The 115,343-nt window shown below is 60.2% G+C and carries 102 protein-coding genes (1 of these 102 running past the window's edge); 51 read left to right on the forward strand and 51 right to left on the reverse strand.

Features of this window, described 5'->3' with window-relative positions:
- Positions 1–241: 241 nt before the first annotated feature.
- Positions 242–1,636 carry an FAD-containing oxidoreductase gene (locus WG78_RS00005; protein ID WP_053935738.1) on the reverse strand — a complete coding sequence of 465 codons (1,395 nt, stop codon included), beginning with the start codon at positions 1,634–1,636 and terminating at the stop codon, positions 242–244.
- A 182-nt stretch (positions 1,637–1,818) separates the two neighbouring features.
- Between WG78_RS00005 and WG78_RS23225 the strand changes: the two genes are divergently transcribed.
- Positions 1,819–1,947 carry a hypothetical protein gene (locus WG78_RS23225; protein ID WP_269082641.1) on the forward strand — a complete coding sequence of 43 codons (129 nt, stop codon included), beginning with the start codon at positions 1,819–1,821 and terminating at the stop codon, positions 1,945–1,947.
- On the opposite strand, the gene WG78_RS00010 is transcribed toward WG78_RS23225, so the two are convergent.
- Positions 1,944–2,924 (reverse strand): GlxA family transcriptional regulator, encoded by a 981-nt coding sequence (locus tag WG78_RS00010; RefSeq protein ID WP_053935739.1) that lies wholly within the window; start codon positions 2,922–2,924, stop codon positions 1,944–1,946. The two genes, WG78_RS23225 and WG78_RS00010, sit on opposite strands and share 4 nt — an antisense overlap.
- A 141-nt stretch (positions 2,925–3,065) precedes the next feature.
- Here WG78_RS00010 and WG78_RS00015 point away from each other — a divergent pair, with 141 nt between their 5' ends.
- Entirely contained in the window at positions 3,066–3,737 is a 672-nt protein-coding gene (locus WG78_RS00015) for an HD domain-containing protein (protein ID WP_053936157.1), read from the forward strand.
- Positions 3,738–3,865: 128 nt separating this feature from the next.
- On the forward strand, positions 3,866–5,629 hold the full coding sequence (locus WG78_RS00020) for a DUF885 domain-containing protein (protein WP_053935740.1): 1,764 nt from the start codon (positions 3,866–3,868) through the stop codon (positions 5,627–5,629).
- A gap of 75 nt (positions 5,630–5,704) precedes the next feature.
- On the opposite strand, the gene WG78_RS00025 is transcribed toward WG78_RS00020, so the two are convergent.
- From WG78_RS00025 to WG78_RS00035, 3 genes are all read right to left on the reverse strand, one after another.
- On the reverse strand, positions 5,705–6,412 hold the full coding sequence (locus WG78_RS00025; protein WP_053935741.1) for a glutathione binding-like protein: 708 nt from the start codon (positions 6,410–6,412) through the stop codon (positions 5,705–5,707).
- A gap of 138 nt (positions 6,413–6,550) precedes the next feature.
- The gene (locus WG78_RS00030) at positions 6,551–7,060 is read right to left on the reverse strand and encodes a hypothetical protein (protein ID WP_053935742.1); all 510 of its coding nucleotides are present in this window, start codon (positions 7,058–7,060) and stop codon (positions 6,551–6,553) included.
- Positions 7,060–8,229, reverse strand: coding sequence for an AAA family ATPase (locus tag WG78_RS00035; RefSeq protein WP_053935743.1), 1,170 nt, complete (start codon positions 8,227–8,229; stop codon positions 7,060–7,062). Before WG78_RS00035 ends, WG78_RS00030 begins: the two co-directional genes overlap by 1 nt.
- A gap of 226 nt (positions 8,230–8,455) precedes the next feature.
- Between WG78_RS00035 and WG78_RS00040 the strand changes: the two genes are divergently transcribed.
- The 3 genes from WG78_RS00040 to WG78_RS00050 are packed head-to-tail and all read left to right on the forward strand — an operon-like array spanning position 8,456 to position 10,662.
- Positions 8,456–9,274 (forward strand): ABC transporter substrate-binding protein, encoded by an 819-nt coding sequence (locus tag WG78_RS00040; RefSeq protein WP_053935744.1) that lies wholly within the window; start codon positions 8,456–8,458, stop codon positions 9,272–9,274.
- A 12-nt stretch (positions 9,275–9,286) separates the two neighbouring features.
- Positions 9,287–9,982 carry an amino acid ABC transporter permease gene (locus WG78_RS00045; protein ID WP_053935745.1) on the forward strand — a complete coding sequence of 232 codons (696 nt, stop codon included), beginning with the start codon at positions 9,287–9,289 and terminating at the stop codon, positions 9,980–9,982.
- A complete protein-coding gene (locus tag WG78_RS00050) occupies positions 9,970–10,662 on the forward strand; it encodes an amino acid ABC transporter permease (RefSeq protein ID WP_053935746.1) in 693 nt (230 codons plus the stop codon). The genes WG78_RS00045 and WG78_RS00050 overlap by 13 nt, the downstream gene beginning before the upstream one ends.
- A 465-nt stretch (positions 10,663–11,127) precedes the next feature.
- Here the strand turns inward: WG78_RS00050 and WG78_RS00055 are convergent, their stop codons facing one another.
- Entirely contained in the window at positions 11,128–11,760 is a 633-nt protein-coding gene (locus WG78_RS00055) for a TetR/AcrR family transcriptional regulator (protein ID WP_053935747.1), read from the reverse strand.
- A gap of 230 nt (positions 11,761–11,990) precedes the next feature.
- Between WG78_RS00055 and WG78_RS00060 the strand changes: the two genes are divergently transcribed.
- From WG78_RS00060 to WG78_RS00070, 3 genes are all read left to right on the forward strand, one after another.
- The gene (locus WG78_RS00060; RefSeq protein ID WP_083458647.1) at positions 11,991–13,355 is read left to right on the forward strand and encodes an MFS transporter; all 1,365 of its coding nucleotides are present in this window, start codon (positions 11,991–11,993) and stop codon (positions 13,353–13,355) included.
- A 131-nt stretch (positions 13,356–13,486) separates the two neighbouring features.
- Positions 13,487–14,434: a TauD/TfdA dioxygenase family protein gene (locus WG78_RS00065; protein ID WP_053935748.1), complete on the forward strand. Its 948-nt coding sequence runs from the start codon at positions 13,487–13,489 to the stop codon at positions 14,432–14,434.
- A 67-nt stretch (positions 14,435–14,501) separates the two neighbouring features.
- Positions 14,502–16,865, forward strand: coding sequence for a TonB-dependent receptor (locus WG78_RS00070; RefSeq protein WP_053935749.1), 2,364 nt, complete (start codon positions 14,502–14,504; stop codon positions 16,863–16,865).
- Between the two features lie 50 nt (positions 16,866–16,915).
- Here the strand turns inward: WG78_RS00070 and WG78_RS00075 are convergent, their stop codons facing one another.
- From WG78_RS00075 to WG78_RS00090, 4 genes are all read right to left on the reverse strand, one after another.
- Entirely contained in the window at positions 16,916–18,613 is a 1,698-nt protein-coding gene (locus tag WG78_RS00075) for a J domain-containing protein (RefSeq protein ID WP_053935750.1), read from the reverse strand.
- Positions 18,610–20,343: an Hsp70 family protein gene (locus tag WG78_RS00080; protein WP_236691948.1), complete on the reverse strand. Its 1,734-nt coding sequence runs from the start codon at positions 20,341–20,343 to the stop codon at positions 18,610–18,612. The genes WG78_RS00075 and WG78_RS00080 overlap by 4 nt, the downstream gene beginning before the upstream one ends.
- Before the next feature lie 121 nt (positions 20,344–20,464).
- Positions 20,465–21,091 carry a GIN domain-containing protein gene (locus tag WG78_RS00085; RefSeq protein WP_161805036.1) on the reverse strand — a complete coding sequence of 209 codons (627 nt, stop codon included), beginning with the start codon at positions 21,089–21,091 and terminating at the stop codon, positions 20,465–20,467.
- Positions 21,092–21,137: 46 nt separating this feature from the next.
- Entirely contained in the window at positions 21,138–21,542 is a 405-nt protein-coding gene (locus WG78_RS00090) for an SRPBCC family protein (protein WP_053935752.1), read from the reverse strand.
- A 246-nt stretch (positions 21,543–21,788) separates the two neighbouring features.
- Here WG78_RS00090 and WG78_RS00095 point away from each other — a divergent pair, with 246 nt between their 5' ends.
- The 3 genes from WG78_RS00095 to WG78_RS00105 all read left to right on the forward strand — a co-directional run bounded on the left by WG78_RS00095 (position 21,789) and on the right by WG78_RS00105 (position 23,578).
- Positions 21,789–22,361, forward strand: coding sequence for a hypothetical protein (locus tag WG78_RS00095; protein ID WP_053935753.1), 573 nt, complete (start codon positions 21,789–21,791; stop codon positions 22,359–22,361).
- A complete protein-coding gene (locus WG78_RS00100; protein WP_053935754.1) occupies positions 22,358–22,741 on the forward strand; it encodes a hypothetical protein in 384 nt (127 codons plus the stop codon). Before WG78_RS00095 ends, WG78_RS00100 begins: the two co-directional genes overlap by 4 nt.
- Positions 22,742–22,876: 135 nt before the next feature.
- Positions 22,877–23,578: a peroxiredoxin-like family protein gene (locus tag WG78_RS00105; RefSeq protein WP_053935755.1), complete on the forward strand. Its 702-nt coding sequence runs from the start codon at positions 22,877–22,879 to the stop codon at positions 23,576–23,578.
- On the opposite strand, the gene WG78_RS00110 is transcribed toward WG78_RS00105, so the two are convergent.
- A complete protein-coding gene (locus WG78_RS00110) occupies positions 23,575–24,504 on the reverse strand; it encodes a LysR family transcriptional regulator (protein WP_053935756.1) in 930 nt (309 codons plus the stop codon). The genes WG78_RS00105 and WG78_RS00110 overlap by 4 nt on opposite strands.
- A 174-nt stretch (positions 24,505–24,678) precedes the next feature.
- Here WG78_RS00110 and WG78_RS00115 point away from each other — a divergent pair, with 174 nt between their 5' ends.
- The 14 genes from WG78_RS00115 (at position 24,679) to WG78_RS00180 (ending at position 39,282) form a co-directional block, all read left to right on the forward strand.
- Positions 24,679–25,509 carry an ABC transporter permease gene (locus tag WG78_RS00115; protein ID WP_053936159.1) on the forward strand — a complete coding sequence of 277 codons (831 nt, stop codon included), beginning with the start codon at positions 24,679–24,681 and terminating at the stop codon, positions 25,507–25,509.
- Between the two features lie 2 nt (positions 25,510–25,511).
- A complete protein-coding gene (locus WG78_RS00120) occupies positions 25,512–26,357 on the forward strand; it encodes an ABC transporter ATP-binding protein (protein WP_083458649.1) in 846 nt (281 codons plus the stop codon).
- Complete coding sequence (locus WG78_RS00125; protein ID WP_053935757.1) at positions 26,354–27,556, forward strand: acyl-CoA dehydrogenase family protein; 1,203 nt, start codon at positions 26,354–26,356, stop codon at positions 27,554–27,556. The genes WG78_RS00120 and WG78_RS00125 overlap by 4 nt, the downstream gene beginning before the upstream one ends.
- 2 nt (positions 27,557–27,558) lie before the next feature.
- Complete coding sequence (locus WG78_RS00130) at positions 27,559–28,674, forward strand: LLM class flavin-dependent oxidoreductase (RefSeq protein WP_053935758.1); 1,116 nt, start codon at positions 27,559–27,561, stop codon at positions 28,672–28,674.
- 122 nt (positions 28,675–28,796) lie between these two features.
- Positions 28,797–29,888: an LLM class flavin-dependent oxidoreductase gene (locus WG78_RS00135; RefSeq protein WP_053935759.1), complete on the forward strand. Its 1,092-nt coding sequence runs from the start codon at positions 28,797–28,799 to the stop codon at positions 29,886–29,888.
- 1 nt (position 29,889) lies between these two features.
- Positions 29,890–30,843 carry a D-isomer specific 2-hydroxyacid dehydrogenase family protein gene (locus WG78_RS00140; RefSeq protein WP_053935760.1) on the forward strand — a complete coding sequence of 318 codons (954 nt, stop codon included), beginning with the start codon at positions 29,890–29,892 and terminating at the stop codon, positions 30,841–30,843.
- A 23-nt stretch (positions 30,844–30,866) separates the two neighbouring features.
- Entirely contained in the window at positions 30,867–31,685 is an 819-nt protein-coding gene (locus tag WG78_RS00145) for a class II aldolase/adducin family protein (protein WP_083458650.1), read from the forward strand.
- A 5-nt stretch (positions 31,686–31,690) separates the two neighbouring features.
- Entirely contained in the window at positions 31,691–32,446 is a 756-nt protein-coding gene (locus WG78_RS00150) for a TonB family protein (RefSeq protein WP_053935761.1), read from the forward strand.
- Between the two features lie 137 nt (positions 32,447–32,583).
- Positions 32,584–33,375, forward strand: coding sequence for a MotA/TolQ/ExbB proton channel family protein (locus tag WG78_RS00155; protein ID WP_053935762.1), 792 nt, complete (start codon positions 32,584–32,586; stop codon positions 33,373–33,375).
- A gap of 2 nt (positions 33,376–33,377) precedes the next feature.
- On the forward strand, positions 33,378–33,815 hold the full coding sequence (locus WG78_RS00160; protein ID WP_053935763.1) for an ExbD/TolR family protein: 438 nt from the start codon (positions 33,378–33,380) through the stop codon (positions 33,813–33,815).
- An 8-nt stretch (positions 33,816–33,823) separates the two neighbouring features.
- On the forward strand, positions 33,824–34,813 hold the full coding sequence (locus WG78_RS00165; RefSeq protein WP_053935764.1) for an ABC transporter substrate-binding protein: 990 nt from the start codon (positions 33,824–33,826) through the stop codon (positions 34,811–34,813).
- A gap of 39 nt (positions 34,814–34,852) precedes the next feature.
- On the forward strand, positions 34,853–37,015 hold the full coding sequence (locus WG78_RS00170; RefSeq protein ID WP_083458651.1) for a TonB-dependent receptor: 2,163 nt from the start codon (positions 34,853–34,855) through the stop codon (positions 37,013–37,015).
- A 14-nt stretch (positions 37,016–37,029) separates the two neighbouring features.
- A complete protein-coding gene (locus WG78_RS00175) occupies positions 37,030–37,659 on the forward strand; it encodes a cysteine dioxygenase family protein (RefSeq protein ID WP_053935765.1) in 630 nt (209 codons plus the stop codon).
- 15 nt (positions 37,660–37,674) lie between these two features.
- The gene (locus WG78_RS00180; RefSeq protein WP_053935766.1) at positions 37,675–39,282 is read left to right on the forward strand and encodes a rhodanese-like domain-containing protein; all 1,608 of its coding nucleotides are present in this window, start codon (positions 37,675–37,677) and stop codon (positions 39,280–39,282) included.
- Positions 39,283–39,742: 460 nt separating this feature from the next.
- On the opposite strand, the gene WG78_RS00185 is transcribed toward WG78_RS00180, so the two are convergent.
- The gene (locus tag WG78_RS00185; RefSeq protein ID WP_053935767.1) at positions 39,743–40,663 is read right to left on the reverse strand and encodes a LysR family transcriptional regulator; all 921 of its coding nucleotides are present in this window, start codon (positions 40,661–40,663) and stop codon (positions 39,743–39,745) included.
- 129 nt (positions 40,664–40,792) lie between these two features.
- On the opposite strand from WG78_RS00185, the gene WG78_RS00190 reads away from it, so the two are divergent.
- Both WG78_RS00190 and WG78_RS00195 read left to right on the forward strand, forming a co-directional pair.
- Positions 40,793–41,536, forward strand: coding sequence for a 3-oxoacyl-ACP reductase family protein (locus WG78_RS00190; RefSeq protein ID WP_053935768.1), 744 nt, complete (start codon positions 40,793–40,795; stop codon positions 41,534–41,536).
- A 274-nt stretch (positions 41,537–41,810) separates the two neighbouring features.
- Positions 41,811–42,341 (forward strand): hypothetical protein, encoded by a 531-nt coding sequence (locus WG78_RS00195; RefSeq protein WP_053935769.1) that lies wholly within the window; start codon positions 41,811–41,813, stop codon positions 42,339–42,341.
- 313 nt (positions 42,342–42,654) lie between these two features.
- Here WG78_RS00195 and WG78_RS00200 read toward each other — a convergent pair whose 3' ends face one another.
- Positions 42,655–43,974 (reverse strand): S41 family peptidase, encoded by a 1,320-nt coding sequence (locus WG78_RS00200; protein WP_152968994.1) that lies wholly within the window; start codon positions 43,972–43,974, stop codon positions 42,655–42,657.
- Positions 43,975–44,039: 65 nt separating this feature from the next.
- Positions 44,040–44,810, reverse strand: coding sequence for a class I SAM-dependent methyltransferase (locus WG78_RS00205; RefSeq protein WP_053935771.1), 771 nt, complete (start codon positions 44,808–44,810; stop codon positions 44,040–44,042).
- A 735-nt stretch (positions 44,811–45,545) separates the two neighbouring features.
- Between WG78_RS00205 and WG78_RS00210 the strand changes: the two genes are divergently transcribed.
- Positions 45,546–46,424 carry a transporter substrate-binding domain-containing protein gene (locus tag WG78_RS00210; protein ID WP_152968995.1) on the forward strand — a complete coding sequence of 293 codons (879 nt, stop codon included), beginning with the start codon at positions 45,546–45,548 and terminating at the stop codon, positions 46,422–46,424.
- A 196-nt stretch (positions 46,425–46,620) separates the two neighbouring features.
- Here WG78_RS00210 and WG78_RS00215 read toward each other — a convergent pair whose 3' ends face one another.
- Positions 46,621–47,322 carry a peptidyl-prolyl cis-trans isomerase gene (locus WG78_RS00215; RefSeq protein ID WP_161805037.1) on the reverse strand — a complete coding sequence of 234 codons (702 nt, stop codon included), beginning with the start codon at positions 47,320–47,322 and terminating at the stop codon, positions 46,621–46,623.
- 734 nt (positions 47,323–48,056) lie between these two features.
- On the opposite strand from WG78_RS00215, the gene WG78_RS00220 reads away from it, so the two are divergent.
- Positions 48,057–49,670, forward strand: a complete 1,614-nt coding sequence (locus tag WG78_RS00220; RefSeq protein ID WP_053935774.1) for a methyl-accepting chemotaxis protein — start codon at positions 48,057–48,059, stop codon at positions 49,668–49,670.
- Between the two features lie 94 nt (positions 49,671–49,764).
- Here WG78_RS00220 and WG78_RS00225 read toward each other — a convergent pair whose 3' ends face one another.
- The 3 genes from WG78_RS00225 to WG78_RS00235 form a co-directional block, all read right to left on the reverse strand.
- Positions 49,765–50,016 (reverse strand): hypothetical protein, encoded by a 252-nt coding sequence (locus WG78_RS00225; protein WP_152968996.1) that lies wholly within the window; start codon positions 50,014–50,016, stop codon positions 49,765–49,767.
- 53 nt (positions 50,017–50,069) lie between these two features.
- Positions 50,070–50,327, reverse strand: coding sequence for a hypothetical protein (locus WG78_RS00230; protein WP_152968997.1), 258 nt, complete (start codon positions 50,325–50,327; stop codon positions 50,070–50,072).
- 118 nt (positions 50,328–50,445) lie between these two features.
- Complete coding sequence (locus WG78_RS00235) at positions 50,446–51,105, reverse strand: AbiTii domain-containing protein (RefSeq protein ID WP_053935777.1); 660 nt, start codon at positions 51,103–51,105, stop codon at positions 50,446–50,448.
- Positions 51,106–51,436: 331 nt separating this feature from the next.
- On the opposite strand from WG78_RS00235, the gene WG78_RS00240 reads away from it, so the two are divergent.
- The 3 genes from WG78_RS00240 to WG78_RS00250 all read left to right on the forward strand — a co-directional run bounded on the left by WG78_RS00240 (position 51,437) and on the right by WG78_RS00250 (position 57,855).
- Positions 51,437–52,942 carry a glucan biosynthesis protein G gene (locus WG78_RS00240; RefSeq protein WP_053935778.1) on the forward strand — a complete coding sequence of 502 codons (1,506 nt, stop codon included), beginning with the start codon at positions 51,437–51,439 and terminating at the stop codon, positions 52,940–52,942.
- Positions 52,943–53,172: 230 nt separating this feature from the next.
- Positions 53,173–55,620 carry a glucans biosynthesis glucosyltransferase MdoH gene (gene mdoH / locus WG78_RS00245; RefSeq protein WP_161805038.1) on the forward strand — a complete coding sequence of 816 codons (2,448 nt, stop codon included), beginning with the start codon at positions 53,173–53,175 and terminating at the stop codon, positions 55,618–55,620.
- A gap of 255 nt (positions 55,621–55,875) precedes the next feature.
- A complete protein-coding gene (locus WG78_RS00250) occupies positions 55,876–57,855 on the forward strand; it encodes an AsmA family protein (RefSeq protein WP_083458652.1) in 1,980 nt (659 codons plus the stop codon).
- Between the two features lie 86 nt (positions 57,856–57,941).
- Here the strand turns inward: WG78_RS00250 and WG78_RS00255 are convergent, their stop codons facing one another.
- From WG78_RS00255 to WG78_RS00270, 4 genes are all read right to left on the reverse strand, one after another.
- Positions 57,942–59,417 (reverse strand): inorganic phosphate transporter, encoded by a 1,476-nt coding sequence (locus WG78_RS00255; protein ID WP_053935781.1) that lies wholly within the window; start codon positions 59,415–59,417, stop codon positions 57,942–57,944.
- 513 nt (positions 59,418–59,930) lie between these two features.
- Positions 59,931–60,242 (reverse strand): helix-turn-helix domain-containing protein, encoded by a 312-nt coding sequence (locus WG78_RS00260; protein ID WP_053935782.1) that lies wholly within the window; start codon positions 60,240–60,242, stop codon positions 59,931–59,933.
- Between the two features lie 2 nt (positions 60,243–60,244).
- Positions 60,245–60,610, reverse strand: a complete 366-nt coding sequence (locus WG78_RS00265; protein WP_053935783.1) for a type II toxin-antitoxin system RelE/ParE family toxin — start codon at positions 60,608–60,610, stop codon at positions 60,245–60,247.
- A gap of 111 nt (positions 60,611–60,721) precedes the next feature.
- On the reverse strand, positions 60,722–62,206 hold the full coding sequence (locus WG78_RS00270) for a protein adenylyltransferase SelO (RefSeq protein ID WP_373278963.1): 1,485 nt from the start codon (positions 62,204–62,206) through the stop codon (positions 60,722–60,724).
- Positions 62,207–62,271: 65 nt separating this feature from the next.
- Here WG78_RS00270 and ybaK point away from each other — a divergent pair, with 65 nt between their 5' ends.
- From ybaK to WG78_RS00285, 3 genes are read left to right on the forward strand one after another with little or no spacing between them, the layout of a single operon-like run.
- Positions 62,272–62,769, forward strand: a complete 498-nt coding sequence (gene ybaK, locus WG78_RS00275; RefSeq protein ID WP_053935784.1) for a Cys-tRNA(Pro) deacylase — start codon at positions 62,272–62,274, stop codon at positions 62,767–62,769.
- A 40-nt stretch (positions 62,770–62,809) separates the two neighbouring features.
- Positions 62,810–63,361, forward strand: a complete 552-nt coding sequence (locus WG78_RS00280) for a cob(I)yrinic acid a,c-diamide adenosyltransferase (protein WP_053935785.1) — start codon at positions 62,810–62,812, stop codon at positions 63,359–63,361.
- 59 nt (positions 63,362–63,420) lie between these two features.
- A complete protein-coding gene (locus tag WG78_RS00285; RefSeq protein ID WP_053935786.1) occupies positions 63,421–65,169 on the forward strand; it encodes an ArnT family glycosyltransferase in 1,749 nt (582 codons plus the stop codon).
- 77 nt (positions 65,170–65,246) lie between these two features.
- Here the strand turns inward: WG78_RS00285 and WG78_RS00290 are convergent, their stop codons facing one another.
- The 7 genes from WG78_RS00290 to WG78_RS00320 form a co-directional block, all read right to left on the reverse strand.
- Entirely contained in the window at positions 65,247–66,290 is a 1,044-nt protein-coding gene (locus WG78_RS00290) for a bifunctional UDP-4-keto-pentose/UDP-xylose synthase (protein WP_053935787.1), read from the reverse strand.
- The gene (locus tag WG78_RS00295; RefSeq protein WP_053935788.1) at positions 66,287–67,228 is read right to left on the reverse strand and encodes a formyltransferase; all 942 of its coding nucleotides are present in this window, start codon (positions 67,226–67,228) and stop codon (positions 66,287–66,289) included. The genes WG78_RS00290 and WG78_RS00295 overlap by 4 nt, the downstream gene beginning before the upstream one ends.
- On the reverse strand, positions 67,225–68,169 hold the full coding sequence (locus WG78_RS00300) for a glycosyltransferase (RefSeq protein WP_053935789.1): 945 nt from the start codon (positions 68,167–68,169) through the stop codon (positions 67,225–67,227). Before WG78_RS00300 ends, WG78_RS00295 begins: the two co-directional genes overlap by 4 nt.
- An 83-nt stretch (positions 68,170–68,252) precedes the next feature.
- Positions 68,253–69,377 (reverse strand): DegT/DnrJ/EryC1/StrS family aminotransferase, encoded by a 1,125-nt coding sequence (locus WG78_RS00305; RefSeq protein WP_053935790.1) that lies wholly within the window; start codon positions 69,375–69,377, stop codon positions 68,253–68,255.
- Positions 69,378–69,386: 9 nt separating this feature from the next.
- A complete protein-coding gene (locus WG78_RS00310; protein ID WP_053935791.1) occupies positions 69,387–69,758 on the reverse strand; it encodes an SMR family transporter in 372 nt (123 codons plus the stop codon).
- A complete protein-coding gene (locus WG78_RS00315; RefSeq protein ID WP_053935792.1) occupies positions 69,755–71,398 on the reverse strand; it encodes a glycosyltransferase family 39 protein in 1,644 nt (547 codons plus the stop codon). Before WG78_RS00315 ends, WG78_RS00310 begins: the two co-directional genes overlap by 4 nt.
- Before the next feature lie 107 nt (positions 71,399–71,505).
- Complete coding sequence (locus tag WG78_RS00320) at positions 71,506–74,208, reverse strand: hybrid sensor histidine kinase/response regulator (RefSeq protein ID WP_161805039.1); 2,703 nt, start codon at positions 74,206–74,208, stop codon at positions 71,506–71,508.
- Positions 74,209–74,544: 336 nt separating this feature from the next.
- Between WG78_RS00320 and WG78_RS00325 the strand changes: the two genes are divergently transcribed.
- Together WG78_RS00325 and WG78_RS00330 are read left to right on the forward strand one after the other, a co-directional pair.
- Entirely contained in the window at positions 74,545–75,708 is a 1,164-nt protein-coding gene (locus WG78_RS00325) for an oxygenase MpaB family protein (RefSeq protein WP_053935794.1), read from the forward strand.
- Positions 75,709–75,710: 2 nt separating this feature from the next.
- Complete coding sequence (locus WG78_RS00330) at positions 75,711–76,445, forward strand: transmembrane-type terpene cyclase (RefSeq protein ID WP_053935795.1); 735 nt, start codon at positions 75,711–75,713, stop codon at positions 76,443–76,445.
- Between the two features lie 154 nt (positions 76,446–76,599).
- Here the strand turns inward: WG78_RS00330 and WG78_RS00335 are convergent, their stop codons facing one another.
- Complete coding sequence (locus tag WG78_RS00335; RefSeq protein WP_053935796.1) at positions 76,600–77,847, reverse strand: O-antigen ligase family protein; 1,248 nt, start codon at positions 77,845–77,847, stop codon at positions 76,600–76,602.
- Positions 77,844–78,902, reverse strand: coding sequence for a glycosyltransferase family 4 protein (locus tag WG78_RS00340; RefSeq protein WP_083458654.1), 1,059 nt, complete (start codon positions 78,900–78,902; stop codon positions 77,844–77,846). Before WG78_RS00340 ends, WG78_RS00335 begins: the two co-directional genes overlap by 4 nt.
- Before the next feature lie 453 nt (positions 78,903–79,355).
- On the opposite strand from WG78_RS00340, the gene WG78_RS00345 reads away from it, so the two are divergent.
- Both WG78_RS00345 and WG78_RS00350 read left to right on the forward strand, forming a co-directional pair.
- Complete coding sequence (locus WG78_RS00345; RefSeq protein ID WP_053935798.1) at positions 79,356–81,365, forward strand: tetratricopeptide repeat protein; 2,010 nt, start codon at positions 79,356–79,358, stop codon at positions 81,363–81,365.
- Positions 81,366–81,442: 77 nt separating this feature from the next.
- Positions 81,443–83,839 (forward strand): penicillin-binding protein 1A, encoded by a 2,397-nt coding sequence (locus WG78_RS00350; RefSeq protein ID WP_236691949.1) that lies wholly within the window; start codon positions 81,443–81,445, stop codon positions 83,837–83,839.
- Between the two features lie 96 nt (positions 83,840–83,935).
- Here the strand turns inward: WG78_RS00350 and serB are convergent, their stop codons facing one another.
- Both serB and WG78_RS00360 read right to left on the reverse strand, forming a co-directional pair.
- A complete protein-coding gene (gene serB, locus WG78_RS00355; protein WP_053935800.1) occupies positions 83,936–84,775 on the reverse strand; it encodes a phosphoserine phosphatase SerB in 840 nt (279 codons plus the stop codon).
- 42 nt (positions 84,776–84,817) lie between these two features.
- The gene (locus WG78_RS00360) at positions 84,818–85,549 is read right to left on the reverse strand and encodes a UPF0149 family protein (RefSeq protein WP_053935801.1); all 732 of its coding nucleotides are present in this window, start codon (positions 85,547–85,549) and stop codon (positions 84,818–84,820) included.
- A 214-nt stretch (positions 85,550–85,763) separates the two neighbouring features.
- Between WG78_RS00360 and WG78_RS00365 the strand changes: the two genes are divergently transcribed.
- A complete protein-coding gene (locus WG78_RS00365) occupies positions 85,764–86,390 on the forward strand; it encodes a LysE family translocator (protein ID WP_053935802.1) in 627 nt (208 codons plus the stop codon).
- A gap of 12 nt (positions 86,391–86,402) precedes the next feature.
- Positions 86,403–86,912 carry a dihydrofolate reductase gene (locus WG78_RS00370; protein ID WP_053935803.1) on the forward strand — a complete coding sequence of 170 codons (510 nt, stop codon included), beginning with the start codon at positions 86,403–86,405 and terminating at the stop codon, positions 86,910–86,912.
- Between the two features lie 90 nt (positions 86,913–87,002).
- Here WG78_RS00370 and WG78_RS00375 read toward each other — a convergent pair whose 3' ends face one another.
- The gene (locus tag WG78_RS00375) at positions 87,003–87,665 is read right to left on the reverse strand and encodes a phosphoglycolate phosphatase (protein WP_053935804.1); all 663 of its coding nucleotides are present in this window, start codon (positions 87,663–87,665) and stop codon (positions 87,003–87,005) included.
- A gap of 2 nt (positions 87,666–87,667) precedes the next feature.
- Positions 87,668–88,357, reverse strand: a complete 690-nt coding sequence (gene rpe, locus WG78_RS00380; RefSeq protein WP_053935805.1) for a ribulose-phosphate 3-epimerase — start codon at positions 88,355–88,357, stop codon at positions 87,668–87,670.
- Positions 88,358–88,476: 119 nt separating this feature from the next.
- Between rpe and apaG the strand changes: the two genes are divergently transcribed.
- The 5 genes from apaG to rpoS all read left to right on the forward strand — a co-directional run bounded on the left by apaG (position 88,477) and on the right by rpoS (position 92,546).
- A complete protein-coding gene (gene apaG / locus WG78_RS00385) occupies positions 88,477–88,860 on the forward strand; it encodes a Co2+/Mg2+ efflux facilitator ApaG/CorD (protein WP_053935806.1) in 384 nt (127 codons plus the stop codon).
- A gap of 115 nt (positions 88,861–88,975) precedes the next feature.
- Positions 88,976–89,719, forward strand: a complete 744-nt coding sequence (gene surE, locus WG78_RS00390; RefSeq protein WP_053935807.1) for a 5'/3'-nucleotidase SurE — start codon at positions 88,976–88,978, stop codon at positions 89,717–89,719.
- Positions 89,704–90,375, forward strand: coding sequence for a protein-L-isoaspartate(D-aspartate) O-methyltransferase (locus tag WG78_RS00395; RefSeq protein ID WP_053935808.1), 672 nt, complete (start codon positions 89,704–89,706; stop codon positions 90,373–90,375). The genes surE and WG78_RS00395 overlap by 16 nt, the downstream gene beginning before the upstream one ends.
- A gap of 238 nt (positions 90,376–90,613) precedes the next feature.
- Positions 90,614–91,570, forward strand: a complete 957-nt coding sequence (locus WG78_RS00400; RefSeq protein WP_236691950.1) for a peptidoglycan DD-metalloendopeptidase family protein — start codon at positions 90,614–90,616, stop codon at positions 91,568–91,570.
- 7 nt (positions 91,571–91,577) lie between these two features.
- Positions 91,578–92,546 carry an RNA polymerase sigma factor RpoS gene (gene rpoS / locus WG78_RS00405; RefSeq protein WP_053935810.1) on the forward strand — a complete coding sequence of 323 codons (969 nt, stop codon included), beginning with the start codon at positions 91,578–91,580 and terminating at the stop codon, positions 92,544–92,546.
- 182 nt (positions 92,547–92,728) lie between these two features.
- Here the strand turns inward: rpoS and WG78_RS00410 are convergent, their stop codons facing one another.
- The 5 genes from WG78_RS00410 to WG78_RS00430 form a co-directional block, all read right to left on the reverse strand.
- The gene (locus tag WG78_RS00410) at positions 92,729–95,554 is read right to left on the reverse strand and encodes a M16 family metallopeptidase (RefSeq protein ID WP_053935811.1); all 2,826 of its coding nucleotides are present in this window, start codon (positions 95,552–95,554) and stop codon (positions 92,729–92,731) included.
- Positions 95,555–95,674: 120 nt separating this feature from the next.
- Positions 95,675–96,496, reverse strand: coding sequence for a 2,3,4,5-tetrahydropyridine-2,6-dicarboxylate N-succinyltransferase (gene dapD / locus WG78_RS00415; RefSeq protein WP_053935812.1), 822 nt, complete (start codon positions 96,494–96,496; stop codon positions 95,675–95,677).
- Positions 96,497–96,643: 147 nt separating this feature from the next.
- The gene (gene msrA, locus WG78_RS00420; RefSeq protein ID WP_053935813.1) at positions 96,644–97,186 is read right to left on the reverse strand and encodes a peptide-methionine (S)-S-oxide reductase MsrA; all 543 of its coding nucleotides are present in this window, start codon (positions 97,184–97,186) and stop codon (positions 96,644–96,646) included.
- Between the two features lie 23 nt (positions 97,187–97,209).
- Complete coding sequence (gene queF, locus WG78_RS00425; protein WP_053935814.1) at positions 97,210–98,037, reverse strand: NADPH-dependent 7-cyano-7-deazaguanine reductase QueF; 828 nt, start codon at positions 98,035–98,037, stop codon at positions 97,210–97,212.
- 86 nt (positions 98,038–98,123) lie between these two features.
- On the reverse strand, positions 98,124–98,711 hold the full coding sequence (locus WG78_RS00430) for a LexA family protein (RefSeq protein WP_053935815.1): 588 nt from the start codon (positions 98,709–98,711) through the stop codon (positions 98,124–98,126).
- Between the two features lie 366 nt (positions 98,712–99,077).
- Here WG78_RS00430 and WG78_RS00435 point away from each other — a divergent pair, with 366 nt between their 5' ends.
- The 4 genes from WG78_RS00435 (at position 99,078) to WG78_RS00450 (ending at position 102,456) form a co-directional block, all read left to right on the forward strand.
- A complete protein-coding gene (locus WG78_RS00435; protein ID WP_053935816.1) occupies positions 99,078–99,878 on the forward strand; it encodes a nidogen-like domain-containing protein in 801 nt (266 codons plus the stop codon).
- A gap of 130 nt (positions 99,879–100,008) precedes the next feature.
- Positions 100,009–100,971 carry a tRNA-dihydrouridine synthase gene (locus tag WG78_RS00440; RefSeq protein ID WP_236691951.1) on the forward strand — a complete coding sequence of 321 codons (963 nt, stop codon included), beginning with the start codon at positions 100,009–100,011 and terminating at the stop codon, positions 100,969–100,971.
- Positions 100,972–101,026: 55 nt separating this feature from the next.
- Positions 101,027–101,860 (forward strand): undecaprenyl-diphosphate phosphatase, encoded by an 834-nt coding sequence (locus WG78_RS00445; RefSeq protein WP_083458656.1) that lies wholly within the window; start codon positions 101,027–101,029, stop codon positions 101,858–101,860.
- Between the two features lie 35 nt (positions 101,861–101,895).
- Positions 101,896–102,456 (forward strand): FixH family protein, encoded by a 561-nt coding sequence (locus WG78_RS00450; protein WP_161805040.1) that lies wholly within the window; start codon positions 101,896–101,898, stop codon positions 102,454–102,456.
- A gap of 127 nt (positions 102,457–102,583) precedes the next feature.
- On the opposite strand, the gene WG78_RS00455 is transcribed toward WG78_RS00450, so the two are convergent.
- From WG78_RS00455 to ileS, 11 genes are all read right to left on the reverse strand, one after another.
- Positions 102,584–103,090: a FixH family protein gene (locus tag WG78_RS00455; protein WP_053935819.1), complete on the reverse strand. Its 507-nt coding sequence runs from the start codon at positions 103,088–103,090 to the stop codon at positions 102,584–102,586.
- 78 nt (positions 103,091–103,168) lie between these two features.
- A complete protein-coding gene (ccoG, locus tag WG78_RS00460) occupies positions 103,169–104,611 on the reverse strand; it encodes a cytochrome c oxidase accessory protein CcoG (protein WP_152968998.1) in 1,443 nt (480 codons plus the stop codon).
- A 125-nt stretch (positions 104,612–104,736) separates the two neighbouring features.
- The gene (ccoP, locus tag WG78_RS00465; protein WP_053935821.1) at positions 104,737–105,663 is read right to left on the reverse strand and encodes a cytochrome-c oxidase, cbb3-type subunit III; all 927 of its coding nucleotides are present in this window, start codon (positions 105,661–105,663) and stop codon (positions 104,737–104,739) included.
- A 24-nt stretch (positions 105,664–105,687) separates the two neighbouring features.
- Positions 105,688–105,852, reverse strand: a complete 165-nt coding sequence (locus WG78_RS21940) for a cbb3-type cytochrome oxidase subunit 3 (protein WP_083458657.1) — start codon at positions 105,850–105,852, stop codon at positions 105,688–105,690.
- Positions 105,853–105,857: 5 nt separating this feature from the next.
- The gene (gene ccoO, locus WG78_RS00470) at positions 105,858–106,472 is read right to left on the reverse strand and encodes a cytochrome-c oxidase, cbb3-type subunit II (RefSeq protein ID WP_053935822.1); all 615 of its coding nucleotides are present in this window, start codon (positions 106,470–106,472) and stop codon (positions 105,858–105,860) included.
- A gap of 22 nt (positions 106,473–106,494) precedes the next feature.
- Entirely contained in the window at positions 106,495–107,916 is a 1,422-nt protein-coding gene (ccoN, locus tag WG78_RS00475; protein ID WP_053935823.1) for a cytochrome-c oxidase, cbb3-type subunit I, read from the reverse strand.
- A 238-nt stretch (positions 107,917–108,154) separates the two neighbouring features.
- Positions 108,155–108,349: a cbb3-type cytochrome oxidase assembly protein CcoS gene (gene ccoS, locus WG78_RS00480; RefSeq protein WP_053935824.1), complete on the reverse strand. Its 195-nt coding sequence runs from the start codon at positions 108,347–108,349 to the stop codon at positions 108,155–108,157.
- The gene (locus tag WG78_RS00485; RefSeq protein WP_236691952.1) at positions 108,349–110,844 is read right to left on the reverse strand and encodes a heavy metal translocating P-type ATPase; all 2,496 of its coding nucleotides are present in this window, start codon (positions 110,842–110,844) and stop codon (positions 108,349–108,351) included. Before WG78_RS00485 ends, ccoS begins: the two co-directional genes overlap by 1 nt.
- A gap of 676 nt (positions 110,845–111,520) precedes the next feature.
- Complete coding sequence (ispH, locus tag WG78_RS00495) at positions 111,521–112,450, reverse strand: 4-hydroxy-3-methylbut-2-enyl diphosphate reductase (protein ID WP_053935826.1); 930 nt, start codon at positions 112,448–112,450, stop codon at positions 111,521–111,523.
- Entirely contained in the window at positions 112,447–112,926 is a 480-nt protein-coding gene (gene lspA, locus WG78_RS00500; protein WP_053935827.1) for a signal peptidase II, read from the reverse strand. Before lspA ends, ispH begins: the two co-directional genes overlap by 4 nt.
- A protein-coding gene (gene ileS / locus WG78_RS00505) for an isoleucine--tRNA ligase (RefSeq protein WP_053935828.1) crosses the window boundary here: on the reverse strand, positions 112,919–115,343 show its 3' portion. It continues 440 nt past the right edge of the window; only the last 2,425 of its 2,865 coding nucleotides appear in the window; its start codon lies off the right edge, out of view; it ends in the stop codon at positions 112,919–112,921. Before ileS ends, lspA begins: the two co-directional genes overlap by 8 nt.

Raw genomic sequence — 115,343 nt, forward strand, 5'->3', positions numbered from 1 at the left:
GGGCTGGGGAAAGCCGGGTTATCCGCTCTCACCACCGGGATGAAATTGCCGGCGTTAACGGCTACGGTTTAACGATGCGCCTCGCATAGGGTGGGTCTCGACCCACCCATCAAAGCGGCATCGCAGAGCGCGGCTGGCTCGAGTTGCGGCTGTGGATGGTGGGTCTTGACCCACCCTATAACGGTCTGCGCACTGTCATGCCGGGCGGGGGAAAGCCGGGTTATCCGCTCTCACCACGGGATCAAACTGCTGGCTTCAACGGCTGCAGCCCATCCAGCAAGGTCGGTACCAGCTCGCTCACGGTCGGGTGGATGTGCATCGCGCGCTGCAATACGCGATAACTGGCGCCGGCGCGCATGGTGTCGATAAAGGTATGGATCGCCTCGTCGGCTTCGATGCCCAGAATGCTGGCGCCGATAATGCGTTCGCTGCGTTCATCCACCAGCACCTTCATAAAGCCGGTGGTCTCACCGCGTTCGCGCGCGCGGCCCACGCGTTGCATCGGCAGCGTGGCGATCAGCGCCGGTTTGGTGGTGCGGCGCACGTCGGATTCCGACAGGCCCACGCGCGCCAGCGGGGGATCAGTAAATACCGCATACGCCATGATGCGGTCGTCCACGCTGCGATGAGCGCCATCAAACAGGTTGGCCGCCACGATCTGATAGTCGTCATACGAGGTATGGGTAAACGCGCCGCGGCCGTTGATGTCGCCGATCGCCCATACGCCCGGCACGCTGGTGCGCAACTGGCCATCCACCGCAATCAAGCCCTGGTGATCGGTGGGCAGATGCGCATAGCCCAGGCCCAGATCATCGGTGTTAGGCGTGCGACCGGTGGCCAGCAATAGATGGCTGGCTTCCAGCACATCGGCCTCCATCCACAATTTGACGCCGCCATGGCCAGTGGGCTCGACATGGCTGGGCTCCGCGCCAAAGCGGAACTGGATGCCCTCGGCGCTGAGCATGTCTTGCATCGCCAGCGCCACATCCTCATCTTCGCGCCCCAGAATGCGCTGGCCACGTACCAGCACGGTGACGCGACTGCCAAAGCGGCGAAAGATTTGTGCGAATTCCAGCGCAATGTAACTGCCGCCAATGATGACCAGATGGCTGGGCAGATTGGTCAGTTCCAGCATGCTGCTGTTGGTGTAATAGCGGACGGTTTCCAGCCCGGCGATTTCGGGGATCAGCGGGCGCGTGCCGGTGTTGATAAAGATCTTGTCGGCGCTCAGCTGCGCGCTGATCTTGCCGTCCGCGCCAGTGACGCTGACGCTGTGCGCATCAATAAAGCGCGCGTGGCCGTTAAACACAGTGACATTGTCGGCGCTGCGCAGCCATTGCTCGACGCCCTCGCGCGAGCGGCCAATGATCTCGTCCTTGCGCGTTTTGATGGCGTCCAGATCCACGGTAATCGAGCCCTTGATCTGCACGCCCCATTGTTCAGCGTTACGCGCCACATGCGCGGCGCGGGCGCAGGCCACATAAGCCTTGGTGGGCGTGCAGCCGACGTTAACGCAAGTGCCGCCAAACGCGCCGCGTTCGATGACCGCGGTTTTCAGGCCTTGCGCCCCCAGCTTGACCGCCAGCGGCGCGCCGCCCTGTCCGGTACCGATTACGATGGCGTCAAATGGGGTCATGGCGGGCTCTTGAGTGGCGTTGGAAGTCCTTATCTTAGTCTGCTGCACCGCACATGCCATCGGTCGGAAGGGCCCCGTTTGTAAAACTGCGACTTCAGGTTAAAAAATGCTACGGCAAGTAGCTGTAAACGTTGAAGTATTTGCATACACTAGCATTCAGGGCAGACACAGGCGGAAGCGCAATGGGCGGCGTATTGCATAACCCGGCACGGTCGGGCGTTTGGGGCAAAGTGGCGGCATTTGTGTTGTATTGCGTGGCAACCGGCCTGCTGGTGCTGCCCGCGCTGGAACAACTGGGAATGCTGTCCTAGGCGGCGGCGGGTCGGGCGGACGGGGCCGAGAACGCCGCGCGATAATCGGCTGGCGACACGCCGATGCGACGCACCAACACTCGTCGCATCAGCTCGGCGCTGCTAAAGCCGCAATCGTAGGCCACCACTTTTAACGGCGCGGCGGTGGTTTCCAGCAAGCTGCGCGCCAGATCAACACGCGAGCGTTCGACAAATTCATTGGGCGTAATGCCCGTTTCCTGCACAAACACCCGGGCGAAATTGCGCGCGCTCATGCCGGCTGCGTCCGCCAGTTGCTCCACGCTGATGCGCTGATTGATGTGCGCCAGCACATAGGCCTGCGCCTTGCCCGAAGCGGTGGCCAGATCGGGCCGCGCGCTTACGTACGGACTGAATTGCGATTGCCCGCCGCGCCGCTGGGTAAACACCACCAGCCGCTTGGCCACGGCCAGCGCCACATCCGCGCCGTGGTCTTCCGCGACCAGCGCCAAGGTCAGATCAATGCCTGCGGTAACGCCGGCCGAAGTAAACAACTTGCCATCACGGATATAAATGCGATCCAGCTCCACGCGCGCTTGCGGATATTGCGCGGCCAGCCGCGGCGCGTTCTGCCAATGCGTGGTGACATGCCGGCCCGCCAGCAAACCGGCGTGCGCCAGCGCAAATGCGCCGGTACACACCGAGCCAAAGCGCGCACAAACCTGCGCCGCATCCATCAGAAAGCCCGACAACGCGGCGTCGGGCGCGCGCTCGGGCAGTGCCGGGCCACCGGCCACCAGCACCGTGTCAAAGCCCGCCGCGCCTTGCGCAAAAGTCTGATCAGGCAACAAACGCGAACCGTTGGAGGCGCGCACCGGCGCTGGCGTCGCCGCCACCAGGCGTACGCGATAGGCCGCATCGGCATCAATAAACGTATTGGCCTCGTCAAACACATCCATCGGCCCGGCCACATCCAGTAACTGCACGCCGGGGAAGATTGCAATCGCGATATGACGCATGCGAGGCCCTTGTTTTAACAGTGTTTTGTGGCGTTGGCAGAAAGCGGCGTATGCATGGCAGCCTGCGGCGTATCGCCCGCATTGTTGCACGCTGCGCCGGTCTCTAAAGTGGCTGCATACCTTAACGCAGAGCGCCTCACCATGAAAACCGTCGCCGGTATCCTGATCCCCGATAGCCAGATGGCTCGCGCCGCCACCCAGTTGGTGCGCGATACCGAATCCGATTTGCTGTTCCACCATTCCAGCCGCGTGTTTCTGTTTGGCGCGCTGGCCGGGCAGCGCAAGCAACTGCGGTTTGATAGCGAGCTGCTGTACATCGGCGCCATGTTCCACGACATGGGCCTGCAAGCACCCTACAGCAGCCCGCATGATCGTTTTGAAGTCGACGGCGCCAACGCAGCGCGCGACTTTTTGCGTGGCTATCACATCGATGAAGCCGACATCGACCAAGTGTGGGATGCCATCGCCTTGCACACCACGCCCGGCATTCCGCAGCACAAAAAACCAGTGGTGGCGCTGGTGACGGCGGGTGTGGAAATGGACGTGCTGGGCCTGGATTACGACGGCTTCAGCGCCGCCGAACGCAACGCGGTCATCGCCGTGCACCCGCGTGAATCCCACTTTAAAGAAGGCATCATCGACGCGTTTGCCCAAGGCACCAAACACAAGCCGGAAAGTACCTTCGGCAACGTCAAAGCCGACGTGCTGGCGCTGAAAGACCCGGGCTACAAACGGGTTAATTTCTGCAGCCTGATCCTGGGTTCGGCGTGGAATGACGCGCATGTGCATGGGCCGGCCTGCACGCACGCCTGACACGGCGTTGAAACCACATCCGACCAGCGCGGTTTGACGCCGCCCCGCTGCGCCCGTACCGTCATCCAGTTAAAAAATGCCCGCCGCGCTCACAAGGCGCGCGGGCAACAAACCAAACTGGAGACCCCATGCATCTACGCGCTACCTGGGCGGCTGTGCCGCTGGCAATTTCGTTAGGCTTGACCACGGCCACTGCGGTCCACGCCGCCATTCCGGACTGGGTGGCGCAGAGCAATGCGCTGGCCATGCCGGTAATGCAGATTCCGGCTAAATACGAGCCCGAAACCGTATCGAGTTTTGGTCAGGAAGAATTCGATACTGAAGTGGTCGATCTAAAGCCCAAGGTGTATGAACGCCGCCGCGCCGATAGCGAAAAAGTGCTGGCGCAATTGCTGGTCGAGCAAAAAACCACGCTGCCGCCCAAAGTGCGCCAGGATCTGGAAATTACGCTGGATGCGGTGCATCGCAATATGGATACGCAACAGCTGGAACATGATTTATTGCTCGACTATATCGACGTGCCTAAAACCGTCTGGTTTGGTCTGGATACCTTGCTGGAACCGCGCAATAAAGCGGATCGGCAACGCCGTGCATTGCAACGGCTAAACCGTTATGCCGGTCTGGAAAAGGGTTATACGCCGCTGGTGGATCTGGCCCGCGCCCGCACCGAAGAAAATATCCAACGTGCGGGGGTGACCGGCCCGTATATCGAAGATTTAAACCAGCAACTCGACAATATTGATGTGATGCTCGATGGCATCAAAGAGGATTTCACCAAAGCCGGATTAACGGGGTGGGAACAGCCATTTGCCGTGCTCAGCCAGCAATTGCATGCCTATGGCGATTGGGCGCGCAAAACGCTCACGCCGCTGGCGCGTAAAACACCACGCCCACCGGCGGCCATCTACGCCAATGATTTGCGCAATTACGGCGTGAGCATTAGCCCGGATGAATTGATCCTGCGGGCCGGCGCTGATTATCAAGAAGTAAAAGACAGCATGCGCGCAGTGGCCGCGCGGCTGGCCGAGCAGCGCAATTACAAATCTGCCGATTATCACGATGTGATCCGCGAGCTTAAAAAGCAGCAAGTGCCGGCAGCCGAAATGCTGCCGCATTACCGCGATACGCTGGCGCAAATCGAAGCGATTATCCGGCGTGAACATCTGATTACCTTGCCCAATCGCGCCGCGCATATCCGGCCCGCCACTGATGCGGAATCGGCCAGCGTGGGCTCGCCATTCATGAACCCGCCGCGCCTGTTGGGCAATACCGGCGAATACGGCGAATTCGTGATTACCACGTCCAATCCGCATGCCAAATCGGACGCCAAAATGGATGACGATACCCATGTGGCCGCCTCGTGGACTTTAACCGCGCATGAAGCGCGACCCGGTCACGAATTGCAGTATTCGTCGATGGTGGAGCAGGGCGTGTCGATTCCGCGTGCCATCTTTGCCGAGAACAGCGCCAATGTGGAAGGTTGGGCGGTGTATTGCGAGGCGATGATCGAACCGTATATGCCGCTGGATGCACAATTGATTTCGTTGCAAAACCGCCTGATGCGCGTGGCGCGCGCATTTCTCGATCCCATGATCAATACCGGCCGTATTACCCCGGAAGAAGCCAAACAAGTATTGATGAACGATGTGGTGCTATCCGAGCCGTTGGCGCAATCAGAAATCGACCGTTACGCCTTTAACAGCCCCGGCCAGGCCACCGCGTATTACTTCGGTTATACCAATCTGCGTAGCCTGCTGACGCAAACGCAATTGGTGCTGGGATCAAAGTTTAAATTGCAGGCATTTAATGACTTTGTGATCAAACAAGGCTTGCTGCCGCCCGAATTGATGCGCAAAGCAGTAATGGAAGAATTCGTGCCGTCGCAACAATAAGCCGCAGGTTTGCGGTGGATGCAAACAGGGCGATTGCGTGCAGCAATCGCCCTGTTTTATGGCGCGCTGGCGCGCTTATTGCGGCTTGATATTCGCCGCAGTCTGGCCAAACAGAACCTTGCGTTCGTCGTCCGAAAGCTGCACCGCGCCAGGCGCAGGTTTGGCCACATCCTTGTACGCGCGTTGCGTGGCCGGGCGCGCTTGGATGGTGTTAAACCAACGCAGCAGATTGGGGAAATCTTCGAGCTTTTGATTGTGCGTTTCGTGCGGCACGATCCACGGATACGCGGCCATATCGGCAATCGAATATTCGCTGCCCGCAATAAAATCCCGACCTTCCAGTTGTTTGTTCAGCACGCCGTACAAACGATTGGTTTCTTTCTCGTAACGCTCAATCGCATAGGGCACACGCTCGGGCGCATAACGGTTGAAGTGACCATTCTGTCCCGCCATCGGGCCCAATCCCGCCATTTGCCAGAACAACCATTTCAGCACTTCATATTTGGCGCGTGTTTCCGTCGGCAAAAATTGACCGGTTTTCTCGGCCAGATATTGCAACATCGCACCCGATTCAAACAACGCAATCGGCGCGCCGCCATCCGCGGGCGCATGGTCAACCAAGGCCGGCATGCGATTGTTGGGCGAAATTGCCAGAAATTCCGGGGTAAATTGCTCACCTTTGCCGATATTGACCAGATGCAGCGTGTAGGGCAGACCGGTTTCCTCAAGAAACAACGTCAATTTCAGGCCGTTGGGCGTGGGCCAGTAATAAAGATCGATCATGGAAAGGCTCCGTGGCTGGGAATGCGGGGTCGGTGATGAGGACAGCATCGTGGAAGCAGACCGCGTGCGTTGCGCGCGTCGCTGGGCAAACTGTGCGGGCGGCGGGCTGGATATCAAGCGGGCCAGTCGTTTGATCGTTCAGGCCACGCCGAAATGTCGCAGTACCTCGGCGAGCTGTGGGATGCGATCTTTTGCCTCCAATATCCGCCTTTGCGTCAACATAGCGGCGTAGGTTTCCACTTCCATCAAACTGGCTTTCGTGACGGCTTGCATCGCAATTTTGCAAGCGTTGCTATTAGCCGGAACACGGCGTTGAAGCAAGGTTAGCAACAGGGCTTCAATACATTGGTCAATGACGATTAAAGACCAGCCCTTGGCCAGGATTTCTTGTTTTATGGCGAGCGGCGCATCAACATCGCCATCGTAGACCACCACGCGATGGGTATATTCGCCGGGCTCCCTCAACGCGGTCCGGCAAACGTGCAGACCGCCCATTCCGCCAGCGTCTTTGATGGTGATTTTCGGACCCGCCGCCGCGTGGCCCTGCGACATGAACATTTGCCGAAGAAACTTGAAGAACGCCTCATCAGTGCGGCCTTCACAAATGATCAATATGGTTTCTCGCTGCTTGACCACTTTCCGGATCATTAAAAAATCTCCGGAATGGCGCCATACGCTCCCGCAATATACTTGCCCATAAAATTGTCACGGGAGTGAACGCCCTCGACTTGGGAAAGCGCATAAGTTTCAGTGGCATGGTCGTGTTTTTCCACCAGGGTAATCTGGCCTTTGTGCAGCCGGTTCATCAGTTCGATGGCATGCGTCGCAATGATCAGCTGCGCGTTATGCGGATTAAATTCCTTGCTCAAAAACAATTTAAACAACGCTTCAAGCATAACCGGATGTAAATCGTCTTCGATCTCGTCCAGCAGAATCAGCGAGCTGTCTTTGATTGCATTGAGCAGAACCCCCAGCAAGCCAAACAATCGCTTTGTGCCACTTGATTCCGCATACACCGACAGGTTTTTAACCTTGTTGCCCTGCTTGTGCACAAAGTAGGGTATCCAGATACCTGAGGTGCCGGTTTCCAGCAATTGAATGTCGTCGATGCAGATGTCAAATCGTTTTAAAACTGACAATACGGCGGGCACCAATTCGGGATCGCCCGCTAGAATCTCTGCCGAGCGTTCGATCAAAAAATCACCGGGTAATTTAGCTTTTTCACCCGCCGGATACATATTGCCCGACCAGGCACCCAGCTCAAGTTGGGTATGCAATACCTCCATTCCACCTTCATTGTGTTGGCGCAGCCACGCCAGCAAAGAGCAATTTTTGCGCACCAGGCGCGCGCTTTTTGCATTAATGCCCTGAATAAAATAGCTAGCGGTGGTTTCGTCCCAATCGCGACTGAATATCCGGCTAAACAATCGACTTGTTTTCTTTTTCAGACTCTCTAAGACAACTTGCTCTGGAGTGACCGCCAGCTGGTATTCATAGATTTCGCCATCAGACTCAAAGGTGATGCGGAATTCGCTGATGTCAGACTGGCTGAACATATGCGGCTCAAAGCCGGTCGGTGCGTCCGGAGCCAACGAAAACGACATCAGCGTGAAATAAGACAGCGCATTGAGCGCATGCAGAATATTGGTTTTGCCCGACGCGTTGGCGCCTACCAACAATTGCGCCTTGGATAATCGCTGGCCACTGGGCGCGATAAAAGATGTGTTGTCGTCGCCTTGGCCAGGCGTCACGCGCAGGTCGATTTCCAGCGCTTCCTTGATGGACAGATAGTTTGAGATCGAGAACCGATGAATCATGGCCTGCTCCGGATAAAAATGCTTTTTTATGCTTAATTGTGTCGAGCATAGCCTCCGTGGCGCGCTGCAGCAAGCACGGGTCAGGCAGAAATTTATCGGTAGGCAATCTATAAATAAGATAAAAATCTATAAAGATAAATTTATATAATTTGTAAGTTTATAAGAAAAGCCTCACGATCGCTTCCTGTTTGCACTTCCAAACCCCACCGCACAGGAAAAAACGATCATGAAAACGACGCTGCTTGCTGCCTTGCTGGCCACCGCGCTTATCCCCGCCATTGCCATGGCCGACCGGCTGGATGACATCAAAAAGGCGGGCGTGCTGCGCGTTGCCGCGTTTGATGGCAACCCGCCGTTTGGGTTTGTCGATGAAAAAACCCACAAGATCGTCGGTCTGGATGTGGATTACGCCAACGAAGTGGCCAAGCGCCTGGGCGTCAAGCTCGAAATTACGCCCACCAATCCGGCCAACCGCATTCCGCTGCTGGCGGCCAACAAAGTGGATCTGGTGTTTGCCAATTTCACCATCACCGATGAGCGCGCCAAAGTCATCGATTTCAGCGTGCCGTACTTCGCCTCGGGCCAGCAGTTTCTGGCGAAGAAGGGCACGTTAAAGAACCCGCAGCAAATCACCAGCCTGCGTGTGGGCGCGGACAAGGGCACCACCATGGAAGCCACGCTGCGCCAGAAATACCCGAGCGCGCAGGTGGTGCTGTTTGATGACACCCCGTTTGCGCTGGCCGCGTTGCGCAATGGCAATGTGCAGGCGATTACGCAGGATGGCTCCAAACTGGTGGCGATTCTGGGCGCGTTGCCGGACAAGGATAAGTACGAAATCCCACCGTTCTCGATTTCAGAAGAACTGGAAGGCGTGGGCGTGCCCAAGGGCGAGACGCGTCTGGTGGCGTTTCTGAATGACACGTTGCACGACCTCGAAAAAACCGGCTCGGCGCAGACCATTTATGACCGCTGGTTTGGCCCGACCACCAAAGCGCCGCTGCCGCGTCTGTTCAAGATTGGCGATGCGCATATCCGCGCCGAATAAGGTCAGCCCGACATGACTGCAATTGCATGGCTGGACCGGCCGTATCTGCTGTTGTTAGGCCATGGTCTGGCCGTGACGATTGTGCTGGCGGCGGTGTGCGTTACGTTGGCGCTGGCGTTGGGTTTTGCGCTGGCGCTGGCGGGGCGGCACCGCTGGGGGCTGCCGTTAACGCATGCGTATACGGCGGCGTTTCGCAATACGCCGTTGTTGCTGCAACTGTTTTTCTGGTACTTCGGCGCGATGGCCTTGCTGCCCGAAGCGGCGCGTGTATGGCTGAACAGCCCGCACGCCTTGTGGCCCACGCCCGAAACGCTGGCGGCCACGCTGGGCCTTACCCTGTATACCGCCGCCTATTTTGCCGAAGACATCCGCGCCGGTTTGCGCGGTGTACCGGCGGGGCAATGGGAAGCGGCGTTGGCCATCGGTTTGCGTCCGGCGCAGGCGTTCCGCTTTGTGGTGCTGCCGCAAGCACTGCGCATTTCCGCGCCCGCGCTGATCGGCCAGATCATGAATGCGGTCAAAAATTCTTCGTTGACCATGGCGATTGGCATGGCCGAGCTGTCCTACACCTCGCGCCAGGTGGAATCCGCCACCTTCAAGACCTTCCAGGCGTTTGGCTTTGCCACGCTGGGCTATGTGCTGTTGATTGTATTGATCGAAACCGGCTGGCAAATCTGGCGTCGGCAAAGGCCCGTATGGACGCGTTAAGCAGCTGGGATGTCATCAAAAACAATCTACCGTGGTTGCTGTGGGGCGCTTGGCCCGACGGCCCATTGGGTGGGCTGGCGCTGACCGTGGTGCTGGCGGCGGGCTCGGCGCTGGGCTCGGCGGTGCTGGGCCTGGCGCTCGGTATTTTGCTGGCGGTGCTGCGCGGCGTGCCGCGCCATGCCTTGCTGGGTACGCTGGCGTTCCTGCGCGCCATTCCGGTGTTGATGCTGATTTTCTGGGTGTATTTTTTGCTGCCGATCTGCCTGCATATCGACGTGCCAGGCGTGTGGTCGGTGATGTGCGCGCTCACGCTGATCAGCGCCGCGTATCTGGCGCACGCGGTGTATGCCGGCATCGAGGGCATCAGCAAAGGCCAGTGGGAAGCCGCATTGGCGACCGGCCTGACGCACTGGCAAACGCTGCGGCTGGTGATTTTGCCGCAGGCACTGCGCATGATGGCGCCGTCGTTTATTAACCAGTGGGTCACGCTGATCAAGGATACGTCGCTGGCGTATATCGTCGGCGTGGGCGAGCTGGCGATGGTGACCGCGCAAGTGAGCAATCGCGTGATGATTTATCCGGCGCAACTGTTTTTGTTTGCTGGCGTTTTGTATTTTGCGCTGTGCCAGGGCGTCACTTGGGCCGGTAACCGCGTCGCTAAAACTGCGTGGCAGTCATAGGGTGGGACTAGTCCCACCATTCAAAGACCCTGATTAGCAGGCAACCGTACGCGTTTTGCTTATCGGCTTTGATGGGTGGGTCATGACCCACCCTATGCAATTCAAAGAACGCGTGGTCATAGGGTGGGACTAGTCCCACCATTCAAAGACCCTGATTAGCAGGCAACCGTACGCGTTTTGCTTATCGGCTTTGATGGGTGGGTCATGACCCACCCTATGCAATTCAAAGAACGCGTGGTCATAGGGTGGGACTAGTCCCACCATTCAAAGGCGCTAATCAGCACGCGACCGTATGCGTTTTGCTCATCCGCTTTAACTGGTGGGTCATGACCCACCCTATGCAATTCAAAGAACGCATAGTCATAGGGTGGGACTAGATCCACCATTCAAAGACGCTAATCAGCACGCGACCGTATGCGTTTTGCTCATCCGCTTTAACTGGTGGGTCACGACCCACCCTATGCATCACGCGGCGTAGCCAGCCAGGAACATGCGCACGGCTGGCGCGACAATATCCTCCAGCGTCTCGCCACGCTGCACCGCTTGCGCATCGCCATCCAGCAGGTAATACGGCCCCAGCGTGCAGAGATTGATGAACTGCACGGTGGCGATCTGCACATTGCCGATGCGCAGCGCGCCACGTTCATGCAGCGCCGAAAAATAGCGCAGCAGCGGATAGCGCAGCTGGTCGTTTAAATGCGCTACCACCTCATCCAGCGCCGCCAGTTTGTTTTTATGCGCAATCACCAGCCGCGTCAGCGCCAGGCCGCGTGCGCCGGTGGCGCTGAGCGCAATATGGCGCGCCGCTGCATCCAGCACGGCCGCAGGTTCGGCATCCAGATCCAGCAGATCGGTCAGCCGCTCGGCAAATGTGCCGTAGCCGCGCAATAACGACGCGCGCAGCAAGCCTTCCTTACCCCCAAAATTTCGGTAAATGGTGTGCTTGGCCACACCCGCCGCCTTGGCAATGCCCTCCAGGCTGGCGGCTTCAAAGCCTTTGGCGATGAACTCGTCGGTGGCGACGTCCACCAGCATGGCGTGGCGTTCCGCCTGCGTGGCGGCGCTGGGGCGTCCGGGCGATACAACGGTTTTTTGCATGTGCGGTGCTTCCAGCTCGGGCCGAGATGCGCCTAAGCGATTGATAGGACTGCGCTTTCTGGTCTAAGCGCGCCAGAAAGTTATAAATATAACAAATCAGTATTTAAAAACAGTTCAATGGCTCGATAGATTATATGGAACGACAGCGTTCCATTAAATATCACCGGCAACGCTGCAAACCAACTCCACCGGGATCATGCCATGCAAACGACGTTTTTCAAGGCTTTATCATGAACGCGCCGCAATTGTCCTTTAACGCCGCCGCGCCGCAGCACGCCGCCAGCGGCCCGCATGCATGGCTGTTTGGCCGTGGCCCTACCTGGCGCGCGTTCAGCTTGCTCACTCTATTAATGCTGTTCGATTTTGCCGATCGCATGATCATCGCCGCGCTGTTGCCCGCCATCAAAGCCGAATGGCATATCAGCGATGCGCAAGCCGGTTTGCTCAACTCGGTGCTGACGCTGGGCATGATTGTGTTTGCCTTCCCTACCTCGCTGGTCATCGACCGCTGGAGCCGCGTTAAAACCGCCAGCCTGATGGGCGCAATCTGGAGCATCGCCAGCGCGCTCGGCGGTCTGGCGGGCAGCTTTGGTCAACTGGCCAGCGCACGCGCCGCCGTCGGCCTGGGGGAGGCCGGTTATGCGCCGGCCGCGTATTCGTGGATTGCCGCAGCGTTTCCGCAACGTCGGCGCCAGTTTGCCATGGGCCTGTTTACCGCTGGCGCGCCGATCGGCATGGCGTTGGGGGTGGCGGCGGGTGGTTATATCGCCACGCATTACGGCTGGCGCCATGCCTTTGGCGTGGTGGCTTTGCCGGGCCTGGTGGTGGCGGCGCTGTTGTTCAAGGCGCGCGATTATCACCATGCCGATGTCAGCGTCAGCAGCACGCAAACGCCCGCCGACTGGCGGCGCGCCATCCTGCGCACGCCGTCTTTGCTGGCGGCCTATGTGCACACGGCGATGGGCATGCTGCAGTGGGTGCCGGTGTTCTACTTTCTGCCGACGTATTTCAACCGCCTGGCCGGTTTGCCGGTGCAACGCGCGTCGTTGCTGACGGGGGGCTTGATGTTGTTGCCGGTGCTGGGCTCGCCGTTGGGTGGCTGGATTATGGATCAGCTGAGTGCGCGCTATGTACGCAGCAAAATCGGCTTTGCCGCCATCACGGGCGGGATTTCCACCGTGCTGTATCTGGCCGCCTTTAGCCTGGCGTTAAGCTGGCAGCAGCAATACGCGCTGATGGTGCTGGCCACGCTGATCGGCTCCACCGGCAGCACCGCCGCGCTGAGCATGACGCAAGAGCTGGTCCACCCCGGCGCGCGGGCGTTCTCGGGGACTTGCGCGGTGGTGTCGGCCGCCGTGCTGGGCTCGCTGCCGGGGCCGTTTCTGACCGGCCTGGCTTCGGATCATTTTGGCCTGGGCGTGGCGCTGACCGGCGTCACCGGCATCGCAGGCGCATTGGCGCTGGCGTCGCTGTACGTGGCGTGGCGGCATTACCCGGCGGATTTAAGCCGCAACGCCGGGCTGGGCGTGATCGCGCTGAGCACTGGCCCCGACATTGCGCCCCCCGCCGGCGCAAACATCGCACCGGCGGCCTGATCCCGCACCGCGTTTCTTTTTCCCTTTAATTCCACAGTCGCTTGTCTGCCTTGTGCCCCGCGCACGAGCGGGGACGGCTGTGCCTTGTAAAGCCGTACTTCTTTCAATCTGACGCAATCAGGAGCAAGACCATGAGCACGATTACCGTACATAAAGTCGCTGGCCGCATCGGCGCAGAAATCCGTGGCGTACAACTTGGCCGCCATCTGCCCGCCGAGAGCCTGGACGTTATCCATCAAGCCTTGCTGGCGCACAAAGTGGTGTTTTTTCGTGGCCAGACGCTGGACGACGCCGAGCAACAAGCCTTTGCGCAATTGCTGGGCAAACCGGTGTCGCATCCCACCGTGCCCACCGTGCAAGGCACCGATTATGTGATGGCATTGGATTCCGCCCACGGTGGTCGCGCCAATGCCTGGCACACCGACATCACCTTTACTGCCGCCTACCCGAAAGCGTCGATTTTGCGCGCGGTTAAAGTGCCGGAAAGCGGCGGCGATACCACCTGGGCCAACACGCACACCGCGTATGAAGACCTGCCTCCGCAACTACGCGCGCTGGCCGATAGCTTGTGGGCCGTGCACAGCAACGAATTCGACTACACCGCCGCCAATATCAACCCCAAAGACGTGGATGCCGCCGCGCTGAAGCGCTACAAGGACGTGTTTGCGTCCACCGTGTACGAGACCGAGCATCCGGTGGTGCATGTGCATCCGGAAACCGGCGAGCGCCATCTGTTGCTGGGCCAGTTCGTCAAGCGCTTTAAAGACCTGAAGCTGACCGAGTTCGCGCCGCTGTACGCCATCCTGCAAAGCTACGTCACGCGGCTGGAAAACACCGTGCGCTGGCATTGGCAAGCCGGTGATGTGGCGATCTGGGATAACCGCGCCACCCAGCATTACGCCATCAATGATTACGCCGATGCGCATCGCGTAATGCACCGCGTGACGGTGGCCGGCACGGTGCCGGTGTCGCTGGATGGCGGCGTCAGCCAGACCACGGTGAAGGGCGCGCCCGCAGCGCCGCAGCCCGATGCGCCCAAGGCCACCGCGCCTGCGCAGGCCGAAACCGCCACCGCTTGATGCTGACACCCGCCGCGCTGCCACGGCGCGGCGGGTGCCGATTTCCTTATCCCGGACACCCGACCCCATGACCCCACCCCGTTTGATGCCGTTGCCGCTGGCCGCCCTGATCGCCACGCTGGCGGCGCAAGGCGCATTGGCCGACACCTCCACCGCCGTCGCGGCCAACGCCGGTAGCACGGCCGTTATCGCGCCCGAAGCCACCGTCGAAGCCGTTACCGTGACTGCGCGGCGGCGGCTGGAACAGGCGCAAGACGTGCCCGCGCCGATCAGCACGCTGAAGGGCAGCACGCTGGAGCAACAACATCTGTATCAGGTGCAGGATTTGCAGCAGTTGCTGCCCAACACCAATGCCGCCTTTATCCACGCGCGCCAGTCCAGCCTGGCGGTGCGCGGGCTGGGCAACAATCCGGCCAACGAGGGGCTGGAGGGCAGTGTGGGCGTGGTGCTCGACAATGTGTTTCTGGGTCGGCCCGGCATGGCGGTGTTTGATCTGCTCGATATTGATCAGCTGGAATTGCTGCGCGGCCCGCAAGGCACGCTGTTTGGCAAGAACACCACGGCAGGCGTGCTGAATATCAGCAGCAAAGCGCCGTCGTTTACGCCGTCGGCCAGCGTGGACGCCAGCTATGGCAGCCGCAATACGCAGCAATATCACGCGCGCGCCACCGGCGCGGTCAGCGACAGCACCGCCGTCAGCGCTGCGGTTTATAAAACGCGCGACGACGGTTGGCTAAGCAACCAGAACGACGGGCAAAAACTCAACGCCATCGACCGCAGCGGCGCGCGTGCCCAGGTCTTGTGGGTGCCGCACGATGATTTTTCGCTGCGCGTGATTGCCGATTACAACCAGGAAGATTCCACCACCGGCACCATGCAGGTTTACGGCCAAGGGCCAGTGGCGCCGGGCAAAAAGCCATGGGCGGTGGCGGCGGCCGCTGCGGGCGCAACCGGCCTGGCCACCGACTTTAACAACGCCGACGTCAATATCGACGGCGTGCAGCAAGCAGTGGTGCACCAGGGCGGCTTGTCGGCGGAAGCAACGTGGAATCTGCGCGGCTACACGCTCACCTCGATTACCGCGTGGCGCAAATGGGATTTCCGCCCGCACAACGATGTGGATTTCAGCAATGCGCCAGGCATGCTCGACGCTGGCTTTGATGTGGACGACCAGCAGGTGTCACAAGAATTGCGATTGGCATCGCCCAGCGGCGGCCCGGTCGATTATGTGACCGGCGCGTATTACTTTCACCAGCGCGCCAGCAACGTTAATTTCAGTGATTACGGCAGCCAGGCCGATACGTTTCTGGGCACGCCCAACGGCCTGTTCAACAACGTCAGCACGCGCTCGTACGGCCTGGCCGAGACCGACAGTTATGCGCTGTTTGGCCAGGCCACCTGGCACGCCACGCAAACGCTGGATCTGACCGCGGGCGTGCGTATCACCACCGAAGACAAATCCGCGCGCGTCTACCGCGTGGCCCCGGTGGGTGGCGCGCAAGTCAAAGCGCTGGTGGCGGCGCGCAATTTGCCTGCGTATGCAGGTGCTTGGGATTCGGGCGATCTGAGCGATCGGTCCACCGCGCCGTCGGGCTTGCTGAGCGCGGCGTGGCATCTCACGCCCGATGTGTTGGCTTATGCCACCGTGGCGCATGGCGAAAAATCGGGCGGCTATAACATCAACGGCGTGGCCGGTGGGCCTAACCTGGGCGCGGATTCTTTGCGCGTCGATCCCGAAAAAGCCGATGACGGCGAATTGGGCATCAAGAGCGAATGGCTGCAGCACCGCTTGCTGCTTAACGCCAATCTGTATCTGACGCGTGTGACCGGCTACCAGACCAATACTTATCTGACCAACCCGGTTACCGGCCTACCGGTGGCGGCAATGACCAATGCGGGCGACGTGCGCAGCAAAGGCATCGAGTTCGACATCAAGGCGGTGCCGCTGCCTGCGTGGCAGATCGGTCTGAATGGGTCATACAACAGCGCCACCTACGGTTCGTTTACGCGCGCGCCGTGCTCGGCCGAACAACAGGCCACCGGCGCAACCGTGTGCGATCTGTCCGGCCAGCCGCTCAATGGCGCGCCGCGCTGGATACTTAATCTGGGCAGTAGTTACGAATGGGGTGTCGGCGCGGGCTTGCGCCAATACGCCAGCGCCAATTACGGCTGGCGCTCGGGCAGTTATGGCGATTTGTCGGATTCGCAGTATTCGTGGATTCCGGCTTATGGCCTGGCCAATATCGCCACCGGGCTCAAAGGCAAACTGGGCAACGGCGACCAGTGGGAGGCGTCGCTGTGGGTAAAGAATCTGTTTGATAAACGCTATGCGCTAACGGTGAACACCGCGCCACTGGCAGGTGGCTTGTACACCGCTTCGGTGGGCGCGCCGCGCACGCTGGGTGGCACGTTGTTGTATGCATTCAAGTAAGGCGGTTGCCGCCATGGCCCGGAACAGAGGACATGGCGGCGGCAAGCCATTCAGGCTGCGTTGCCCCGCAACGACCACAAGGTGCGGACCAGGCTCGCCAGTCGGAACGGCAACAGCCACCACGGCAGGCCCAGCAGCAAGATATCTTTGACCAGCGTGGCTGGCGGAATCGGGTTACTGGTCAAATCGCTGTTCAGCGGTCCGAGCGCCATCGACAGGGTGTACACGGCGGGCAACACGCTGCCGGCCAGCAACACGGCGATCTCGTCGATCACGCGCGGATGAAACACGCCGGGCGCAATGCGATTGGTCCACGCCAGCAAAAACAACTGGATGCGGCGCGCAATACTCGGCACGAAGTCGTTACCCAGATGCCATAGCACCACCGTCAGCAGCACGCCGCTGAGCAAGCCGCCCAGCACCACCGGCAACCAGAACGTCAGCGGGTAGCCCGGCCAGTCTTCCACCCCGCTCATCTGGCTGATCGCATACATGATGCAAAGGGCGCCGGGCACGCTTAACCAGCCCAGGTTGCGCAGCGGTTGGTCGCCCAACTGGGGACGGGGTTTGCGCCAGAATTCGCGTGCGTCCGGGTCCAGCTTTGCGGCGAGCGCAGGGTGCTGCGTTTCAATCTCTTCAAGCATCGCGCGGGCATGTTGCTGTACCGGTTTGAGCAACGATGCGACAAACGCCAGGCCAGGTTCATGCGGCTGGCGTAAGAGCGCTCGCGCTGCCCAGCGGGCGTGACGCGCGTCGGCTGTTTTGGGCGATGGGTCATCCGCAAACGCGCGTAGTCCGGCTTCGTAGTCGCGCTCGTTTTGCTCAAAGCGCGCCGCCTGCACGCGCTGCAGAAAAAAGTCGACCAGACGCGGTTCGATCCGGCGCAAGTGCGCCAGATCTTGCCATTCAAAGAACGCCGCGATGGCGTCGATGACCGGCAACGGGGCCATCACGGGTTCCACCAGCCCCAGCATCAGGCCCATTTCAAACCACGGGCGGTCTTCCAGTCCGTCAATTTGCTGCTCGGACAATACGGACGTGATATGTGCGACGGCGGCTTCTGGCGCGATATCGGCCGCAAAGCCACGCGCCACGGCTTCGGCCTGCAGCCGGATGCGATATTGCGCCACGCGCTGCAGCCAGGTGCGCTGCTCGCGCGTCAGCGTAAGGTCATCACGCCAGCCCAGCTCGGTGCTGGCGTGGTCGATGGCGCTGAGCGGGGTTTCTTTGCGCGCCATCATCGCGTTCAGCACCGCATGCGCAAATTGCTGGCGCACCATTGCCAGGCTGGCCAGTGGATAGCCGAGGCAGCGGGCCAGCGCGCTCTGCAGGGCGGGCAGGTCGTCGGCATCCAGCGCCGGGTTCAGTTCGTCGGCCCAGGCGCGTACGGTTTGCGCGGTGTGGTCCAGCGCGGCGCTGATGACGTCGCCTGCTGCGGGTGCTGCGGGTTCGGGTTGGGGGTCGGATTGGGGGGTGACGAGGGCGGTATCTGCTGGTGGCAACGGCGCGGCGTCCGAGGGCCCATCCGCGCTGTCGGCGAGCGCCGCGTCCGCGCTGGTGGTGGCCAGTTGCGGCGCCAGTTCCAGTGCCGTTTCATAAGCGTCGCGCAGACGCTGAAACGCCGTGGCGTCCACTTCCGGCCGATGGATTTTGGCCAGCCGCGCATAGGCACGTTTGATCTCGCGCGTATCCGGCGTCGGCGCGATTTCGAGCACGGCCCACGCCGCGTGTTGCGCCACGTCGCTCACAGCAATACCTCGCCTTCCAGATCAGTCAGCACGCGGTGCAAGGCCTTGCGGCCTTCCTCGATCAGGCGCTCGTCCTGGGTTTCGAGAATGGCGCGAAACTGGCTGAGCGCTTCGCCCACCACCACGCGTTCGTGGCCCAGCGTTTCCTGGTAAAGCCGTGCGGCGCGGTTCAGCAAAAATGTGTTTTCGGTTTGCGCGCGCGGGTGGATCTTCAGCGCGGCCAGTTTTTCCAGTTGCGCTTGCACTTCGTCCGCCGACAACGCACCCGGCGTTTTTTCGATCAGCAGGCGTTTTTTCTCACCGCTTTCCGGCACCACGCATTCGGTTTCGAGCAGGCCATCAATGGTGTAGGTAAAGCGCACTTCGATATCCACCGCACCGGCCGGGCGCGGCGGCACGTCCAGTTCAAGTTCGCCCAGAAATACGTTGTCTTTTACTTCGCGCGATTCGCCCTGGTAAATCTTGAACAGCACGCTTTTCTGGTTATCACGCACCGTGTATACGGTTTCGCTGCGGCTGACGGGCACCACGGTATTGCGCTCGATAATCGGCAGATACAAGCCGCCCTGAAACTGGCCCGGGCCGTACTGGCGCGAGGTTTCGATGCCCAGGGTATAGGGGCAGACATCGGTCATGACCACTTCGCGCAGTGCCGCATCGCGCGACTTGAGTCCGGCTTGCACCGCGGCACCCATCGCGACGATTTCATCGGGGTTGAGATGCACGGCAGGCAGGCGGCCGAACAGACGCGCCACCATACGTCGTACCAGCGGCATGCGCGACGCACCGCCGGCCAGCACAATCTCGTCCAGATCGGCCAGCTTCAGGCGGCTGTCGCGCAGGGCGCGTTCCAGTGGCTTGCGCAGGCGCACCAGCAAGGGGTCGATCAGACGGGCGTAGTCGTCTTCGCGCACGGTCCAGCTAAACGGGTGGTCTTGCCAGACCAGGCTGAATTCCACACTGGTCTGATCGGTGAGCGCGCGCTTAACGCGTTCGGCTTCCTTGCGCACCAGCTGGCGGAACTGATCGCCCTGGCGATGCGCCGGGTCCAGCAGGCGTTTCAGGTCAGGATGCTGTTGCACAAAGCCTTCGATCAGCACACTGACAAAGTCTTCGCCGCCCAGAAAGTTATCGCCGGCGCTGGCGCGCACTTCCATCACGCCATCAAACAATTCCAGGATCGACACATCAAACGTGCCGCCGCCCAGATCGAACACCAGAAACGTGGATTCGGCTTCGCGCTGATGCAGGCCGTAGGCCAGTGCGGCGGCAGTGGGTTCGTTGAGCAGGCTGGCTACTTTCAGACCCGCCAGTTCGCCCGCGTGGCGCGTGGCTTTGCGCTGCGCATCGCTAAAGTACGCGGGCACGGTAATCACGGCTTCGGTGACCGGCTCGCCGAGAAAGCGCTCGGCATCGGCTTTAAGGGATTGCAGCACCAGTGCCGACAGTTCTTCGGGCCGAAAGCGTTGCGTGCCCAGCGTGGTTTGGTGCGCGCTGCCCATATAGCGTTTGAACACGGCGGCCGTGTGTTGCGGGTGCGTAATCAGGCGCTCGCGGGCGGGCAGACCCACCAGCACGCGGCCCTCATCGTCCAGCCCCACCACTGAAGGCGTCAGCGTTTGCCCCAGCGCGTTGGGAATTAATTGCGCCGCGCCATCGCGCCAGACGGCGCACAGGCTGTTGGTGGTGCCAAGGTCGATACCGATGAGCATGGTCAGGTTCTTGCGCATAAAAACGCGCCGCAAACGGGCGCAACGCGCGTATTTCAGCACGCGCTAATGCGCTGCCTCAACCTGCATGGGCGCGGGTGTAGGTTTTGATACAACAGGCGGCGGCGTGCCGCGCGATCGTCTAGTCGAAAGACACGCTGCCGATGCCATGCGTGGTCACATCGCGCTTGGCGGGCTTGCCGCTGATATCGACAGAGCCGACACCATTGACCGTGACCGCCACGCTTTCGCTGGCATAGGCCTTCACCGAGCCGGTGCCTGCAATGGTGATGACAGCGTCTTTGGCGGTCAGCTTTTTCAGATCAATATCGCCCGCGCCTTTTACGCTTGCGTTGATGTGATGCACCGCGCCCGTGGCGCTGATGCTGCCCGCGCCCGCAATGCGCGTGTTAAACGCCGCGCCCGTCAAGCCAGTGGCTTTGAAGTTGCCGGCGCCATCAATCGATACCCCGGTCAGCAACGGCCCGGTGGCGACCACACGCACGCCGTGATGGAAGTCGCTGCCTGATTTGGCGTCGATGGTCAGCTCGCCATTGCTCACGCTCAACACCAACTGGCTCAGCATCTCGGCCGAGGCCGATACCTGCAGGCTGGCGGTGGGGCCGACCGTGTAGGTCATGTCGACCGGCGCTTTGATGCGGATTTCGGTAAAGCGCGCCAGCTGGCGGGTTTCGGTCTGGTCGGCGCCGTAAGCGCTGCCCAGGCAGGACAGCAACGCAGCGGCGATAAGGGTACGGCTTGGCAACATGTTCAACATCCTGTGGCTACAAAAAAGAATCCGACGCGCCCGGCGCTTATTGCGCTTCGACGTGCTTTTTAAAATTGTTAAGGATGGCCTGCCAGCCTTGCTGTTGCTGCTCGACCGGGTATTCGGTTTCGGCCTCAAACGTCACGCGCACCGTCACGCCTGCCGGCGTCTCGGCAAACACCACTTGCGCCGTGCGATCGCCAAACGCGTATTCAATCAGCTGGTTTTCCACGATCTTTGTATAGGTGCCGGCAAAGTCAAAACCCATGCTGCGGTCCTTGGCTTCCATGCGCGAAGAAAACGCGCCGCCTTCGCGCAAATCAACGTGGGCGGAGGTGGTGTGCCAGTCATCCGATGCGGCATTCCATTGCACGATGTCTGCCGGAGTCAGATAAGCGCGCCACACCTGAGCGACGGGCGCGGCGACGGTGGTTTCTACGGTGATCTGCATGGCGGTGTTTTCCTTGAGTGACGACTGTACCCGGCATGGGGCGGCAGCGCCGCGCGGTCTGGACTACGCGGCCGGGTGGCTTAGTTTAGGCAAGAAAAAGCCCACGCGCAGCAGTCTGTTTATGTGGTGTGGCCTGACCGGGTTATCGTTCGTTGGTATTAGTGCGCTTATAGTCACAGACAATTCTGCGCGAACAGGCACCGGGCCTATGATGGCGCTTTGTTTGACCACAGCAAGGAAAACGCAATGCAAGCGATTGAGTGTGAAATCACGCCTTTATCGGCGGCCGAAGTCGAGCGCTTACAGGCGGTCGCGGTGCGTATTGATCTGGATTTCAGCCATGCGCTGCAGTGGCTCGCTACGCTGCCCGAGTGGGAGCGGCAAGCGGATCTGGCTGATCTGGAAACGGTGGCTGACGCATGCGAGCGTGGTGAGCTCGTCTTGCCGCCCGCGACTGCGGCGCGACCAGCGCAAGCCGAAACGGATGCCGTTGCCGCAACACGAGCCGGGATAGCCTCTGCGGCGGCCGCCCTTGACCCGGCCGAGGCCGACTATTACGCCCGAGCCAGCGCCTTGTGTGAGCGCGGCGATCTGGTTTTTGCGGATTTTGTCGACTATGCCGCCCGGCTATGCGATGAAGCGCGGGCGGAAGCGATGGAAGAGCTGGAATTGATCGTCAACGATTTGCAGCCCGGTGAGGCGGCTTATTCAGCGGATGAGGCCGTCGTCATCACGCGCCTGCTGGTGCGCAAACGGGTTGACGCCCTCAAAGCATGGCAACAATCAGGCTTGCCTGCTGCATCCGGAACAACACTATGAGTACGGCGGCGGTGACTTTCTCAGAGGCCGCCGTGCGAGAGGTAGCGGAGCTGGCGGCAAACCATGCGGAATGCATCGTGTATCAGGTGGATCGCGCTGTTGATGTCGAACTCATTACCGACCGATTCATCTGCCATTGCTATATCGAACCCGGATTACAGCTGCGGCCACCGCGCCACACCAGCTTCGGCTCGCCGATCCGTGGCTTTCGGCGCAGGGGCTCGGGTTATGCGGCGCGCTTCCAGTTCTTTCATATGCAGCGCGCGTATCGGTGGACGACCTGCCGCTACAGCGGCATTGCCCAAGTCAGCTTTAGTGAGCAACGCCTTGCTGGTGTCCGCGTAATTGCGGTCAAACACCAACGTAATGTGCAGAAATAAAATACGGGTGGCTCAGCGGCAATGGTGAGCCTCCCGCACGCATAAACTTCATGCAAAAGTTTGATTGGTAAGCCAACTCGCAGCCACATAGCCTTCAGGCCACAACACCCAACGACTCTTGCCTGGAGCGCCCTCATGAATACCCCCGTTACCCCGCAACTGGCTCCGCAAGCCAGCACCGACAACGCCAGCCTGCAACAACTGTTGGCCGATCTGCACGCCCAGCGCGTCGCCACCTGGGCGCCGGAGGATCTGGCCGTCAACGTTAACCAGCGCGCTACGCTGGTGGCCCAACACAACCGTGCCGCCACCGCGCAGATTGGCGATGTATTGCCCGACTTTAGTGTGCAAGAAGTGAATGGCGAGCTGGTCTCGCTGGATGAGCTAACCGCAACGGGCCCGGCTGTGCTGGTGTTCTTCCGCTTTGCCGGTTGTCCGGCATGCAATATCGCGCTGCCGTATTACCAGCGCGCGTTGCAACCGGCGCTGCAGCAGCTGGGCATTCCGCTGCTGGCGCTGAGCCCGCAACGCAGTGACCGCCTGGTCGAGATCAAACAACGGCATCAGTTTGATTTTCGGGTGGCCACCGACCGCGACAACGCACTGGCGCGCCACCTCGGCATTCTTTATGAATTCGACCAGGCATCGCGCGATGCGGCCACTGCCAAGGGCAATCCGATCGGCGATGTAACCGGCACCGGCACATGGGAACTGCCCAAGCCGACGGTGTTGGTGGTCGATCAGCACAAGACCATCCGCTATATCGATGTCGCGCCCGACTGGTTATTGCGCACCGAAGCCGAGCCGATTATCCAGGCTGCGGCAGCGGCGCGTTAAACCGCGAGCGAGAAGGCGGTCCGGGCATGGATGGCCGGGCCGAAACCGGCGGCGATGGCGGCACCAAACTGGTTAACCGGCGGCAGCAAATTGCCCAGGCCTGCCAGGCGCACCAACCACAAATTAACGTCAAGTTTGAAGTCGGTTAGTTGCAGCGCCACCAGCTGTTCGTGGTGGCGGCTGGCGGCCAGCAAGGAGCGCGGGGCCAGGCCGATGCCGATGCCTTGCGCCACCAGCCCTAGCTGCAATTCGGTGCCAAAGGTGTCCAGATTGACTTGCATATCCAGACCCTGGCTGGCCAGCGCGCGTTGCAGGCGGCTTCTAAATCCGCAGCCTTCCGGGTTCAGAATCCAGCCGCGTTTATGCAGATCACGCAGGCTGTAGCGGGTTTCGGCATCAAAGTCGCTGCGGCGGCCCACCGGCACCATTTCCAGCGCCAACAAATTATCGACGGCCAGATGTTCTGGAAAAGCATAGGTGTTCGGCATCAGCACGGTGGCGGCATCCAGTTCACCGGCCGCCACGGCGGCGATCAGTTTGGTGCTCCAGTTGGTGGACAAGCGCGCCTGTACATCGGGAAAGCGCTCCGACAGTTGTTTGAGCGCATCCACCAGCACGTAATCGCCGATCACCTGGGTGATGCCCAAGCGTAGATCACCGGCCGGCGCGGCATCGCTGGCGGCCAGTTTCTTTAGCGCCTCCAGTTCGCGCAACACGGCGCGACATTGTTCGAAGACGCGTCGGCCCATCGGCGTGGGGCGCGGCGGTTTGGTGTTGCGATCCAGCAAATCCACGCCCAGCGCCTGTTCCAGGTTCTGGATGCGCCGCGTAATGGCGGGTTGGGTGATATGTAAAACGTCAGCCGCGTGGCTGACCGATTGACGCTGCACGACGGCAACAAACGCTTTGATGTCTTCGGTTTTCATGTCTCTCACGCATGAAAATCATGCGAACAATGCATTGGATTAATCATCCTGACATGGATAAAGTGGTCTGTAAATAACCCAATCGAACAAAGATTTTGACTGTAATGCATTTTAATTATAACAATGCAGGCAGCAAAACCCGGCTTCGAACCCTTGGTGTTTACGGAGAACGCGATGTCTTTGTCTTTGCCTCAAACCGGTCTGCCCAACAGCAGCGCCGCGCCGCGCTGGCGTATCCAGGCGCGCCATTTCAGCGGCTTGTCACGCTTTGCCAGCCCGCTGGTGCTGCTGGTGATCTGGGAAGTGGCCAGCCGCACCGGCCTGTTGCCCGCGCACATCATTGCTGCGCCCACCTCCATCGTGTCCACCTTCGCCGATATGGTCGCCTCGGGCGAACTGCCACGGCATCTGTGGGTATCGCTGGCGCGCGTGGCCAAAGGCCTGGCGCTGTCGATCACGCTGGGCACCGTGCTGGCGCTGGTGGCCGGGCTATCGCGCAAAGGCGAACTGATTGTGGACGCGCCCTTGCAGATGCTGCGCACGCTGCCGTTTCTGGCGCTGGTGCCGCTGTTCATCCTGTGGTTTGGCATCGGCGAGGCGCCCAAGCTGGCGCTGATTACCTTCGGCACGATTTTTCCGGTCTACCTCAACCTGTACAGCGGTATCCGCAGCATCGACAGCAAGCTGATCGAAGCGGGCATCAGCCTGGGGTTAAGCCGCAGCGAACTGATCACGCATGTAATTCTGCCCGGCGCGTTGCCGTCCTTCCTGGTGGGCCTGCGTTACGCGCTGGGCATCGGTTGGCTTAGCCTGGTGGTGGTGGAACAAATCAACGCCACCGAAGGCATCGGTTATCTGGTCGGCAGCGCGCGGGACTTTATGCGCACCGACATCATCGTGGTGTGCTTGCTGGTGTACAGCCTGCTGGGGCTGTTGACCGATGCGCTGGTACGTCTGATCGAACGTCATGCCCTGGCGTGGCGCCCATCCTTTCTGCGGAGCTAATCATGACGACGACACCCGATTTTATCGTCCCGGCCAACACCATTACCCCCGCCAACCAGCCCGATACGTTGCAGCCGCAACTGGCGGTCAGCGCACGCAATGTGGTGCGCCAGTTTGGCCAGCGCAAAGTGCTGGATGGTCTCAATCTCGACATCAAGGCTGGCGAATTTGTGGCGTTGCTGGGCCGCTCCGGCTGCGGCAAGACCACGCTATTGCGCTCGCTGGTGGGCATTGATCAGGTCAGCAGCGGCACGCTGACCATGGCGCCGCAGCGCGCTGCGGTATTTCAGGAACCGCGCCTGATGTTGTGGAAGCGCGCCTGGCGCAATGTGGCGCTGGGTGTGCGCAAGCCCAACCTCAAACAACTGGCGCTGGACGCATTGGCCGAAGTGGGCCTGAGCGAACGCGCTGAAGCCTGGCCCGCCACCTTGTCCGGCGGCGAAGCGCAGCGCGTGGCGCTGGCGCGTGCCTTGGTGCGCGAGCCGCAACTGCTGTTGCTGGATGAGCCATTTGCCGCACTCGACGCGCTCACTCGCATCCGCATGCATCAACTGATACTGGCGCTGTGGCAAAAGCACAAACCGGCCGTGCTGCTGGTAACGCATGACGTGGACGAAGCGTTGTTGCTGGCTGACCGCATCCTGGTGCTGGCCGATGGCAAAGTCGCCGCCGAAATCCCCAACACCGCCGCCCGGCCGCGCCACGCCGATGACCCGGCGCTGCAACGCAAACGCCGCGAACTGTTGGGATTGCTGGGTGTGGAAGAAGCCGCACCGTTTGTGGCCAGCAGCGCCGAGGCCAGCCAGCCCATCACCGCACATACCCCGCCGGAGCGCGTTGCAGCATGACCACCACCATCACCCCCAACGTGACCAACCCCAGCGCGGTTCGCGTCGAACTCGATAGCCCGGCGTGGGATGAATTGCTGAGCCAGATTACCCGGCAACTGGCGCAAACCGCCGCGCAGCATGATCGCGACGGCAGCTTTCCGCATGCCAATTTTGATTATCTGCAACAGCACGGTTTGCTGGCGCTGACGGTGCCCAAAGCATTGGGCGGCTATGAGGCCAGCCTGAGCCAGACCGCGGCCGTCATCCACGCCGTGGCGCGCGGCGAGCCGTCCACCGCGCTGGTATTAGTGATGCAATATCTGTTTCAGCTATCGATTGCGCGTAACGAAAACTGGCCCGCGCATTTGCGTGAGCGCGTTGCAGCCGAAGCCGTCAAAGACGGCGCCTTGATCAATGCCCTGCGCGTCGAACCCGAGCTGGGCACCCCCGCGCGCGGTGGTTTGCCCGGCACGATTGCGCGGCGTACGCCGGAAGGTTGGCGCATCAGCGGCACCAAGATTTATTCGACCGGCATTCCGCGGTTGACGTGGCTGGCGGTATGGGCGCGCTCGGACGACGCCGACCCCTTGGTGGGCGCATGGCTGGTGCACCGCGATACGCCGGGCATTACGGTGGTCGAGGATTGGGATCATCTGGGCATGCGCGCCAGCGGTAGTCATCGCGTGGTGTTTGATGACGTGCTGGTGCCGCTGGAGCATGCGGTGGAAGTGGCGCCGGCCAGCCAGCCCAGCAAACCGGATGGCGCGTTCTACAGCTGGATCAGCGTGTTGTTGTCCACCTTGTATGACGGTGTGGCGCATGCCGCGCGTGACTGGTTTGTGCAATGGGCGCACGGCCGCGTGCCCGCCAATCTGGGCGCGCCCTTGTCGAGCTTGCCGCGCTTTCAGGAAGGCCTGGGCGAAGTGGAAGCGTTGTTGTTCGCCAACCGCGCCGTGCTCGATGCCGCCGCGCTGGGCCGCACCCGTCCGGCCGATCAGGGCCTGATCAAATACACCGTCACCGGCAACGCCATTGCCGCCGTGCAAAAAATCGCCGAGCTCACCGGCAACCCCGGGCTGAGCCGGCACAACCCGCTGGAACGCCATCTGCGCGATGTGCTGTGCAGCCGCATCCATACCCCGCAAAACGACGCGATTCTGACCACTGCCGGCAAGGCCGCATTCGCCGCCGCCGCCGCGCAACCCCGGAGCCACTGACCATGTCTGTCCAGTTCATCGGTTTTATCTCGCATCAAGAAGTCAGCGAAGCGCTGGCGCCCACCGGCCCGCTGATCAACAAGGCGTGGATCCGCGCCGTGGCGCAAGCGCACGAATACGCCGGTTTTGACCGCGCGCTGGTGGCCTATGGCAGCACCATGCCCGACGCCATCCAGATCGCCGCTTATGCTGCGCAGCACACCAGAAAGCTCAATCTGCTGATCGCGCATCGGCCCGGTTTTAGCGTGCCGACGCTGGCCGCGCGCAACCTGGCCACGCTGGACCAGTTCAGCGGCGGCCGCGTGGCGGTGCACATCATCACCGGCGGCAGCGATGCCGAGCAGCAACGCGATGGCGACTTTCTCGACCATGACCAACGCTATCGCCGCACCGACGAATATCTGAGCATCGCGCGCAAAACCTGGACCAGCGCCGAACCGTTTGATTACGACGGCGAGTTCTATCAGATCAAAGGCAATGTCTCGGCCATCAAGCCGGTGCAACAACCGCATCTGCCGATCTTTTTTGGTGGCTCGTCCGACATCGCCATCGATATCGCCGGCAAGCACGCCGATGTGTATGCGCTGTGGGGCGAGCCGCTGGCCGCAGTGGCCGAAACCATCGCCAAAGTGCGCGCCGCCGCGGTACGCCACGGCCGCGCGGCGGATGCGATCAAGTTCAGCCTGTCGCTGCGCCCGATTCTGGCCGAAACCGAAGACGCGGCATGGGCCAAGGCCGATCGCATTCTGGATGCGGCGCGCGAACGCGTGCAGCACAACCCGCTGTTTGCCCAACGCGGCGCGCCGCAAAACGTCGGTTCGCAGCGCTTGTTGCAGGCGGCCGAGCAGGGCGCGGTGGTGGACCAACGCTTGTGGACCGAGATCGCCAAGCTGACCGGCGCGGCGGGCAATTCGACCTCGCTGGTCGGCACGGCCGAGCAAGTGGCCGATAGCTTGATCGAGTACTACAAGCTGGGCATTACCACCTTCCTGATCCGCGGCTTTGACCCGCTGCAAGACGCGCTGCAATACGGCCGCGAACTGCTGCCGCTGGTGCGCGCCAAAGTCGCCGCACTCGACCAAACCAAAGCCAAAGCCACCGAGCTAACCGCCGCGTAGGGTGGGTCTAGACCCACCACCCAAAGCCGCAGAGATGGACACCACTTTGTGCGGTGGGTCTCGACCCACCCTATGGTTCGCTGTCCCAGCCGTACATGAATTGTGATCAAGGACTATCCAACATGACCGTCGAATTTATCGGACTCGTTTCAACCCAGGACGCCAGCGAAAGCCTGTTGGCGCAAGGCCCGGTGGGCGATGTGCAATACGTGGCTGCCAGCGCCACCGCGCAAGAAAATGCCGGCTTTGACCGCGTGCTGATCGGCTATCACAGCCAGTCGCCCGATGGCTTCCAGATTGCCTCGCAAATCGCCTTCAACACCGAAACGCTAAGCCCGCTGCTGGCGCATCGCCCCGGCTTTGTTTCGCCCACGGTGGCGGCGCGCGCTTTCGCGACGCTGGACCAGCTTAGCGACGGCCGCCTTTCTATTAACGTGATCAGCGGCGGTGACGACGTCGAGCAAGCACGTGACGGCGATTACCTCAGCCACGACGAACGCTACGCGCGCACCGACGAATACCTCGATGTGCTGAAAAAAACCTGGAGCGCCACCGCGCCGTTTGACCATGACGGCAAGTACTACCAGGTGCGCGGCTTGTTTAATCCGGTCAAGCCGGTGGGCGATATCCCGATCTATTTTTCCGGCGCCTCGGACGCCGCCATCCGCGTGGCGGGCAAGCATGCCGACGTGTACATGCTGTGGGGCGAAACCGTGGACAGCGTGCGCGATGTGATCCGTAAAGTGCGCGCCGCCGCCGCTGAATACGGCCGCGAAAACCACATCCGCTTTAGCCTGTCGTTCCGCCCGGTGCTGGCGCACAGCGAAGAAGCCGCTTGGGATCGCGCGGACCGGATTCTGCAAGCCGCGCGCGAGAACCTGGACAAGTCGGACTTCTTTAAACGCCGCCCGCAGCAACCGCAAAACGAAGGCTCCAAGCGCTTGCTGGCGCTGGCGGGCGAAGGCCGTGTGGCAGACCAACGTTTGTGGACCGAGATCGCCGCGCTGACCGGCGCACGCGGCAATTCCACTGGCCTGGTCGGCACGCCCGAGCAAGTAGCCGAATCGCTGCTGGCGTATTACGACCTGGGCGTGACCACCTTTCTGGTGCGCGGGTTTGATCCGCTGGAAGACGCGGTGCTGTACGGCCGTCATCTGATTCCGCTGGTGCGGCGTCTGGTGGCCGAGCGCGCGCACGAACGCGTGGCGGCCTGACATGAGCGACGCCATTGTCATCGCTAGCCAGCTGGACGACCGGCTAAACCAACTGGTGCGCGAACGCGTGCCCGGCGCGCAGGTGATTGAAGTTGCGCCAGGCGCGATCCATGCGCTGCCGACGGAAGCCGAAGTGCTGTTTGTGCGGCCGCTGGGCCCGCACGGTGTCGACCTCAGCGCGCCGCCGCCGCCGGGCTGGCCGTTTGGCGTGCGCTGGGTGCAACTGGCGTCGGCCGGCATCGATTTTTATCCGGGCTGGTTGTTCGATGGCCCGGTGGTGACCTCGGCGCGGGGCACGGCCGCCGAGCCGATCGCCGAGTTTGCCCTGGCGACGATTTTTGCCGCCGCCAAACATTTGCCGGATTCCTGGATTCATCAAGCCAACGACTGGAAATGGCAACCGGTGACGCTGTTGAAAGGCAGCACGCTGGGCATCTTCGGCTTTGGCGCCATCGGCCAGGCCTTGGCGCGCAAGGCCTTGGCGTTGGGCTTCAAGGTGATCACCGTGCGCCGCACCGATGCCGAACCCGAAGTCGCGGGCGTGCAGCGCGTGGCCGATATCGGCGCGCTGTTTGCCCAAGCCGACCACGTGGTGCTGGCGGCACCGGCCACCGCCGCCACACGCCATATCGTCAACGCTCAAGTATTGGCGCAGGCCAAACCGGGCTTGCATCTGGTGAACGTGGCGCGCGGCAGTCTGATCGACGACGACGCGCTGTTGGGCGCATTGGCCGCGGGCAAGATCGCGCTGGCCTCGCTGGACGTCACCGAGCCCGAACCGTTGCCGGCCGACCATCCGTATTACTCGCATCCGCGCGTGCGTTTGTCGCCGCATACGTCCGCGATTTCGCCGGGGATTTTCGCCAACCTGGCCGATCGCTTTATCCAGAATCTGCAGGCCTGGCGCAGCGGGGCCACGTTAACCGACGTGGTCGATCCGCAACGCGGCTATTAACCGAACAACCCAGGAAAACCGTCATGAGCACCGCCACCCTCGAACGTCCGCGTCCCTCGGTCTACGGCTTTGCCAAAGACAACAATCCGTTTCGGCTGAAGAGCGTGCCGACCGCACCCACCATCGAGGCCGAACGCCTGCATCGCAAGCAACGGCTGGCCGCGTCGTTCCGGCTGTTTGCGCTGTATGGCTACGACATGGGCGGCGCGGGCCATATCACCGCGCGTGATCCGGAATGGCCCGACCATTTCTGGGTTAACCCGGTGGGCGTGTATTTCGGCCATATCCGCGTGTCCGATCTGCTGCTGGTTAACCACCACGGCGACATTGTGCAAGGCGAGGGCCAGTTGAACCGTGCCGCGTTTGCCATTCACAGCCAGCTGCATATCGCGCGACCCGATGTGGTGGCCGCTGCGCATGCGCATTCGCTGTACGGCAAGGCGTTTTCGTCACTGGGCAAATTGCTGGAACCGATCACCCAGGATGCATGCGCCTTCTACGACAACCATGTGCTGTTCGACGATTACACCGGCGTGGTGCTGGATACCAGCGAAGGCAAACGCATTGCCGCAGCGCTGGGCCACAAAAAGGCCGCCATCCTGCAAAACCACGGCATTTTGACGGTGGGCGAAACGGTGGAAGCGGCGGTGTGGCGCTATATCGCGATGGACGATGCCGCGCGTACGCAGTTGATTGCCGAAGCGGCGGGCACGATCAAACCGCTATCGCACGAAGTGGCCTTGCACACGGCAGGCCAGGTCGGCGGCGAGGTGGGCAGCTGGTTCAGCTTCCAGCCGTTGTGGGATCGCGTGTTGCGCGATCAGCCTGATTTCCTGGAGTAACCAGCATGACGCTCGCGCTCAATTTCGCCTTGCCTTCGCTGACGCCGCCGGTCTCCGGCTCGCGTGTTAAACGCTGGGGCCGCAGTGGTTATGCCGTGTCGTTTGCATTGCACGGCGTGGCGGCGGCGTTGGCGCTGGCGTGGACGTTTCACCATATCGAACCGGCTGCGCCCATTGATAAGCCGATTGAACTGGTGATCGAAAAACCGCAACCCGAGCCGCCTAAACCGAAAGAAATTGTGCCGCCCAAGCCGCAGCCCTTGCAGCCGCCGTTGCCGGCGCCAGCGCCGAAAACCGTGGCTGCACCGCGGCCAGCCCCCGCGCCGGCACCCGCGCCGACCGTGGCGCCGCCAGTGAATGCCGAACCGGTGGCCGAAACACCGCCGCCGCCGCCGCCGCCAGCTCCGGCGCCGGTTGCTGCGCCCGCACCCGCGCCGGCTCCGGTGGCAAAGGCCAGCGCGAGCGATGGCATCCCCACCGATTACGTCAACAAAGTATTCGCGCGCATCAACCGCATTGCGGCGGGGCATTACCCGAAGGCGGCGCAGTTGCGCGGGCAGGAAGGGCGGGTGGTGTATCACCTGGTGTTAAGCCCGGCCGGTGAGTTGCTCAGTTATGAGCTGGAGCCCAGCGGGGTGGAGAGCCTGGACAAAGCGGCGGAAGAGGCGCTGAAGGCTGCCGCGCCGTTTCCCAAGCTGCCGGATCTGGGGGCGAGTAGTTACAAGTTGACTGGCGCGATTGCGTACAAGTTGGGCGCATGAGTGAAACAGGACTGCTGAGAGAAACGCAGATGTCGCGTTTCTGTTCTTTGGCATTGAGTGGTGGGTCGCGACCCACCCTATTTTGCGCACACAAAATTTGACGAAATAAGTTGTTAACCATCCCTGGAGATCTTGTTATGGCAACCGAAATTCCTTTGGCAGGCGCTGCCGTCGCTGCCCATTTGTCGCCGTTGGCGTTGTTTTTGCAGGCCGATAGCGTGGTCAAGGCAATCATGATTTTGCTGGCGGTGGCGTCCGTCGCCAGCTGGGGCGTAATTCTGGACAAGCTGCTCAAGTTTGGCCGTTTGCAAAAGCAGGCGCGGGCATGGTTGGCGGGGGCGGCCAGCGAGCCGTCGTTGCGGCCGCTGGAAAACGAACTGGCCACGCATCCCGATGACCCGTTTGCGCGTATCCACAGCGCGATTACCGCCGAGTGGCGCGAAAGCCATCGCCGCGGCCTGACCGGCAATAGCCACGACAAAGACAGCCTGAAAGAACGCCTGAACCGCGTCGGCCAGATTGCCTTGGGCGTGGAAATCGAACGCCTGCAAAAGGGGCTGCAAGTGCTGGCCACCATTGGTTCGGTGGCGCCGTTTGTGGGTTTGTTTGGCACAGTGTGGGGCATTATCAACGCCTTCCAGGGCATTGCCGCCACCAACAACACCAGCCTGGCGGTGGTGGCGCCCGGCATCGCCGAAGCACTGTTTGCCACCGCGCTAGGTCTGGTGGCCGCCATCCCGGCCGTGGTGGCGTATAACCGCGCTGCGGGCGATCTGGGCAACTATGCCAACCGCCTCGGCACGCTGATCGGGCTGACCGAAGTGGAATTGTCGCGGCGCTTGTCCGCCAACGAAGCGCCGTCGGTGCGCGTGCAGCAAGACCCGGCACGTCGCAGCGAAATCGGCCAGCTTGCCGCTGAGGCCGCATAACCATGGGCGCAAAACTGGCAGGCAATACCAATCCGCTGGTGCCGAGTGCGGTCAGCGAAATCAATGTCACGCCGCTGGTGGATGTGATGCTGGTGCTGTTGATCGTGTTTATGGTGGCCGCGCCGTTAATGGCCACCGGCATCAATGTCGATCTGCCCAAGGCCAACGCCAAGCCGCTGACCGACCCCAAGCCGCCTTTGGTGGTCAGCCTCGATGCCGCAGGCAAGGTTTATATCGACAAGACGCCGGTGGGCGCCAGCGGTTTGCTGGTGGCGCTGCAAGCCGCATCGGGTGGCGATCATGAGCGTCATATCCACGTCAAAGGCGACCGCAGCATTGCCTACGGCAAGGTGGTGGAAACCATGGGCCAGATCAGTGACGCCGGGTTTAACAAAGTGGCGCTGGTGTCTGAAGCGCCCAAATCCGCCAGCGCGCAGTGAGCCGACCCATGACCGATTTTCAATTTGATGCAGGCCGTCGTCACAGTCTGGGTTTGCTGAGCGGGGCAGCGCTGGCTTTGGCCAGTTGGCCGCTGGCCGCGCGCGCCGCCACCGCCGGCCTGAGCGATATCGATTTACGTATCGCCAGATTCAAAGGCGATAACTCATATTTTCTGAAAGACGCGGGCTTGCCCAATCCGCCGTATCGCGCCAATTACGCCGAATTCTCGGGTGGCAATCTGATTGTTGAGGCCATCAGCGCGGGGTCGATTGATGTGGGCGGCATGAGCGAGATTCCGCCGATCTTTGCCGTGCAAGCCAATACGCCGTTGCGGTTGGTGGCGGTGCTGAAAGGCGACGTCAATAACCAGGTGATGCTGGTGCCGAAAGGCTCGGCGATCAAAGACGTGGGCGAATTGAAAGGCAAGCGCATTGGCTATGTGCGCTCGACCACCTCGCATTACTTTTTGCTGCGTTTATTGCGCGAAAAGGGTCTCGGCTTTAGCGATGTGACGCCGGTGTCGTTGTCGCCGCAGGATGGCCTGGCCGCATTCCAGAGCGGGCAACTGGATGCGTGGGTGGTGTATGGCTTGGTGGTGCAATTTGCCCAAGCCAAAGGCGCGCGGGTGTTAAAAACCGCCAATGGTTATTTGTCCGGCAATTATTTGATGGCCGCGCACAAAGATGCCCTGGCCGACCCGTTGCGGCGCGAAGCCATCGGCATTCATTTGCAACGCGAACAACAGGTTTATCAGTGGCAAACCGCGCATCCCGATCTGTGGGCCGCGCGTGCCAGCCAGATTACCGGCGTGCCCAGCAGCATTTTTCTGGATGAATTCCATCAACGCAGCACCGATCCGCGTCTCGTCAAAATCGACGATGCCGCCATCAAATCGCAACAAGCCGTGGCCGATTTATTTGCCGATAACGGCGTGATTCCCAAACGCGTGAATGTGGCGCCGTTGTGGGACAAACAATTAAACAGCGTACTGGCTTAAGCCTGACGCCATAAAACCAGACTTTCAGGGACTCATAAGATGATCAATTCCGAACGCCTGTCCGGGCGAGCGTCGGGGGCGTTTGCGCCCAAACCGGCTGCGGTTTATATCGCCGTGCTGGCGGCATTGGCCAGCCCGGCCTTTGCTGCGGATAGCGCCGATACCATTCCCGATGTGACCGTGACCGCGCAGCACAAAGAAGAAAGCCTGCAAAAAACGCCGATTGCCATTAGCGCATTCAGCGAACAGCAACTGGAAGATCAGGGCATTGATTCGGTGCGCGATCTAGCGGGCCGCGTGCCCAATCTGAATATGCCGCGCGCGTCGATCAGCTACAGCACGCAAACCTATTCGCTGCGCGGCATTGGCGAATCCGATCCGATCCAGGAATCGGCGGTGGCGGTGTATGCCGATGATTTGTATATTCCGCGCGCCATTTCGTCGATGCTCGACTTTAACGACGTGCAACAAGTGGAAGTACTGCGCGGGCCGCAAGGCACCTTGTACGGCCGCAATTCCTCGGCGGGCGCAGTACGCGTGATTACCGCCGACCCGGATGAAACCACGCGCGGTTATGTGCAGGTGAGCGGCGGCAATTACAACGCGGCCAATTTGCGCGCCCTGGTCAGCGGCCCGATCAAAGACGATGTGCTGTTTGGCAGCGCGTCGATTATCCGGCTAACGCGCGACGGCACCAGTTGGGACCCCACGCGCGGCCAGGATGTTAACAATGTGGATATCACCGCGTTTCGCGGCAAATTGCGCGCCAAACCGGATGAGCAATGGGATGTGCAATTAACCATTAACGCGTTGGTGGATCGCAGTGATACCACCAGCTATACGCCGCGCAATCAGGGCCCGGGCACGTATAACCCGTATCTGACCTTGTCTTCATTAAGCCCGGAAAATGGCTTGAATCAGGGCTCGGCCGTGCTGCGCGCGATTGATCAGATTAACGATCATTTGCAGTTCAAATCGGTGACGGCGTATTCGGCATTTAACCAGCCGGTGGATTACGACAATTCGGGCCAGGCCGCTGTGATCCAGCAAAACCTGATTCACTACAAGCAGCATTATTTCACCCAGGAATTCCAACTTAACGGCAATTACGATCGCTTTGATTTCAGCACCGGCTTGTTCTTTTATCACGAGAATTTCCTCGCCGATCGCAACAACAATACCTATAGCGTGGCCAGCAACAAGGTCAGCCGGTTTGGCGAATACAGCACCACCGTGACCGATAGCGTGGCGCTGTATGGCCAGGGCGATTACAAGATCACCGATCAATGGCGCGCCACCCTGGGTTTGCGTTTTACCGAAGAGAAAAAAGACTTCGATTACAGCCATCTGTTTTTGAATGCGCAGCAACAAGTGACGGGCACCGATTTCCAGACCTCGGACAATCATCGCTGGTCCAGCTTTACCCCCAAGATTGGTGTGGATTACCAATGGACGCCGGTGATTAACCAGTACGCCTATATTGCGCGCGGCTTTAAAGCGGGTGGTTACGACAACCGTGCGCCGAGTGCATTGGCCGCCACCACACCGTTTTCGCCCGAAACCGTCACCACCTATGAAACCGGCGTAAAAAGCGATTGGCTGAATCGCAAACTGCGCGTGAATGCCGATGTGTTCTACAACGATTATTCGGATTTGCAGGCGACTGCGCTGGACCCATCAACCGGCGTATCACAACGCTTTAATGCGGCCGGTGCGCATACCTGGGGTGTGGAACTGGAAACCAGCGCGCGGCCGGTTACGGGCTTGTCGATTTCCGCCAATGTGGCTTATCTGCATGCGGTGTATGACGACTTCGTTAATGCCGGTGGCGCCGGGACCAATGCGGCGGGCAAAGATCTGACCTATTCGCCGACCTGGAATGCCAGCGCTGCCATTGGATATGTATTGCCGATTTCCAGCTTGCCGGGCGCGTGGAAAGTGAATGCGGATATCCAGTTCCAGACCAGCTCGTACGCCAATCCGATGAATACCGATCCCTTCAAAATCCCGACGCAGAAATTTATTAACGCCAATACCAGCTACACCTCGGCGGATGGGCATTGGGTAACGACATTCTCGGTCAGCAATCTGCTGAACGACGCGTTTGTGCAATCGGCGTCGTATACGCCGGGCACGACGGCCAATTACGCCAATTACAACGCGCCGCGTACGTTCTTGTTGAGCGAGCAATACAACTTTTGATTGAAGGAAGCGCCATGACCGCCGCCATCGCCCCCGTCACCACGCCGGACCTGATCGACGCCAAACAACGCCTGCGCCAGTTTGTGCATCAAGTCAGCGCGGCGGTATCGCAAACGCCCGACGAAGCACCGTTGCTGGACCAGGTGGCGACGGCGCTGGCGGCGCTGGTGCGCCACGACGACTGGCTGCCTGCCGAATTTGCCCAACCCGACCCCGAACGCTATCGCCAGTACGCCTTGTACGTGGATGGGGCAGAGCGCTTTTCGGTGGTCAGCTTTGTCTGGGGGCCGGGGCAGCGCACGCCGATCCATGACCACACCGTGTGGGGCGCGATCGGCGTGCTGCGCGGCGCGGAAACCAGCCAGGCGTTTGCGCCTGCGGCCGATGGCAGTTGGCAGGCGCACGGCGCGCCGCATCGGCTGGAGCCGGGCCAGGTGGAAACCGTGTCGCCGCGCATCGGCGATGTGCATCAGGTCAGCAATGCGTTTGCCGACCAGGTATCAATCAGCATCCATGTTTATGGCGGCAATATCGGCGCGGTGGCGCGCCATACCTTTGACCCGAAGGGCACGGTCAAGCCGTTTGTTTCGGGTTATTCCAACACGCATTTGCCCAATATCTGGGCCGGCCCGCTGGGCCGCTAACCAGGAGACGCCAAGATGAATGCCCCTTTGGCCGCAGCATCCACGCCCACTTTTGCCGTCACCACCGGCGCAGCGGTACGCGCCGCCTTAAGCGCGGGCCAGGAAATCGCCTTGCTGGATGTGCGCGAAGAAGCGCCGTTTGCGCTGGCGCACCCCTTGTTCGCCGCCAATCTGCCGCTGGGCCGCATCGAGCTGGAAGCGCTGGAGCGCATTCCGCGCCTGAGTACGCAACTGGTTATTTACGATAACGGCGAAGGCCTGGCCGTGCGTGCGGCGCAGCGCTTGCAGCAACTGGGCTATACGCAAATCAGCTTGTTGGCCGATGGGCTGGCAGGCTGGCGAAATGGCGGCGGCGAGATTTTTCAGGATGTAAATGCGCCGAGCAAAGCGTTTGGCGAACTGGTGGAAGCGCAGCGACATACGCCGTCGCTAAGCGCCGAGGAAGTGCAGGCGCTGCTGGACGCCAAAGCCGATGTGGTGGTGGTGGATGCGCGCCGCTTTGATGAATACAACACCATGAATATCCCCGGTTCGCGCAGCGTGCCCGGCGGCGAACTGGTGCTGCGGATTCGTGATCTGGCGCCCGACCCGGCCACGCGGGTGATCGTTAACTGCGCTGGCCGCACGCGCAGCATTATCGGCACGCAATCGCTGGTGAATGCGGGCTTGCCCAATCCGGTAACCGCCCTGCGCAATGGCACCATCGGCTGGACGCTGGCCGGGCAATCGCTGGAACGCGGCCAGACGCGGCGTGCGGGGGACTATTCGCCGGATGCGCGCGCCTGGGCCGCGCCGCAAGCGCGGGATCTGGCGGACCGCACCGGCGTGCAACGGCTGGATCTGGCCGGGTTGCGCCAGCTGCAGGCCGAGACGCATCGCACCACGTATCTATTTGATGTGCGTGATCCCGCCGAATATGCGGCGGGACATTTGCCTGCCTTTATCAATGCGCCGGGCGGGCAACTGGTGCAGGAAACCGATCATGTCGCCCCGGTGCGCGGCGCCCGTATCGTGCTGGTCGATGACGACGGCGTGCGGGCCAATATGGCGGCGCACTGGCTGGCGCAAATGAACTGGACGGTGTGGGTACTGGATGGCGTCGCGGCCAAGGCGTTTAGCGAAACCGGCGCACGCGTGCCGCTGCGGCCCGCCGTGGGCAACGTCGCGCGCATTACGCCGCGCCAGGTGCAGCCGCAATTGCAGAACGGCCGCGTGGTGCTGGTGGATTTGTCGCCCAGCCCGCGCTATCGCAAGGGGCATATCGCGGGCGCGTGGTTTGCGTTGCGCACGGGTCTGGAGCACGCCGATCTACCCGCCGCCGAGCATTACGTGCTGACCTCCACCGACGGCGTGCTGGCCGCCTACGCCGCAGCGGAACACCCCACGCTGCACGGCGCACGCGTGAGTGTGCTGGATGGCGGCAACCAGGCGTGGCTTGACGCAAAACTGCCGCTGGAAACCGAAAACGCGCGCTACGCCAGCGCAGCGGAAGACGTGTACCGCCGGCCGTATGAGGGCACCGATAACGCAGTGGCGGCGATGCAAGCGTACCTGGATTGGGAGTACGGGCTGGTGGCGCAACTCGGCATCGACGGCACCCACGGCTTTAAAGTGCTGCAATGATTCATAGGGTGGGTCGTGACCCACCTATTAAAGCCGCGAAGAAGAACCCTGCAAATAGCGGTGTTTATCTCAATGGCTTTGTATGGTGGGTCTTGACCCACCCTATGCCGCGTTGAATTTTTCGGAGAGTTTTTGGGTTTCGAATTGTTCGACGACGTAGTCGACAAAGGCTTGGTTGACTCATAGGGTGGGTCAAGACCCACCTATCAAAGCCGTGAAGAAGAACCCTGCGAACGGCGCGGTTTATCTGAATGGCTTTGAATGGTGGGTCCAGACCCACCCTATGCCGCGTTAAATTTTTCGGAGAGTTTTTGGGTTTTGAATTGTTCGACGACGTAGTCTACGAAGGCGTGGTTGACTCATAGGGTGGGTCAAGACCCACCATACAAAGCCGTGAAGAAGAACCCTGCAAGTAGCGGGGTTTATCTTGATGGCTTTGAGTGGTGGGTCCAGACCCACCCTATGCCGCGTTAAATTTTTCGGCGAGTTTTTGGGTTTCGAATTGTTCGACGACGTAGTCGACGAAGGCGCGGGTTTTGCCGGGGAGCAGGCGTTGGGCGGCGTAGTAGATCGACAGGTTGCCGTTGTCGACGTACCAGTCCGGCAGCACCCGCACCACGTGGCCGCTGGCGATGTAGGCGCTGGCGAAGGGCATGCTGACCAGCGCCACGCCGAGGCCCTGCGCGGCGGCAAGACAGGCGGCGTCGGAGTCGCTCATGGCAATGTCGGGGCGCAGTTCCAGCGCGGCGGTGCTTTGGTTTCGGTGCGTCAGCGGCCAGCTGCGTACGCGGCCCGATTGTGGCGAGCGGATGACGATGCCGTGGCAGTCGCGTAATTGCGCCGGGTGGTCCAGCGGGTGCGCGGCGGCATAGCCGGGGGATGCCACCAGCACCCGATGCGCCGGGCCGAGCTTGCGCGCCACCACGCCTTGCGGCAGTTCAAAACCACCACCCAAAGCGGCATCAAAACCTTGCGCAATCAGATCGACCTGGCGGTTATCAAAATGCCAGTCGGGCCGGATATCGGGATAGCGCGTCAGAAACTCGCCCAGCAAGGGCACCAGATACAAACGGCCAAACCCGGGCCCTACGCTGACGCGCAACGTGCCACTGGGCCGACCTTGCGCGCTGGCCAGATTGGCCACCGCGTTCTGGATGGTGGCCAAGCTGCCGCCCACCTCATCCAGAAATTGCTGGCCGGCCTCAGTCAGCGCCAGATGTCTGGTACTGCGCTGAAACAAGCGCATGCCTACACTGGTTTCCAGCCGCGCCACATTCTTGCTGACCGCCGCAGCGCTTAAACCCAGGCGGCGCGCGGCTTCGGCAAAGCTGCCGAGCTCTGCGCTGCGCACAAAGCACTCGATACTGGCAAAGCTTTCCATAGCAATATTCGTAACCTTGAGTTGTGGCTGATATGCCCGATTATGCGCTTATCACGGCCTAATCGCAGGCGGATACTGCCTCTTAACGAAACAGGGCATCCCGCCCTGACAGCACCGGAGACAAACATCATGGCTCGCAAATTTGAAGGCAAAGTGGCATTGGTTCAGGGCGGTTCGCGCGGTATCGGCGCGGCGGTGGTCCAGAAACTGGCCAGCGAGGGCGCGACCGTCGCATTTACTTATATCAGCAGCCCGGCCAAGGCCGATGCGTTGGTGGCGCAAGTGCAAGCGGTGGGCGGCAAGGCGCTGGCCATCCAGGCGGACAGCAGCAATGCCGATGCCGTGCGCCAGGCCGTCGACGCCACCGTGGAAGCGTTTGGCCGGCTCGATATTCTGGTCAATAACGCGGGCGTGTTGCATCTGGGCGCACTGGATGATTTCAAGCTGGAAGACTTTGATCGCACCATCGCCGTCAACGTGCGTAGCGTGTTTGTGGCGACGCAGGCGGCGGCCAGATATCTGGGCGAGGGTGGCCGCATTATCAATATCGGCAGCACCAACGCCGACCGCATGCCGTTTGAAGGCGGCGCGGTGTATGCGATGAGCAAGTCGGCGCTGGTGGGGTTGGTCAAAGGCCTGGCACGCGATCTGGGCCCGCGCGGCATTACCGTGAACAACGTCCACCCCGGCCCGATTGATACCGATATGAACCCGGCTGATAGCGACTTTGCCAGCAGCCTGATTGGCTTGATGGCGGTGGGGCGTTATGGCCATGCCAGTGAAGTGGCGGATTTTGTCGCTTTCCTGGCTGGCCCCGACGCGGGCTATATCACCGGCGGCCAGCACTATATCGACGGCGGCTTCAGCGCTTAAGCGCCTGCCGTGGGCCTAGACCCGCCACTCAACGCCGCTAAAGCAACGCGCACGGGATTGCGTGCGGGTTGATGGCGTTGATGGGTGGGTTTAGACGGGGAACGCCGAGTCCCAGGCAATGAATACGCTGAGGGTTGAGCGGGCGGGCGCCTCACAGCGCGCCGCCCGCATGGACTACAGCGCTATCCAAGCTAGCCCGGCAGCGACGGGCGCCTTGTCTGCGCGATGATCATCGCAACGGTCTGATGACCACCCGCATATCAAGGAGCCCGCAATGACTGGCAATCTTTTTTCTGGCGAAGACAGCCGCACGCATGTAGCGGCCATGTTTGATTCTGAATCGCTGGCAGCCACCGCCGCCGCCAGCCTGCGCGCCGACACCGGCATGGATGCACCGCAAGTGGAGGTGGTGCAACCGCACGAAGCCCACTTTGGCCGCAAGCTGGAACCGGAATCGCGCGGCATCGTCCGCACTGCCATTCGTGCACACAGCATGTTTGGCGGCATCGGCTTGGCGCTGGGTGTAGCCCTGTTTGGCGTGCTGTATTCGCAAGACCTGCCCGCGATTGTGTCGAACCCGCTGCCGGCCGTGGCCAGCTGCGCGTTCTTTGGCATGGTGTTTGGTTTGCTGATTGGTGGCGTGGTGACGGTGCGCCCGGATCATCAAATGGTGATCACGCCGGTGCGCGAAGCGGTGCAGGGCGGCCGTTGGGCCGTGGTGGCGCATCCGCGCTCGGCCCGCCAGGCCGATGCCGCACTGCGCGTGCTGCGTAACATGACCAACGACGTGGTGCGCTCGGCCTAAGCGCCAGCCCGTGGACTGCTGCGGGGTAACGCGCCCTACGGTCAAGCAGCAAGCTGCGGATAGGGTGGGTCGTGACCCACCATTCAAAGTGGCTTGCCAGGATAAGAGCGCCTGGAAATGGCTTTGAGTGGTGGGTCGAGACCCACCCTATGCGGTGGAGCGCGCGTGGGGGCGCTGCCATGCCGAGCAGGTGATCATCACCACCGGTATTCACCAGTCGGTGGATCTGGCGGTGCGGCTGCTGAGTGATCCGGGCGACGAGGTCTGGGCCGAAGACCCGTGTTACTGGGGCGTGCGCAGCGTGCGCGATTTGCTACCTCGGCTTTTGCGTGGCCAACCACGCCAAAGCCGCATTGAGCGCCACATCGTTGTGGCGCTCAATGTCTTGTGCGGTGGGAATGGCAGTCTGGTCCGGGATCACGCCGACGCCTTCGATGCGTTTGCCGCCGGGCAAGGTCATATCGATTTCGCTATAGGCCAACGCGCCGCCCCCCGGCAGTGGGTCGTAGCCCATAAACCCCAACAGACAGCCGCAACTGGTCGCGCCAAATACTTGAGCGCGGCCGATGGCTTGCGCCGCACCCGCCACCAGCTCGGATGCGCTGGCCGAGCGCATATCGGTCAGAATCGCCAACGGCGCAGTTACCGTCTTGCCGACCGGTTGCAATACGGGGTCGGCGTCCCACAGGCTGAAACCCAACAAGCGCACCGAGCCGCCATTGCGCGTAATCACATGCCCGCCTGCCTGCGGTGTGCTGACAAAGCGGCCGAGCAAATCCATCGCCATGGCGGCATCGCCGCCGCCGTTGCTACGCAAATCGATGATCACGCCGGGCGCATCAGTGGCCTTATCCAGTTGGTCCATCAAACGTTGGCGCAAGCCACGCTCGAAGCCGGAAAAGCGTAGATACACCACGCCATTGGCCAGCTTGTGATGGATTAACCACGGCGGCGCTTCGGATTCCTCATTGCGCAAAGTCACCTGATAACGCGAGCCATCGGGCCGCCGCAACGCCAGCGTGCGCGTCTTGCCCAAGGTGGGCGCATTCAGCTCGCGCTCGGCGTAGATGGTGCGTGTCCACGGCGTGGAACCGCCGCGGGTATTGGCCAGCGTACGCTGCCACCAGGCGTCGGCCGTCTCGCCATCGATCTGTTCCAGCTGATCGCCCGCGCGCACGCCAAACAGCGCTGCTTGCGTCACCGGCGAAACGCCGCGAATCACAAAATGCCCATCGATGATTTGCACACCGATACCCAGGCCGGCGGCTTGTTGCTGGCGGATTTCGGCGTATTGCGCCGGCGTTTCCACGCGCGTGTGCGCATCGTTTAACTCGCCCGCCATGCGGTTAAGCGTTTTCCAGAATGCTTCGTCGCTGGCGGCATCCAGCGCGAGCGGCTGATACCGCGCGCGCACCGCTTTCCAGTCCAGTCCGTGTAATTTGGGATCGACGTAATAGTCGCGCAACGTGGTCCAGACCTGATCGAAAGCCGCCTGGCGCAGCGCGGGCGTCATTTCGGGGGCGGGCGTGCTGGGGGCAAGCTGGCGGCTGAGTTCGCGCGCAATCAGATGATGCGAATCGACCACGGCGCAGCCCGACAAAGCCAACAGCAGCAAGCTAACCAGTAAGCGCATAAACGCATTCTGCAAAAAGAAAGAAGCCGCAGCGTAATCGGCTGCGGCCGGATGGGGCAAGCGGCTTAAACCGGGCGCGCCAGCAACACCATGCTTTCCGGGCTAAAGCTCAGGTCGTCTTCCAGTTGCAGATACGCTTTCACTTCGGGCGACGCACCTTGCAACAGCGTACGGATGGCATTGACGTACACCTCGGGCGTGCGCATGCGGGCAATCCACGAGGCAAATTCCAGCCGCACGCGCCGTACGCGCAAGCCGATCACTTCAAAGCCGGCGGCGGTGACGGCGGCGCGCCATTCGGCTTCGCTCAGGTCGCGCACATGGCTGGGGTCGCGCAGCAATTCAATCGCTTGCAAATGGGTATCGCATACCGGGCTGGCCGGGCCGAGGATGTCCATCATCACAAACTGGCCGTCCGCTTTGATCACGCGCCGTGCTTCGCGCATTGCAGCCGGGATATCGGACCAGTGATGCGCGCTGTAGCGACTACAGACCAGATCAAATTGCGCATCGGCAAACGGCAGCGATTGCGACGCGGCTTGTTGCGTGGTCAGGTTGCTAAAACCACGCGCGGCGGCGGCTTCGGCCACCGTGGCCAACATACCGGGCGTGATGTCGCTGGCAATCACATGGCCGGCAAACGGTGCGATGGTAAACGCGGCATGGCCCGCGCCACAGCCGATATCCAGCGCCTGCGCCGGCTTTTGCTGCTGCGCCACACCGGCCAGACATTGCAGATCCTCGCCTTGCGCATGTACCGCGCTGGTCAAATAGGCGCTGGCGACGGGGTCGAATTGTTGGGTGACTTGCTGGTCGTGATTGGCTTGGGCGGTCATTGGGTAGCGCTCCTTGGTGGGTGGAGAACACCTTAAACCGGGTATGGCGGCTTAAACAGACCAGTGTTTATGCTGGTATTGAAACCACCTTGATCATGGTGGTGAGTGGCGCGCTGGTTTACGGTTGGCGGGTATAAGCAAAGAAAAAGCCCGCTTCAGAAGAAGCGGGCCCAAATATCCAACCAGACAAACACGGAGATGACGCGCCTGCCTGCGCGTCGGAAACCATAGTGCGCCAACGTCGCTGTTTTGAGAGCCAGGTTGATGCCTGGGGACCGCGCCTGGGTAGCTGGCCGGGCGCGTTGGGCTGCGTACGTTTTAGCGATCTGATCGACCGAACGACTTTCTGCTCAAAATTGACCCAAAAACGCTGCGCCTTTCGTCTGCTGATGGTCGGATGAACGTTCGTTTTTTCGCCCTGGAAGGTCGCGAAAGCCAGCCGAGATCAATAATCCGCATTTGCGAGACGCGTAAGCACAAAACGAGCCGTTGTGGTTTGACCGGGTCGGTGGCGGCGATCTGTGTGGCAACGCTATCATTGAGCCCAAATCCATTGCGTTCAATAGGTTATGGCACGGCCGCGTCGCAGCATTCGTCGTGCCGGGCCAGGTGGTGGCCGTCTTTGTAGCGATGCGACAGCGCCCTCGCTGGCGCTAACCGCGTTTTTGCGGTCCTTCCTTTCCGGTATTTCAGTTTATTAATTACAAATAATTGCAGCAGCAGGAGCATCAATTCGTGGGCATCAGCAAAACCGTAGCTTCCATTCTGGGTGTGGCTTTTTGCCTCGCCACCGCCGCCAGCCAGGCCGATACGCTGGACCGGATTAAAACCAGTGGCGAAATCAAGATTGGTTATCGCAGTTCGTCGATGCCGCTGTCGTGGTCAGCCGACGGCACACCGACCGGATTTATGGTGGCGCTGTGCGAAAAAATCGTGACGGAACAAATCAGCACCGCGCTGCATAAGCCCATCAAGATTACCTATGTGCCGGTGACGGTGCAGACGCGGTTTCAGTTGCTGGACCAGCAGGCCATCGATATGGAATGCGGTTCAACCACGGTGACGCTGGAACGGATGAAGCAGGTGGATTTTTCGCTGGCCACATATATCACCACATCGCGGCTGGTCAGTTTAAAGAAGACCGGCGCGCTGAATCTGTCGACCATGAATGGCCGCGTTCTGGCGGTGCAGACTGGGTCCAGCCATGCTGAGTTGATCTCGAAAATGCTGGGCGGCGCCAGATTGTTGCAGGTGCCTGATGCCGCGCGTGGCGTGGAAGCCGTGGCCAATGGCAAAGCAGCGGCTTATGTCGATGCTGAAAACCTGATCCTGAGCGCCATAAAGGCCAACCATTTGCAGCCTGCGGATTTCACCATGGGCACGTCGTTATCGGTGGAGCCGTTTGCCATCGTTACGCGCAAGGGCGATACCGGGCTGGAGAAGCTGATTGATCAGGGGCTGCGCAAGGCGTTCTCGCATTCGGAGGCCACGGTGACCTTGCTGCAAGGCTATAGCACGCAAATGGGCGCGGACATTAATGCGTTGACGCGCGACGCTATCCGCAATCCGTCGCGCAGCCACGAATGCAGCATGCTGGAAGCGGTGACCTGCTAAGCCGCGGCGGCGCCAAAGAAAAAGCCCGCTTCCAAAGAAGCGGGCCCAAGTAAATACAAGTTCCAACCAGACAAACACGGAGATGACGCGCCTGCCTGCGCGTCGGAAACCATAGTGCGCCGTTGTTGCTGATTTGTGAGCCAGGGCGACGCCTGGGGAGTATGCCTGGGTAGGCGCGCTGCCCCGGTCGGCGCGCTTAGCTGAAGGAAAAGTCGCAGCCGCATTCGTCAGCGTTCATGCCCAGGTCCGGCCATCTGACATCCACCAAAGGTTGCCCCGGCGTGGGCGCGATCTTGATCACAGCGGCTTTACGTGTCGCTTCAAACGGATCGTAATTGCGCGATTTATCCTGATTTTCGAGACGCGCTTTCAGCTTGTCATGGATCTCGGCCAGTGGGGGCAGTGGCTCGGGGCCGAGACTGTTAAGTTTGACCACTTCCCAACCGCCCACGGTTTTGATGGGTGCCGATATTTCGCCCTTTTTAAGCGCCAGAACCGCCTTGGTGAAGGCCGGATCGTAATCCTGCATCTGCTGGAGCGTGACGCGGTCGGACTCATACGCCGGACGCATCGCTTTGGGCAGCAAGGGGTTGCCCTCTTCTCTGAAGCGCTCCGGATCGGCGCTCAATCTTTTATGAAATTGTTCGGCCAATGCGCTGCTGCTGAAGATAGCGCGTTGCACGCTGTAACTACGTTTGGCTTCATTTTGCATGAGCTCTTTTGCGTATAGCTCGGCGATCCGGGCTTCCGTCACCACCGGTTTTGCAGGCGGGATCAACGCGGCGGCGTACCAATAGGCGTCGTCCGTCGTCAGCAGCCGGCTGAGTGCGCCAAATTCAGGTAACTGGCTGATTGCGGTGGGCGCTTTAAGCAGCGTGTTCAGATATTGGCGATCCATGGTCATGCGGATCAGGCGTTTGAGACTGCCATTACGCGAGCAGGCAGCACGGGAAGAATTGGCGCTGCATTCGCCAATAGCGACCCGGGCGCGCTGGATAATGGCGACATCGGATTCATCAATGCTATCGCCATTGACGATGGCCGCGGGCGCGGCAAGCGCCTGGCCACAAAGCAGGGCGGTGGATAAAAGCAGCGCGGATTTCAGCGGATTGAGGCGGTTGGACAGGGTCATCGCAGGGCTCCACAAAGGAAAGGGAGCGTGCGACTATCGGCGCGGCCCTGCGCCTGCACTATAAGAATCTACTCAAAAAGCCGCTGCAGCCTGGCGATGGGCGCGCGCCCTACGTGCAAAGAAAAAAGCCCGCTTCCAGAAGAAGCGGGCCCAAATATCCAACCAGACAAACACGGAGATGACGCGCCTGCCTGCGCGTCGGAAACCATAGTGCGCTTTTCGCAATCGGTTGTGAGCCAGGACGATGCCTGGGGAGCGCGCTTGGGAAGTGCGGTGCCTATTTGCTTTCGATAATCGACAGTAAATGGGGCGCTGTGTCATTCGTGTTACGTGTTACAGAAATTAACCCAGCAATCGTCAGCAACTGTTTATTCTGCGGATTCTCACAAAAAAACGGATGAGCCGGATCGCATGATCCGTGCAGCCCGCGTAAGGCAGCCGCTAGAGTATGCCGCGCGCATCCGTATAAGCCCTTCAGAGTCTGGATCCGGAGTAAGCCCATGAGTATCAAATCGAAACTGGTTTCGCTGGTTGGCGTTACGCTGCTATTGCTGTTGGTTTTGGGTATTAACGGTTTGTACTGGATGAGGGATATCCAGAGCGCGTTTGAGACCACTTACAAAGACCGCGTGGTGTGTCTGGGCCAGCTTAAAAACGTGGCTGAGATGTACACGGTGAACGTAATCGGCACGGCGCAAAAGCTGAATGCGCGCAGCATGAGCTGGGATCGCGCCACTGCCAATCTGGCCGAGGCGCGCAGCAATATCGGGCGCAACTGGAAAGCCTATAGCGCCACCTATATGCCGCCCGAAGAGAAAACGCTGTTTGCTGAAGCCAGCACCAACATCCAGGCCGCCGATGCAGCAATTACGCAACTCGAAAAGTTGATTGCCAGCAAAGACCGCGTGGGCCTTGATACCTTTGCCCGCAATGACATCTACAGCACCATCGAGCCGGTGCAGCAAAGCATCAACAAGCTGATTACGCTGCAGCTCAAAGTCGCAAAACAGAACTTTGATCAGAGCGAGGCTGATTACGCGCGCGCCGAGGCGATTTCGATTGCGCTGATTGCCGCTGCCATCCTGATCGCCGCCATCTGGTCGATCAGCATCGTCAAAACCTTGTCCGGCAAGATCGGGCGGCTGAACACGGCCTTGGGCCATGCGCGCGATCATAACGATCTGACCGTGCGTGCGCCGGTGGCGGGCAAGGATGAAGTCGACAGCATTGCGCGTGCCTATAACGCGCTGGCGGACAATATGCAGACGCTGGTGCAGTCGGTGTCCACCGCAGTCAGCACCGTTTCGCGCGAAGTGGGGCAACTGGCCGAAACCACCGAGCAGATCAATCGTGCGGCGGCGGCCGGGGCTGAATCCACCAGCAGCATGGCGGCGGCGGTGGAGCAGGTGACCGTCAGCATCGCGCATGTGGCCGACAACGCCAGCGACGCGCGCCAGCTTAGCGAAGCGGCGCGCCAGAGCGCCAGCAGTGGCGGTGAAGAGATTGTGGCCACGGTCGCCAATATTCGCGAAATTGACCAGGCCATCGCCGAGGCCGGCCGCATGGTGGGCATGCTGGGCGAGGATACGCAACGCGTGACTGCGATTGTCGCGGTGATCAAGGACGTGGCGGACCAGACCAATTTGCTGGCGCTGAATGCGGCGATCGAAGCGGCGCGTGCGGGTGAACAGGGCCGCGGTTTTGCCGTGGTGGCGGATGAAGTGCGCAAGCTGGCCGAGCGTACCGCGCTGGCGACGGTGGATATCCGCAACACCGTGGAACAGATCGGCAGCAGCAGTCAGGACGTGGCGCGCGCCATGGCGGCCACGGTGGAGCGCGCGCACGAATGCGCCTCGACCGCCGAACGCGCGGGCGCCGCCATCGAAGCGATTGATCGCGACGTTAACGCGGGCGGCAGCGCTATCGGCGGCATCGCCCAGGCATTACAAGAACACAAATCGGGCGCGCAATTGATTGCACAACAGGTGGAGCGCGTTTCGCAAATGACAGACGAGAATACGGCCGTGGTTGGCTCAATCAACGAGGCCGCGCGGCGCTTGCGCGATCTGGCCGGTACCTTGCAAACCGGCGTGGGGCGTTTTCGTATCGCGTAACAGCGGCCTCATTGCATGTACGAACGTGAAAAAGCCAGCCGCGATATCGGGGCTGGCTTTGTTTTATCTCGGTATTCGTACTGCGGACAGTGCCTTAACAGGCCTGGCCCACTGCGGCATCCATGGCGCCGGCGCTCATTGCCATGCTGTTGAGCGTGGCGGCATGCAACAGGATGGCTGCATCCCCGCGTTGCAGGCTGGCGTAGGGGCCGCCCACTTCGTGGTTGTTCTGGAACAAGTACAGACCGGCAAAACGCCCGATGCCCGATTCGTCCACGCGCAGGCATTCGCGCAATTCGTACCCGTTGTCGCGCCGATAAGCTTTGGACCATCGCGTCATTGCCATACTGCCTCCTCGCCCTTTAACTCGACCTGAAAGCCTGCTTTATTGCCGCGCGCTTAACGCGGCATCCGGAAATCGGCACCGCGCCGGGGCGGCGGTGCAAAGCGCGGCTGCCGCGCGATATCGACGTATTCGGCTGCATCGTGGGCCTGCCCGATAAATTCGAACGGCCCTGCCAGTACGTCGCCACTACGGCTTTTGACCACAAACCCCAAGCGCCCGGCCACACGGCCTTGCGCATCCACCGCGACCTTTTCTTCGACCACGGCATTGAGGGACTGATGACCCGTTGGAATAAAATCAATATTTATCATTGTAATGCTGACGTCAACTTATCTAAGTGAGCAGTAACGTCTCACGTCAATATTGCAAACATGCGTACGCGGTGCGACCTGGTCCGACACACGGCGTGTCGGCTGTCGCGCGCCGCCATCAGGCGACAGCTCGCCCTTGACGCGCAAACACAGATGCAGGTTGTGCGCTGTTGGCCGAGGCCAGATGCGCAAAATCGGGTTGGCGTACCGTGGCGCCCAAGCGGCCCGGACGCGCATCGGCGGCCAGTGCACGGCTATGAATTTCGATTTCGGTCAGCGCACGCAGCAAACGAGCGCGGATGGCGTTGACCAGATCATGGATGGCGTGGCGGTTCATCGAGCGCCATGCGGCGACGCAACGCATGCCTGCGGCAAACGGTTGGCCATCGTCCAGCTTGCGCAAATGATGTTGTGGCCAGATATCTTGCAGTTCGTCATCGCGGCGGCCATGCAGCAGCGGCAGATAATCCGCAATGCCATTGCGCAGATGCGCCTTGTTAACGCCTTCGCGCAGATCTTCCGGCACAAAGTCCGCCGGCACCATCACGCGGCTGACCTGAATATGGTTGCCACGCAGTTGGGCGTACGATTGCACTTGCACCACGCGATAGCTGGGCAGTGCTTTATTAAGGGGATAACCGCTGAGCTCCAGCTCCAGCCAGTCGCGAACCTGTTTTACGTTCGATTCGACCGCCAGGCGATGGCATTGGCGCATCACACGCACCAGATCATTGCTGTTATGAAGGATGTCATCGCGGAGAGTTTTCAGCGTAGTCATTGTTTGTTTCCTCGCTCTTGTTGTCAGCCGGCTTATCGGGGAGTAAGCACTAACGGGTTTGGTTGACCGAACTTTAAGGTTTCAACGCAATGCATGATGTAGGCCGTTGAGAAGCCTGGATTGACGGCCTGGCTCGCATTCGCCACCAGGACAATTCCTACAACGGCTTAAAAATAAAAACATCAATAAAATCAATGCATTGAGTTATGTTTTGGTCCATTGTGCCGCCGCCGTTCGTCGGTTGGCTCCTACAGAGATATCAGTCTGGCCTTGCTGGCTATCGCAGTGCAGCAAAAGCAGTATCGGGGGGTTTTCAAAAAATGGGTGCCCAATGAAACCGCACTTGCTGAATACGGCCACGTTGCTGGCCGCCGTCGCGCTGACGTCAACCGGCGCGTACGCCCTGGATTTCAATACCATTGCCGCGCAAGCGCAGGCATTAGCCAACAAGTCTTACCAGAAACCCGAGGCGATTCCGGATTCGCTGAAACAGCTTGATTACGATCAACTGCGCGATATCCGCTGGAACCCGAACAACAATTACTGGAAGAAAGAAAAGCTGCCGTTTGAAATGGCGTTCTTTCATCTGGGGCGTTATTTTGACGCCCCAGTGCATATCAACGAAGTGGTGGGCAACCAGGTCAAGCCCATCCACTTTGACCCGGCCTTGTTTGATTACGGCAAAAACAAGCTGGATACCAAGGCGTTAAAAGACGTCGGCTTTGCTGGTTTCCGCCTGCATTACCCGATCAATACGCCTGCGTATAAAGATGAAGTGATCAGCTTTCTGGGTGCCAGCTATTTCCGCGCAGTGGGCAAAGGCCAGCATTACGGCTTGTCGGCCCGTGGCCTGGCAGTGGATACCGGTGCGCAATCGGGCGAAGAGTTTCCGCGCTTTAAAGAGTTCTGGCTGGTGCGGCCCGCCGCCAAAGACAAGCAGATTGTGGTGTACGCCTTACTGGATTCGCCGCGCGTCACCGGCGCTTACCGGTTCGTGCTGAAACCTGACGTCAGCACCACCATGGACGTGACGGCGCGGATTTATACGCGCGACAAGATCGACAAGGTGGGCATTGCGCCGTTAACCAGCATGTTCTTCTTTGGCGCTAATCAACACGCCAAATACGAAGACTATCGGCCGCAAGTACATGATTCTGAAGGTTTGTCAGTGGCCGCTGGCAATGGGGAGTGGATCTGGCGACCCCTGACCAATCCAACCCGCCTTAGCGTGACTTCGTTTGCGACTACAGACCCTAAGGGCTTCGGGCTGATGCAACGCTCGCGCGGTTTCGATCAATATGAAGACCTTGAAGCACGCTACGAGCAACGTCCGAGCGCGTGGATCGAGCCGCAAGGCAAGTGGGGCGCAGGCCGCGTCGAGCTGGTGCAGATTCCGGAAGGCGACGAGACCAACGACAACATCGTGGCGTACTGGGTGCCGGCCAAACCGCTGGAACCGAAAAAAGCGTTCGATTTTTCTTATCGCTTGTCGTGGCAAAAGAATGTGGAAACCCATCCGCCACTGGCGTGGGTGGCACAAACCCGCCAAGGCCGCGGTTATATGAACAAGCCGGATGACAACCTCGAATACGCGGTTGATTTTAACGGCCCGACGCTGGCCAAACTGCAAGGCGAACCGCAACCGGATGTCTCGGTGGACGCCAACGGCCAGTTGCTGGAAAAGCGTGTATTCAAAAACGACGTCAGCAATGGCTGGCGTCTGGTCATGCGCATCAAACGTATTGATCCGGCCAAGCCGATCGAATTGCGCGCAGCACTCAAATCCAATAACCAGGTCGCGACAGAAACCTGGAGTTACCTGGTGCCTGGCCAGTAAGGCCATCGGCGACCGGTAAATCAAGAACGGCGCGGCTGCAGCAGCAGACCGCCGCCGCCAACACAATAAAAATCAGTTGGGCAAGGGACGTACCGTGCGTGGCTCCGGGGCTGCGCACATTCTGCTGGCCGCGCCATCAACGCGGCCGGGCAGTCGTACACACGCGCATTACCAAGGCCGACACGGCCACGCGCGGTGTCACATGAGGAAAAAGCACTATGGATATGGCTATGCCCGATTCGCTGCGGGCTTACTTGCAGCGATTACCGTTAGAAGCGGATGAGCGCGAACGCCTGCGCGAACGCATCGAAGCGGGCGACCCCGAGACCATCCCGCTGGCTGGGCCTCACCGTGAGCTACGTGGCGGCATGTACATGCTGCCTAATGCTGTGCCGGTGGAGTCGGTGGTGGCGCGTCTGTCGCTGAGCCACAAACTTGATCGCGAAGACCTGAATCGCGCCAGTGGCCGCGATGCCAGCGGCCGCGAAACTGCGATCCCGGCATACCACCGCGTGTTGCGCACCATGCCGCCGATCAAACGGACCTCGATGGCGCCGCGCCTGTGGCCGTTTGGTGTGCCGCATGCGGCCAATAAAGCGCACAAGCAGGATCACGCCAGCATCAAACCGCCCGCGGGCCCGTGGGCACATTGGAAACGCGCGGCGCTGCTCCGCCGCATCATCTTTATGTTGTTGATTGTGGTGCAGGATGGCGCCGCCACCTGGAGCATGGCCAACGTGATGCCGTACCAGGGTTACGGCAAGCTGGAAGCGCCGGCCTTGTTGCTGTTTGCCATTCTGTTTGGCTGGGTTTGCACCGGTTTCTGGACTGCAGTGGCTGGCTTTTTGACGCTGACGGTGTTGCCCGACAAATACAACCTGAGCAAGCTGGTGGATACGCGCAAGGCCATTCCGCAAAACGCGCGCACCGCTATCGTGATGCCGATCTGCAATGAAGACGTGGGCCGCGTGTTTGCCGGTATCCGCGCCACGTGGGAATCGCTGCAACGCACGGGTCAGGCATCGCATTTTGATTTCTTTGTCTTGAGCGACAGTAACGACCCCGATCTACGCCCCGCTGAAACCGCGGCATGGCTGGATTTGTGCAAAAACGTGGATGGCTTTGGCCGCATCTTTTATCGCTGGCGCAAGCATCGGCTGCGCCGCAAAAGCGGCAATATCGCTGATTTCTGCCGCCGGTGGGGCGCCAACTATCGCTATATGGTGGTGATGGATGCCGATAGCGTGATGACCGGCGATTGCCTGACCGGCCTGGTGCGGCGCATGGAAGCTTGCCCCGACGCCGGCATTATCCAGACCCAACCGCGTTGCGTGGGGCGCGATACCTTGCATGCGCGCATCCAGCAATTTGCCAATGCCGCGTACGGCCCCATGTTTGCCGCGGGCGTGCATTTCTGGCAATTGGGCGAGGCCTTGTATTGGGGCCATAACGCCATTATCCGCGTCGACCCCTTCGTTAAATTATGCGCATTGGGCAAGCTGCCGAATGATGAAGAAGTGTTGTCGCATGACTTTGTTGAAGCCGCTTTAATGCGCCGCGCTGGCTGGGGCGTGTGGATTGCTTATGATCTGGAAGGCAGTTACGAAGAGGTGCCGACCAATCTGATCGAAGAATTGCAGCGCGATGCGCGTTGGTGCCACGGCAATATGCTGAATGCGCGCTTTGTATTGGCGCGCGGATTGCAATCGTCGCAACGTGGGGTGTTTGTATCAGGCGTGATGTCGTATTTTTCGGCGCCGCTGTGGTTTTGTTTTCTGGTGCTTTCTACCGCACTGTTAGCGGTCAATATTCTGGTGGTGCCCGATTATTTTTCGCATCCGGACCAGTTGTTTCCGCAATGGCCGCAATTCAAACCGCGCGAGGCAATTGCCTTGTTTACTGCCACCGCATCCTTGCTGTATTTGCCCAAGATTTTGAGCCTGATGCTGATTGGTTTGCGCGGCGAGGGTAAACGCTTTGGCGGGATGTTTACGCTGTTCGGCAATATGCTCGAAGAGATTATTTTTTCGATGCTGTTTGCGCCGGTGCGGATGTTGTTCCATTCGCGCTTTGTTATGGCGGCTGTGATGGGCCAGAAAATTCGCTGGAAATCACCGGCACGTGAAGACGCTGCGCTGGAGTGGGGCCAGGCCGCCAAACGCTTTGCGCTGCCGACTGCGTTAGGGCTGGTGTGGGGCGTGGGCGTGTATTGGCTCAGCCATGCGTATTTCTGGTGGATGTTCCCGATTCTGATTGCGCTGGTGTTGTCGATTCCGTTGGCGGTGTTTACCAGTGGTTCGCATGTCGGCAAGCGTTTGCGCAAAGCCGGGCATTTTGTCATCCCGGAAGAAACGCGCCCGCCGATCGAAACCGCGCGCACCGCCTATTACACGCGTAAAGCAGGCGAGGGCCCCGGCTTTGTGGATGCGGTGGCTGACCCGATCATTAACGCCAGCGTGTGCGCGGCAGGCAGTCTGCGCCGCAAGAGCTCCGGCATTGTGCGACACCATCGTGACAAGCGTATCCGCCATGCATTGACGGCCGGGCCGGAAGCATTAAGCGCAGAAGAGAAGAACCATCTGCTGAACGACACCGCCGCGTTGGCCGAGCTGCACTACGCGGTGTGGAGCGCCAAAGACGCGCACCCTGACTGGCTGCACAGCATCAAACCCGCGTAATCATAGGGTGGATCATGATCCACCATTCAAAGCCAACGACTCGAAGCGCAATGGCGCGTGTCCACGGCTTTGGATGGTGGGTCTTGAGGGGGATGCCGAGCCCCACCCTATGCCATTTGCTCTCGGCTTCTTGTTGTCGCCGCGCTATGCCTGTAGGGCGTCTGCCCCCGCAAAGCTGCGCCACTCGCCGACAGCCGTGTCGGCGCACTGTCTCCACAATCCACCATAACCACAATAACGAGGGAGACCGCCCCCATGGCGCGCACGCGGAGAATATGGCCCAAACTGGTCATTGTGCTGTTGGTGATATTGGCCATCCTGGCCTGGTTGTTTAGCTGGAATCTGTTGCGCGGTCCGATTGCGCGCAAAGTCACCGAAGCCACCGGACGCAGTGCCGCCATCAATGGCGACCTGCACGTCAAATTATCGTTTACCCAATCACCGTGGATTACTGCCGATAACGTGCAATTGGGCAATCCGGATTGGGCAACCAATAAAAACATGTTTACCGCCGATCGACTGGCGCTGCAATTACGCTTTTGGCCGCTGTTAAGCGGCAAGGTGGAGTTGCCCGAAATCGTATTGGAAAACCCGGTGGTGGCGGTAGAGAAAAACGCCGATGGCACTTTGGCCAGCTGGAATATGACCGCAGACGGCAAACCTGCGCCTGCCACCGCCAGTTCCGCCAGCAGCAATAAAGTGGCGTTGGGCCATCTGCAAATCCATAACGGCAAAGTGCATTATCAAGACCCGAAGCCGAAAGACGTGGTGGACGGCACGATCAGCACGTTTAGCCCCGGCGCCGGTCAGGAAGACATGATCCGCGTGAGCGCCAATGGCCAGTTTCAGCAAATGAAACTGAACCTGGGCGGCACGGGCGGCGCGTTGCTGGATTTGCGTGATCCGTCCAAACCTTATCCGCTGGATGCCAGTGGCACGGTAGGCGAAACAAAATTCGCCGCCAAAGGCACCGTCACGGATCCTGGCCATTTAAGCGGCATGCATCTGGATTTTAAAATCAGCGGCGCTAGCTTAAGCCAGCTGTATCAGATTGCGCATGTGCCATTGCCCGCCACACCGGCCTATTCATTGGCCGGTTTGCTGGAACACCATGCCGAGGTGTGGAATCTGCAAGGCTTTAGCGGCCGCGTGGGGAATAGCGATCTGAATGGGGATTTCTCGATTGATCGCGCCCCCAAACCGCAATATATCAAGGCCAATCTGACCTCTAAAAATCTGGATATGAAAGATTTGTCCGGCTTTATTGGCGCGCGTAATGACAAGGGTAAAACCGAAGTGCCGGCGGGCGATAAGGTATTGCCGCAGTCTGAATTTGATCTGGAAAAGATCAATGCCGCCAACGGTGATATCTGGTTTAAAGGCCAGCATTTAAAAACAGATCGGCTGCCGCTAAACAATCTGGTGGCGCATATGGTGCTGGATAACGGTCGGCTGACGCTGGACCCGCTGAATGTGGAAGTGGCCAGTGGGCAGGTCAACAGCAAAATCGGGCTGGATACCAGCGCCAAGCCGTTGAAGGTGAAAGCCGATGTGAAGGCGGCCAAGCTGCAACTGCGTGAGCTGTTCCCGGAAATGAAAATCCAGAAAGCCAACGTCGGTACCGTCGGCGGCCAGGCCACCATCGCTACTCAAGGTAATTCGGTGGCGCAAATGCTGGGCGCGGCCAACGGCAATGCGGCTGTGATCATGAATGGCGGCGCGGTCAGCAAGCTGATCCTGCGTTTGTCCAACCTTGATCTGGCCAACACGCTGCCGATTTTGTTGACGGGCGATAAAGAGGTGCCGGTGCGCTGCTTTGTTGGCGATCTGGGCGTGAAGAATGGCGATGCCACCATCCGCACGCTGATTCTGGATACCGAAAAGCAGGTGATCAACGGCACGGGCACGATCAACTTCAAGGATGAAAAGATGAACATCCAGTTGACCAGTACGCCCAAAGACAAGAGCCTGGCGGCGTTCCGGGGCCCGATTCTGGTGGATGGTACCTTCAAGCATCCGAGCGCACGACCGGCCGTGGGCCAACTGGCAGGGCGTAGTGGGGTAGCGGTGGCGCTGGGGGTGTTGGTGAACCCGATTGCGGCACTGATTCCGCTGATCGACCTGGGCGGTGCCAAGGATACCGATTGCGGCGCGATGATCCACCAGGCTTCGAGTAATTCGACCAAAGACTCGGCCGACAAGGCCAGCAACAAGGTCAAACCGCAAGTGAAGTAACGCTGCGCGACCTATCCAGCGCGCATAAAAAAGCCCGGCCAGCTTATCGCTGCCCCGGGCTTTTTATTGGCATCGCCGCTATGGATTTAGCTGCCGATAAAGCGGGTGGCAATCCAGAACAAACCAGCCGCCAACGCCATCGATGCAGGCAAAGTCAGCACCCAGGCCAAGCCGATATTGCGCACGGTGGAACCTTGCAGGCCGCTGCGGTTGGCCAGCATGGTGCCCGCCACGCCCGAGGACAAGACGTGCGTGGTGGAAACCGGCAGGCCGAACATATTGGCGACGGCAATCGACAGCGCCGCCACGATTTGCGCCGACAAACCCTGGCTATAGGTCATGCCGGTTTTGCCGATTTTTTCGCCCACCGTTTTAACTACACGCCGCCAGCCAATCATGGTGCCGACGCCCAGCGCCAGGGCCACTGCCAGAATCACCCAGAACGGCGAGTATTCGGTGGTCAGCGTCAGGTCTTTGCGCAGACGGCTTAAATCTTCTTTGTCTTCGCTCGAAATCCCTTTCAGGCCACCGACTTTTTTGGCGGTATCGTCGAGGCACAACAGGGTCTGGCGTACGCGATTGCGGTCATTGGCGGCCAGATCGCGATACGAGTGCACGCCATCCAGCGTGGTCAGCAAATCGGCAATCAGCGGCTCGTTCAGTTTGGGGTCGCAGCGGAAACGCTCGGGCACTTCGCTGGTCGGGGCTTTGCCCAGCGCCAGATATTCGCCCAGCGTGGCGGGATTGCGTTGGTAGAACTGGCGCAAATGGATGGCCGCATCGCGCGTGCGTTCGATCTGGTACGCAGTGGCGTCGAGATCCACCACAAACTTGGCGGGCACAATGCCGATCAGCACCAGCATGATCAGACCGATGCCTTTCTGGCCATCGTTGGAACCGTGGGCAAAGCTCATGCACATGGCCGAAACCACCAGCACCAGACGAGTCCAGAACGGCGGATGCTTTTTGCCATCGACCAGTTTGCGTTGCTCCGGCGTCTTGTGCATGCCGGAATCGGGGCGCAGCTTTTTAAGCGCAAGCAACAACCCCCCGGCCGCCACCACGCCCACCAGCGGCGACACCACCAGCGACAAGCCTATATCGACAGCCTTGCCCCAGTTGATGCCATCGCGGATCGACGTGTGCGTCAGCCATGCATTGGCCAGACCCACGCCGAGAATCGAACCAATCAGCGTATGCGAACTGGACGCCGGCAAACCCAGATACCAGGTGCCGAAATTCCACAGAATGGCGGAAGCCAGCAACGCAAACACCATCACCAGGCCATGGCTGGTGCTGACGTTGATCAGCAAATCCACGGGCAGCAAATGCACGATGGCATACGCCACGCCCAAGCCACCCAACAACACGCCCGCAAAGTTGAACAGGCCGGACAACACCACCGCCAGATGCGGCGGCATGGCCTTGGTGTAGATCACCGTGGCGACCGCGTTGGCCGTATCGTGAAAGCCGTTGATAAATTCGAAAGCCAGCACGAACAACAGAGCCAACGCCAGGCTACAAGCCACGGAGAGCGGAATTCCGCTAAAGAGATCAGGCATTTAGAAACAGCAAAGAACGGGAATGGCGGCGATTATCCCAGAAGTCGGCGACGAACGTTGGACTACGTAACAAAATTGTCATGGGCGGTTGACAGGGATCAAACGCGGCTGCAAGGCGGGTCATGGCCGGGTCAGGCGGGCTACGTCTGGATGTAATTTTCTGCGATGCGTTGTGGCAGCACGGCGGCTTATCTTGCGAGACCTTTGCAAGCAGGTTTCGGTGCCGGGCTGCCGGATTGGCCAGCAACAGAATTTGCCCGACCTTCAACCTGCGCCCCGCTTGGGAACGCAACCCGACGCCTCCATAGGCCGAAAGCCAGGTGACTACTCATTTCTCGCCGAAGAAGCTGCGATCGGCTGGCGGTTGAACAGGCTATCCGCTTGATAAAAGACCCCTGCGATTTTTGAGGGGTCTTTTTAGGCTCAACGCCACGCTACAAAATCACTCGCAGCACACAGGCATATGTCGAGACGGCAAGATGCCGATGGTCAAGCTCGGGCCGGCTGCAAATTTCAAACCGGCTTTCCGTGTGGCGCATTCGTTTGCTCAATAGTCATACGAACGGTGGTGCCAATCCGCGCAGCCATTTCAATCAATGTATCCAGCGTAAATTTGTCTGCTTTGCCGCGGACGAGATCAGAGACGCGTGATTGTCGCGTGCCAAGTACCTCTGCGGCTTCGATTTGCGTCCATTCTTTCTCCCGGATGGCCCGTTCGATCGCCACCATCAGATCGACGCGCATGGCCATCACCTTCGCAACTTCAGGATCAAAGCCTAGATCTTCAAATACATTGTCTGATGCGTGGGTAAGCTCAAGTGCCATATTCATCTCCTGATCGCCTCAAGTTCCTGGTAGCGCTCGCGTGCCAGGCGCATCACGTCTGCAGGTGTTTTATTGGTTTTTTTCTGAAAGGCATGAATGACATAGACGCCCTCCGCGAAGCGGGCGACGTACAACACGCGCCACCAGCCCTCTGCGGTCTGAGTACAGATTTCATAACACCCTGCGCCCACCGCTTTCATCGGCGCAACATCTTTGGGCATCTCTCCCCATTGCACGTAGCGCAACGCCTGGCCGATTTGATGGCGTGCCTCGTCAGGAAATTGCCGTACATCTCGCTGCGTTGAGCCAACCCAGATCAACGGTTTGCGCGAGGGCGCGTCTTGCGCCCGAACCCACCTGCTTGCCATAATGCAACGCCCCCCAAAATATCAAAGTACTTATATATTTTCAAGGGCATGCTGAGCCACCCGAGCGAAGGGCGCCACGCTATTTGTTACATTACGGCATCGTCATTTGCATCAAGACGAACAAGACACCGACAAATCATTCGCCCAGTTTGGTGGCAGCCCCGCGTAGTCATCAAACTGCGGTTGTTCATCAAACGGGTGGCGCAGGCATTCGGCCAGTCGTTGCAGTTCGCTCAGATCGCCTTCATCACGTGCTTTGCGGATGGCTTGTTCGGCCAGGTGGTTGCGCAGTATGTATTTGGGATTGGCGGCGCGCATGCGGTCGCGTAATGCGGCGGGGTCGCTGCGGTCCGCACGGCTTTGCCATTGGGCGAACCAGGCGTCAAAGCCCTTGCGATCCAGCACCTGGTCGCGTAATTGCGCCGGTATGCTGCCTTTCTCGGCATACGGCGCGTGGTCACTCAGCGCGCGCCAGAATACGGTCCAGTCGGTGCGGCCCGCTTGCAGCAAATTGAACAGATGCGTGAGCGGCTCCCAATCGGCTTCTTGCCAATCCGCGTAACCCAGTTTGCGACGGAATTGCTCGGCGAAGGCGGCTTCAAATTGCGGCTGGAACTGGTGCAAGGCGGCGATGGCCTCTTCTTTGCTATCGAGTAACGGCAGCAACGCTTGCGCTAGTGCTTGCAGATTCCATAAGCCGATTTGCGGCTGTTGGTTATAGGCGTAGCGGCCTGCCGTGTCGGAATGGTTGCAGATATGCCCCGCGTCATAACCATCCAGAAAGCCAAATGGGCCGTAATCGATAGTCAAACCCAGGATCGACATATTGTCGGTGTTCATTACGCCATGGCAGAAGCCCACCGCTTGCCATTGCGCCATCAGGCTGGCGGTGCGCGTAATCACGGCTTCCAGCAAAGCCTGGTAGGGATTGTTAGCCTCTTTGCATTCGGGGTAGTGATTGACGATGGTCCACACCGCCAACGCGCGCAGGCCTTCGTGATCATCGTGGTGGCTGTAAAACTCGAAGTGGCCAAAGCGCACAAACGTGGGCGCGGTGCGTGCGACCACGGCCGCGGTTTCCACGCTTTCGCGCCACACCGGTTGCGGCGATCCGACCAGGCTGAGCGCGCGCGTGGTGGGAATGCCGAGGCCGAACATGGCTTCGGAGCATAGGTATTCGCGAATGCTGGAGCGCAGCACTGCGCGGCCGTCGGCGTGGCGCGAGTAGGGCGTGGGGCCTGCGCCTTTTAGCTGGATTTCCTGGATTACGCCGTCGCGATCCGGCGTTTCCGCGATCAAGATGGCGCGACCATCGCCCAGTTGGCGTACATACACGCCAAACTGGTGGCCGCAATACACGGTGGCCAATGGCTGGCTGTTGGCGGGAAGGCGGTTGCCGGCCAGGTATTCGGCCAGCGCGTCATGCGCGGCGGGGTCGGCATCCAGATTCAGCGCTGCAGCCAGTTCGGCGTTCCACAACAACAATTGTGGTTCGGGCAGCGGGGTGGGCCGCACCAGTGAGTAAAAACGTGCCGGCAAAGCAAAAAAACGGGCTGCCAGCGGCATGCGGTCAAAGGTATGCTTGCGGTTTTCCAAAGTAGCGCTCAAACCTGAGTGAAATTGTCGGGTATTGTAGCATCCAACGTTTACGAGTTCGACCCATGAGCGAAAAGGCCCCCGTCACCGCCGCCATCCGCGTGCTGCGTCAGCATAAGGCGGCGTACACCGAGCATCTGTACGACTACGAAGAAAAAGGTGGCACCACCGCATCGGCGCGCGAGCTGGGCGTGGACGAACATACCGTGGTCAAGACGTTGATCATGGAAGACGAAAACAAGCAGCCGCTGGTGGTGTTGATGCATGGCGATTGCGAAGTCAGCACCAAAAATCTGGCGCGCTTGCGCGGCTGCAAAAGCATCCACCCGTGCAGCCCCGATATCGCCAACAAGCATTCGGGCTATATGGTGGGCGGCACCTCGCCGTTTGGCACGCGTAAAGCGATGCCGGTGTATATGCAGGACAGCGTGCTGCAACTGGCGCGCATCTATATTAATGGCGGCAAGCGCGGCTTTCTGGTCGGCATCAGCCCCGCCGATGTGCAACGCATTCTGCAGCCGACGCTGGTTGACGTGGCCATCCGCCACGGCGATGCAGCCTGAAATCCACTCTTGATATTCGACACCGCTTTCCGGAAAACCCATGGCAAACCGACTCAGCAAGATCACCACCCGCACGGGCGACGACGGCACCACTGGCTTGGGCGATGGCAGCCGCGTGCACAAAGATCATCAGCGCGTCCATGCGCTGGGCGAAGTCGATGAACTGAACAGCCAGATTGGTGTGGCGCTGGCCGAAGACCTGCCTGGCGACGCGCGCGAGGTGCTGGTGCGCGTGCAGCATGATCTGTTTGATATGGGTGGCGAGCTGTGCATTCCGGGCCGCGTGGCATTGACTGATGCGCATCTGCAACGGCTGGAAGACGCGGTGGCGGCCTTCAACGATAATCTGCCGCCGTTGAAGGAATTCATTCTGCCGGGCGGCAGCCGAAGCTCGGCTGCGCTGCACGTGGCGCGCTGCATTTGCCGTCGCGCCGAACGTGCGGTGGTGACGCTGGCGCAAGTGGAAGACGTTGCGCCGCATAGCGTGCGTTATCTCAATCGCTTGTCCGATTTGTTGTTTGTGCTGTCGCGCGTGGCCAATCGCCACGTCGGCCAGTCCGACGTGCTGTGGCAACCGGGGTTGAACGCCTGAGCCGCGGCGTTTACCCACCCATCTTTCGTTCCAGCCACTGACTCTGTACAACAAAAACAATGCGCGATCTTAACTTCTCGGGCTGGCGTAACAACGCGGCGGCCCGCATTCCGGCAGTGCCCTTGCTGGGCTTGCTGTTGCTGGTGCTGGCGTGGGTATTGCCCGGCCTGATTGGCCATCAGCCGTGGAAACCGGACGAGGGCTATACCTTTGGCCTGGTGCAGCATATTGCGGCCAGCGGCGACTGGGTGGTGCCCATGCTGGCGGGCGAGCCGTTTATGGAAAAGCCGCCGATCTTTTTCATCACTGCCAGTTGGTGCCTGCAGGCGTTTGGCGGCGTGCTGCCATTGCACGATGCGGCGCGGCTAGCTGCGGGCATCTGGCTGAGCATCGCACTGGCCGGTCTGGCCCTGGCGGCGCGCCTGGTGTACGGCAAGCAGGCCGGGCGCTGGGCCATCGTGGTGGCGCTGGGCTGCCTTGGATTGCCATTGCGCGCGCATCAACTGATTACCGATATCGCGTTGTTTGCCGGGATTGCGTGGGGGCTGTACGCCAAGTTGCTGGCGCCCTCGCGGCCGGTGCTGGCGGGCGTGTTGCTGGGTGTGGCGGGCGCGGTGGCGTTGCTAGCCAAGGGCTTGCTGGGTCCGGGGCTGATCGGGCTGACGGCGTTGGTGCTGCCGCTGCTGAGCCCCACTTATCGCAATCGCCGCTATGCATGGACACTGGGCCTGGCCTTGCTGGTGGGATTGCCGTTGCCCGCGCTGTGGATGTGGAGCCTGTACCAACGCAGCGCCGACCTGTTCAATTTATGGTTATGGGTTAACAACCTCGGCCGCTTTAACGGCACCGCACACCTGGGGCCGCATGCCCAACATCTGTTCTATTTCCGCACCTTGCCGTGGTACGCGTTTCCGGCCTTGCCGCTGGCCTTGCTCGCGCTGTGGCGCGCCCGGCGCGGCACTGTGCGGATTGCGGGATCGGCGCTGTTGCCGGTGCTGCTGGCGTTTGGGGTCGGCCTGACCGTGCTTAGCCTGGCCGCCGATGCGCGCGAGTTGTACGCCATGCCCTTGCTCGCGCCGCTGGCCATTCTGGCGGTGGGCGCGCTGGTGGAATATCCGCAACCGGTGTTGCGCTGGCGCATTGCATCTGCGGTGACTTTGCTGCTGAGCGTGGTGCTGGTGGCGCTGATCGTCGTCTGCGGCTTTGCGCTGGCCAGTGGCGCGCCCGCCGGACTGGCGCACTGGCTGGTTACGCGCCGGTTTATCGGCTGGCAACCCGCATGGTATTGGCAAGGCTGGCTGGCCTACGCGCTCATCCTGGCGCTGGTGCTCGGCTTCTGGCGCGCGGTTAGCGCGGGCACGCCGGCTGGCTTTGCCTGGCGCTGGTTCTTACTGGTGGTGGCCCTATGGGGCGGCTTGTCGACGCTATGGCTGCCCGCGTTCGACCACGTCATGCGCTACCGCGAAACCTTTTTGCAACTGCAGCCGCGTCTGGCGCAATTGCAGCAGCAACAGCAATGTGTGGCCAGCTACCGCTTTGGCGAACCGCAACGCGCCATGCTCGATTATTACGATCACTTCCGCACGCTGCGCGTCGAAACCCAACCCGCCGCGTGGAATTGCCGTTGGCTGCTGGTAGGCAGCGAAGACGGCCAGTTGCCCGCCGCCGTCACCGCGCGCCAATTGCAACCCGTGCAAATCGCCGTGCGCCCCGGCGACGCGCGCGACCGCTTTATGCTGTTCCAGTTGCCCGGCACGGTGAATGAGCTTTGGCCGCAGGATGAGATTCGCAGGGCGGTGGGTAAGTAAGCGCCGCGATGCCCAATAAAAAACCACCCCGCAGGGTGGTTTTTTTTCGTGGCGATCGCCAGGCCAGAAGCCGTAGATCAATCCACCAGTTCTTTCGCCGCGCCCACCTGGTCTTTGTACGCGTCAAAGATGCCTTTCAGCGCGTCGGCCATATTGGTTTTCGGGGCCCAGTTCAGATCGGTCTTGGTGTTGTCGATCTTCGGTACGCGGTTTTGCACGTCCTGGTAGCCCTTGCCGTAGTACTCGGCGGAGGTGGTTTCCACCACTTGTACCTTGGCCACGCCGTCGGCGTATTCCGGGTATTGCTTGGCCAGGTCAACCATCATGCTGGCCAGGTCGCGCACCGAGTAATTGTTGGTCGGGTTACCGATGTTGTAGATCTGGCCGGTGGCCACGCCATCCTTGTTTTCGATGATTTTCATCAGCGCGTCGATGCCGTCATCGATGTAGGTAAAGGCGCGTTTTTGATGGCCGCCGTCAACCAGCTTGATGGTTTCGCCGCGGGCGATGTGGCCCAGGAACTGGGTGATCACGCGGCTGGAGCCCTCTTTCGGCGTGTGGATGTTATCGAGGCCAGCGCCAATCCAGTTAAACGGACGGAACAGCGTGTAGTTAAGACCGGCTTCCATGCCATAGGCGTGGATGACGCGGTCCATCAGTTGCTTGGAGCAGCTGTAAATCCAGCGCGGCTTGTTGATCGGGCCGCAGATCAGTTCGGAGTTGTCCGGATCAAATTCTTCGTCGTGGCACATGCCGTACACCTCGGAGGTGGACGGGAAAACCAGATGCTTTTTGTACTGCACTGCCTGGCGCACGATGGGCAGGTTGGCTTCAAAGTCGAGTTCGAACACGCGCAGCGGGGCGTTGACGTAGGTGGACGGGGTAGCGATGGCCACCAGCGGCAGCACCACATCACACTTCTTCACGTGGTATTCGATCCACTCTTTATTGATGGTGATGTCACCTTCAAAGAAGTGGAAACGCGGGTGATCCAGGAATTCACCAATCTTGTTGGTGAACATGTCCATGCCGAACACTTCCCAGTCGGTCGTTTCGAGAATGCGTTTGGTCAGATGATGGCCGATAAAGCCGTTTACACCGAGGATCAGCACTTTTTTCATGGGTTCACTTCCTTAGTAGGCAACAGCGGCAGCACGCCGCCAGCATAGCGGGCAAGGCTGGACGCGGACAGCTTGTGGCCGTCGAGTTCAGCGTCCAGCAGCTGCAGCACACTGCCATCCGGCGTGGTCAGCAGCAGGTTTTTTTCGTCGGCGGCAATCATACCTTGATCGCCCACCGCATTACGTAACGGTAAGACACGCGTGCGCCACAACACCAGACGGCCGGCCGGAATATCGGCAAACGCGCCGGGGTAGGGCCGGGTAACCGAGCGCACCAGATTATGGATACGCAGCGCGCCCTGGTTCCAGTCGATGCGGCCATCTTCGGCTTTGCGGCCGCCAAAATAGCCGCCCTGGCTCAGGTCTTGCAGCTTCAGTTGTTCGGTGCCGGCCAGTAACTGCGGTACCGCGCGGTACAGGCAGATTTCCGCCGCAACGGTCACTTTCTCAAACACTTCCTGCGCCGTGTCGTCAGGCAGGATGGGCACGGCTTGCTGGTCGACGATCGGGCCATTGTCCGGCTTGATGTTCATTACGTGCAGCGTTGCGCCGGTTTCGGTTTCGCCGTGGATGATGGCCCAGTTCACCGGCACGCGGCCGCGATACTGCGGCAGCAGCGAGCCATGCATGTTGTACGCGCCACGGCGCGCACTGGCCAGCAGCGGCGCTTTCAGCATATGGCGGTAGTAAAACGAGAACAGGAAATCAGCATCCAGCCCGGCCACCTGCGCTTCCACTTCCGGCGTGTTCGGGTCAGCCGGGGTGATGTAGGGAATGCCGTGTTCTTCGCATACCTGCGCTACCGAGCCAAACCAGATGTTCTCGGCCGGGTTGTCCTCGTGCGTCACCACCAGGTCCACCTGTACGCCGCGCGCCAGCAGCACTTTCAGACAGCGCACGCCCACGTTGTGATAGGCAAAGACGACTGCGCGGCTCATTCGGATTCCTTTTGCTGCAGGATGGCCGACACCAGATAGCGCGGACGTTGACGCACTTCGTGATAGATGCGGCCGATGTATTCACCGAGCAGGCCGATGCCAAACAGCGCCAGGCCGATCAGGAAGAACGCAATCGCAAACAGCGTAAACAGGCCGCCTTCTTCCGGCCCGATGATCAGGCGGCGCACCAGCAGCACCACCACCAGCACTGACGAGGCAAACGACACGCCCATGCCCACCATCGAAAAGGCCTGCAGCGGCACAATCGAAAAGCCGGTCATCAAATCAAAGTTAAGCCGGATCAGGCTGTACAAGGAATATTTGGATTCGCCCGCGTGGCGTTCTTCGTGGCCGACGATCACTTCGGTCGGGTTTTGCGAAAACGAATAGGCCAGCGCCGGGATAAACGTATGCATTTCGGCGCACTGGTTAATGGTGTCGACGATGCGGCGATCATAGGCGCGCAGCATGCAGCCCTGGTCGGTCATCTTGATGCGGGTCAGTTTTTCGCGGAGGCGGTTCATGGCGCGGCTGGCCACGTGGCGCCACACCGAATCATTGCGCTGACGCCGGATCGAGCCAACGTAGTCATAGCCCTGGTCCATCTGGTCCAGCAGCGTCTTGATATCTTCGGGCGGGTTTTGCAGATCGGCGTCCAGCGTCACGATCTGTTTGCCGCGCGAATATTCAAAGCCGGCCAGGATGGCGCGATGCTGGCCAAAGTTGCCGTTAAACAGCACCACGCGCGTCACATCGGGCCGCTTGTGAAACTGGTCGGCCAGGATGGCGGGCGATTTATCGCGGCTGCCGTCGTTAACAAAGATGATCTCGTAGCTTTTGCCCAGCGCGTCCAGCGCCGGGTACAAGCGGTCAAACAGCGCTTGCAGGCCGGATTCTTCGTTGTAAACCGGGATAACTATCGAAACGAGGGGTGCGCTCATATCAGGCTTTATAGTGCATTGTCATTAAGGGTTGCGTCCGCCCGGCGCTTGGCGCGGGCGCGCAACCGTATTGTTGTGGAGACTTACTTGAGCACGGCGCGCAACACGTTGCTCAGCGCCGTGCACACGCGCGTGACATCACTGTCCTGCATGGCCGGGAACAGCGGCAACGAAATCGTGCTGGCGCCTACGTGTTCGGCATGCGGGAACATGCCTTCGGCAAAGCCGCGTGCGCGATACAGGCTGAACAAATGCAGCGCCGGATAATGGATGCCAACACCGATGCCTTGCGCATGCATGCGCGCGATAAAGTCTGCGCGGCCGGTGTTCATCTGCGCCAGCGGCAGCAAGGGCTGGAACATGTGCCAGTTGCTGTCGGCGGATTGCAGCGGCAGTTCCAGTCCCAGATTGCGGTCGATTTGCGCAAAATACATATCCGCCAAGGCTTTGCGGCGCGCGTTAAAGGCGTCCAGATGCTTGAGCTGGCCCAGGCCGACGGCGGCCGACACATCAGTCAGGTTGTATTTGCCGCCGGGCAAATCGCAATCCATGGTGCCATCGGGAAAGCGCGTTACACCTTGCAGACGCCATTTTTCAAATTCGCGTGCCTCGGCCTCGTTATTCAGCACCAACGCACCGCCTTCGGTGGTGGTCATGTTCTTGTTGGGATGAAACGAGATCGAACACAAATCGCCAAAGCTGCCCACGCGCTTGCCGTTCCACGTCGCGCCTTGCGATTGCGCTGCGTCTTCCAGCACGCGCAGACCATGCTTTTGGGCGATGGCATACAGGCGATCACGGTCCACCGGCAAACCAGCCAGATCCACCGGCAGGATGGCCTTGGTGCGCGGCGTAATGGCCGCTTCCACTTTGGCCAGATCGATATTGCGTGTGGCCGGGTCGATATCCACCAGTACGGGCGTGGCGCCGGCATTGAGGATGATGTTGGTGGTGGCCACCCACGTCATCGGCGTGGTGATGACTTCGTCGCCCGCGCCGATGCCCATCAGGCGCAGCGCAATTTCCATCGCGCCGGTGGCGGAATTGACCACGCGCACCGGGCGACCGCCAAAGTAGTCCGACAAGCCGGCTTCCAGCAATTTGACCTTGGGGCCGCTGGTAATCCAGCCGCTACGCAGCACATTGGCGACGTCGGCGATGGTGTCTTCGTCGATGCTGGGACGGGTAAAAGGCAGGTATTCAGTCATGATTTGAACTTAGCTCCGGGCAACCAGATAGACGCCGACAAGAATGATGGCCACGCCGGACAGCTTTTGGGTCGACAACGCCTCCCCAAATAACTGCCAGGCCAGAAATACGTTGACGACATAACCGAGCGACAGCATCGGATACGCCACGCTGACTTCCACGCGCGATAGCGCCAGAATCCACACCACCAGGCTGATGGCATAGCAGCACAGGCCACCAAATACATAGGGGTTGGTGGCGATCTGCCAGCCAATCGGGATCGCATTGCTGATCGAAAAATCAAAATGTCCCACCTGGCGGGTGCCGGCTTTCAAGAGCAACTGGGCGGCTGCATTCAACAGCACGCCAAATACTATCAAGGCAAATTCAGCGAGTTTCATGGTTTGACGATCACAGTGCGACGCGGGTCGCTGACCGCAACGCGCATGGGCAAGCCACGCTGTTGCAATTGTTGATAAATATCTTTGGAGACCACCGCCATCGGCTGCGGCTCTTTATTCCAATGCGCCGTAAAGGCATCCAGCGTCATGAACTTGTCGGGCTCGGATTTCTGGCCCATGGCAAATTCGTCGGTGTATTCCACAAACTGCAGTGTGCGCTTTAAATAAAACGGCAAGCTCTGATCGTAGTAGCCAATGGCGTACAGCGTGGTTTGCGGCGTGATCTGCTTTTGCATGTCTTGCGCCAGGTAATACGCGCTATTGGTATGCGCATACGATTCATGGCCCAGCATCGGCAATTGCAATCCCAGCAAAGCGCCCCCCGCCGTCACGGCAATCGCCAGGCAATTGCGGCCCTTATTGGCCAGCCAGAAGCTGATTAAAGCGGTAGCCAGCAACACGATGCCTGCCGGAATCAACCACCCGGCAAAGGCGGCATTATAAATCTGCGGGGTTTTTTCGCTACTCAGGCGCGCCACCATGGGCGCCGCCACCAGCGTGGCCATGCCGGGCAGGGCCAGCCAGCCCAGATGCCAGCGCAGCGCACGCGACGACAAACGCGTAAGCACTTGCGCGCTTAGCATGGCCAGCGCCGGAAAAATCGGCAGGATATAAGACGGCAGCTTGGAATCCGAGCGCGAAAAAAACACAAAAATAAACACCGCCCAGATCAACAGGAATCGATTGGGCTGGAAGTGTTCACCCGCAGACTTAGCCCAGCCCTGGCGTAATGCTTGTGGCAACACACTGAGCCACGGCATTAATCCGGCCAGCAGATACGGCACGAAATACCACCATGCGCCGGTGCGATGGTGTTCGGTGGTTAAAAAGCGCTGGAAATGCTCGTGGATAAAAAAGAAGTAAGCGAATTCAGAATTGGCTTGGGAGACCGCCACAAACCAAGGTGCGGTAATCAGCAATAACAGCAGCAAGCCTTTGCCGATATGCAATTTAAGCCATAGCCGCGCATCCAGATTGATCAGCGAATACAACACCAATACTGCGCCCGGCAACACAATGCCAATCAGGCCTTTGGACAATACGGCCAGGCCCATGGCGGCCCAGCATAACAACATGTAATTGCGGTTCTCTGTCTTGCTGGCGGCATCGCGCTGCGCCAGCATGAATGCGCCCATGGCAATGCTCATAAACGCGCTGACGCCCATATCCAGCGAATTGAAATGGCCATTGGCCATCCACCAGGTACAACTGCCCAGCACCATGGCGGCAGTCAGGCCGACGCGCTCGCCCCACAATTTGCGGCTGACAAAAAAGGCGAACAGCACTGCGGCAAAGCCGGTCAGGCCCGTCCACAGGCGGGCGGCAAATTCGTTCTGGCCCAGCACGCTATAACTGGCGGCCGTGGCCCAGTATTGCAGCGCCGGCTTCTCAAAGTACTTGATGCCGTTAAGGCGCGGCGTCAGCCAGTCACCACTCACCACCATCTCGCGCGCGATCTCGGCGTAACGGCCTTCATCCGGCGTGATCACCTTGCGATAGCCCAGCGTGCTGAACCACATCGCAGCAAACAGCAACAAGGCCAGCCAGCGCGCCGCGCGGCTCTGGACAAACTGATTCATAGGAATAGGGAGGGGCCGAAACCGCGCATTGTACCCGATGCTGCGCGCGTTGATGTTGTCGCGGTCATCGCGGCTACGGGCGCGCCAAACCGGGGCAATGGCGCGCCCTAGCTGGTGACCGCTCGCTGATCACGCTGGCGTTTGGCCAGGGCGGCCTCGGCCGCGGCCAGTTCGAGTTGCACGGCAGCCAGGCGATCGGCTTCCGGTGTCTGCTCCAGCCGCGCCAACGCCTGCATCAGCCGGTTGGAGCCAATCTGGCCCGCTATACCCTTGGCGCTATGCGCGTGGCGGATGCGATCGTCGGGGCTGGTGTCGTCCACAAACGCTTCCATCAGGGCGGCGATGCGATCGAGGCCACGGCGGGCAAAGGTCATGGCGCGCGGGATGTCGTAGCCGAGCGCTTCGGCGGCTTCTTCCAGGTTAAGCGGCTGCGAGCTGGGCGGAATCGGACTGCCGCTGCGTGGTTTGCCCGCCACGGCTTCCAGCAAGGCATTGCGGGTAAACGGTTTGCCGATCCAGCGATCGACGCCAGCCTCGGTCAGTTCGGCCTCATCCAGCGAATGGCCCGCGCTAACCAGCAAGAACAAGCCATTGAAGTTGAGCTTGCGCACGCTGCGGGCAAACTGCACGCCGTTCATGAAGGGCATGTGGAAGTCGGCCGCGATGGTGTCGATTTCGGGGTGCGCGCGCCACACGCCCAACGCATCGATGCCATCTTCGGCAGTCAACACGGTGGCGCCCGCGCGCGTCAGGATGTCGCTGAGCAAATCGCGGTTGATCGGCTGGTCTTCTGCGATCAGCACGGTGCGGCCTTCCAGCTTGTCTTGCCAGCGCGCCACGGGCGAGCGTTCTTCGGCTGCCGCGGTGGGCGTTACTGGCACGTGTACGCTAAACGTGGTGCCGATGCCGGGCTCGCTGGCCAGCTGGATATGCCCGCCCATCAAGCGCGCAAAGTCGCGGCAGATGGACAAGCCCAGACCCGCGCCGCCTGCGCGCCGGCCCGCAGCGGCTTGTTCAAACGGGGCGAACACCAGTTCTGCGTCTTGTCGCGAAATGCCCGGGCCGGTGTCGCTGACGTGGGCCGAGAGCCAATGACCATCGGCGCGTTCTTCATGCGCCAGATGCACGCTGACCGAGCCTTCGTCGGTCAGCTTGATGGCATTACCGATCAGGTTGACCAATATCTGCCGCCATTTGTTGGCATCCAGCCGGTACCAGCCGTGCGCTTCCACGCTAATGCCAAAGGCCAGGCCGCGCCGGGCTGCTTGTTCATGGAACAAACCATGCAACTGGCGTACCAGTGTGCTGATCGACATTGGTGTTTCATACAGTTTGACGTGCCCGGCTTCGAGCTTGCTGGCGTCCAGCACGTTGCCAATCAGGCTGAGCAAATAGTCGCCACTGTCCCCGATGCGCGATAGCCACTGCGCTTGCGGCGTGGTCAGCGCGCGCTCGTCCTGCAGCCGTTCGACATAACCGAGGATGGCGGTCAGCGGGGTGCGGATTTCGTGGCTGACATGGGCGAGGAACGTGGTCTTGGCGCGGTTGGCGGCTTCGGCTTCGTAGCGCGCGGTTTCGAGTTCGGCGGTGCGTTGCTGCACCAGCGCTTCCAGATGGCCGGCCTGCGCTTCCAGATGCAGGCGGTAGGCGGTTTCGGCGGCTTCTTTACGCTGGCGCAGATCGCGCACGCGTAAGGCCATCGCCACGCTGAACAGCAACATTTCGATAATGATGCCGTAGAAAATAAAACGGTAAGTAAACGCGGTGTGTTCGATCAGGCCGTAATCGCGCAAACCCCAAGTGACCACCAGCGACACCGAATAGGTGGCCCATGCCGCCAGAAACAACCATGCGCCGCCAATGCGCGCGCGGATGGCCTTGATGCTGGCGGCGATATAAATCAGAAAGCCGATGCCGCCCAGGTTGAGTGCTTCCAGCGCAAATTGCGCGTGGCCAGTCAACGCGCCCAGGCTGCTGATGCCGCCAATCACCGCAATCGCCAGCAAGGCGTAATCCAGCGTGCGACTGAGTTTGTTGGTTTGCAGGTAGTGGCGCACAAACTGCGCGGCGCAGATGTAATAGATGCCGCTGCAGAAAAACAGCGCGGTATAGCTGAAATGGCCGTTCCACAACAGCAGTGGCCACACACCGGTGGCGCTATGAAACGACACCGTCAGCATCACCAGGTTAAGCGCGTAATACAGAAACGCCTTGTCGCGCGTGGCGGCAAAGCCAATAAAGGCGGCAAACGCCACCAGTGCCATCATGCCGATCATGCCGCCCAGCAAGAACATCTCGTGCGTGTTGGCGCGCGCAAAGGCGCTGTGGCTCCAGATGCGTACGGCGGAATAGATCGGGCCCGCCATATCGGCATGGTCGTTAAACACCACGCGCATCAAATATTCTTGCTGCGCGTGCGGTGGCAGTGTTTCGGGAAAGGCCGGGCGGATCGTGGGCAGCGGGCGACTGGCTTCGGTTTCGCTATTGGCAAAATCCTGGGCGCGCCATGGCAACTGGCTGCCCGCGGGGCGCGAATACAAGCTGACGCGACCAATCAAACCATCGGTGTATTCAATGCGCACGGGCAGATTGTTGTCGGTGCGATTGTTTAGCTGAAAGCGAAACCACCAGGCGTCGCGGCTGTAACCACGTGAGCGCGCCATGCCTTGCGGGCTGGCAAAACCGCCGTGCTGTAGCGTGCTGACGGCCTGGTCGATGGTGGCGCTGCGGCTGGTGTCGCGCCACAGGGTCAGGTCGCGGTCGATTTCAATGCCGTCGGTGTCAGGGCTGACGTCCAGGGCGTAAGCCATCTGGGTCAGCGCCAGCGCGCACAGTAGCGCTAACCACCAACAAAATGACGCGCTACGTCCGCGCCAGCCTGAAAAAACCATCCCGATCCCGCTTGTTCTCAAAAGTATCTGATTGTAAGGCGGCGCCTTACCGGCGACATGTGTACAGGGAATATGCATTGCGAGCAATGGATATCTATGTCGTTGTCATAGGCGGCTGGTTACATCAAAGCGTGGCGCCGCAGGGTGCGGCCGATTGAGGCATCCACGCAACGGCTTGCGTTAATGACAATGGCTTGCAGCAGCATGCCTATTATCATCACGGGCGACAAAAATAATTTGTAAGGGTGTTGCCTGATGAGTAAGCCAATCTGGTCCGATGCAGCGTTGGATGCGCTGAAACAAACCGGCGATCCACTGGCCGATGACTGCATGGCCGCGCTGATTGCCCACGGCGAAAGCGCACACGCCAACGCGGTGCTTAGCCAGATGGAAACCGACGCCGCGTGGCCGGACGATATACCGCCAGAGTTACGCGCGTATCTCGACGCGACCGCCGGTTTGCCCGCCAGCGTGGACATGCGCCGCATCGAGAGCGCGCAGGCGTTCTTCACAGCCTTCGGCATCCAGTTTGGCGTGAGCCTGCTGTGCCGATCGCTGCCTGTGCTGTACGCGGGCAAAAAGGGCGGCGCGCAGGTGCTGGCTTCCACCGGCAAGCTGACCAACCAGTTTCAGCGTCGCGCCTCCGAAACCTTGCGCTTTATCCTCAATGCCGCCGAACCGGGCGGGCTGAACCCCGGCGGCAAAGGCCTGCTGACCATCCGCAAAGTGCGGTTGATGCATGCGGCGATTCGTTTCTACGCCAAGCGCACCCACGGTTGGCCCGCCAAGGACTGGCCCGCCGAGTGGGGCGAACCGGTTAATCAGGAAGAACTGGTCGGCACCATGCTGGCGTTTTCACTGGAGGCCGTGGCCGGGCTGCGCGCCATGGGCGTCAAGGTGAGCAAGCAGCAAGAAGAAGACCAGCTGTATCTGTGGAAAACCATCGGCCTGGTGCTGGGCATTGTGCCGCAAGCCATGCCGCGCCACGCCAGCGATGGCAACAAGATCTGGAAGGCCTTGGGCCGTCGCAACTTCGGGCCTTCCGAGGCGGGCCGCATGCTGACGCAGTCGCACGTGGCGTTTTTGCAAGAAAACCTGCCGCACGAGATGCGCGGCCTGGTGCCGGATCTGATGGTGCAACTGCTGGGCCGCAAGGTGGCGGCGATGCTGGGCCTGCGCGCCAGCGTGTGGTGGGACTGGCTGATCGATCTGGCGCGCATCGTGTTCCGCATCAAATCCCGCCTGGCCGACAGTTCACACACGGTGGAGAGCTTTATGGGGGCGTACGGCCAGCGCCTGATGGAAGCCCTGCAAAAATACTGGGCCGGGCCCAATGCGGGCCGACCGTTCCAGATCCCGGACCAGCCCTTGCATCCCGTCCTGAAAAACCAACCCGAAACCGTACCCGCACAGGTTTGATCATGTCTTCTTTGTTAAATACCGCTGCTAACGATCCGAACGCGCTGTTTAATACCATTAGCGTGGATGGCAGCCATTACACCTTGCTACAACTGGGCTTTTTTGCTGTCGGTTGTTTGTTGTGGGTGGTGGCCTATGTTTACGTGCTGCTGCAGGCGCACAAATTTAAAGTGGTCGAGATGGCTGTGCTGGCGGGCGCCAGCAATCTGGCGTGGGAATTTGTCTGGGGCGTGTTGTTGCGCACCGATATGGGCGTGTTCCTGGTCTGGACTTATCGTGCGTGGCTGTTTTTTGATCTGTTTATCTTCTGGCAAATCATCAAGTTGGGGCACGAGCAGTTCACCACGCCGTTGTTCAGACGCGGCTACAACTGGATTATCGGCGCGACCGTGGTCTTTTTTGTGCTGGTGTACTGGGGCATGACCTTGTCGGGCATCGATACGCCGATCGGCGCGCGCTCGGCCTATGTGTGCCAGTTTGTGATCAGCGTGTTGTGCCTGATCTTGCTGGTGCAGCAGCCGTCCACCGTGGGCTATGCGTGGCGTATTACCTGGTTGCGTAGCCTGGGCACTTTGCTGGTGTCGGTGTTTATGGTTTTGCATTATCCCGGCGATGTGTTCTTGCTGATGCTTTGCGCCGGCTCAACGCTGCTGGATGGCGCTTATTGCTGGCTGTACTGGAAAGGCGCAGATGTGAAGGCGGCGCGCTTGCTGGCGGCGGCGCCGGTGGCGGCTTGATGCAGTTGGGGTGATCGCATAAATAAAAATGGCGCCGGGCAATTTGCCTTGGCGCCATTTTTTTATTGCCGGATGGGGCGTCCTTCCTGGGAGGTTCCTGCAGCTCGGGGGGCGGAGTATTGCCTTCAAGCGGGCGGACAAATGTGGGTGGCGCTTATGCCGGGGGATAAACGTTGTGGCGGCGAAGTTCCGCAGCCAGCATGCCCAGCAGCGTCACCATCACCATCGCGTAAAACGAAGTGGTCATCGCCACAATAAACAGCACTTCGGTCCAGCCAAAGATAAAGAAGCCGCCCGCCAGCGCCAGGCCCATACGCGCGATGCCAGCCACTTGGGGCAGCGGGCTATTGCGATAGCGCCAGAACAGCAGGGCCGGGCAGACATACAGGCACAGCAAAAACACCGCACCGATCAGACCGGTTTCGGCCAGCGACGAAATCACTTCGTTATGCGCGTGCGAAAACGAGGAGGCCAGCGGGCTGATCACGCCTTGTTGCGCCAGCGTTTCCAGCGTCGGCTTGAGCAAACCTTTGCCCACCCCCAGCCACGGATGCTGGCTGAATACATGCAGCGCGCTTTGCCACAATTGGGTACGCAGGCCGATCGAGGTGTCGCGGTTGCCGTGCGCCAGCAATTGCAGATCGCTGCTGGCGGCCTGGAAGCGCGAGGCAAACATCGGATCAAACTGCGCCAGCAAAAACCCGGTCAGCAAGATCAGCAGCAACAAAGACATCCACGCGCGCCACGGCATGCGCAGCAGCACGGCAAACAGGGGCACCGCCACCCAACCACCGCGCGACGCTGACAACACGCTGGCGGCCAGCCCGGCCAGTGCGCCGATCATGGCCAGCACATCCACGCGCGACGGTTGCCGCCAGCGGCTGATGCCATACAGCGGCAGCACGCCCAATAGCAAGGCGATATCGCCATACGGAATGGCATTGGTAAACGGATTGGCCGCGCGCGGTTCGCCGGTTTGATGCATAAACAGCAGGCCCGCCGTCAACGCGGCAATCGCGCCCAGGCTGCTGCCGATACGCAAGACGCGGGCATTAACACCCGGCAGACTGGCCAAGGCAAACGCGACGGGAATTGAACCGAGAAAACGCAGTTGCGCATCGAAAGCGCGCGGTTGCACGCCGGGCATGGTGCCCACTTGTAGCGCCACCAGCAGCGGCCACGCTACAAAACCCAGCAACGCCCAGCGCCATTGGCGTGGCGGCAGATGCGGCCGCGCAATCAGCAGCCAGGCAACGCTGGACACCAACATCAGGGCCAGGCATGCATTGGTAACGCCGCGCAGACACAAAATGCTGAATAAACCGACGAGCAGCAGCGCGCTAAACCACAACGTAAAGCCGGATTGCAGGCGCGGATGACGGGCTAACAAGGCCTGGTTCATGCGGCCTCCCGCCAGGCATCCAGCAGTGCTTGCGCATGGGTGCGGGTGTCGGTGGCATAACTGATGTGACTGGCAGGCTGGCGCAATCGGGCCGTGCCTTGCCGTACGCGTTGCACGGCGCTGGCGACGGCGCGGGCCAGGCCTTCAGCGTCTTGCGCGCCAAAGTTGATCTGCGCCGCGTCGTCCAGCACTTCGGTGCTGCCGATGCCATCGGCCAACAACACGGGCGTGCCACACAATACTGATTCGATGCCGACGAGGCCAAACGGCTCATAGGTGGAAGCCAGCACGGTAAAGTCGGCGGCCTGATAAATCTGTTCGATATCGGCGTGGTAACCCAAATACTGCACATTGCGCCACGTGCGCGGCAGCGGGCGGCCGACGACGGCCAGCGTTACCGGCAAATCGGTGCTTTCAAAAAAATGCGCCAGCGCAGGCAGGCCTTTGCGTTCGTGCGAAGACGACGGAAACGCAAAGATGATGCGGTCGCTGGGCCAGCCCAGTTGCTGGCGCAAAGCGGCGCGACGTTCGTCGTTGATGGGGCTAAAACGCTCGGCAGCGGCGGGCGGATAAATCACGCGGATTTTGCCGGGCGCCACGCCATAGTCGTCGATCAATTCGGTCTGCATGGCGCGCGAGTGCGCCACAATCAGCCGCGCATGCTGGTAATGCGCGCGTTCCAGCTTGATCTGCATGCGGTCTTTGCTGGTTTCCTGCTTGTGCGTGGCGCGCATAAAGCCGATATGGGTGCCGCCGCAGATGGCGATGTCGGCCGAAGCAATGCGGTTGCAGCCGATCAGCAGGTCCACGCCCGCGGCGCGTTGGCGTTTGGGCAGACGCGCAGCAAACCAGGCGTCGCGATAACGCGCTGGCAACCAGCGCACGTTGATCTGTTCTTTTTGCACCAGCCGGCAGGCGGGCAGGGTGTCGTCAAACCGCTTGGCAAAGAATACGGGCTGGATGCCCAGTGCCGTAAAACCGTCGACCAGGTCCATTGCATAGCGCTCAATACCGCCGCTCAAGCGCAAGGCGTGGGAAGAAATACCTAATTTCATTGCAGACCTGTGTAGGGCGTCATCGTCCGGTGCGCCGGGTTTTGATTCTTGACGGATGCGACTATCGACCGTCGCGCCCCACGATGCGGGGGACGGCCGCGAGCATAACCCTCAATGCGCTGTGCGGACAATGGCGGCTAGCGCCAGGTGTGGCCTGGAAAGATCAAAATACTTGCTTTTGCGGCCATCGTATCGCGCCCGTATCTCCGTCTGGCGTTGTGCAACTGCTGAGGTGCCAGATTGCCGCGGCCACCGCGGCCCCGTTTTTTACCATTACTGCCCCGAACCACGAGCGTCTCATAGGGTGGGTCAAGACCCACCACCCCAAGCCATTTACAAGCACGTTACAGTGGGTACACCTACGGTAATTCAGAAAATGATTACGTCAGGCAATGTTGTCGCAGCCGCGGTTTATGCTTCAATCATGCCCCATCACCCCGCTCCGGACGCGTTATGACCGATCTGCCCCATCTGCTCTTGCCCGCGCGCCAGCTGTTGCAGCAGGGCAATCCCGCCGCTGCGCTGGCATTGCTGCAGGACTGGCTGGCCAGCGACGCTTATGACGGCGAGCTGCTGATTCTGGCCGGGCTGTGCGCGGTGCAGTTGCAAGATCATGCGCAGGCCCGGCAATACTGGCAGCGCGTGGTGCAGCGCGAACCGGCCAATGCGGTGGCGCAATTCAATCTGGGCGTATTGTTTCGCACGCTGGGCGACGATGGGCAGGCTGAATTGCATTACCGCCAGACCTTGGCGGTTGATCCGGGCAATCCGCTGGCGCTGCTCAACCTGGGCGTGTTGATGTCCGATCATCGTCAGTTGGATGTGGCGGAAGCGTGCTTTACACAGCTACTGCAGCAAGACCCTCGCCACGTGGGCGCGCTGACCAATCTGGCAGGTGTGTACGCCGCGAGCGACCGCGATGAGGAAGCCGGGGCGCTCCACGTACGCGCCGTGGCCGCAGCGGACGACGATGCCGATGTGCACACCAACTTTGGCGTGTTTCTGGCCGATCGCGCGCGCTATGACCAGGCCGAACGCCATCATCGCCGCGCCATCGAACTGGCGCCGACGCATGTGGCGGCGCTGTGTAATCTGGCGGTGATGCTGACCTGGCAAGAGCGCTACGACGAGGCCGAAGCGTTGCTGCGCCACGCCATCGCACTGGAGCCGTGGCGCGCCGACACCCATACCAATCTGGGCATCTTGCTCGACGAAACCGGCCAGCACGAAGCCGCCGTGGCCGTGCACCGCCAGGCGCTGGCGCGCACGCCGTTGTCAAACGAAGTGCTGTCCAATCTGGGCAATGCCCTGACCCATGCCGAGCGCTACCCCGAGGCCTATGCCTGTTATGCGCGGGCGCTGGAGCTGGACCCAACTGACGGCCGCGCCTGGAGCAATATGGCGGCGATGCTGGCGCAACAAGGCGACGCGGTGGCTGCGGAGACGGCGTTTCGCGAAGCGCTGAAGCTGGACCCGCATCACGCCCGTGCGCGGCTTAATCTGTCTTATTTGTTATTGGGGCAGGGCCGCTATGCAGAGGGCTGGGTGCAACACGAATGGCGCTCCGACCCCAGCATGCGCGACCGACCCACGTTGCTGCCCGTCTTGCCGTTTGCGCAGTGGCGCGGCGAAGCGCTGGCAGGCAAAACCTTGCTGATCTGGGCCGAGCAAGGCTTTGGCGATGAGATCCAGTTTTGCCGCTTTGTGCCGGCGCTCAAGCGCATGGGCGTGGCGCGCATTACGTTGGTGACCAAAACACCGCTTAAACGGCTGTTGCAATCGCTGGCGGGTGTCGACGAAATCCTGACCCAAGGCGATGGCTTGCACCGGCTGGTGCCGCATGATTTCTGGACTTTGCCGATGAGTTTGCCGTTGTGGACGCAAATCCCGGAAAGCGATTTTGCCCGCGATGTGCCGTATCTGGCCGCGCCGCCCGACGTGTTGGTGCACTGGCGCCAGCGCGTCGATAAGGCCGTGGGCGCAGGCCCGCGCAAACCGCGCATCGGCCTGACGTGGAAAGGTAACGCTGGCAACCGCAACGATCTGGACCGATCCCTGCCTGGCCTGGCCACGCTGGAGCCCTTGTTTGAAGCGCTGGGCGATCGCGTGGAATGGATCAGCGTGCAAAAGGGCAATGGCGAAGAGGAGGCGGCGTTCGCCGCAGGGTTTGGCAAGCTGATTGCGTTGGGCCACGAGATCAGCGATTTCGCCGATACCGCAGCGGTCATTGCGCAACTGGATTTGCTGATTAGCGTGGACACGGCGGCGGCGCATGTGGCGGGGGCCATCGGCAAGGCGTGCTGGGTATTATTGCCAAAACACAAAACCGACTGGCGTTGGCTGGAACGGCGCGACGACAGTCCGTGGTATCCGCAAATGCGTTTGCTGCGCCAGCCGGAGCGGCGCGACTGGAATCCCGTGATTGCGCGCGTGGTATTCATGCTGCAAGAGCGCTACGGCTGATGGCGGCGGTGCTTTCTCGTAATCAATAAGTGGCGTGACGCCGGTTTCTGACACAACAGACAGACGTCGGTATGATCATGCCTCCGTCTTCAAGGCCTGTTACGTACAAGATGCCGCATCACCCCGCAAGCTCGCGCACCGCCCAGCCACGCCGTCAGGCGGGTTTTCTGGCCATTATTGTTGGTTTGCTGGCCGCATTGATCGCCCTGGTGGGCTTGATTATCGCCTATGTGGGCGTGCTGCTGGTGCCCAAACTACCGCCGCTCGATGTACTGACCAACTTTCAGCCCAAGGTGCCGCTGCGGGTTTATACCGCCGACCACGTGCTGATCGGCGAATTTGGCGAAGAGCGCCGCAGCGTGGTCAAGTTTGCCGATATCCCGCCGGTGATGAAGCAAGCCATTCTGGCCATCGAAGACAGTCGCTTTTACGAACATGGTGGCGTGGATTATGTGGGCGTGATGCGTGCTGTGGTCGCTGACGTCACCCATGGGTCGGCCACGCAGGGCGGTGGCACCATCACCATGCAGGTAGCGCGTAACTTCTTTTTAACGCGCGAAAAAACGGCCACCCGCAAGCTGTACGAAGTGATGATGGCGTACAAGATCGAGCACGCGCTCACCAAGGACCAGATCCTTGAGCTGTATATGAACCAGGTCTATCTGGGGCAGCGCGCTTATGGTTTTGCCAGCGCATCGCGCGTGTATTTTGGCAAGGATTTGCGCCAGATTGATCTGGCCCAGGCCGCCATGCTGGCGGGCTTGCCCAAAGCGCCATCGGCCAACAACCCGGTCAATAATTTCAAGCGCGCCAAAATCCGCCAGGAATACATCCTCAAGCGCATGCTGGAGCTCAATTACATTAATCAGGCGCAATACCAGGCGGCGGTGGCCGAACCGATCCGCGTGGTGGCCAGCAGCAACCAGTTTGCCGTGCATGGCGAATATGTGGCTGAGATGGTGCGCCAGACTTTGTACGCGCAGTACAAAGACGATGCCTATACCCACGGTTATGAAGTCACCACCACCGTTAATTCGGTGGATCAGGACGCTGCTTATAAAGCCGTGCGCACTGGCGTGATGGATTACGACCGTCGCCACGGTTATCGCGGCCCGGAAGGCCTGGTGCAATTGCCGGAGAACGCGGACGACCGCCAGCAGGCGATTGACGATGCGCTGGAACAATATCCCGATAACGGCGATTTGCTGGCGGCCGTGGTGCTGGAAGCCTCCAGCAAAAAACTGGTGGTGCAGCCCAGCGACGGCGATGCAGTGGCGTTGAGCGGTGATGGCCTGAAATTTGCCGCCCGTGCGTTAAGCGCCAATGCCAGCCCCAAGCTGCGTATTCAGATTGGCTCGGTGGTGCGCATCAACAAAGATGCCAAGGGCCAGTGGCAGATTAACCAGTTGCCGCAAGTGGAAGGCGCGCTGATTGCCATCGCACCAGAAAACGGCGCGATCCGAGCCCTGGTGGGCGGCTTTGAAGCCGACGGCAACAAGTTTAACCACGTCACGCAAGCGTGGCGGCAGCCGGGCTCCACCTTCAAGCCGTTTATCTATTCGGCCGCGCTGGAAAAAGGTCTGGCCCCTGCCACCCTGGTGAACGATGCGCCGTTTAGCCTGACGGCCGAACAAACCGGCAACCAGCAATGGGATCCGAAAGACGATGACCAGCCAGAAGGCCCGATCACGTTGCGCCGTGGTTTGCAGAAGTCGAAAAACCTGGTGGCCATCCGCACGCTGAACTACATCACGCCGCAATATGCGCAACAGTACGCGGCACAGTTTGGCTTTGATCCGGCCAAAAACCCGGCTTATCTGACCATGGCATTGGGCGCGGGCGCGGTGACGCCGCTGCAACTGGCCAACGGCTATGCCGTGTTTGCCAACGGCGGCTATCGCGTTGCGCCGTGGTTGATTGCGCAAGTGTCGGATGCGCGTGGCACGTTGATTTCACAAGCCAAGCCCACCGTGGCGGGCAAAGATGCGCCGCGCATTATCAGCGCCGGTAACGCCTTCATCATGGATAGCCTGCTGCAAAGCGTGGCGCAGCATGGCACGGCGGCAAATTCCAATAGCCTTAAGCGTACCGATCTGGCCGGCAAGACCGGTACCACCAATGATGCGGTGGATGGCTGGTTTGCTGGCTATCAACACACTATGGTGGCGGTCACGTGGTTGGGCTACGACCAGCCGCGCAGCCTGGGCAGCCGCGAATTTGGCGCGCAGCTGGCGCTGCCGCTGTGGATTTCGTTCATGGACAAGGCGCTACACAACGTGCCGATGTACCAGGCCGCGCCGCCCGATGATGTGGCGGTGATTGATGGCGAGCTGTATCTGGCCGACAAGACGCCGGGCAATGGCTTTGTGGCGGGGGTTGATGTAGGCGCGCCGGATGCCAGCGATGCCAGCGACGCGGCCAACGCATCTGATGTGGCCGAAGATCGCAGCAAGATACTGGATTTGTTCAAATAGCCCCGATCGCCACGCGCTGAGCCTGGCGTCGCGCAAACCAGAGAGGGTGGTCCATATGGGCCACCCTCTCTTTTTTAAAACATCAAACCGGCGCCATCACAGAAAGTAATTGAGCACGCCGTCCAGACCCACGTAGTTGATGCAATACGGCGCTTCGGCTTGCACCTTGGGTTTGGCATGGCAGGCCACCCCAAAGCCCGCTGCATGCAGCATCGGCAGATCGTTGGCGCCGTCACCCATCGCCACCACCTGATGCGGCTCCAGACCCAGTTCATCGCGCAGGCGGATCAACTCGGCGCGTTTGCGCTCGGCGTCGACAATATCGCCTTCCACGCGGCCGGTGAGCTTGCCGTCGGCCACTTCCAGCACATTGGCGATGGCGTGCGTCAAGCCCAGGCGCGGCTGCAGCTTGTCGGTAAAATAGGTAAAGCCGCCTGAAATTAGCAGCGTTTGCGCGCCTGCGGCCTGAAAGCCCTTAAGCATCTTTTCCGCGCCCGGCATCAGCTTCAGGCGTTCGTCGTACACGCGTTGCAGTGCACCTACTTCCAGCCCGGCCAGCAAGGCCACCCGACGCGTCAGGCTGGCTTTAAAGTCCAGCTCGCCGCGCATCGCTGCGGCGGTAATCTCGGCCACTTGCGGCTTGATGCCCACCATGTCGGCAATTTCATCGATGCATTCGATGGTGATCAGCGTCGAATCCATATCCATCACCACCAGACCGATATCGCGCACGCCCAGGTCTTCCGGGATAAACGCCCAGTCCAGTTGCGCGGATTCGCAAAAATCAGCCACGGCTTCCTGATTGCTGATATCAGCGCCGATCAGCCGGAACGCTTGCTGGTGTATGGCCTGAATTTCGCCCGCGCCCGACAAACGCGCCAGTTGCTTGAGGTTTTGCGTGGCGATTTCGGGCGCCTGAATAACAATACGATGCATAAAGCTCACTTGGTGGATGAAAGGAGGGCGCTCGCGGGCGACTTATGCGCCGTGGCACTTCTTGAATTTTTTGCCGCTGCCACACGGACACGGATCATTGCGGCCGACTTTGGGTTCGGTGTTAACCACCTGTTCGACCTGGCCAAATTGTTTATCCAGCCACGTGTACATGATGTCTTCCACCAGCCACGGCAGTTCGGCCAGACGTTGTTCGCGTTTGCCGATGGTGTCCAGCGGCTCGATGCCGGTGTCCTCGTCTTCAGCGTTGTCGGTGCCATCGTCATGCAGGGCGGCAATCTTGAATACGCTTTCGACAAACGTTTCATCCGCGTCCATCAGCTCAGACCACGCATCCAGCCGCGCGCCCACGCCGGCCTGGAAACCTGCGGCCCAATATGCGCCGACGGTTTCTTGCCACTTTTCGTCCAGACCTTCGTCTTGCAGGATCAGCGGGTAATACAGCGGCTCTTCGGTGGCGCGATTGCGGTTTTTGGCCGAGTACGCATCGGCGATCACCGCGGCGTGGCGGCGGATCAGGCCCATGATGTCATCGGCTTCCACCTGATCAGAAAACTCGGGCGGTTGGTTATCAAAAATAGCGGGCAGCCATTCTTCTTCGGGTACTGCTTCCGGGCCGACGGTCAGCGCCACCAGAAAGCCATCCAGCATCTCGACGTCCATGGTGGCGTCGGGCGTGCGCGGGCACATCAGAAAGGTGTCGAGACGGTCGAGTTCGTTGTCGTCCAGCGGCTGGACTTGCGGTAGGGCGGTCATGCGTTTTCCAGATCATGGGTTGCGGCCGCCATTGTACCTGCCAGCCTGCGGCTTGCCACATCCGAGCGGCGCGCGCGATGTATGGTGGCCCCGGCTGTGCTGCGGTCGGGTGCGGGAATGTGAGCATTGCCGCCCACCCGCTGCATACGCCACAATCCCGGTCCCGCCATGGTGGCGGTATTGCATCCAGCGCGTGGCGCTGGCGGAGTGGATTATGAGCGGGTCTCTGTGGTTGGTTTATCTGGGCGTGATTACGCTGATCATCGGCGTGCCGGGTCCGTCGGCGCTGATCTGCATGACGCATGGCGTGCAACACGGCGGCCGACGCACCGTGATGACGGTGCTGGGGGGCATGAGCGCGTCGTTTACCTTGATGAGTATTTCGGCAGCGGGCCTGGGCGCGATTATCCTGGCGTCACACACCGCGTTTGCGGTGATCAAATATGTGGGTGCGGGCTATCTGATCTGGCTGGGCATCAGCGCCTGGCGCGATCGCGGTGCCATGGTGGCTCCGCAAGCGCAGGCCGGCGAAGCCAGTATGTCGCTGGGCAAGTTGTTTACCACGGGCTACAAGATTGGCATTTCCAATCCTAAAGATCTGATCTTTTTTGGCTCGCTGTTTCCGCATTTTATTGACCCCAGCCATGGCCAGCTGGCGCAATTTGCCGTGCTGGCGGCGACCTGGGTGGTGGTGGATTTTGGCGCGATGAGCACCTACGCCATGCTGGGTCATCGCGTGTCGCCGTGGTTGGGTCGGCAACGCAATATGATGATTTTCCGCAAGTTGTCGGGCAGCTTGTTTGTCGCTGCGGGCAGCGCATTGATGGTCGCGGACCGCTAAGGCAGATCAACCATGACGACTATGCACAAGCACAAGCCAGAACTGGCGTTGATCGCCGCGGTGGGCGAAAACCGCGTCATCGGCATCGAAAACCGTCTGCCGTGGCGCCTGCCCGATGACCTGAAGCGCTTTAAAGCGCTCACGCTGGGCAAGCCGGTGTTGATGGGCCGCAAAACCTGGGATTCGCTGGGGCGCCCGTTGCCGGGTCGACGCAATCTGGTGGTAACGCGCCAGTCCAGCTGGGTGGCGGAAGGCGCGGAAGCGTTTGCCAGCATCGACGCCGCCGTCGCGGCAGTGCCCGATGTGCAAAGCGTATTTGTGATTGGCGGCGGCGAAATCTACACCCAAGCCTTGCAGCAAGCCGATGTGCTGTATCTGACCGAAGTGGCCGCCAGCCCCGACGGCGATGCGTATTTTCCGGAATTTGATCGCAGCGTGTGGCGCGAAGTCAGCCGCGAGGCCCACGTGGATGCGGCCAGTGGCGTGCATTACGCGTTTGTCGAATATCGCAAACAAGCGTGACCGTTGATTGAAGCGGCACCAAATAAGAAAACCGGAGCGACTGTACTGTCTGCTCCGGTTTTTTATTGGCGCGGCTGGCGGGTGGGGCGCTTAAGCGTCCACAAACTCCAGCAACTCGCTAAAGCGCTGCACGATATGGTCGGCGTTAAAGCTTTCCACGTCACTGCCATAGCCATAACTGACCACCACCACCGGGCAGCCCGCCGCTTGTGCCGCCAGCACGTCGTTGATGGAATCGCCCACCATCAACAATTCGCCCGGATTAACGCCCAACTTCTCGGCCACATGCAGCAGGGGTAGCGCGGACGGTTTGCGCTCGGCCAGCGTATCGCCGCTGATCACCAGATCAAAATGCTCGCGCACGCCCAGTTCGCGCAGCAGCGGTAGCGTAAAGCGCTCGGGCTTGTTGGTGACGATGGCGAGCGGGTAGCCGCGTTCGTGCAGCGTGGCCAGCGTCGCTTGCACTTCGGGATAGAAGCGCGTCGCGATGCTCAGGCCTGCCAGATAGTGCTTGTTAAACGCCACCAGCCCTTGTTGCTGCAAGGCGGTGCCGGTGAACTCGGCGCTGATGTCGCCCGCTATCGTACGCGCCACCAGCGAGGCCGCGCCGTCGCCGACAAAGCGCTCGACGATGTCTTCGGTCAGCGCCTGCAAGCCCAGATCGGCGCGCGCGGCATTGGCGGCGCGGGCCAGATCGGCAATCGAATCGACCAGCGTGCCATCCAGATCAAATGCGTAGGCCTTGATGCTCATGGTTATTGCGCTTGGGTGTGCAGGGCAATTTGCCGGTGCATCTCGGCGATGATGGCCTTGTAGTCGGGATGACCAAAGATGGCCGAGCCAGCCACAAAGGTATCCACGCCCGCGGCGGCGAGTTCGCCGATATTGTCCACTTTGACGCCGCCGTCGATCTCCAGCGCGATATGGCGGCCGGTTTGCTCTTTGTATTTATCCAGCTTGGCGCGGGCGGCGCGGGCCTTGTCCATCATGGCGGGAATAAACTTTTGCCCGCCAAAGCCCGGGTTAACCGACATCAGCAACACCATGTCGACCTTGTCGAGCACGTAATCGAGATAATCCAGCGAGGTAGCCGGGGTGAACACCAGGCCGGACTGGCAGCCGTGTTCGCGGATCAGCGACAGCGAGCGGTCGACGTGGTCCGAAGCTTCGGGGTGGAAGGTGATGATGTTGGCGCCCGCTTTGGCAAAGTCGGGAATGATGCGATCCACCGGCTTGACCATCAGATGCACGTCGATCGGCAGATCGGTATAGGGACGGATGGCTTCGCACACCAGCGGGCCGATGGTGAGGTTGGGTACGTAATGGTTATCCATCACGTCAAAGTGAATCAGGCTGGCGCCCGCTTCGGACACATTGCGCACTTCTTCGCCCAGGCGGGCAAAGTCGGCGGAAAGAATGCTGGGGGCGATGCGGTATTCGGGCATGGGATGGTCTCCAGAGGTCTAGTGTTTGACGCAATGCGGCGATTGTAGCGCATCCTGGCGTACCGCCCGGGGTGAGGGCTGCTAAGATTGCGCCACTTGCCGTTCTGTGGATTGATGCCATGAGCAAAACCAGCAGTTATGACATCGAGATTGTGCCGGTGGCGCATTTCGTGCCCGAGCAGTCTGATGAGGCCGAACACCACTATGTGTTCGCCTACCGCATTGCCATCACCAATCGCAGCGAAGTGCCGGTGCAGCTGATTGCGCGCCACTGGTTGATCACCGATATGGAAGGCCGCGTGCAGGAAGTCAGCGGCATGGGCGTCATCGGCGAACAGCCGGTACTGCAGCCGGGCCAGTCGTTTGAATACATGAGCGGCGCGACGCTGGATACACCCGTGGGCACCATGCGTGGTAGCTATCAGATGCGTACGCATGACGGCACGGTGTTCGATGCCCGAATACCGGAATTTGTGCTTTCGATTCCGCGAACCTTGCACTGAAACATGCAGAAAAAGCGATGGTTTCCGCCAGTCACGACGGATTCTGCAACGCTCACAGGGCGGCAGTTTCGCGGGGCCTGGGCATGCGGCTAGAATACGGCGCAGTGGAGGCCCAATGAGAATTCTTGTATCCAACGATGACGGGTATTTCGCGCCAGGTATTGCCGCATTGGCGCGCGCACTAGGCAAGCATTACGAGATCATGGTCTGCGCGCCCGAGCGCGAACGCAGCGGCGCCAGCAATTCGTTGACGCTGGACCGGCCGCTGACCGTGCGCCAGGCGCCGGGCGGTTTTCTGTACGTCAACGGCACCCCCACCGATTGCGTGCATCTGGCCGCCACTGGCTTGATGGATACGCTGCCCGATCTGGTGGTGTCCGGCATTAACCACGGCGCCAATATGGGCGACGACACCATTTATTCCGGCACCGTGGCGGCCGCTACCGAGGGCTATTTGTTGGGCGTGCCCGCAATCGCGTTCTCGCTGGCTTCGCGTAATCCCGAATATTTTGACGGCGCGGCGCAGATTGCGCTGGAGCTGGTGCAGCACATTGAACGCCATCCGTTTACCCATCCCACCTTGTTGAATGTAAACGTGCCCAATCTGCCGTATGACCAGATCAAGGGCAAAAAAATGGCGCGGCTGGGGCGACGGCATAAATCGTCACCGGTGATCAAGGCGCAGAACCCCCGCGGCGAGCCCATCTGGTGGGTGGGCCCGGTGGGTGATGCGGCCGTGGGCGGCGAGGGCACCGATTTTCATGCGATCAACGAAGGCTATGTTTCGGTGACGCCTTTGTCGATCGATCTGACCGCGTGGTCAGAACTGGATGCGGTGGCGACATGGCTATGCGCATGAACTTCAATGCCTTGCCCGGCAACGGCATGACCTCGGCGCGTACGCGCGCCCGCATGATCGAACGGCTGAAGACGCAAGGTATTACCGACCCCGATGTGTTGACCGTGATGGGCGAAGTGCCTCGCCACGCCTTTGTCGACGAGGCGTTTGCGCACAAAGCCTACGACGATAATTCGCTGCCGATCGGCCATAACCAGACCATTTCGCAACCCTACATCGTGGCGCGCATGACCGAACTGGCCATCGACGTGCCGCAGCGCGAACGCGTGCTGGAAATTGGCACGGGCTGCGGTTATCAGACCACGGTGCTGGCGCAATTCTTTAAAACCGTATATTCAATCGAACGCATCGGTGGTCTGGCCAAACATGCGCGGGAACGTTTGGCCGCGCTGGGGGTTCTGAATACGCGACTACGGCACGGCGATGGCAGCCGTGGTCTGGCCGAATCGGGCCCGTTTGACGCCATCATGCTGACCGCCGCCGCGCCAGTGGTGCCCGAGGCGCTGATTGCGCAGCTTAAGCCCGGCGGCCGCCTGGTGTTTCCGGTGGGCACTGATGCGCAAGAACTGCGCGTGATCGAAATGACACCGGATGGCCCCCTGGAAAGCAAGCTGGAGAAAGTGCGCTTTGTACCGCTTTTGCCCGGCGTGGCCTGATGCCGTGCCAGCTGCGCTGGCGTGCAGACCTTGAATTTCAGCATCCAGCGGCCGGTTTTCCGGCCGATACCACTTTTAGAACACCTAATACGCAATGACTAAAAACAAGGAGATTTTCGTGAGTTGGCAGCGTTTGATGGTTCCTGCTTTGTTGTCCACCCTGTTGGCCGCTTGCGCCAGCAATCCGGACGCGCCTGCTCCGATTGTCGACCGCAATCAATCGGGCGCCCCGGCGCCGGTGGCCAGCGCCGCGCCGATCCGTAACGCCAATGCGCCAGCCTCGACCGGTGATGCGGGCGCGCCGGGCGGCACTTATGTGGTGAAGAAGGGCGATACGCTGTATCGCATCGCACTGGACCATGGCGTGGCCTATCGCGATCTGGCGGCGTGGAACAACTTGCAGGACATCAATGGCATCAAGATTGGCCAGACCTTGAAGTTGAGCGCGTCGGGTGCGCCCGGCGCGGTGGCTGGCGACGATAACGCCCCCGCTGGCGTGGAAGTGCATGCGCTAAAACAGGACGCGCCGGTAACGGTTGCGCCGCTGGCGGCGGGCGGGGCCAGCAATGCACCTGCCGCTAATCCGGCTGGGCCCGTTGTTGCCGCGAACGCGCATTACCCCAAGGCAGTCAAATTGCCCTTCACCGCCCAAAATGCCAGTGGCATAGGGGCAACGGCCGATGGCCCCGCAGTTGCGCCGAAACCACAAAATGCCAACGGAAGTTTACCGGCCGCGACAGTGAATGCTGCGGTGCAACCAAGCGTCAGTAATGTAACAAACGGTAACGAGAAAGCCCCAGCCAGCGCGGCTTCGGCCGCTGTGGCCGGTGATGCGGAGGTGAGCGACTGGCTGAAGCCAACCGCAGGCAATAGCGATAAACCTTTCAGCGAAGAAAGTCGGGGTATTGATATTGCCGGTAAATTGGGGCAGTCTGTGGTTGCGTCAGCGTCTGGTAAGGTGGTTTATGCCGGAAGCGGTCTCCGCGGCTACGGCAAAATGATCATCATCAAACACAACGCAGAATTCCTGAGTGCCTATGCACACAACAGCAAATTGCTGGTCAAGGAGGGCGACATCGTCAAGAAGGGTGAAAAGATCGCGGAGATGGGCAATACCGATGCCGACCGGGTTGAACTGCACTTTGAAATTCGCAGATTTGGCAAACCGGTCGATCCTGCCAAATACATCCACTAGATAAATCATGAACGATCAAATCGATATCCTGGAAGACGAAGCACTGCTCGAAGAGGAAGACCTCGAGCTGATTGAAGGCGAAGGCGAGAAAGAGGCCGAAGCCGAAGCCGTCGCGGCGGAAGAAGCGGATAACACCAGCTACGAAAGCACCGGCGACGTAACCCAGATTTATCTGAATGAAATTGGCCACAGCCCGTTGCTGACGCCAGACCAGGAACGCGCACTGGCTCGTCGTGTTGTGCAGGGTGATTTTGAAGCCCGGCAGAAAATGATCGAGCACAATCTGCGTCTGGTGGTCAACATTGCCAAGCACTACATCAACCGCGGCATGACCCTGCTCGATCTGATCGAAGAGGGCAATATCGGTTTGATGCACGCGCTGGAAAAGTTTGACCCGGAGCGTGGTTTCCGCTTTTCGACCTATGCCACGTGGTGGATCCGCCAGAGCATCGAGCGCGCCATCATGAATCAGTCGCGCACCATCCGGCTGCCGGTGCATGTGATCAAAGAGCTGAATGTGTACCTGCGTGCGCAACGCCATCTGGAAGCGCATCTGGGGCACGAGCCTGCGGTGGAAGATATCGCAGCGCTGGTGGGCAAGCCGGTGGAAGATGTGCGCCGGATTATGGGCCTGAACGAACGCGTGGCTTCGCTGGATGCGCCGCTCGATATCGACCCGATGTTGACCATTGGCGAATCCATCCCCGACGACCAGCACGACGGTCCGGAGACCTTGCTGCAGAACGCCGAAATCGAGCGTTACGTGCGTGAGTGGCTCAAGCAACTGAACGACAAGCAGCGCATGGTGATCGAGCGCCGCTATGGCCTGAACGGCTATGAAATTTGTACGCTGGAAGATCTGGCTGCCAATCTCAATCTGACCCGCGAACGCGTGCGCCAGATCCAGATTGAAGCGCTGGAACAACTGCGCCGCATTCTGCGTCGTTACGGGGTATCGCGCGATATCGTGCTGTAACGAGGGCGTAGCGGTTATCGGGTCCGGCGACAAGCGTCGGGCTCAGTACTGAAAAAAGCCGGAGGCAATCTGATTGCGCCGGCTTTTTTGTATCCGCAATTCGATGTAATGGCCTGCAGCCGCCTTGCCGCCGCCCCGAACGCAAGCGCGTGCGGGGTAGCGGCAAGACGGTGGCGGCACGCTTATTTGGCTTGCGCCACGGGCAGCACGATAAACGTCGAGACGTCCTCGGGCTTCAGGTATTGCTTGATGATGGCTGTGATTTCCGCCTTGCTGATGTGCTCGTAGCCGCTCAGGCGCGTGCGTGCCCAATCCAGTCGCTGCGGCCGTTCTTGCGAGCCATCCAGCACCACATGCAGCCAGTAGCTGTTGTTTTGCGCCGAGTCACGGATATCCGTCAGCACCGGAGCGCGCGCGCGTTCCAGTTCGTCATCGCTGATGCCGGTCTTTTGCAGTTCGGCGGCGATGCCTTTAACCGCCTCGGCCACCTTGGGCGCAGCGCCGGGTTCCACCGTAATCATCACGCCCAGCATGCCGTAGTGGGTAAACGTGTCGCTCATTTGCGAGAAGGCGGTGGGGCTGTACGAGCTGCCCATCTGGGTGCGGATGGTGTCCCACAGCCGGTTGCGCATGATCTCGCTCAGAAGGTTAAAGCGACGGTTGACCGTCACATCCAGCGCATCAGGGGTCGGCCACACCATAAACACCACGCCGCGATCGATTTGCGTGCTGACTTTCAGTGTTTCAGTCAGCGGCGCCGGGAACTTGACCTTGCGTGCTTCGGCATAGTCGGGCTTGGCGTCCCGTGCGGGTAGCGCGCCCAGGGTTTCGGACAAGGCCTGGATTACTTGTGGCGTTTCCAGATCGCCTACCAGCGAAATCTCCAGCGGGCCATGTTGCAACTGCGGGTCCAGCCAGGCCTTCAGCTCAGCCAGCGTGCGGGCGCTGGCTTCATCGCGTGACGGCACGCCAAAGCGCGGATCATTGCTGGCCAGTTCGCGCGGAATCCGCGAGCGCAGCATGCCTTCGGGCGTGTGCTCCAGCGAAATGGCGTTCTGGGCAATCGCTTTGCGCGCAGCCGACAAAGCTTCCGGGCGATAACCAGCATGGGTGAGGTAGGCCGCGATCAGCTGCAGTTGTAACTTGAGATTTTCAGTATTGGTGCGCGCGCTAAATTCCAACGCATCGCTGCCGACACCAAATTCCAGCCCGACTTGCTTGCCTGCCATCGCCGTTTGCAGATCGTCCCAGCTCAGCTTGTCGAGGCCACCGGCACGGAAGGCCAGATCGGCCACATAGGCCAGGCCAGGCTGTTTTTGCGCTGGTTCGGTGAGCAAGCCGCCGCCCACGCGCGCATTGATGCGGATGGTGTTGGCTTCATACGGCGTTTTCTTGATGTTGACGCGCACTCCGTTAGCAAAAGTCAGTTGCGTGATGGCCAGATCATCCACTTGCTTCTGCGCGGTGATCTTGCCCGGTGCGTTACCGAATTGCGTGTACGGAAACTCCACCGCAGCATCTTTAGCGGGTGCGATCACTGCGGCGGCGGTGCTGGCTTTCCACGCGGCGTTGATCTGCGCTTGCGCGTCATCCAGCTTGACGTTGCCACTTACAAACAGCTTGCGGCCCCCGGTCCAAGCGCCACGGAAGGCGGTTAGCGCCTCTTCGGGTGTAATGCTGTTCAGCAGCGGGGTCAGCAACGCCAGATCTTGCTGCGGCGACGTAAACACATTCTGATCATTCAGCGCATCGGTAAGCGCGCCAGCCAGTTGTGGCGAGCGGCGCGTACGCGCGGTGTCTGCGGCCTGTTGCAGCGAGGTGCGCATATTGGCCACTGCCACGCGCAGTTCATCGGCGGTAAAGCCGTACTGCCAGGCCTGGCGCAACTGCTGCTCGGCCAGCGCCAGCGCGGCCTGCCAGTTTTCTGGCTTGGTGGTCACTTCGAGACTGGAAACGCGCGTCTCGGTCATCAGATCATTGACGCCAACATAACCCGCGCTGATGATGGCGTCGTCTTTGTGCGCCAGGATATCGAGGCGACGCGACACAATATCCAGCGCCAGTTGCATGCGCACGTCATTGAGGCGGATCTGCGTCTTGTCGAGGCCCGGAAACGGCTGCAACGCTTCAATCGAGATATTGGTAGTCGGCGCTTCGGCATCATAGTGATAGCCAATATCCACGCCGCTAGGGGGCGTGACCTTGCCGAACTCATAATCTGCCCGAGCCGGCGCGCGCGCCTTGATGCCGCCGAATTCTTTATTGATGAGTGCGATGGTTGATTTGGGGTTGAAGTCGCCCACGGCCACCACAGTGATGCGATCCGGGCGGTACCATGTGTTGTAGAAGTCGGCAAAGCGCTCGCGCTGCGCTTTCTGAATGACATCGGTCTGGCCAATCGGCATGCGTTTGATCAGCAAGCTGTCGGGCAACAGATGTTTCGATTCAGCGATATAGGCGCGATAAGACACGGAATCGCGCGCACGCTTTTCGCTCAGAATTACGCCGCGCTCACCCTCGATCTGGTCGGGCTTCAGCAACAGGCCGCCGGAGAAATCGGCAAACACCTGCAAACCTTCGGTCATGGTTTCGGGTTTGGTGTCCGGCAGTTCGAGTTCGTAAACCGTGCGTTCAAAACCGGTGTTGGCATTGGCGTCGCTGCCCATGCCCATGCCCAGACGCTGGAAGTAATTAACCAGCGTGCCGGGCGCGTAATGCGTGCTGCCCTTGAACGCCATGTGTTCCAGAAAATGCGCCAGACCTTGTTGATCGTCGGTCTCGTTCATCGAACCGGCTTTGACCAGCAAGCGCAGACTGGCGCGGCCTTTAGGTTCGCTATTAGGCAGGATGGCGTAGCGAATGCCGTTATCCAGTTTGCCGAAGGTAACGGCCGGATCAGGCTTGATATCGCTATGGTCTTGGGGAAAGTCCGTCAGCGCAGGCAGCGCAAACGTGGAAAGGCTGGCGGCCAGCAGGCTGCCGGCAAAGAGCTTGTGCAAGAGGGGCATAAGACACCATGGTTGTTATGGACCGACAAAGCAGTGTTGCAGCTCTGCGTCGGCCGCGTGCCCCTGCGGCGACGCACAAGCTTTTGGCCGCACCCTTCGATGCGGCCCGCCAGCTATGGCTTAGATGCCACGCAAAAGTTCATTGATGCCGACTTTGCCGCGAGTCTTGGCATCCACCTTTTTAACGATGACGGCGCAGTACAGGCTGTAGCTGCCGTCTTTGGAAGGCAGGTTGCCCGACACCACCACCGAACCTGCCGGAATGCGGCCGTAGCTGACTTCGCCGGTTTCGCGGTCATAGATTTTGGTGGATTGGCCGATGTAGACACCCATCGAAATGACCGAGCCTTCTTCCACGATCACGCCTTCCACCACTTCGGAGCGCGCGCCGATAAAGCAGTTGTCTTCGATGATGGTGGGGCCGGCTTGCAGCGGTTCCAGCACGCCGCCGATGCCCACGCCGCCAGACAAGTGCACGTTCTTGCCAATCTGGGCGCAAGAGCCGACCGTGGCCCAGGTGTCTACCATCGTGCCTTCATCGACAAAAGCGCCGATGTTGACGTACGACGGCATCAGCACGACGTTTTTGGCAATGTACGAACCGCGGCGCGCCACGGCATTGGGCACCACGCGGAAACCGCCAGCGCGGAAATCAGCTTCGGTGTAATCAGCAAACTTGCTCGGCACCTTGTCGAAATACTGGGTGCAGCCGCCATCGAGCACGACGTTGTCATTGATGCGGAAAGACAGCAGCACCGCTTTCTTGAGCCATTGGTTGGTCTGCCATTGGCCATCGACTTTTTCTGCCACGCGCCATTGGCCTTTATCCAGACCATTGATGGCTTCGTTGATGGCGTCGCGCACTTCGGCGGATACATTGCCCGGAGTGATTTCAGCGCGGTTCTCAAAGGCAGCGTCGATGACGGTTTGCAGGTTGCTCATGGTGGGTCCTGTCTCTCTTGAACGTGGGGATTAGATGGATAAAGCCGTGAAGCGCTGGCGCGTCGAGCCACGCCAGGGAAAACCCCGAGTATAACCGAAGACGTGCGGCGCGTTACCCACGAGCATGGGCAACGCGCGTCGTGCTTGTTACTTGCTTTCAACCACTTGCTTGGGGAAGTGCTTGAGCAGCTTGCGTACTTTGGCCGACACCACCGCCATGCAATACGGCTGGTTGGGATGCTGGTTAAAGTAGTTGTGGTGATAGTCTTCAGCGGGCCAGAAGGTCTGAACCGCAGTCAGTTTTGTGACGATCGGGCTGGAGAATTCGCCGGACTGGGTCAGCTCGGCAATCTTGGTGCGCGCAATCTGTTCCTGCTCGGCATTCTGATAAAAAATCTCCGAGCGATATTGCGTGCCGACGTCATCGCCCTGGCGGTTCAGCGTGGTGGGATCGTGAATGGTGAAATACACCTCCAGCAAATCCTCAAAGCTGACTTCTGCCGGGTCAAATTCAATCTTCAGGATTTCGGCGTGGCCGGTTTCGCCCGTGCACACTGCTTTGTAATCGGGATGGTCGACGTGGCCGCCCATATAGCCCGACAGCACGCTCTTCACACCTTGTACGCGCTGGAATACCGCTTCCAGGCACCAGAAACATCCACCAGCCAGCGTGGCAACTTCGGTCGTCATGGTCTCTCCTTGTGGGATCTATGTTATTGCCGCGCCGTGCGGATATTGCCCGGCGGTGGGCCGCTGAAATTACAGCGATAGGGGTTGATGTCGAGGCCGCCGCGCCGGGTGTAGCGCGCGTAAACCGCCAGTTTGATGGGCTTGCAGGTGCGCATGATGTCCATAAAGATGCGCTCGACGCATTGCTCGTGAAACTCGTTGTGGTTGCGAAACGAGATCAGATAGCGCAACAGGCTTTCGCGATTGATCGGTGCGCCCACGTAGCGGATCTGTACGCTGGCCCAATCGGGCTGGCCAGTGACCAGGCAATTGGACTTGAGCAGATTGGACGTCAGACTCTCGTCGACCGGGCTATCGAGTTCGTCGCAGTGCAGTAATTGAGGGCTGGGCTCGTAAGTATCAATATCGATATCGAGGTTATCGATGCAATAGCCGGCCAGGTCGGCCATCTTTTCTTTGCCAAACGCGTCGGGCAGCGTGATTTGCACTTGCACGCTGCCACCGGTGGCGGCCGAGATGTCTTGCGCCAGCAGGGCCTGCAGCGCGTCCACGCTCTCCAGCCTGGTCTGGTTAAAGCTGTTGAGATACAGCTTGAACGATTTGGATTCGACGATATTGGGGCTGTCGGCCGGGATATGGAAAACCGCAAGTGCCACTTGCGGCTTGCCGCGCGCGTTCAGCCAGCTTAGCTCGAAGGCATTCCAGATATCGACGCCCATAAACGGCAGCGCGCCGGTGACGCCGATTTCGTCGCGCTTGCCCTGGCGCGGAATCGGAAACAACAAGGTGGGGTCATATTCAGTCTTGTAACTGACCGCTTTACCCAGCGGGGAGAATTGCGCGTCGCTCATGGGGCTCTGCTGAGGCTCTGGCTTTTAAAGACCGCTATTTTCAGCCAAAGCCCGGCAACGCGCCAGCATGCCGCCAAACCGTGGGCTTAGCGGTATTTACGCACCAGCCCCACCATCACGCCGTAGATTTCCAGCGACTCTTCCGGGCGGATCGGCGAATAGGCCGCGTTATGGGGCAGCAGTACAAAGCCCTGTTTATCTTTCGCCAGCTCTTTCAGCGTGTATTCGTTATCCACGATGGCCACCACGATGTCGCCAATGTTGGCGGCGGGGCGGCGCTCGACAATGGCAATGTCGCCATCGTAGATGCCCGCTTCCATCATCGAATCACCGCGCACGCGCACCATGATGGTGGAGGAGGGTTTGGCGATCAGGTATTCGTCCAGCGTCAGCGATTCACTCATCGCATCGTTAGCGGCGGCGGGCAGGCCTGCGGGCACGTTGAAGTCAGCCAGCTCGCGCTCGAAAAAGCGGTTGGTCGGCGCCAGGCGTTTGTCGGGCGTCATTTCGACATAGCCCGCCAGGATCAAGCGTTTAACCAGCGCCGAGACCGCCGATTTGGAGGCCATGCCCAGCATTTCGCCAATCACCGCATAAGACGGCAGGCTGCGGTAATTGCCGTAGTAGTCCTGCAGTTTGCCCAGGTATTCCTGATCCCGATTCGGGTTGCCCATGTTGTACTCACAGAACATTCGTTCGCCGTAGCTTAGTGAACGAGCGTTCTGTTGTCAAACTTCATCTGCAAAGCTGACGGCAGGGTGATCAATGGACGAAATGCTTGCCCGCTGCAACCGGTTGCGGCGCTGTCTGGATGGTCAGTCGTTGCGCCTTGCCGACAGCGCTGTAGCGGGCTAGCACTGCGGCAAGTCCCGAATATGCTAAATGCATAAGCACTCGGTAATTTAATGATTTACCTTATTACAAAATTAATTTTACCTGACACAAATTGACAAAATATAATGCGCCGGCGGTACATCCGGCCCATCGGAGAAGGCGATCGGGCCGGTTGTTTTTTCAACCACACGTAAAAAAGGCTTGCCATGATTTTAAAAGCTTCCGTACTAGCGCTGGCGCTGCTTGCCCCGGTCGCATTTGCCGATACGACTTTCCTGCCCGATAGCGCATTGACTGCTTCCACCAGCTACTACACCAACAATCTGGGTGCTGTGGCGATGGACCGTAACGACGACGGCTATTCATCCGAAATCAGCCTGGGCTTCAACTTCACGCTCTACGGCAACACGTATAACAGCCTGTATATCAATAACAACGGCAACGTGACGTTCAACAACGGTCTGTCGACCTATACGCCGCAAGGCCCGACCGGCGTGAATGTGCCGATCATTTCCACTTACTTTGCCGACGTCGACACCCGGGGCGACAACAACGGCCAGGTGTATTACCGCATCGCGGACGACACGCTGTACGTCACATGGGACAACGTGGGTTATTACAACCAGCACACCGACCTGCGCGACAGCTTCCAGCTGGTGCTACGTGGCGATGATGTGTCGTTTGCCGATGGCGAAGGCCAGATCGGCTTCTTCTATAAAAACATGCAATGGACCACTGGCGATGCCAGCGCCGGTTCGGGCGGCATGGGTGGCAAACCGGCAGCCGTCGGCTTTGGCGATGGTCTGGGCAATGCGCAAGCGCTGCTGTCCTCGCAAACGGCGGATATCAACAATATCGTTGCCAATAGCCATATCTGGTTTAACGTCAACGACGGCGGTGTGATCGTGGTGCCGCCGCCGGTGCCGGAACCCGAAACCTGGGCGCTGCTGGGCTTTGGTCTGGTGGGCCTGATTGGTCGCCGCGCCATGAAGCGCAAAGCCGCTTAAGTACGCGTGATTGATTTGCCGCGCAAAGCCGCCCCCCGGGGCGGCTTTTTGTTGGCCAGGCGGACAGCCGCGCCAGCCAGCGCCGTAGTAAAATGCCGGGCTTGATTGATCTGCCTTGGCGTAACCCATCTTGCGTATTTTGCTGGCCCCGATGGAGGGGCTTCTGGACCACGTTCTGCGAGACGTACTCACCCGCGCTGGCGGTGTTGATTTGTGCGTCAGCGAATTCATCCGCGTTTCGGGCTCCTTGCTGCCCGTGCGCACATTCCATCGCTATGTGCCCGAGTTGCTGAACGGCGGCAAAACGCCCGCCGGGGTGCCCGTGCGCGTGCAGTTGCTGGGCTCCGATCCCACCTGTATGGCCGAAAACGCGGCGCGGCTGGCCACATTGAACCCGCCCGGCATTGATCTCAATTTTGGTTGTCCGGCGAAGACGGTCAACCGGCATGGCGGCGGGGCGTTGTTGCTGAAGACCCCTGAAGTCATCCACGACGTGGTCAGCGCGGTGCGCCGTGCTGTACCTGCCCATATTCCCGTGACCACCAAAATGCGGCTGGGTTACGAAGACCAGAGCCTGACGCTGGAAAATGCACTGGCGATGCAGGACGGTGGCTCGGCCGAACTGGTGGTGCATGCGCGCACCAAGTCCGATGGTTACAAGCCGCCTGCGTATTGGGAAAAGCTGCCCGCCATCCGCCAGGCCCTGCGTATTCCGGTGATTGCCAACGGCGAAGTCTGGACCGTGGCTGATTTTCATCGTTGCCGCGAGGTCTCTGGCTGCGAGGACGTCATGATCGGGCGCGGCATGGTGGCCAACCCCGGTCTGGCTTTGCAGGCGCGCGGTTTGCCCGGGCTGGATTGGGGCGCGCTGGCGCCGTTGGTGGAAGTGTTCTGGGGCAAGGTGGATAGCAGCATTCTGCCCAAGTATCAGTCCGGTCGCTTCAAGCAGTGGCTGGGTTATTTGCGCCGTGCCTACCCCGAGGCCGAACAGGCCTTCATGGATGGGCGCACGTACAAAGAAATGAACGAGATCGCGGCCTTGATGCTGCGGTCAATGCGCGGCGAAGCCGCCTTGGTGGGCGCTCCGGCCTGATCAATCCTGGCGATTGAGCAGCCGTGGGCCTGCCTTTGCCCACGGAGAAGCACCAGTGAGTACCACCGTAGAAAGCATCCTGTTTGCCATCATGCAGGGCGTGAGCGAGTTGTTTCCGGTCAGCAGTCTGGGCCATGGCGTCATCGTGCCCGAGCTGTTGCATTGGCAGCTGGATCGGCAAAGCCCGCAGTTCCTGCCGTTTATGGTGGTGCTGCATCTGGGTACTGCGCTGGCGTTGCTGTGGTATTTCCGGCATGACTGGATTGCGTTGTTTGCCGATTTCTTCCGCGGTGGCGGTCGGCCCAGCCACCCGGCTGCACGGCCCTTGTGGCTAGTGGCGGTGGCCACGATACCGGCGGGGGTGTTGGGTTTGTTGCTGGAAAAGAAAATCCGGCTGTTGTTTGGCAATAGCACCATCGTGTTGGCTTTTCTGGTGCTGAATGGTTTTGTGCTGATTGCCGGCGACGCGTTCAGCCGTCGGCGCCAGCGTGGCCGCGCGCTGGAAAGCCTGAGTTTCCGGCAGGCGTTCAAGATCGGCATTGCGCAGAGCCTGGCGTTGATTCCTGGTCTGTCGCGGTCGGGCACAACCTTGATTGGCGGATTGTCTCAAGGTCTGGATTACGCTTCGGCGGCGCGCTTTTCGTTTTTGCTGGCCACGCCGGTGATTCTGGCGGCCGGTTTGCACGAGGTGCCGTTGCTGTGGCGCGAAGCCGGGCAGCTGCCGCTGGGGCTGATTTTTGGTTGCGGCGTGCTGTCGGGTGTCTGCGCATATATCAGCACGTGGTTGCTGATGAAATATTTCAATACTCACGAGGTGAAGGCATTGCGGCCGTTTGGCTACTATTGCATCGCTATCGGGGTGATCGGATTGGTGCTCAAGCTGGCTTGAGCGTCGCATGTGCCGCTTGCGGCAAGGAAACGATGATGACGAGTTCAGAAGTAAAATCCACGCCCCCCGGCAACGGCAAACCGAAAGGCAAGCCATGGTATCGCCAGGCAACGCCGTTTCTGGTGTTTGCCGGCCCGGCCGTGGTGGTGGTGGCCAGCCTGGTGTCGGCCTACCTGGCATTCAGCCGCGAAGACGATCTGGTGACGCAAAACTATTACCAGACGGGCGAGGCGATCAATGATCGCATCAAGGAAGACGCGCATACCGCCGCGCTGAAGCTGGATGGCCAGATGAGCATCGACGTCAAACAGAACCGCGTCACCCTGAAGCTGGATAATCCGGAACAGCAAAAGCTGCCGCCGGTGCTGCAACTGGATCTGCAACATCCGACGCAGGAAAAGCTGGACCAACACGTGGTGCTAAGCCAACTGGAACCGCGGCAGTATCAAGCCAATCTAGAGCCGACGACGGCCACACGCTGGCATGTGATGGTGCAGAACGAAAGCGCCTGGCGGCTGGAAGGCGAGTGGAACGCCGCCGATGTCGGCCCGGTCACGGTCAAACCCGCTGGCCATAGCGTGGCAGCGGATCAATAAGATGAGATAGCGAGGCGAGCGCAATCCATAGGGTGGGACTAGACCCACCACCCAAAGCCATCAAAAAAAAATAGCGATCTGCCTGGCGGCTTTGAGCGGTGGGCCTAGACCCACCCTATGGGAGCAATCAGTGGCTGTTTGCCGTCAGTGGCGCGCTGGCCACTTTCTTCAGATCCAGCCCGCCCTGAATCCGCCAGTGGCCGCCGGTATCGCCCAGTGCGATTGTCCAGCGCGGCTGTTCCAGTTTTTGCGGCAAGCTGCCGCTAAAAGTGGTGCCGCCCGATGCCGACAGCGCCACCTTCTGGTCCAGCGTCGCGCGAGTGGGGTTAAGTAGTTGCAACTGCAGCGTGCCGTTCACCGGCTGATTTAGCGTCAAGGTAAAGTGCTGGCCATCCGCGTCCAGCGCCAGATTGCCACTCAGTCCCATCTTCAGCGCGGCCTGGTCGCGCGCGTTGTTATGGTTGACCTCTTCGCCCACCTTGGAAAAATCATCAGCCACCGCGCCGTCATTATTGGCCGCCGCGATTTTGATCATATAAATGCAGCCCAGAATGGCGGCGATCGGGAAGATCAATAAAAAGCCCAGCCACGGCGATTTGTACCAGGGTTTGCGTGCTGCTTGTTCGGTGTTCATGGAAGTCGGTTCGGGGAAGGTTGCGATGGGGGTGAGGGCGGTGGCGCGCTGCCAGGCAACGCGCCACCGCCGTGACCATTACTGGCCGATAAAGCTTGATTTCTCTTCCGTGCTGATCTTCGGATTATCAACTGCGGTGACCGTAAATGTCACCGGGTGGCTGCCCGGACCGGCGTTGCTGGCATCCACGTGCAGACGCACACCCACGTCTTCCATGCCGCTGCTGTGCACCAGCACTTTCGGGCTGCCATCAATCAGCGTTTTAATGCCGGGCAAGCCGCTGGCCACAATGCTGTATTGATGATCCTGGCCGTCGGTGTTTTCGATCTGCAAGCGGTACACGTTTTCCAGCATGCCATCTTCGGCTTCGCGCACCAGCGCCGCACGGTCACGCGAGATATTGACGGTCACCGGCTGGTGTTTCCACAGCGACACCACGGTAATCACCAGCACCACCGCCAGCACCACGCCATACATCACCACGCGCGGCCGCTTCAGGCGCGACCAGAATTGCGATTCGGGATAGACATGGTTGAGCGCGTTCTCGGTCGTGTAGCGAATCAGGCCACGCGGATAGCTCATCTTGTCCATGACTTCGTCACAGGCGTCGATACACGCCGCGCAGCCGATGCATTCATATTGCAGGCCATTGCGGATATCAATGCCCACCGGGCACACCTGCACGCACATTTTGCAGTCGATGCAATCGCCCAGGCCTTCCGCTTTGTGGTCGACCGATTTCTTGCGGCTGCCGCGCGGTTCGCCGCGTTCGGTGTCGTACGAAACAATCAGCGTATCGGCATCAAACATGGCGCTCTGAAAGCGCGCGTACGGGCACATGTATTTGCACACTTGCTCGCGCAGCCAACCCGCGTTGCCATAGGTGGCAAAGCCGTAGAACAGAACCCAGAACAGCTCGGACGCCGACAGGGTCAGCGTGATCATCTCGCCCCACAATTCGCGGATCGGGGTGAAATAGCCGACAAAGGTAAAGCCGGTCCACAGCGAAAACACAATCCACAGCGCGTGTTTGGTGATTTTGAGGCGAATCTTGCGTGCATTCAGCGGCCCGTTATCGAGCTTGATGCGGGCCATACGGTCGCCTTCGACCCACTTTTCAAACCACAAAAAGATTTCGGTATACACGGTTTGCGGACAGGAAAAACCGCACCACAGCCGCCCACCAATCGTGGTCCAGGCAAACAGGCCAAACGCCGCCATCAGCAACACGGCGGTTAAATAAATAAAGTCTTGCGGCAAAAAGATAATGCCGAAGATATAAAACTTGCGGTTGGCCAGATCAAACAACATGGCCTGGCGGCTATCGATATTGATCCACGGAATACCGTAGAAAAATAGCTGCGTGGCAAACACAAAAAAGATGCGCCATTTATTGAAAATGCCGTTTACCCAGCGCGGATAAATCTTTTTGTGCTTGGCGTACATCTTCATTTCTTCGTATTCGCCGTCGTCGTTGACTTCAACAACGGTGACCGGAATGTCTTGCAGTTTCTTGCTCATGATCAAGTCCATGCAACGACACGTCGACGCCGCAAAGGCGCGGTGGGCGCGTCTGAAAAAGCGAACGGGCAGAGTTGCCTCTGCCCGTTGAGTGTCATGCGATTACTGGCTGGCAGCAGGCAAGATTATTGCGCGTTCTGCTCAGCGTTGTGCGAAAGGCTGTAAACATAGCCAGCCAGCACGTGCACTTTGGCGTCGCCGAGGAAGTCTTTCCAGGCCGGCATCACGTTGCTGCGGCCGTTGGTGACGGTCTCGATGATGGTGGCTTCATTCTTGCCATACAGCCACACACCGCTCGGGTGAGTCAGGTTAGGCGAGCCGATGTCGGTATTGCCGTGGCCTTCGGGGCCATGACAGGCGGCGCATACTTGCTTGAACGTCGATTCACCACGGCCCGCACGGTCTGCGTCGTACTTGTTGCCCGAAATCTTGAGCACATAGTTGGCCACATCACGCACTTTTTCTTCACCAAACGCCGCGCCAAACGCAGGCATCTGACCATGACGACCGCCCGAGATGGTTTGCACGATACGATCCGGCGTGCCGCCATACATCCAGTCATGGTGCACCAGGTTCGGGAAACCCTTGGCGCCGCGCGCATCCGCACCGTGACACTGCAGGCAGTAGGTCAGGAACAGACGTTTGCCCATGTCACGCGCATCTTTGTCTTGCGCAACCGCTTCGACGGGCATTTTCAGATACTTGTCGTACAGCGGGCTGTACTTGGCATCGGCCTTGGCCACTTCTTCGCCCAACTGGCTACGGGCGCTCCAGTGTTTCATGTTGCCGGTCAGCACCAGGCCCGGATACAGCGCCAGATAGGCCACGGCAAACACGATGGTCATGACAAACAGGCCAATCCACCAGCTCGGTAGCGGATTGTTGTATTCCTGCAGATCACCGTCCCAGACGTGGTCCAGCGTCTTGACCTTTTCGCCCTTGGGTACTTTGACCACCGCCTGGCTTTTAACCAGGAAGGCCAACGCAACCAGCGACACCACGACGATTACGGTGATGTAAACGCCCCAGAAACTGCTATAAAAATCACTCATTTAAGGCTCCGCGCGGTAAACGGCTTATTGATGCTCAGCGTGGGGCAGGTCGTCGTCCAGCAACACGGCCTGGGCGGCTTCGTCCATTTCTGGCTTGGTGCCTTTGCTGAAGGCCCACATGATGATGGCCACAAAGCACAGAAAGCCCAGCACCGTGACGCCAATACGCAAGAAATCCTGCCATTCCATTCTGATTACCTCTTGTTTTTCAGTGCCAGACCCAGGCTTTGCAGATAGGCGATGACCGCTTCACTCTCGGTTTTACCTTCCGCATCCTTGGTTGCCGTTGCGATTTCCGCGTCGGTGTACGGAACACCCACACGACGCAGCGCGCGCATCTTGGCCGGCAGGCTTTCCGCATCGACCTTGTTGGCGGCCAGCCACGGGAAGGCCGGCATGATCGACTCAGGCACCACGTCACGCGGGTTGTTCAAGTGGGCGCGATGCCACTCATCCGAGTAACGACCGCCCACGCGGGCCAGATCCGGGCCGGTACGCTTGGAGCCCCACAGGAAGGGGTGGTCATACACCGACTCACCGCCCACCGAGTAGTGGCCATAACGTTCGGTTTCAGCGCGGAACGGACGAATCATTTGCGAGTGGCAGTTGTAGCAACCTTCGCGCAGATAAACGTCACGCCCGGCCAGTTGCAGCGCGGTGTAAGGCTTGACGCCTTCAATCGGCTGCGTCACCGACTTGGAGAAGGCCAGCGGCAGGATTTCCACCATCATGGCCACGCTGATCACCAATACCGTCAGTACGATGAGCCAGAACACATTCTCTTCGATTAACTTCTGAATCTTGTTCATTTTTGTTGTTCTCTCTTGAGCATCAGGCGTGAGCGTGGACGGCCGGGATTGCAGCGTCTACCGGACGGCCAGCAGATGCGGTGCGAATCACGTTGTACAACATCAGCACCATGCCGGAGAGGAACATCAAGCCACCCAGGAAGCGGATTACGTAGTACGGGTGGGTTGCTTTAACCGCATCAATGAACGCATAGGTCAGCGTGCCATCGGGGTTGACCGCGCGCCACATCAGGCCTTCGGTCACACCGGCGATCCACATCGAGGCGATATACAGCACCACGCCCAGCGTTGCGATCCAGAAGTGGGTTTCGATCAGGCGTACCGACCACATCTGTTCACGGCCAAACAGGCGCGGGATCAGATAGTAGATGGAGCCGATGGTGATCATGGCCACCCAGCCCAGCGCGCCAGAGTGCACGTGGCCCACGGTCCAGTCGGTATAGTGCGACAGCGCGTTGACGGTCTTGATGGCCATCATCGGGCCTTCAAACGTCGACATGCCGTAGAACGACAGCGCGGTGATCAGGAACTTGAGCACCGGGTCGGTACGCAGCTTATGCCACGCGCCCGACAGCGTCATGATGCCGTTGATCATGCCGCCCCAGCTTGGCGCCAGCAGGATCAGCGAAAACACCATACCCAGCGACTGGGTCCAGTCAGGCAGGGCGGTGTAGTGCAGATGGTGCGGGCCTGCCCACATATAGGTGAAGATCAGCGCCCAGAAGTGGACCACCGACAGGCGATACGAGTAGATCGGGCGACCGGCTTGCTTGGGCACAAAGTAGTACATCATGCCGAGGAAGCCCGCGGTCAGGAAGAAACCTACCGCGTTGTGGCCGTACCACCATTGCACCATCGCATCGACCGCGCCGGCGTACACCGAGTACGACTTCCACAGGCTGACCGGCACAAACGCGGAGTTAACCACGTGCAGCAGGGTCACGGCCAGGATGAAGGCGCCGTAGAACCAGTTGGCCACATAAATATGCTTGACCTTGCGCTTGGCGATCGTGCCAAAGAACACGATGGCGTAGGCAACCCAGACAATGGCGACCAGGATCTTGATCGGCCATTCCATCTCGGCGTATTCCTTGTTGAAGGTAATACCGAGCGGGTAGGTGACGATCACGGAGAGGATAACGACTTGCCAGCCCCAGAACACGAAGGCGGCCAGCTTGTCGCTGAACAGACGCGTGTTACAGGTGCGCTGCACCACGTAGAACGACGTTGCCATCAGGCCACTGCCGCCGAAGGCGAAAATGACCGCGCTGGTGTGCAATGCGCGCAGACGACCGAAGTGGAAATACGGGCCGAAATTCAATTCAGGCCACGATAGCTGGGAAGCAATGACGACACCTACCAACATGCCGACGATACCCCACACGACGGTCATGATGGCAAATTGCCGCACCACTTTATAGTTGTATGTGGTTTGGTTATCCATAAAACGCTCCGAAAGTACTCCAAACGGCTAAATAAAACTGGCTAATACTGGCTAAAAATGCCTGGCGGCAAGATGCCCGGTGCCCGCCGGGACAAATCCTGACCAAATGCGTGGCATGCGTGTTGCTTATATTTTAGTTTGGGCTGGCCGGCAATGTGCCGTGCTGGCAGAGGTACGACATTGATCCAGATCAAGTCGTCCGGGTGATCGGCGGCTATTTTAGCGCGCTGTCCTATATTCAGTCAGTTGTTTTTTGCTTGCCCGCCTCAATTTGCTGCGCTGCCGCAGCGACCGAGTCATCGTCTTGCAGGATACGGTGGGCCGGCCCTTCCAGGTCATCGAACTGCCCGCTGCGCATGCACCACCAGAAGATCAGGCCGATTAAAAACACCAGCACAACCGACAGCGGAATCAGGATATACAGACTTTCCATCACTTCACTCCGGGCGTGTGCCCGTTCTTGCGACTGCCCGCCAGGCGCAATGCGTTACCCACCACCAGCAGCGAGCTACATGCCATTCCCAGACTGGCCAGCCAGGGCGTTACCCATCCTGTCATCGCCAGAGGCAGCGCCACCACGTTATAACCCAGCGCCCACCACAGATTTTGCCGGATCACGGTACGGGTCTGGCGCGCCAGACCGATCGCATACGGAATATGTGCCAGCTGGCAGTCATACAGCACCGCATCACCCACGGTTTGCGCCACATCGACGCCGCTGCCCATCACGATGGACGCATCAGATAACGCCAGTACCGGCGCATCGTTGACACCATCACCCACCATCAATACGCGCTTGCCAGTGCTTTGCAGCTGGCGGATGGCCGCCAGCTTGCCTTCCGGCGTGGCCTGCGCCTGGGCGTGCGCGATGCCGAGTTGCTGCGCTAGCGCATGCACGGGGCTGGGATGGTCGCCGCTTAACAGGTGCGTGGTCAGGCCGCGTTGTTGCAACGCCGCGACGGTACTGGCGGCGTCGGCGCGCGCAGTGTCGGCCAGATCGAAGCGTGCGATGCCGCCGGGGCCCGCCAACCACACCGGCGTGCCAACCACGGCGGGGGCGTCGCCGGGCAAAGTCAGGCCGCTGGTTTGCGCCACAAAATCGGCGTGCCCCAGCGCCCACATCTGACCTTCTACGATGCCGGTCAGGCCACCGCCAGGATGGTTGCTGACCTCGTGGGCGGCCGGGATTGCCACGTCGGGGAGGTGGGCGAAGGCATGCGCCAATGGATGGCTGGAGTGGGCTTCCAGTGCGGCGGCAACGCGCAGCAACATTGCGGCATCGCCGCGCCAATGGTGTTGGCTGACCAGATGTGGCTGGCCGTGGGTGAGGGTACCGGTCTTGTCGAATACCACATCGGTAATCTGTGCCAGCGCATCCAGCGTATGGCCGCGTGCAATCAGCATGCCACGGCGAGCGAGCTGCCCCGTCGCCGCCGTCAAAGCCGCCGGAGTGGCCAGTGATAATGCGCACGGGCACGAGATCACCAGCACGGCAATCGTGATCGGCAGCGCGTGTTGCGGATTGTGGCCATGCCAGTACCACCAGGTGCCCGCGGCCACCAACAGCAGCGCCGCCACAAACGCCCCGGCCACGCGATCCGCCAGCAGCGCGACACGCGGCTTTTCCGCCAGCGCCCGATCGAGTAACCGCACAATGCCGGACAGCCGCGTGCTCTGGCCGACACGCGTCGCGCTGATCTGCAACGGTGAGCCGTGATTGATGGTGCCTGCAGTGACCGCATCACCGGGGCGCTTGGCCAGCGGCAGGCTCTCGCCGGTGAGCAGCGCCTCATCCACTTCGCTATCACCATGAAGGATTTCGCCGTCGACCGGGATGGTTTCGCCGGCCTTGACCAGCACCCGATCACCCATTTGCAGATGGATAACGGCGACTTCTTCGGTGCTCTGATCGGGTAATAAGCGATGGGCAAACGCCGGTAGCAAGCCCGCCAGTTGCTCCAGTGCGGCACCAGCGCGGCGGCGGGCGCGTTCTTCCAGATAGCGGCCTGACAGCAGCAGAAACACAAACATCGACACCGAATCGAAATACACCTCGCGCTGGCCATGCAGCAGGCTGAGCGTGCTGGCGACAAACGCCGACAGCACGCCGATGCTGACCGGTAAATCCATGCCCGCGCGGCCACGCTTGAGGTCGCGCCAGCTTGATATGTAAAACGGCCAGCTGGCCCACGTGGCGACTGGCAAGGTCATCAAGAAGGTGGCCCAGTTGAGCAGGCTCATCCATTGCGGGGCGATGTCGCGCGCGTCGGACAGGTACACCGGGACGGTGAACATCATCACCTGCATCATCGACAGGCCGGCCACCCACAAGCGCAGTAGCGCGGTCTTGCGCGATTTTTCGCTGGCCGCTTCCTGGCGCGCACGGTCATACGGTTGTGCACGATAACCAATGGCGGTAATGGCCTGCAGGATGCTGGAAAGCTGGGTGGCGCGCTCATCCCAACGCACGCGGGCACGGTGGGTGGTGTAGTTGATGGAGACGCCCAGTACCCCTGGGACTTTGCTGATCTGGCGTTCATTCAGCCAGATACAGGCGGAGCAGGTGATGCCTTCGATCAGCAGTGCGGCTTCACGCTCGTCGCTGCCGGCGCTGGAGACGAAGCCTTGTTGCAGCGCCGGATCATCGTACAGGCGCAGGCGGGCGAGTAGCTCGTCCGGCAACGGTGCGGCGCGGTCGGCGGGGCGTTCGCGTTGTTCGTAGTAGTCGCCGAGGCCGGCGTCGATGATGCTTTGGGCGACGGCCTGGCAGCCGGCGCAGCAGGCGGGCTGATGGGTTTCGCGGTAGCGGATGGTCAGGTTGAGGTTGGCGGGTACGGGTTCATTGCAGTGGAAGCATGCGGCCTCGACGGCCTCGGCGGGTGGGGAGGCTTGGGGTGGCGATGTGTTGATGGTGGTTGTTGCGTTCACAGCTTTGAACCCTGGCTGCTGGCGTGGCGGCGATTAAACGCTGGAGCCTGCGGCGCATGTTTTGATGTTCGGCAGGTGCTACTAATCGCTTTGCCTGCGGCGCATGTTTGGATACCCGGGGGTGCCCGGGAGCACGTCGGTTTTCAGTAAAGACTTATCGTGCAACTTTGCTTCGCCAAAGAAAAGATAACCAAAAGAAAGGCGACCTCACTCGGGCTCCGCCACTCGCCAGGGGCCCGTAGGTCAAAAGCCGAAACGGACCGTCTGTTACTTCCATTTATCAGCTGCCGCTCCGCGGAACTTCGGTCGGACGGAGCCCGAACCGCCGGTCTCCTTCCCCTCCCTCGACAGGCAATGTCCGCTGTCGGACTGGCGTGCTGCCTCGTTGCTACGCAACATCGGGTGGGCGTGGATGCGATGGGTGACGGTGAACTTCGGTACCGCCCGCTTAACGCGCCCATCCCGCACCGCCACCGCCATCTAACTTGTCACCGCTCCCGCCAAGAACCGCCAACCTCTCATACGGTGGGTCAAGACCCACCACCCAAAGCCGCCGACAAGAACGCAAGCGCTGGCTTTCGATCAGACGCCGCGACCTGACCGGAATGTGCGTTGCCCCAAAACAACCGGGTAGCGCATCCGACGGGCATGGGCTGCGGCAGCCTTGCTTGTCTACTTATGCCAAGCCTTTGGGTAGCGAAAACACCACGTTCTCTTCCAGCCCGTCCATCGGCGCGACTGACTCCGCGCCAAATTCCTTGATTCGTTCCACGACGCGTTGCACCAGAATTTCCGGCGCTGACGCGCCTGCGGTCAGGCCGACGCGGACTTTGCCGCCAAACCATTCCTGTTTCAGTTCGCTGGCGTTGTCGACCATATACGCCGCAATCCCCAGCGTTGCGCCCACTTCGCGCAAGCGGTTGGAGTTGGAGCTGTTGGGCGAGCCCACCACGATCAGCACATCCACGTCGCGCGCCAGTTGTTTGACGGCGTCCTGGCGGTTTTGCGTGGCGTAACAAATGTCGTCCTTTTTCGGGCCGACAATGTTCGGGAATTTGGCGCGCAATGCGTTGATAACCGATTGGGCATCGTCCACCGACAGGGTGGTTTGCGTTACGTAGGCCAGTTGGTCCGGCCGCGTTACGGTCAGCGCCAGCACGTCGGTTTCGTCTTCCACCAGATACATGCCATCGCCTTCGGCCTGGCCCATGGTGCCTTCGACTTCCGGGTGGCCTTTGTGGCCGATCATCACGATCTGGTAGCCCTGTTCGCGCAGGCGTTTCACTTCCAGGTGCACCTTGGTGACCAGCGGACAGGTGGCGTCATACACGCTCAGCCCGCGTGCTTCAGCTTCGCGCCGCACCGCTTGCGATACGCCGTGTGCGCTAAAGATGACCGTATTGCCCGCCGGCACTTCGTCCAGTTCTTCGACGAAAATTGCGCCTTTCTGCTTCAGGTCTTCGATCACGTATTTGTTGTGCACCACCTCGTGCCGCACGTAGATCGGTGCGCCGAATTTTTCCAGCGCGCGCTCCACGATCGCAATCGCGCGGTCGACACCCGCGCAAAAGCCGCGTGGGTTGGCAAGGATGATCTGCATGGTCATTGAGTCTTTTCTCGCGAGGGGTGCGGGCGCAGCATCGAATCAAGGATGAGCAGCCCTGCACCGATACAAATGGCCGAATCAGCCACATTAAACGCCGGAAAGTACGAACTGTTCCAGTAAACCAGAATGAAATCAATTACATGGCCATAGGCCACGCGATCAATCACATTGCCCAGCGCGCCGCCCAGGATCAGCCCCAGCGCCGCGGCAAAGCGCGGCTGCTGGTGGTGTTTGCGCAGCAGGCTGATGATGACCACGGCCACCACTAAGGCCAGCACGGTAAAGAAGTGCCGCTGCCAGCCGCCCGCATTGGCCAGAAACGAAAACGCCGCGCCCATGTTGTAGACCAGCGTCAGGCTAAAGCAGCCCGGAATGATCGGCACCAGTTGGCCATAGCTGAGGTGCGACGCAATCGACAGCTTGGCCGCCTGGTCCAGAATGATGACCAACACGGCCAGTGCAAGCCACTTAAGCATGCTGACGCGCCTCGCCCTTGCCAAACAGATTGTCAACGCAACGTGCGCACAGGCCAGGGTGATCGGCATGGCTGCCCACGGTTGGCGTGTAATGCCAGCAGCGTTCGCACTTGGCGGCTTCGGCCACTTTGACTTCGATCGCCAATGCATCGCCCGCCACCAGCGTCGCGGCAGACACAATCAACACAAACTTCAGGTCATCGCCCAGGCTTTGCAGTGCGGCAAACGTCGCCGGTTCTGCGGTAACGGCCACTTCGGCTTGCAGCGACGAACCCAGCTTGCCGTCCGCGCGTTGCACTTCGATTTCTTTCTGCACTTGCGCGCGCACTTCGCGGATTTGCGCAAAGCGTTCGATCAGCGCCGCTGCATCGGCCGGGGCCGGTACCTGGTGCCACGTCGACAGGAATACGTTGTCCTCGTTGCCCAGCGCTTGCCACACTTCGTGCGCGGTAAACGACAGGATTGGCGCCAGCAAACGCACCAGACCTTGCGTGATATGCCACAGCGCGGTCTGCGCCGAGCGGCGGCCGTGACTGTCGGCCTGCATGGTGTACAGACGGTCTTTGATGATGTCGAGGTAGAACGAGCCGAGTTCTTCCGAGCAATACTTCAGGATTTCCTGCATGGCGGTGTGGAACTCGTAGCGCTCGAACAGTGCGCCCACCTTGCTCTGGAACGCGGCATATTCGGCCAGCGCCAGGCGGTCCAGATCCAGCATCGCATCGGTCGCAACGGCCTGTTCCGGTTTGAAGTCGGAGATATTGGCCAGCAAAAAGCGCACGGTATTGCGGATGCGGCGATAGGCATCCGAAGTGCGCTTCAGAATTTCTTGCGACAGCGACATTTCGCCCGAGTAATCGGCGCTGGCAATCCACAGGCGCAGCATGTCGGCGCCCAGGGTGTTGAAGATTTCCTGCGGTTCGATGCCGTTGCCCAGCGACTTGGACATCTTGCGGCCGTTCTCGTCCACGGTAAAACCGTGGGTCAGCAGCTGCTTGTACGGCGCGCGGCCTTCGGTGGCGCAACCGGTCAGCAACGACGACTGGAACCAGCCCCGATGTTGATCCGAGCCTTCCAGGTACAGATCGGCTGGCCACGCCAGTTCTTCGCGCTGACGCAGTACGGCGTAGTGCGTCGAGCCCGAGTCAAACCACACATCCAGCGTATCTTTCAGCTTGCGATAGTGCGGCAGGTCTTCGGCGCTCAGCAGTTCGGCCGGATCGAGTTCAAACCAGGCTTCGATACCTCTGGTTTCGATGCGTTTGGCCGCTTCTTCCAATAGGCGCAACGAATCCGGATGCAGTTCACCGGTTTCCTTGTGCACAAAGAAGGTCATCGGCACGCCCCAGTTACGCTGGCGCGACACACACCAGTCCGGACGATTGCCGATCATCGATTCCAGCCGCGCACGGCCCCAGGCCGGGAAGAACTCGGTGGCTTCCACCGCCGCATTGGCGCGCGAGCGCAGCGTATCGCCGTCGACACCGGCCTTTTCCATGGCGATAAACCATTGCGCAGTGGCGCGGAAAATGATCGGGGTCTTGTGGCGCCAGCAATGCGGGTAGCTGTGCAGCAGTTTTTCGTTGGCCAGCAGCACGCCGCGCTCGGTCAACAGATTGATGATTTCAGGGTTGCCTTGCCAGACGGTCAGGCCGGCAAACAGCGGCACGCTTTGCTTGTAGCGGCCGTCATCGCCTACGGGATTGTCTTTGGGCAGGTTGTAGACCAGGCCTACTTGCCAGTCTTCCAGGCCGTGCGCAGGCGCGGTGTGCACCAGGCCGGTACCGGCGTCGGTAGTGACGTGGTCGCCCAGGATGATGGGCACCTGGCGGTCATAGAACGGGTGCTGCAGTTGCAGCAGGTCCAGCGCCTTGCCGGTGGTCTCGGCGATCACCGGACTGCCGGCCGCGCCATAACGGGCGAGGGCGGTTTCGGCCAGTTCACGCACCAGAATCAGCAGACCCTTGGGCGTATCCAGCAATTGATAAGTCAGGTCCGGATGCACCGATACCGCCTGGTTGGCGGGCAGCGTCCACGGCGTGGTGGTCCAGATCACGGCAAAGGCATCGCGATTTACCTCAACGCCAAACGCCTTGCTGACCGCGGCACGGTCCACGGCGCGGAAAGCCACGTCGATGGCAGGCGAAGTCTTGTCTTCGTACTCGACTTCAGCCTCGGCCAGCGCCGAACCACAATCCACACACCAATGCACCGGCTTCTGGCCCGCTACCAGATAGCCGTTGGCGTGGATCTTGCCCAGCGTGCGCACGATGTCGGCTTCGGTTTTGAAGTCCATGGTGCGATATGGGTGATCCCAATCGCCCAGCACGCCCAGACGGATAAAGTCGGCCTTCTGGATTTCGATCTGCGCGGCCGCGTATTCGCGGCACAACTCGCGGATAAACGCGGGCGGCAGA

Origin of the sequence: Amantichitinum ursilacus (assembly GCF_001294205.1) — a bacterium.
Classification (GTDB): domain Bacteria; phylum Pseudomonadota; class Gammaproteobacteria; order Burkholderiales; family Chitinibacteraceae; genus Amantichitinum; species Amantichitinum ursilacus.

Coding starts and splice junctions, on each gene's coding strand:
- WG78_RS00005 (WP_053935738.1), bottom strand. CDS start 1,636: ATGACCCCATTTGACGCCATCGTAATCGGTACCGGACAGGGCGGCGCG.
- WG78_RS23225 (WP_269082641.1), top strand. CDS start 1,819: ATGGGCGGCGTATTGCATAACCCGGCACGGTCGGGCGTTTGGGGCAAA.
- WG78_RS00010 (WP_053935739.1), bottom strand. CDS start 2,924: ATGCGTCATATCGCGATTGCAATCTTCCCCGGCGTGCAGTTACTGGAT.
- WG78_RS00015 (WP_053936157.1), top strand. CDS start 3,066: ATGAAAACCGTCGCCGGTATCCTGATCCCCGATAGCCAGATGGCTCGC.
- WG78_RS00020 (WP_053935740.1), top strand. CDS start 3,866: ATGCATCTACGCGCTACCTGGGCGGCTGTGCCGCTGGCAATTTCGTTA.
- WG78_RS00025 (WP_053935741.1), bottom strand. CDS start 6,412: ATGATCGATCTTTATTACTGGCCCACGCCCAACGGCCTGAAATTGACG.
- WG78_RS00030 (WP_053935742.1), bottom strand. CDS start 7,060: ATGATCCGGAAAGTGGTCAAGCAGCGAGAAACCATATTGATCATTTGT.
- WG78_RS00035 (WP_053935743.1), bottom strand. CDS start 8,229: ATGATTCATCGGTTCTCGATCTCAAACTATCTGTCCATCAAGGAAGCG.
- WG78_RS00040 (WP_053935744.1), top strand. CDS start 8,456: ATGAAAACGACGCTGCTTGCTGCCTTGCTGGCCACCGCGCTTATCCCC.
- WG78_RS00045 (WP_053935745.1), top strand. CDS start 9,287: ATGACTGCAATTGCATGGCTGGACCGGCCGTATCTGCTGTTGTTAGGC.
- WG78_RS00050 (WP_053935746.1), top strand. CDS start 9,970: ATGGACGCGTTAAGCAGCTGGGATGTCATCAAAAACAATCTACCGTGG.
- WG78_RS00055 (WP_053935747.1), bottom strand. CDS start 11,760: ATGCAAAAAACCGTTGTATCGCCCGGACGCCCCAGCGCCGCCACGCAG.
- WG78_RS00060 (WP_083458647.1), top strand. CDS start 11,991: ATGAACGCGCCGCAATTGTCCTTTAACGCCGCCGCGCCGCAGCACGCC.
- WG78_RS00065 (WP_053935748.1), top strand. CDS start 13,487: ATGAGCACGATTACCGTACATAAAGTCGCTGGCCGCATCGGCGCAGAA.
- WG78_RS00070 (WP_053935749.1), top strand. CDS start 14,502: ATGACCCCACCCCGTTTGATGCCGTTGCCGCTGGCCGCCCTGATCGCC.
- WG78_RS00080 (WP_236691948.1), bottom strand. CDS start 20,343: ATGCGCAAGAACCTGACCATGCTCATCGGTATCGACCTTGGCACCACC.
- WG78_RS00085 (WP_161805036.1), bottom strand. CDS start 21,091: ATGTTGCCAAGCCGTACCCTTATCGCCGCTGCGTTGCTGTCCTGCCTG.
- WG78_RS00090 (WP_053935752.1), bottom strand. CDS start 21,542: ATGCAGATCACCGTAGAAACCACCGTCGCCGCGCCCGTCGCTCAGGTG.
- WG78_RS00095 (WP_053935753.1), top strand. CDS start 21,789: ATGCAAGCGATTGAGTGTGAAATCACGCCTTTATCGGCGGCCGAAGTC.
- WG78_RS00100 (WP_053935754.1), top strand. CDS start 22,358: ATGAGTACGGCGGCGGTGACTTTCTCAGAGGCCGCCGTGCGAGAGGTA.
- WG78_RS00105 (WP_053935755.1), top strand. CDS start 22,877: ATGAATACCCCCGTTACCCCGCAACTGGCTCCGCAAGCCAGCACCGAC.
- WG78_RS00110 (WP_053935756.1), bottom strand. CDS start 24,504: ATGAAAACCGAAGACATCAAAGCGTTTGTTGCCGTCGTGCAGCGTCAA.
- WG78_RS00115 (WP_053936159.1), top strand. CDS start 24,679: ATGTCTTTGTCTTTGCCTCAAACCGGTCTGCCCAACAGCAGCGCCGCG.
- WG78_RS00120 (WP_083458649.1), top strand. CDS start 25,512: ATGACGACGACACCCGATTTTATCGTCCCGGCCAACACCATTACCCCC.
- WG78_RS00125 (WP_053935757.1), top strand. CDS start 26,354: ATGACCACCACCATCACCCCCAACGTGACCAACCCCAGCGCGGTTCGC.
- WG78_RS00130 (WP_053935758.1), top strand. CDS start 27,559: ATGTCTGTCCAGTTCATCGGTTTTATCTCGCATCAAGAAGTCAGCGAA.
- WG78_RS00135 (WP_053935759.1), top strand. CDS start 28,797: ATGACCGTCGAATTTATCGGACTCGTTTCAACCCAGGACGCCAGCGAA.
- WG78_RS00140 (WP_053935760.1), top strand. CDS start 29,890: ATGAGCGACGCCATTGTCATCGCTAGCCAGCTGGACGACCGGCTAAAC.
- WG78_RS00145 (WP_083458650.1), top strand. CDS start 30,867: ATGAGCACCGCCACCCTCGAACGTCCGCGTCCCTCGGTCTACGGCTTT.
- WG78_RS00150 (WP_053935761.1), top strand. CDS start 31,691: ATGACGCTCGCGCTCAATTTCGCCTTGCCTTCGCTGACGCCGCCGGTC.
- WG78_RS00155 (WP_053935762.1), top strand. CDS start 32,584: ATGGCAACCGAAATTCCTTTGGCAGGCGCTGCCGTCGCTGCCCATTTG.
- WG78_RS00160 (WP_053935763.1), top strand. CDS start 33,378: ATGGGCGCAAAACTGGCAGGCAATACCAATCCGCTGGTGCCGAGTGCG.
- WG78_RS00165 (WP_053935764.1), top strand. CDS start 33,824: ATGACCGATTTTCAATTTGATGCAGGCCGTCGTCACAGTCTGGGTTTG.
- WG78_RS00170 (WP_083458651.1), top strand. CDS start 34,853: ATGATCAATTCCGAACGCCTGTCCGGGCGAGCGTCGGGGGCGTTTGCG.
- WG78_RS00175 (WP_053935765.1), top strand. CDS start 37,030: ATGACCGCCGCCATCGCCCCCGTCACCACGCCGGACCTGATCGACGCC.
- WG78_RS00180 (WP_053935766.1), top strand. CDS start 37,675: ATGAATGCCCCTTTGGCCGCAGCATCCACGCCCACTTTTGCCGTCACC.
- WG78_RS00185 (WP_053935767.1), bottom strand. CDS start 40,663: ATGGAAAGCTTTGCCAGTATCGAGTGCTTTGTGCGCAGCGCAGAGCTC.
- WG78_RS00190 (WP_053935768.1), top strand. CDS start 40,793: ATGGCTCGCAAATTTGAAGGCAAAGTGGCATTGGTTCAGGGCGGTTCG.
- WG78_RS00195 (WP_053935769.1), top strand. CDS start 41,811: ATGACTGGCAATCTTTTTTCTGGCGAAGACAGCCGCACGCATGTAGCG.
- WG78_RS00200 (WP_152968994.1), bottom strand. CDS start 43,974: ATGCGCTTACTGGTTAGCTTGCTGCTGTTGGCTTTGTCGGGCTGCGCC.
- WG78_RS00205 (WP_053935771.1), bottom strand. CDS start 44,810: ATGACCGCCCAAGCCAATCACGACCAGCAAGTCACCCAACAATTCGAC.
- WG78_RS00215 (WP_161805037.1), bottom strand. CDS start 47,322: ATGGATCGCCAATATCTGAACACGCTGCTTAAAGCGCCCACCGCAATC.
- WG78_RS00220 (WP_053935774.1), top strand. CDS start 48,057: ATGAGTATCAAATCGAAACTGGTTTCGCTGGTTGGCGTTACGCTGCTA.
- WG78_RS00225 (WP_152968996.1), bottom strand. CDS start 50,016: ATGGCAATGACGCGATGGTCCAAAGCTTATCGGCGCGACAACGGGTAC.
- WG78_RS00230 (WP_152968997.1), bottom strand. CDS start 50,327: ATGATAAATATTGATTTTATTCCAACGGGTCATCAGTCCCTCAATGCC.
- WG78_RS00235 (WP_053935777.1), bottom strand. CDS start 51,105: ATGACTACGCTGAAAACTCTCCGCGATGACATCCTTCATAACAGCAAT.
- WG78_RS00240 (WP_053935778.1), top strand. CDS start 51,437: ATGAAACCGCACTTGCTGAATACGGCCACGTTGCTGGCCGCCGTCGCG.
- mdoH (WP_161805038.1), top strand. CDS start 53,173: ATGCCCGATTCGCTGCGGGCTTACTTGCAGCGATTACCGTTAGAAGCG.
- WG78_RS00250 (WP_083458652.1), top strand. CDS start 55,876: ATGGCGCGCACGCGGAGAATATGGCCCAAACTGGTCATTGTGCTGTTG.
- WG78_RS00255 (WP_053935781.1), bottom strand. CDS start 59,417: ATGCCTGATCTCTTTAGCGGAATTCCGCTCTCCGTGGCTTGTAGCCTG.
- WG78_RS00260 (WP_053935782.1), bottom strand. CDS start 60,242: ATGGCACTTGAGCTTACCCACGCATCAGACAATGTATTTGAAGATCTA.
- WG78_RS00265 (WP_053935783.1), bottom strand. CDS start 60,610: ATGGCAAGCAGGTGGGTTCGGGCGCAAGACGCGCCCTCGCGCAAACCG.
- ybaK (WP_053935784.1), top strand. CDS start 62,272: ATGAGCGAAAAGGCCCCCGTCACCGCCGCCATCCGCGTGCTGCGTCAG.
- WG78_RS00280 (WP_053935785.1), top strand. CDS start 62,810: ATGGCAAACCGACTCAGCAAGATCACCACCCGCACGGGCGACGACGGC.
- WG78_RS00285 (WP_053935786.1), top strand. CDS start 63,421: ATGCGCGATCTTAACTTCTCGGGCTGGCGTAACAACGCGGCGGCCCGC.
- WG78_RS00290 (WP_053935787.1), bottom strand. CDS start 66,290: ATGAAAAAAGTGCTGATCCTCGGTGTAAACGGCTTTATCGGCCATCAT.
- WG78_RS00295 (WP_053935788.1), bottom strand. CDS start 67,228: ATGAGCCGCGCAGTCGTCTTTGCCTATCACAACGTGGGCGTGCGCTGT.
- WG78_RS00300 (WP_053935789.1), bottom strand. CDS start 68,169: ATGAGCGCACCCCTCGTTTCGATAGTTATCCCGGTTTACAACGAAGAA.
- WG78_RS00305 (WP_053935790.1), bottom strand. CDS start 69,377: ATGACTGAATACCTGCCTTTTACCCGTCCCAGCATCGACGAAGACACC.
- WG78_RS00310 (WP_053935791.1), bottom strand. CDS start 69,758: ATGAAACTCGCTGAATTTGCCTTGATAGTATTTGGCGTGCTGTTGAAT.
- WG78_RS00315 (WP_053935792.1), bottom strand. CDS start 71,398: ATGAATCAGTTTGTCCAGAGCCGCGCGGCGCGCTGGCTGGCCTTGTTG.
- WG78_RS00320 (WP_161805039.1), bottom strand. CDS start 74,208: ATGGCTTACGCCCTGGACGTCAGCCCTGACACCGACGGCATTGAAATC.
- WG78_RS00325 (WP_053935794.1), top strand. CDS start 74,545: ATGAGTAAGCCAATCTGGTCCGATGCAGCGTTGGATGCGCTGAAACAA.
- WG78_RS00330 (WP_053935795.1), top strand. CDS start 75,711: ATGTCTTCTTTGTTAAATACCGCTGCTAACGATCCGAACGCGCTGTTT.
- WG78_RS00335 (WP_053935796.1), bottom strand. CDS start 77,847: ATGAACCAGGCCTTGTTAGCCCGTCATCCGCGCCTGCAATCCGGCTTT.
- WG78_RS00340 (WP_083458654.1), bottom strand. CDS start 78,902: ATGAAATTAGGTATTTCTTCCCACGCCTTGCGCTTGAGCGGCGGTATT.
- WG78_RS00345 (WP_053935798.1), top strand. CDS start 79,356: ATGACCGATCTGCCCCATCTGCTCTTGCCCGCGCGCCAGCTGTTGCAG.
- WG78_RS00350 (WP_236691949.1), top strand. CDS start 81,443: ATGCCTCCGTCTTCAAGGCCTGTTACGTACAAGATGCCGCATCACCCC.
- serB (WP_053935800.1), bottom strand. CDS start 84,775: ATGCATCGTATTGTTATTCAGGCGCCCGAAATCGCCACGCAAAACCTC.
- WG78_RS00360 (WP_053935801.1), bottom strand. CDS start 85,549: ATGACCGCCCTACCGCAAGTCCAGCCGCTGGACGACAACGAACTCGAC.
- WG78_RS00365 (WP_053935802.1), top strand. CDS start 85,764: ATGAGCGGGTCTCTGTGGTTGGTTTATCTGGGCGTGATTACGCTGATC.
- WG78_RS00370 (WP_053935803.1), top strand. CDS start 86,403: ATGACGACTATGCACAAGCACAAGCCAGAACTGGCGTTGATCGCCGCG.
- WG78_RS00375 (WP_053935804.1), bottom strand. CDS start 87,665: ATGAGCATCAAGGCCTACGCATTTGATCTGGATGGCACGCTGGTCGAT.
- rpe (WP_053935805.1), bottom strand. CDS start 88,357: ATGCCCGAATACCGCATCGCCCCCAGCATTCTTTCCGCCGACTTTGCC.
- apaG (WP_053935806.1), top strand. CDS start 88,477: ATGAGCAAAACCAGCAGTTATGACATCGAGATTGTGCCGGTGGCGCAT.
- surE (WP_053935807.1), top strand. CDS start 88,976: ATGAGAATTCTTGTATCCAACGATGACGGGTATTTCGCGCCAGGTATT.
- WG78_RS00395 (WP_053935808.1), top strand. CDS start 89,704: ATGGCTATGCGCATGAACTTCAATGCCTTGCCCGGCAACGGCATGACC.
- rpoS (WP_053935810.1), top strand. CDS start 91,578: ATGAACGATCAAATCGATATCCTGGAAGACGAAGCACTGCTCGAAGAG.
- WG78_RS00410 (WP_053935811.1), bottom strand. CDS start 95,554: ATGCCCCTCTTGCACAAGCTCTTTGCCGGCAGCCTGCTGGCCGCCAGC.
- dapD (WP_053935812.1), bottom strand. CDS start 96,496: ATGAGCAACCTGCAAACCGTCATCGACGCTGCCTTTGAGAACCGCGCT.
- msrA (WP_053935813.1), bottom strand. CDS start 97,186: ATGACGACCGAAGTTGCCACGCTGGCTGGTGGATGTTTCTGGTGCCTG.
- queF (WP_053935814.1), bottom strand. CDS start 98,037: ATGAGCGACGCGCAATTCTCCCCGCTGGGTAAAGCGGTCAGTTACAAG.
- WG78_RS00430 (WP_053935815.1), bottom strand. CDS start 98,711: ATGGGCAACCCGAATCGGGATCAGGAATACCTGGGCAAACTGCAGGAC.
- WG78_RS00435 (WP_053935816.1), top strand. CDS start 99,078: ATGATTTTAAAAGCTTCCGTACTAGCGCTGGCGCTGCTTGCCCCGGTC.
- WG78_RS00450 (WP_161805040.1), top strand. CDS start 101,896: ATGACGAGTTCAGAAGTAAAATCCACGCCCCCCGGCAACGGCAAACCG.
- WG78_RS00455 (WP_053935819.1), bottom strand. CDS start 103,090: ATGAACACCGAACAAGCAGCACGCAAACCCTGGTACAAATCGCCGTGG.
- ccoG (WP_152968998.1), bottom strand. CDS start 104,611: ATGAGCAAGAAACTGCAAGACATTCCGGTCACCGTTGTTGAAGTCAAC.
- ccoP (WP_053935821.1), bottom strand. CDS start 105,663: ATGAGTGATTTTTATAGCAGTTTCTGGGGCGTTTACATCACCGTAATC.
- WG78_RS21940 (WP_083458657.1), bottom strand. CDS start 105,852: ATGGAATGGCAGGATTTCTTGCGTATTGGCGTCACGGTGCTGGGCTTT.
- ccoO (WP_053935822.1), bottom strand. CDS start 106,472: ATGAACAAGATTCAGAAGTTAATCGAAGAGAATGTGTTCTGGCTCATC.
- ccoN (WP_053935823.1), bottom strand. CDS start 107,916: ATGGATAACCAAACCACATACAACTATAAAGTGGTGCGGCAATTTGCC.
- ccoS (WP_053935824.1), bottom strand. CDS start 108,349: ATGGAAAGTCTGTATATCCTGATTCCGCTGTCGGTTGTGCTGGTGTTT.
- ispH (WP_053935826.1), bottom strand. CDS start 112,450: ATGACCATGCAGATCATCCTTGCCAACCCACGCGGCTTTTGCGCGGGT.
- lspA (WP_053935827.1), bottom strand. CDS start 112,926: ATGCTTAAGTGGCTTGCACTGGCCGTGTTGGTCATCATTCTGGACCAG.